Source organism: Kineococcus anabasis, from assembly GCF_054590795.1.
This window is the reverse complement of sequence record NZ_BAAIHU010000001.1, coordinates 115,343-230,685: the sequence shown is the minus strand read 5'-3', so window position 1 is coordinate 230,685 and position 115,343 is coordinate 115,343. Positions and strand designations below refer to the sequence as shown.

Below are 115,343 nucleotides of genomic sequence, written 5' to 3'. Positions count from 1 at the left end.
CCTCGTCGCGGACCTGCCGGTGCAGGGGCCGCACGTGGTGGTCGGCGCGGCCCTGTCCATCCCGTGCTTCCTCCTCGCGGCGCGGCAGTACGCCCGCGCCCGCCTCGCCGACCGGCACCGCGCCATCTGGCTGGACGCCGTCGCGGGGCTGCTCGCCCTCACCGCCGCCTGGCAGCTCCTCGTGGCCGGGCGACTGCAGCAGGCGGTGGGCCCCGTCCTGCCGGGCCCGCAGGCCCTCTCCCTCGTCGTGCCCGCCGTGGACGTCATCGTCCTGCTCGCCCTGATGGCGATCATCATCTGGTGCGGGGTGCGCAGCGACGTGCGGCTGTGGGCGCTCACCGCCGCCCTGGCGCTGTCCGCGGCCGGCGACCTCGGCTGGGTGGTGGCGCTGCACACCGGCGAGCACGCCCCGGGCAACCCCGTCGACGCCCTCTGGACGGCCTCGGCGCTCGTGACGGCGGCCGCGGTGTGGGGACCGGCGCCCCGCGCCGGCCGGCTCACCGTGGGCGTCACCCGCCTCCTCGTGCCGCCCACCGCCGTGGTGCTGCTGTGCGGTCTCCTGCTGGTCGTGGCCTCCGTGGTGCCGGCCCCCCGCACGAGCCTGCTGCTGACGGGGGTGGCGCTGCTGCTCGTCGTGACCCGCCTGGCGCTGGCGTACTCGGAGCTGGTGCCGCTGGCCTCCGCGCGCCGGCTGTCCCTGACCGACGAGCTGACCGGCCTGGGCAACCGCCGCGCCCTGCTCGCCGCGCTCGCCGAGGTGGTGCAGCGCGAGGAGCCGGCCTGCCTGCTGCTGCTGGACCTGCAGCGCTTCAAGGAGGTCAACGACGCCCTCGGGCACAGCGCCGGCGACGAGCTGCTGCGCTCGGTGGCCGCCCGCATCCGCGCCTCCGCCCGCCCCGGGGACGTCCTGGCCCGCCTGGGCGGCGACGAGTTCGCGGTGCTGCTGCCGCGCACCGGGCTGGAGCAGGCCGTGCTGCTGGCGCACACCCTGGCCGCGGAGCTCGCCGCCCAGCACGTCCTGGCGGGCGCCGCCGTGCACGTGCCCGCGGACGTCGGCGTGGCGGCGCGCCCGGTGCACGCGGCGAGCTCGGACGGGCTGCTGCGCTGCGCGGACGTGGCGATGTACACCGCCAAGCGGGAGCGCTCGGCGGTGGCGCTGTTCGACGAGTCCATGGACCGCCGCTCCGGTGACCGGCTGCGGCTCGTGGAGGAGCTGCGCCAGGCCCTGAGCCCCGGCGGCGACGGCGGCAGCCTCGTGCTGCACTTCCAGCCCAAGATCGACCTGGCCACCGGCGCGGTGGCCGGGGCCGAGGCCCTGGTGCGCTGGCAGCACCCCCGCCTGGGGCTGCTGGACCCCACCTCGTTCCTGGGCACCGCCGAGCAGCGCGGCCTCATGCAGACCCTGACCCGGCAGGTGCTGGACGAGGCGCTGCGGGAGGCGGCGCTGTGGGAGGCGGCCGGGCACGGGGTGCCGGTGGCGGTGAACCTGTCGGTCTCCGACGTGCTGGACGGTGCGCTGCCCGGGCGGGTGCGCCGGGCGCTGGAGCGGCACGGGGTGGACGCCTCGGCGCTGCACCTGGAGATCACCGAGTCGGTCGTCATGGGCGACTCCGGCCGGGCCCGCACGGTCGTCGCGGCGCTGGCCTCGCTGGGGGTGCGCCTGAGCGTGGACGACTACGGCACGGGCTACTCCTCGCTCGCGTACCTGCGGGACCTGGCGGTGCACGACCTGAAGCTGGACCGCTCCTTCGTGCGGGAGGTCTCCACCGACGCGCGGGCCGCGGCGATCGTGCGCAGCACGGTGGACCTGGCCCACAGCATCGGCCTGGGTCTGGTGGCCGAGGGGGTCGCGGACGAGGCGGGCCTGGAGCTGCTGGTGGAGATGGGCTGCGACCAGAGCCAGAGCCACCTGCACTCCCCGCCGCTGCCGGCCGGGGAGTTCCGCCGGTGGCTGGCCGCCCAGCGCGGCCTCAGCGCGGGCCGGCCTGCCGCACGGACCCCTCCCGCGGGGCGCCCGGTGCTGCCGACGGCGCGGGGAGGGCACCGCTCGGAGCACGGCCTCCCCGAGGGTCCCGCCCGCCCGGCGCCCGGCGCAGGGCCGCGTGCGTGAGGGCCTCCAGCGGGCCGCTGCCGGTCCTGCTCGTCCACCACCACGCCGCGGCGCCCACCGCGGCCGACACCAGCACGAAGAGGGCCACGGTGCCGGGGGTGCGGGTGCCGCCGTCGAGCCGGCCGCCGAGGTCCAGGCCCCACCCGTAGCACAGCGCCGAGGCCAGCACGTTCTGCAGGACGTAGCAGGACAGCGCGGTGCGCCCGACCTGGGCGAGGCGGCGCCGGGCCCAGCCCGCGGCGGGGGCGGGCCGTCGCGCGCACAGGCCGAGGACGGCGGCGAGCAGCCCGAGGCCCACCAGCGGCGCGGTGAGGTAGCGGGCCAGCAGCAGCCCGGCGTCGCCGCCGGCGAGGCCGAGGGCGAGGTCCACGGGCAGCGCCACGGCCCCCAGCACCAGCAGCCGGCGGCGCAGCCGGGCCCCGCCGGGTGCGGCGAGTCCGGCCCGCAGCAGGCGCGCACCGAGCAGGAACAGCGCGACGGACAGGGCGCCGATGAGGACCGGCTCGGCGCGGAAGAGCAGCAGGTTGTCCCAGCGCAGCACCACGAGGTCCCACCAGCTGCCCGTGCGGTACACCCCGGCGCCCGGCGGGGGTTGCGCCGGGTCCTCCTCCCCGGCGGGCGCGAGGGTGATCAGCAGCGCGAGCAGGCCCAGGACGAGCACGTGCCAGGTCGCGGCGGCCACCAGCCAGGTGCGCTGGGCGCGTTCGCCGCGCGCCAGCAGCCAGGCCACGACGAGCCCGGTGAGGGCGTAGCCCATGAGGACGTCGAACTCGGCGACGAGGAAGTAGTGCAGCGTGCCGTCGAGGAGGAGCAGCAGGGCCCGCCAGGGGTAGCGGCCGGGCCAGCGCTGCCCGCGGCGGAGAGCGGCGTCGCGCTGCAGCTGCAGGCCCATGCCGAACAGCAGGGTGAGCAGGGCCAGGGACTTGCCGTTGGGCAGCTGCTGCAGCACGGCGGCGACGGTGCCGGTGGCGCCCATCGCCGCGTCCGGGGCGGTGAGGAACCCCAGGGCGCCGCCGGGTGCGGTGAAGAGCCAGATGTTGGTGGCGAGCGTGCCGAGGATGGCGACGCCGCGGGCGACGTCGAGCCCGTCGAGCCGGGCGGGCGGGGCGGAGGCCATGCACCGAGCGTAACCATACGATCGTATTGGCGGCAAGGACCGGTCGTTTGCGACGATGCTCCCGTGCCCGGAGCCTCCGAGAACCTGCTGCGCGCCGTCGCCGGCATCGTCGCCGAGCGCGGCCTCGACGCCGTCAGCGTCCGGCAGGTCGCCGAGCGCGCCGGGGTCTCGGTCGGCGCCGTCCAGCACCACTTCCCCACCAAGGACGCCCTGCTGCTCGCCGCGGTGGAGCACGTCTCCACCGCCTTCCGCGCCGACGTCGAACGCCGCCTCGACGGCTGCCCCTCCCACGCCGAGGCGCTGCGCATCCTGCTGACGCGGCTGGTGGGCACCGAGCCCGGGGACCGCACCGCCACCGCCGTCTGGCTCGCCTTCACGGCCCGCGCCGCCGTCGACCCCGGGATCGCCGCCGTGCACCGGCGCGAGTGGGCGGACCTGGAGGAGACCCTCGCCGCCCTCGTGCGCGCCGCCGCCCCGCAGCGCCCCTCCCCCGCCGACGACGCCGCCGCGCTGCTCGCCCTGGCCGACGGCCTCGCCATCGCCGTCGCCCTGGAGCCCGGCCGGATGCCCCCCGAGCGCGCCGAGCGGCTCCTCGCCGAGCGGCTCGCGCTCGTCCTGCCCGGCTGAGCCGCACCGCCCGGCGCACCGCGAGGACGTCCGGCGCGGGCCCGGGCAGCGACGAGGCGGCGCGGCAGGCGGCCCCCGGCCACCGGCCCGGCGCCACCGCGGGGAACCCCTGGGACGCCCCGCACGTGGTTCCGGACGTGCCACCATGGGGAGCGCGCAGGACGTGACCCTGCGCACACCACGCAGATCGTCCGCCCCTGCGTAACCCGGTGGACACGTGGACACCGCATCCTCGGACCTGCGGTGCCGTCCCGACGGGGTGACGGTGAGGAAGTCAGGAGTACCCATGTCCGGCAGCAACGAGGGACCCGGCGCACACGCGCCCGGCGACCACCTCCCCGGTGCCCACGTCCTCGTCGGCGTCGACCTCGCCGTCGACTGCACCGCCGCCCTGCGCTGGGCCTGGCAGCAGGCGCGCGAGGAGGGCCGGGAGCTGCTCGTGGTCACGGTGTGGGAGTACCCGCGCGTGCCGCCCGCCGTCGGTGGCGTGACCCTCGACGGCTTCCCCAGCCCCGGTGAGCGCCTGGTCCAGGTGGAGAGCGCCCTCGCCGCCGCCGTCGTCGCCGCGGGCCTGCCCCCGGAGGCGCCGAGCACCAGCTGGACCCCGCCCGTGCACCTGCACGCCGTGCGGCCGCACGGCATCGCCGCGCTCACCGCGGGCGCGGGCCTGCTCGTGCTGCCCGGGGAGACGCACGACGGGGACACCGACTACCTGACCGGCAGCCTGCGCCGCCGCCTCGCCGCGGCCTGCACCTGCCCCGTGGCGCTGGTCACCGGCACCGGCACCGGGGAGCCCGCGGTGCTGGGCCTGCGCGCCGAGCACCGCGCCGAGCTCACCGGCGGCTAGGCCCCGCCCAGCCGCACCGCCAGCAACGTGGCGTCGTCGTCCGCGGCGCCCGGCACCGCCCCCAGCAGCCCGTCCGCCCAGCCCGCCAGGTCCCCGGCCGGGCCCGCCGACGCCGCGCGCACCAGCACCTGCAGCGTCTCCTCCAGCGAGTCCCCGCGGCGCTCGACGAGGCCGTCGGTGAACAGCAGCAGCACGTCCCCCGGCGCCATCCGCACCGCCACCGACGTCGCCGTGCCCATCCCCACGCCCAGCAGGGGCCGCGGCGGAGCGGGCAGCAGCTCGGCCCCCGCCGCGCCCACCCGCACCGGCGGGGTGTGCCCGGCGTTCGTCAGCTCCACCGCGCCGGTGGCGGGGTCGAAGACGGCGATGACGGCGGTCGCCATGTGCTCGCCGAAGACGGCCGCCACGAGCCGGTCCAGGCGGTCCAGCGACGCGGCGGGCGGGTGGCCCTCCAGGAGGTACACGCGCAGCGCGGTGCGCAGCTGCGCCATGGTCGTGGCGGCGTGCACCCCGTGCCCGGCGACGTCGCCCACGACGAAGGCCACCCGCCCGTCCGGCAGGTACAGCGCGTCCCACCAGTCCCCGCCGAGCTGGCTGCCCTGGGCGGGCCGGTAGCGGGCCACGACCTCCACCCCCGGCACATGGGGCGCCGCCTCCGGGATCACGGCGCGCTGCAGCGACTCCGCGAGCGCAACGTGCTCGCGGACGCGGCCCAGCACGAGGGCGTTGAGCTGGTTGCCGAGGCGCTCGGCGGTCTCGGCGTGCCAGCGGGACCACGGCAGGCTGCGGCCGCGGACCACCTCGCGCCACTTCTCGAACGACCTGCGGGGGCTGAGCCGCACCTGCGGGCCCTCGGCGGCGGCCAGGCGCTTGTTGTGCGGGTCCCCGCCCCAGTCGACGACCTCCACCTGCTCCGGGCGCAGCCACAGCAGCCACCGGTCGTGACCGGTGCCCGTGCCCAGCCCGGTGCGCAGGGCCCCGGCAGCGGTACCCGCGTGCGCGGCGGCCCCCGGCAGCAGCGAGGCGGTCGAGTCGGTGGACGCGGGGGCGCCGTCCGCGCGGGCCAGGGCCGCGGCGATGCCGTGCAGGACGTCGCGGTCGGGCACGGACCCGGCGGTCAGCAGCTCCTCGCCGTCCCACAGCGCGGCGCCCGAGGCACCGACGAGGCGCAGCAGCCGGGGGTCGGCGAGCAGTGCGGGCGCGGGTGCGCGCAGCCCCGCGGCGAGGTCGGCGACGATGCCGGCCAGCAGGTCCTGGGCGGCGAGGGTGGCCTCCCGCTCCTCGGCGCGCTCGCGGTCGGCGATGAGCTGGGAGGCGACCTGCCCGAGCAGCTCCGCGGCGGAGCGGGCGTCGGGCGCGGGCCGGTGCGGGCCCGCGTAGTGGTGGCAGGCCACCAGCCCCCACAGCTCCCCCTCGCGCAGCAGCGAGATCGACATGGACGCGGTGACGCCCATGTTGTGCAGGTACTCCACGTGGATGGGCGAGACGCTGCGCAGCACCGAGTGCGACAGGTCCAGCGGTGCGCCCGTCCCCGGGTCGAGGACGGGCACCAGCGGCGAGGGCCGGTAGGAGACGTCCGCGATGAGCCGCGTCCAGTTCAGGGTGTAGAGGCGGCGGGCCTGCGCGGGGATGTCGGTGGCCGGGTAGTGCAGGCCGAGGAAGGAGTTGAGGTCCTCGCGGCGCTCCTCGGCGACGACCTCGCCGTTCCACTGCGCGTCGAAGCGGTAGACCATGACGCGGTCGAAACCGGTCAGGTCACGCACCTCCGCGGCGAGCCGGCGGCACAGCCCGTCCACGCCGGAGGTGGCGGTGAGGCGGGCGATGGCCGCGCGCGCGGAGCGGTAGGACACGCCCTCCCCGCCCGTGGACCCGGCGACGGGCTCGACCTCCACGACCAGGCGGGTGCCGGAGCGGTGGGCCAGCACGTCCGCCTCCTGCCCGGCGAGCCGCCCGGCGGCACCGTCCAGGCGCACGCGCACGGGCTCGGCGCCGTCGGGGCGCGCCAGGACCGCTCCCGCGGCGGGGCCGAGGGCTCGCCGCAGGTGCTGCCCGGAGAGGGCGGCGGCGTCCACCCCGAGCAGCGGCGCGCAGCTCTGCGAGGCGGTGACGACGAGGCCGGTGGCGGGGTCGACGGCGAGGAGGACGCCGTGCGGCTGGACGGCGCCGGGGACGTGGATGGGCTCGCGGTCGCACGTCGTGAGGTCCACGGGTCCGTAGGCGGGTGCGTACGCCGCGGGTTCCCGGCCTGCGGGCAGCTCCGGCTCCGCACCGGCGGGGGCGTGGACGACCTGCGGGGCGGGGGCGTGGACGACCTGCGGATCGGGGCCGGGCCGGGTGCCGCCCGCGGCGGGGCGGCGGCCGCCGTCGGCGTTCACCTGGCGGCCTCGACCGCGGGGGCGAGCCAGTCCTCGTGCAGGCGGAACGCCCGCAGCGCCGCACCGGCCGCGACCTGCGCGTCCGCCGGGTCGAGCCGCTGCAGGGCGGTGACGGTCTGCCGCCAGCGCCCGCCCGCGCCGGGCGCGCCGGTGAAGGAGGTGCAGGCCTGCTCCGCAACGCCGCCGGCGAGGGCGGCGCGGCGCACGAGCGCCCCGCCGAGGGTGGAGCCGTCCAGGACGTAGCAGGTCCCGAGCGCCTCGGCGCGCGAGCGCGGCACCGCCACGGCCGGGCAGCGGGGCACCGCCGCGACCTCCTCCGCGCTCACCCCGAGCGCGCGCAGGTCCGCCGCGACCATCGCCGCGCGCCTGCGCGGCGGCCACGACGGGAAGCCGTCGTCGGCCGCGGCCCACGCCCCCACCGCGTCCTCCACGGGCTCCAGCAGCCCCAGGGTGCGGGTCAGCCAGACCCGGTGCACGTGCGGGTGCCAGGGGGAGCCGAGGACGTCCACCCGGGCCTCCAGGCGCCGGTGGGCCTCCCGCGTGGTCTCCCGCACCAGCTCCAGCGCCGGGCCCGGCGGCTGCCTGCGGGAGGGGAGGGCACGCGTCCCCGCGTCGGCCTGCATCGCACCACTGTCCCCCACGCACCCCTCCGGTGCCCGGTCGGCGGGGTGCGTGGGGCGAGCGGATCCGACCGGAACCCCTCCGGAGGGGGGCGGGCGAGGCCATGCTGGGCGGCGCGACGGCGCGGAGGAGGCGGCATGGGTGGCACTGCGGGGCCCGGCGGGACGGCGGGGGCCGCGGGGGCGCGGGCACGCCGGGGCAGGGCGGTGGGCGCGGCAGCGGTCGCCGGGGTCCTGGCCGCCGCGGTCCTGGCCGCGGTGCCGGCGGCCCCGCCCGCCGCGGCCGCGGCCGCCCCGCCGCAGGTCGCCTTCGCGGGCAGCGGCCCCGGAGGGGTGGACGCCCTCGTCGTCCTCGACGTGGCGGCGGGCACGACCCGCACGCTGCCCGGCCCGGGTGCGGCCTCCTCCCCGAGCTGGTCACCGGCCGGGACGGAGCTGGCGTACGTGGTGCACCCCCGGGACGGCTCCGGCGGGCGGCTCCTCGTGGCCGCCGCCGACGGCTCGGGCGCCCCGCTCGTCACGGGCGGGGACGTGCGCTGGGTGTCGTGGTCCCCGCGCGGGCGGCTGCTGGCGTGGCTGGGCCGCGAGGGCGTCGAGCCCGGGGAGTGCTCCGGCGGGGCGCTGCCGGGGCTGGGGCTGTACCTGGGGGCGCCGGGCACGGGCGGCAGGCGGGTGCTGGAGGTGCCGGGCACGGCGCGGCACCTGTCCTGGTCGCCGGACGGGATGCGCGTGGCGTGGCTGGAGGCCGGTGTGGGCACCGACGCGTGCGGCGGCTCGGCCGGCTCACGGCTGGTGCTCGCGGATCCGGTGACCGGCCGCACGGACGTCGTGACGGGGGTGCCGCAGCGCACGAGCCGGCCGCGCTGGTCGCCGGACTCCCGGCACCTCGTGCTCGACGCGGACGACTTCGACAGCCGGGACGTCGTGCTCGTCGACGCGGTCGCCGCCACCGCGCGGCGCCTGCCCGCCCCGGGCACGGAGGAGCTGGCCCCGGCGTTCTCCCCCGACGGCACCCGCCTGGCGTGGCTGCGCCGGGTGCCGCGGCCCGGTGGCGGCGGGGAGGTCGTGGTGGCGCGGGCCGACGGCTCGCGGGCGCAGGTGGTGGCGTCCACCTCCACCGAGGACGAGGACCTGGTGTGGGCGCCGGACGGGCGCACGCTCGTGTTCGCGGGGATGGTGGCCACGCCGGTGTGCGGGGACGGACCGGGGTGTGACTTCTTCACGGTCGACCCCGGCGTGTACGCGGTGCCCGCGGGGGGCGGGGCACCGCGGCTGCTCAGCAGGAGCGGGACGCTGCGGGAGACGTACCTGACCGCCCCGGCCTCGCAGGGCGCGGGCACGGTGCCGAGGGCCCGCCGCGACCTCCGCCCGGCGGGCGCTGAACGGCCGGCTCCGCCCGGCGGGCGCTGAACGGCCGGCTCCGCCCGGCGGGCGCTGAACGGCCGGCTCCGCCCGGCGGGGCGCGGCGGGCTGCGGCACAGTGGCCGCGTGGCTCCGCTGCTCTACGCCGACGCCCCCGCCGTGCGCGCCCGTCAGGTCCTGGGCGACGCCTGCTGCGCGCTGTGGATCGCGGCCTGGTGCTGGGCGGCGGTGGCGGCGCACCGGTTCCTGGGGTCCCTGCTCGCTCCCGTGCGCGGCGCGGGCGACGGCGCGGCGGACCTCGCGCGGCAGCTGCGCGGGGCGGGCGGGGAGGCCGCGCGCATCCCGGTCGTCGGGGAGGACCTCGCGGGGCGGCTGGAGCGGGCCGCGGGCGCCGCCGACGCCCTGGCCGCCGCGGGCCTGGGTCAGGCCGAGCGCGGGGCGCAGGCGGTGCTGGTCGTGGCGGTGGCGCTGGCCGTGCTGCCCACGCTGTGCGCGCTGGCGGTGCGGGTCCCGGCGCGGGTGCGCTGGGCACGGCGGGCGGGCGGGGCGCGGTACCTGGCGGCGGGAGGCGCGGCGTCGCTGCTGGCGCTGCGGGCGCTGGCCGGCGCCCCGCCGCGGGAGCTGGCGCGCCTGGCGCCGGACCCGGCCGGGGCGTGGCGCCGGGGCGAGGAGGCGGCGGTGCGGGAGCTGGCCGCCCTGGAGCTGCGGCGCCTGGGCCTGGACCCCGCGCGGCTCGCGCCCGGGCACCCGGACGTCGAGCACCCGGACGTCGAGCACCCGGGCGCAGCGCTCAGCGCACCACGTCGAGGGCGCGGCGGGCGCAGCGCACCGTGACCTGCGCGCCCGCCTCGATCTCGTGGACCTCCCCGTCCATCTGCAGCGGCATGGGCGTCTTCGTGGTGAACGCGTACGGCTCGGTCCGGGAGACGAACTCGTGCTTGCCGGAGAGGACCCGCAGGAAGCTGGCGAGCAGCTTGAGCTTGTTGCGGTGCCGGATGAGGAGCGTCTCGTACGTGCCGTCCGTCGGGGAGCCCTCGTCGGAGAGGGTCGCGTACTTGCCCATCCGGTCGATGTTGGCGAACACGAGGCTGTCCAGCTTGATGCGATCGCCGTCGTGGATGATCGACAGCGGCCGGTACTGCCAGAAGCTGCGCACCACCAGCAGGGTCTCCTTCACCGCGTCCAGGTCGTGCTGGTTGAGCTCGGCGGCGGCGACGGGGGTGATGCCCAGGCCCATGTAGGAGTGCGCCCAACGGGTCTCGGCGCCGGCGACGCGCACCTCCAGCAGGTCCATCGGGGAGACGGCCCGCTCGGCGATGGCGTCGACGAGCGGACGGTCCTGCACGGCGTTGGCGTGGTCGTTGGCGTTGCCGGAGGCCAGCACCGCCGTCACCCCGGCGCCGGGCGCGGCGCGGCGGGCGCGCATCACCCCGTTGACGACCTCGTGGTACCCGCCGTCGCCGCTGGCGGAGACGACGAGGGTCTGCGGGTGCGCGGCCACCGCCTGCTCGGCGAGCTCCAGGGCGTGCCCGGCGTGCTGGGTCTCGGCGAGCTCCACGGGCACGCCCGGCAACCGCGCGGGGATCTGCTCGGCGAGCTCGCGCGCGTTACCGGGTCCGTCCCCCGTCGAGTTCGGGTTGAAGACGATGACGACCCGGTCGAACTGCTCGCTCACGTTCCTCCTCCTCACCCGCCGCTGCGGCGGGGCTGCGGACGCCGGCTCCTGGTCCCGCCGGCACGCCCGCAGACTTCCACGACGGGCGCCCCGCGGCGATCGGGCGCCCGCACCGACGCCCGCGCGCGGGTGACGGCGCGCACGCGCGGACCGCGGCCGGGGGTCTCAGCCGCGCCGCCGCAGCCGCGCCTGCTGGCGCAGGAGCAGCGGGCGCACGTGGGCGCCGGTGGTGGTGTCGGCGACGACGAGCGCGGCGAGGTCGCGCAGCTTGACGTTGCGGTCCTGGCTGAGGGTGCTGAGCACCTCGAACGCCTCCTCGACGGTGCAGCCGAGCCACCCGGCGGCCACACCCTTGGCCTGCTCGATGCCGGCGCGCGAGCGCATCGCGTCCTGCAGGTGGCCGGCGGTGCCGCGCAGCTGCTCCAGGCGGCGGGCGTCGCGCAGCACGGCGGCGGTGGCCTCGGCGAAGACGAGGGCGTGCTCGACGTCCTGCTCCTCGCCCAGGGCGCCGGGGTGGGCGGAGTAGAGGTTCACCACGCCGAGCACGTCGCCGGCCAGGGTGACGGGCACGGCGACGGCGGCGCCGGCCGGCACGTCCCCCAGGGCCGCGGCGAAGGCGGGCCAGCGCGGGTCGCGGCGCAGGTCGGCGACCGTGACGGGAACGCCCTCGTGGTAGGCGGTCAGGCACGGCCCCTCGCCGGCGCGCCACTGGGCGCCGTCGAGCTGCTGGGCCTCGGCGGACTCCGTGGCGATGGCCTCCGGGGCGGCGGGGTCGCCCAGCGTGATGCTGCACCAGTCCGCGCCGGGCACCGCCTGGCGCACGAGGACGGAGACGCGGGTCAGGAGCTCGGTGGTGGGCACCTCCCCCACGGGCAGGTGCCGCAGACCGGCCATGGCCCGCAGCGCGTCGTGCAGCCGGTGGGTGCCCGCGCGGGGCACGAGCGCCCACTGCACCTGCCGGGTGCCCCCGGGGTGGCGGGTGTCGGTCCAGGGGCCGGCGGGCACGGTGAGCTGCGCGTCGACCGGGACGGGGGGCCCGTGGCGCGGCACGAGGGTGAGGACGGCCCCGGCGGAGCCGTCCCGCACGGCCCGCGCGAGCAGGTCGCAGGCACCGGGGCGGTCCTGCTGGGCGACGCACGCCTGCACGGGGGTGCGCAGCAGCCGGCCCACGCCGATCCCGAGCAGGATGCCGGCGGCGAGGTTGGCCTCCAGCACGGCGCCGTCGGTGTCGGTGGTGAGCAGCGCCACGGGCACGGCCCCGGTGATCGCGCGCAGGGTGGCGCGGGCGTCCTGCTCGCGGGCGAGCAGCTCGTCGATCTCCCGCTGCTGCGCCGCCAGCTCGTCGGAGACGGCGGCGAGCTCCTCCATCACGTGCCGGAGGCGCTCGCCCACCTCGAGGGAGTCCTCGCCCGCGGGCGCCTCCTGCCCGGCGCCCCGCTGGACGTCCTGCCGCACGTCTCGCTGCACGTCGTTCCCCTCCGCACGGGCCCGCACTGCCGGAGCCGACGATCACTCTCCCACCGCAACCCCGGGACGGCAGGTCGGGGACGGCGCGACGGCGCCACGAGGGGTCGCACGGGTGCGGGGGTGCCGGGAGCGCGGGGCCTGCCCGGACGGGTGAAAACCCGAGGCGCCCGGTCGGTGCCGCTGGCTAGCGTGGCGAGGGAGGCGAGCGGGACGGGCCTGCTGCGGCACTCCGCTGGAGGAGCACGTGCGCGCTCGCGCAGGCACGCTGGGCCGGCACCGGCTGCGGGACCGCTGGTTCGCGGTGGCCGTGGTCCTGGCGGTGGGGGCGGCGCTCGGGGAGACGCTGGGGGCGGTCGTCGCGGGCGGGCTGGCCTCGCGGCCGGACTGGGAGCGGGTGGGCCTGCTGGCCGCGCTGCTGCTCGGCGCGGCGGTGGCGGACGCGGTGGGCCGCGCGGTGCTGGCCGGGGTGGTGGGGCGCGCGGAGCGCGGGCTGCGGGCGGACCTGCTCGACGCGGCGCTGCACCAGCCGCTGCCGGTGCTCGACGAGCAGGCCGTCGGCGAGGTGCTGGACCGCGTCGACGACGACCCCGCGCAGCTGGCGCACCTGGCGCGCGGGGCGGGCTGGGAGCTGTCCCGGGCGGTGCTGCGGGCGGTGCTGGCGTGGGTGGTGGCGGGCCTGACGTGGTGGCCGGCGTGGATCGCCTTCCCCGTGGCCGCGGCGCTGGCGCTGCTGGTGGCGCGGCCGCTGACGCGGCTGGTGGCCGCGCGCAAGGAGGCCGAGGAGGTCGCCTGGTCCGACCACGCGGCGCAGCTGGAGGAGGCGGTCGCGGGCCGCGACGACGTGCGCTCCTCCCTGGGGCAGCCGCTGGTGGTGCGCCAGTACGCCGAGCGCGCCCGGGAGGTGCTGCGCCGGGTGTCGGCGACGTGCGCGGCGTCCACGGCGGTGGCGGTGCGCACGGGCGTGGTGCTGCACGCGCTGCTGGCGGCCCTGGTGCTCGGCGGGGTGGTGCTGGTGGGCGCGGGGCGGATGTCGGCGGCGGAGCTGCTGGTGCTGTGGCTGCTGACGAGCTCGTTCATCGGCCAGCTCGCGGGTGTGGCGCACCGCCTGCCGGAGCTGCAGTCCGGGCTGGGTGCGCTGGCGCGCATCCGCTCCCTCCTGGGTGCGCAGCGCGAGGACGACGCCGGGCAGGAGCTGGCGCCGGGGCCGGCGGAGGTGGAGTTCCGCAACCTCTCCTTCGGCTACGGCGGCACCTTCGCGCTGCGCGACGTGGACCTGCTGGTCCCGGCGGGCACGACGTGCGCGCTGGTGGGGCGCTCGGGCGCGGGCAAGTCGACGCTGGTGAAGCTCCTCTCGCGGGCGGTGGAGCCGCCGCGGGGCACGGTCCTCGTGGCGGGCCGCGACGTGCGCTCGACGGCGCTGCCGTCGCTGCGGCGGGGCGTCGGGGTCGTCACCCAGCGCACGGAACTGCTGGCGGCGACGCTGGCGGAGAACATCACGCTGTTCGCGGACGTCCCCCGCGCGCAGGTGGAGCACGCGGTGGAGGTCCTCGGCCTGACGTCGTGGGTGGCGTCCCTCCCGGAGGGGCTGGACACGCGCCTGGGGGTGGGCGGCACGACCTTGTCGGCGGGTGAGGAGCAGCTGGTGGCGTTCGCGCGGCTGCTGGTGCGGGACGTCTCGGTGGTGGTGCTGGACGAGGCCACCGCCCGGATGGACCCGCAGACGGAGCAGCGGGTGACGGTGGCGGCGCAGCGGCTGCTGGCGGGCCGCACGGGCCTGGTGGTGGCGCACCGCCTCTCCACGACCCGCCGCTGCGACGCGGTCGCGGTGATGGAGGCCGGGCGCGTGGTGCAGCACGGGCCGCGGGCACGGCTGGCTGCGCAGGAGGGGCCGTTCCGGGAGCTGCTGCTGGCGGCGGGCACGGAACAGCCGGCGGGCACGGGACAGCCGGCGGGCACGGCCGGGCACGCTCCCGCCCAGGCCCCCGTCCGCGGCGCGCAACCCGCTGCCGCGCAGGGGGTCCCGCCCCTCGCCGAACACGGGGCCGAGCACGGCGCGGAGCACGGCGGGCCGCTGGTGCGCACGGCGCGCCGGCGCGAGCGCGCGCCCCGCCCGGTGCAGCGCCCGGGTCTCGCGCGGGCGGTGCTGCGGTTGCTGGGGTCCTATCCTGCGTGGGGGCTGCTCGGCGGCTTCGGGTTCCTGCTGTCCTCCCTGCTGGGCGCCTACGGCGCGGTGGCGGCGTACCTGTGGGCGCAGCTGTACGAGGGCGTGCAGGCGGGCCGGCCCTCCTGGCCGCTGGCGGTGGCGCTGGTCGTCTCGCTGCTGGCGGTCTCGGGGGCGACGGCGTTCGCGTTCCGCGTCTACCCGCGCTGGTGGGTGGCGTGCGTGCTGCGGATGCGGCTGAACGTGCTGCTGGGGCAGACCTCGCAGCGGCGGCTGCACCGCACCCCGCCGGGCGAGGTGGTCGCGCGGGCCCTCGATACGGACCGGCTCATGTGGTACGTGGACCGGTGGGTGGACGTGGTCAACGGTGTCGTCGTCGTGGTGGTGGCCGCGGCCCTGGCGCGCTCGGTGACGGCGGGTGCGGCCGTCGCGGTGGTGCTCGTCGTCTCGGCCCTCGTCTCGCTGGCGGGGGCGCCGGCGGCGGGTGCGGCGGCGCGGGTGGCCGGTGACGAGCGGACGGTGCTGGGCCGCTCGCTGGCCTCCGCGGTGGAGGCGGCCCGCACGGTGAAGCTGGCCGCGGCGACGGGGACGGTGCAGCGGCACCTGGAGGCGGTCGACGCCCGGCGGGTGGCGGCCTCGATCCGGGAGCACCGGGTGCGGGCGCTGCTGGAGGGCGTGCCGGGGGTGCTGTGCCAGGCCGGGATCGTGGCGGCCTGGGCGGCGCTGGCCGCGGGGGCGTGGTCCCTGCCCACGACGCTGCTGGTGGCCACGACGATGGCCGGTTTCGGCTGGTTCGGCACGGTGGCCGGTGCGGCGGTGACGGAGTTCCCGGTGGCGCGGCGCTGGTTGCGGGCGGCCACGGAGCTCTCCGGCGGGCGGGACCTGACGGTGGTCCCGGAGGGGGTGGACCTGGTGCGCGGCACCGCTCCCCGGCCGCTGCCGTCGGGCAGGGTGCCGCTGCTGCGGTTGTCCCTGGAGGGGCTGACCGCGGTCCACGACGACGGCACGGTGGGCGTGGAGGACGTGGACCTGACGGTGGAGCGCGGTGCGCTGGTGCTGCTGGCCGGCCGGGTGGGCTCGGGCAAGTCGAGCCTGCTGTCGAGCCTGGTGGGGCTGGTGGACCACGAGGGCACGCTGCGCTGGAACGGGCGGGAGGTGCGCGACCCGCAGGCGTTCCTGCGCCCGGGGCAGGTGGCGTACGTGGGGCAGGTCCCGCGGGTGCTCTCGGGCTCGTTCTCCGACAACGTGACCCTGGACCACGACCGGCAGGCGGCCCCGGCGCTGGCGACGGCGCAGATGGGGCAGGACGTGGCGGGGGCGGGCGGTCCGCTGGCCGCGGTGGGGCACCGCGGGGTGCGGCTGTCCGGCGGTCAGGTGCAGCGTCTGGCGCTGGCCCGGGCGCTGGCGACGGAGGCGGAGCTGATCGTGGCCGACGACGTCTCCTCCGCGCTGGACGCCCGCACGGAACTGGCGCTGTGGGAGGCGCTGCGGGAGCGGGGCAGCACGGTGGTGGGTTCCAGCTCCAAGCGCTCGGCGCTGGAGCGGGCCGACCTGGTGGTGGTGCTGGAGGACGGCCGCGTGGCGGCGACGGGCCCCTGGTCGGAGCTGGCCGGGCGGTGGGGTCACCTCGCGGGGTGAGCCACCGCCCGGCCGGGTTCAGCGGGCGGGCACCCAGCGGCGCGCGCGCCCGTCCCACCGCATCGGCGGGTGCGACTGCTCCTTCGCGGTGGGGTCCCCGGCGCCCTGCCGGGCCACGGGGACCTTCCCGCCGCGCTCGTCGCGGTGGCGGGTGACGGAGGTCCGGGTCAGGCGCAGGGGCCGCTCGAGGGCGACCTCCAGCCTGCCGTCGCGGGCGAGACGGCGGACGGTGGCGGCGGAGACACCGAGCACGTCGGCCGCCTCGGTGGCGGTCACCGTGGCGACGGCGGTGTCGGCCCCCGTCGGGGACGGGTCGGTGGTGGTCGGGGCTGAGCTGGTGTCGGGCGTCACAGGGGCATCGTGCCGCTGTCCGGGCCGCAGCGATACGGGGTGCGGTGAGTTTTCTCGCGGTCGCAGCGGGTGGTCACGTTCTCAGCGCCGCGCCCGGGCCGCGGGCACCGCGTCGGTCGTCGTGGTGCGGATGCGGTACAGGCTGGTGGTGGCGGTGACGTACAGGGTGCGCCCGTCGTCGCCGCCGAAGCAGAGGTTGGCGACGACCTCGGGCACCGGGACCACGAGCAACCGCTCCCCCGCGGGGGAGAACACCTGCACGGAGTCGGCGCTGGAGGTCCAGACGTTGCCGTCCACGTCGACGCGGAACCCGTCGGGCACACCGGGATCGACCTCCGCGAAGGTGCGCCCGTTCTTGCACCGGCGGCCCTCGACGACGTCGTAGACGTGGATCGCGTGCCCGCGCGGGCGACCGGGCCTCGGCTCGGGCCACGGGCTGGACAGGGAGGAGTCGGCGACGTAGAGCAGGGACTCGTCCGGGGAGAACGCCAGGCCGTTGGGCATCTCCACGTCGATCACGACGGGTTCGACGGCGCCGGTGGCCGGGTCCAGGCGGAAGACGTGGTGGTCGCCGTACTCGAGCTCGCCGGGGTGTCCCTCGGCGGGTTTGAAGATGCCGTAGGAGGGGTCGGTGAACCACAGGGTCCCGTCGGACTTCACGACGACGTCGTTGGGGGAGTTGAAGCGCGCCCCGCGCCAGCGGTCCACCAGGACGCTCACCTCGCCGTCCACCTCGCGCTCGACGGCGCGCCGGCCGTGCGAGCACTGCACGACGGCGCCGTCGAGGTCGAGGGTGCGGCCGTTGGTGAACTCCACGCCCTCGCGGTGGACGGTCAGCTCCCCCGTGGTCTCGGAGAACTCCAGGATGCGGTCGGCGGGGATGTCGCTGAGGCGCACGGCGCGCCGGGCCGGCAGCCACACCGGCCCCTCCAGCCAGGTTCCCCCCGTGGCGACCCGCTGCAGGGCCGCTCCGTCCTCCAGCAGGGTGTGTGCCGTCACCGCCGGTCCTCCCAGGTCCTGCGTCCCGGGCGCCGCGGGGCGCCGGGACGCACGTCGTCCCGCGGTGCCCGGTCCCGGGCGCCGCGCAGGGACGCTAGTGCAGGCCGGCCCGCCGCGGCAGGCCGGTCCCGGGGCACCGGGACGGGGCGGCCGGTGCGCCGCGGTGCCCCTGCCGGTGCCGCGGCGCCGGCGCGTAGGGTCGCCCCGTGACCGCGGCAGAGGGCACCGGCCGGCCGGTGGGTGGGGCGATCCACGGCGGGCACCCCTTCCTGCGCCCGGAGGCCGAGCGGGACCCCGTGCGCCGGCTGCGCGGCAGGCTCACCGCGCCCGTCACGCTGTGGACGGCCGCGGACGGGGCCGCGCGCGCCGGGCTGACCGTCTCCTCCGTCCTCGTCGCCGAACCCGGGCACCTGGCGGGCCTCCTCGGGCAGGACAGCGACGTGCTGGACGTGCTCAGGACCGGCGGGACGTTCGCCGTCACCGTCCTGGACTGGCCGCGGCGGCAGCTGGCGGACGCGTTCTCGTTCCTCTCCCCCGCCCCGGGCGGCCCGTTCGCGCTGTGCTCCTGGCTGGAGACGGAGTGGGGCCCGGTGCCCGAGGCCGACCTGCCGTGGGCCGGCTGCCGGCTCACGTCGGTCACGGACCTGGGGTGGAGCGCGCTGGTGCAGGCGGCGGTCGAGCACGTGCACCTGCCCGCCGGTCCCGCGGAGGCGGACCCCCTGCTCTGGCAGCGCGGCGGGTACCGGCACCTGCGGTAGGCCCGGTGCCGCCGCGGGACCACGCCCGTGACCGGACCCCGGCGCAGGGTGACTACCATCGGCACGTCGCCGTCCCGGGCCAGACCCGACCGCGGCCCGTCGTGCCCGCAGCCCTGTCGTGGAGGTTCTCGTGAGTGTCGCCGTGGATGTCAGCGCCCTTCCGGCCACTCAGTACCTGGTCATGAGCGTGCTGGCCGCGCGGCACCGCTCGGGTTCGCCCTCGTGGGAGTTCCGCCCGAAGGTCGCCAGGGCGCTGCGGGACCTGGAGGTCGCGGGCCTGGTCGAGCTGGGCGCGCCGACGGCCTCCAAGGCGATCCCCGTCACGCTGACCCCCGCCGGCGCGGCCGCCGTGGAGGCCGGCGACGAGGTGCCCGCCCCCGCGCCGGGTGCGGTCCCGGTCCCCCGCAGCGGGAACGGCGGCCGGCAGGCCGACGCCGAGGCCGACGCGGACGTCGAGGCCGTGAGGGGGCACGTGGAGGACTACCTCGCGCGCATCGACCCCGCGGGCGATCCCGCGGGCGTCGAGGTGCGGCGCACGGTCGCGGTCTCCCGCCGCGGCGAGCACGTGGAGCTCGACGTGGAGGTCGTGCACGTCGTCGCGGGTTCCGCCACCGTCAGCGCCGAGTGGAGCGCGGGGCTGCTCGCGGAGCTCGCCCGGGTGCTGCACGCCCACGGGTGCACGGTCCGCCCGCGCACGGCGGCCCTCGCCCTGCCCCGCGGCTGACCCGGCCGCCGGGGGTTCCCACCCCGCGGCGCGCACGCCGCACCGGCGCGCCGCCGGTGCGCGGGAGGTCCGCCGCTCATCCCTCGTAGCGGTCGGCGAGTTCGGCGGCGCGCTCCCGCAGTGCGGTGCGCAACCACTGCGGCGCAAGGGCTTCCGCTCTCGTGCCGAGCTGCCACAGCGCCCACTCGGCGTGCCGGGCGTCCTGGAAGGCCACCTCCAGCCGCAGCCGGCCGTCCGCGTCGCCCTCCTCGGCGTGGACGGCCACCGCGGTCGCCACCAGGTCCTCCCGCCGGGCCGGGTCCAGCCGCACCACCACGTCCACCTGCCCGTCGCCGGCGCGGAAGCGCGTGCTGCGCTCCCGCCAGGCACGGTTCAGGTCGACCCGGTCCTCCCGATCCGCCGGTTCGTCGAGCTCCTCGGCGGCCAGCACCCGCGAGAGCCGGTAGGTGCGGTCCGCGCCGGACCTGGTGGCCAGCAGGTAGCCCTGGTCCCGGACGGTGACCAGGCCGACCGGGTCCACCGTGCGCCACGCCGGGGTGTGGCCCGCCGCCGCGTAGCGGATGCGCAGCTTGTGCCCGGCGAACACCGCGCGCCGGACCGCGGCGGCGACGGCGTCGGGAACCTCCTCGCGGGCCACCCGGCGCGAGAGCAGGTCGGTCTCGGGGTCGACGAGCAACCGCTGCGCGGCGCCGGCGGCGGTGGCGCGGTAGCTCTCGGGCAGCGCGTCGACCACCTTGAGCACGGCAGAGGCCAGTGCGGAGCCGAGGCCGAAGACCTGTGCGCCGCGCCGTGATCCGGCGATCAGCAGGGCCAGGGCCTCGTCGTGGTTCAGCCCGGTCAGCTCGGTCCGGAAACCCGGCAGCAGCGCGAAACCCCCGTGCCGTCCGCGCTCGGCGTAGACCGGGACGCCGGCGGCGGAGAGCGCCTCGACGTCGCGCAGCACGGTGCGGGTGGACACCTCCAGCTCGCGGGCCAGGGTGGCCGCGGTCAGCCGGCCGCGCTGGCGCAGCAGCAGCACCAGGGAGACCAGCCGGTCGGCGCGCACGCCGGAGAAACTACCAAGATGGGTGACAGAGGATGTCGTCATTCCCCGCCAGGCTCGTCCCCGCGGCGTCGAGGACGGCATCCACCGGGTTGCCGGGCGCCGCGGGTCGAGGGACCGGACGGAGCAGACGTGGCAGTAGAGAGAACGGCGGTCAACCCGTGGACGTGGTCGGCGGAGCTGGGTTTCAACCAGGGTGAGGTCGTCGCCGGGCACACCCGGACCCTGTACTGCTCCGGGCAGACCGCGATGAGCGGCGAGGGCCGGCCGCAGCACGAGGGCGACATGGCGGGACAGGTGGCGCTGAGCCTGGACAACCTGGAGGCGGTCCTCGGGGAGGCCGGCATGTCGCTGGCGGACCTCGTCCGGCTCGACGTCCACACCACCGACGTCGACCTGCTCCTGGAGCACTACGGCGTGCTGGCGTCGCGGCTGGGCGCGGCGGGGGTGGCGCCGGCCACCACGATGCTCGGGGTGAGCCGCCTGGCGGTCCCCGGCCAGCTGGTCGAGCTCACGGGCACGGCCGTTGCCTGACGACGGTCCAGGGCCGCCGCCCGTACCGGCCGGACCGGTACGGGCGGCGGGGCCGCGGTCCCCGGCGCCCGCGGTGGCGACGATCGGCGTGTACGGGTTCGACGGCTGCTCGTTCCTGGAGCGGCTGCGGCAGGCGGACGTCGGCCTGCTGCTCGACGTGCGCCAGCGCCGCGGTGTGCGCGGGGCGGAGTACGCCTGGGCGAACTCACGCCGGCTGCAGGCCGCCCTCGCCGGGGCCGGGATCGCCTACGAGCACCGTCCCGAGCTGGCCCCGACCACCGAGCTGCGCCGGCTGCAGTACGCCGAGGACGCCCGGCGCGGGGTGGGCAAGCGCTCGCGCCGCGAACTGGCCGCGGAGTACGCCTCCCGGTACACCCGCGAGATCCTCGACCTCGCCGACCTCGCGCCGGTCGTGGCGGCCCTGCCGCGCAGCGGGACCGCGGCGCTGTTCTGCGTCGAGCGGGACGCGGAGGCGTGCCACCGCTCGCTGATCGCCCGGCGGCTCGGCGAGCGGCACCGCGTCGTGGTCGAGCACCTGCTCCCACGCTGATCCGCGGGGGTTCCGCGCGTCACCGGGGCCTCACCGGGCCAGGGAGGCCACCAGTGGCTCGAAGAAGGCCTGCGCCGCCGCCACGTCGTGCAGCAACGACTCGCTGACGACGACCTCGGCGGGCGACGGGATCCAGCCGTTCACCCCCGCTTCGGGCACCACCTCCACCGACAGCCGGAACGGCGCGGCCCGCCGGCCCGGTCGCGCCTCCCGCCGGCGCACGAGCTCCGACCGGTCGAGCTCGGGGCGCCGCTCGCGCCGGGATCCCGCGAGGTGCCGGGCGTGGTCCCGGTGTGCGTGCTCGCTCCAGGCGTGGGCGGCGGGGTGGTGGCGGACCAGCAGGGCCCGCAGCGAGGCCAGGTCCTGCAGCGTCGAGGTTGGTGTACCGGGTTCCCGCACCGCGTGCGGGGTCTCAGCCCAGGACCGGGCAGGGCGTGGTGACCACGGGGCTGAACAGCCAGCCGTCCGCGGGGGCCCACGCCGTCGCGCGGTAGGGCACCCCGCACTGCAGGGGGACGTCGTTCGCCCAGTGCCCGGGGAACAACCCGGCACCGGGGACCCAGTGCTGCCGTCCGCGGGCGGTGAACTCACCACCGCGGGCGAAGGTGCCGAAGAAGAACGCGTTCGGCGTCACCTGCACCGGCTGGGAGTCCACCACCCCGCCGGGCGCCGCCGCGGTGCGCACGCGCCACACGGACACCTGGGCGGTGGCGGGCCCGGGCGTGAGCCCGGTCCCGACGACCACCCACCGGCCGTGGTGGTCCTCCAGGGTCAGCCGCCCGGCGGCCTGGGCCGGTGCCGCGAGCAGCACGCCGAGGCCCGCGCCGGCCAGCACCGCACCCGCCACGGTCAGCCGCCGGCGGGGACGCCGGGCGGTGGTCCGCTCGGCGGTGGGGGTGGGGACGTCCATGCCCAGGCTCCTCGGTGCTCCTCGGTGGGTTCCGCCCGCCGTGCGGGGTGCACGGTGGCGATACCGGGGAGGAGGCGCCGGGGCGGCCGCTGATAGCGGCCGGTCCTCACCCGCGGGCGCCGGAGGGCCACCGCACCGTGATCGTGGTGGTCTCCTCGGTCGCCGAGGACTCCCAGGTGTGCGACTCCCCCGGGTACCAGATGACGTAGTCCCCGGAGGTGCGCAGCACCACCTCGCCCTCGCGGAACCGGATCCGCTGGGAGCCGCTCACCAGCACGCACAGGGACGTCTGCGGCTCCGGGTCCGTCCACTCCTCGTCCCGGGAGCCGGGCGCCAGCCGCGCCCACTTCACCTCCAGGTCGGCGGTGGCCAGCTCCGGGGCGCGCCCGGCCTTGAAGTGCCCGACGAGCCAGCCGCCGTCCTCGGCGCCGTCGACGTCGGCGTTGCCCGCGTGCCATGCCATGCCCGCGATCCTCCTGCCGCGCCGCCCGGGCGACCAGCCGGCCCCGGTTCGGGGGGCGGGCACGCCCGACCTGGGCGATCGTGGCCTCTCGACCTCTGGCCCGCACAGCCGGGCTCCCCGATGGAAGGCGTGACATGTCCGAGCGTCAGACCCTGATCCGTTCCCTGCACGACCTGGGCCTGGCGGCCTGGTTCGGCGGCTCCCTCTTCGGTGCCGTGGGCCTCAACGGTGCCTCGGCCGCGGTCTCCGACCCCCGCGAGCGCACCCACGTGGCCACCGTCGGCTGGGCGCGGTGGGCGCCGGTCAACGCCGCCGCGATCGCCGTGCACAGCGTCGGCGGCATCGGCCTCATCCTCGCCAACCGCGGTCGCGTCGCCGCGCAGGCCGGCACCCGCGGCAACACCTTCCTCAAGGCCGGGCTCACGCTGGCCGCGATGGGCGTGACGGCGTACTCCGGGTCGCAGGGCGCCAAGCTCGGGAAGGACTCCCACGCTCCGGCGGAGTCCGGGGTGGACCCCTCGGCGGCGACCCCCGGGGACGTGGCCGCCGCCCAGCGCCGCCTGAAGGTGCTGCAGTGGACCATCCCCACCCTGACGGGCGTCCTGCTGGTCATGGGCGCGCAGCAGGGTGAGCAGCAGAAGGCGGGCCAGGTCGCGAAGGGGTTCCTCGACAGCCTGCGCGGCTGAGCACGGGCCGGGAGCCGCGCGGTGGGCGACCGCCCGCGGCCACCGGCACGCCCGCGAGTGGCCCCGGCCCTCGCGGGAAGTTACGCTGAGCATTCACGACCTCACTGACAGCTACGCCGGTCGCACCGTCCGGCGCCGCCCAGCCCTCAGGAGATCCCCGTGGTGCTCACCACCCCTCCCTCTTCCCGGACGAGCCGGGCCGACCGCCGCCCGGCCGCCGCCGTGCTGGCCGCCGTCGCGGCCCTCCCCCTGGCGCTCGCCGCCGCCCCGCCCGCCGCGGCGGCCGGGACGGTGCTGTCCGTGGGGCCGGGCAAGGCCTTCGCCACGCCGTGCGCGGCCTTCGCCCGGGCCGCCGACGGCGACGTCGTGGAGATCGACGGGTCCGCGACCTACACCCGCGACGTGTGCGCGATCTCCCGCAACCGCCTGACGATCCGGGGGGTGAACGGGCGGCCCCGCATCGACGCGGGCGGTGCCGCCGCACTCGGCAAGGGCACCTGGGTGGTGGGCGGCGACGGCGTCGTCGTCGACAACGTGGAGATGTACGGCGCGCGGGTGGCGGACCGCAACGGCGCGGCCCTGCGCCTGGAGGGGACCGGCTTCACCCTGCGCCGCAGCTACCTGCACGACAACGAGAACGGCATCCTGAGCGGCGCCGACGCCGCCAGCGACATCCTCGTCGAGAACTCCGAGTTCGCGCGCAACGGCCACGGCGACGGGTACTCCCACAACCTGTACATCGGGCACGTCCGGAGCCTGACCTTCCGGCACAACTTCTCCCACGACGCCCACGTCGGCCACAACCTCAAGTCGCGGGCGCAGCGCAACACCATCACGTACAACCGCTTCTCCAGCCTGCCCGCCGGCCAGCCGGGCAGCGGCCGCCCCAGCTACGAGATCGACCTGCCGAACGCGGGCACGTCCGTGGTCGTCGGCAACGTGGTCCAGCAGCCCGCGGGCAGCTCCAACGCCGGGATGCTCGCCTACGGCACCGAGGGTGCGAGCAACCCCGGCAAGGACCTGTACGTCGTCAACAACACCTTCCTCAACGACGACACCGTGCGCGGGACGTTCGTCCTCGTCGGCTCCGGCGTCACGACGCCGGTGCGCCTGCAGAACAACGTCTTCGCCGGGGTGGGCACGCTGGTCACCCAGTCCGGCGCGGTGCAGCGCACCAACCACCGGGCCACCGGGACCGTGTTCGCCGACCGCGCGCGCTACGACCTGACGCCGGCGGCCGGCTCGCCCCTGGAGGGCACCGGCTCGGCGCCCGGCACCACCTCCGGCGGGGTCGCGCTCACACCCGTCCGGCACTACGCGCACGTCGCCTCCGGGACCACCCGCCCGGTGGCCGGCACGCTGGACATCGGCGCCTACGAACGCGCCGGCTCCACGCGCTGAGCCGGGGCGCCCGCAGCCGCGACACGCTCCCGGTGGTCCCCCACGGGCCGGGCGGTGCGCCCGCGGCGAACCCGGCCGGATTGCCCTAGCCTGGGGCGCCGCCGACGGGTGCGGGCTCGTCCCACCAGGCCCGACCCGCGGCACGACACTTCGAGGGTTCGGTGAGGACGATGGAACCGGTGTTCTTCGCGCGGCCCGACGGGGCGGCCACCACCCTGCGGTCCACTCCGCGTCTGGCCAACTGGAACCGCAGCGGCGAGTCCGCAGCCGTCCGACTGGTCCGGGCGCTCAGCCACTCCCAGCACCTGACCGATCCGCAGCTCGCGGCCTGCACGGGTCCGATCGCGCTGCGCTTCGACGTCGGCCTGCCCCGTGCCGTCCGGCTGCTCGAGGAGCGCGACCTGGACAACTACCTGCTCCCGCTGACGGCTCACCTCGCCGGCCGCAGCCCGCACCCGGTCGTGTCGGTCTGGGGGTCCAAGCGGTACGCCGAGGAGACCACCTTGCGGATCGGTACCGCCAGGCCGCGTCCCGAACGGGCCGACACGGACGCTGACGGGGCCGGGCACGTGCTGGCCATGACGGTGACCGCGAGCGCTGTCGGGGATCTCGAGGACTTCAGGGCCGGCTTCCACGAGGAGGTCCACGATCGGGTGGCGGAGCGCCTGGCAGATGCCGAGCCGCTGCCCGAAGGGCCCCTCGTCCTCGAGGCCGGCTTCGTCGTCGGGCCCGGCCGCAACTGGCTGGACCTGTGGTGGGCGACCCTCGACGGGCTCGGCCCACTGCTCGGGCAGTCCCCCACCCAGCCGGCGTACCACCCGCGGGACGGCCGCATCGTCGACCTCGGGCTGCACTGCAGCGTCGATCCCGACCTCGGCACCGACGTGGTGATCGGGTTGCGGGTCAGGCCCGGCTCGCTGGAGCCCGCGCTCCCGCTGTGACCCCGCGCTCGGCGGTCCGCTCGTGGCGGGGGTGCGGCCGCGGTCGCCCGCTCGTGGAGCGGGTACCGCCAGGCGCACCACGCGGTCCGCACGTGACCTCGACAGCCGTCGCCGCTCAGTCGAGGTAGTCGCGCAGGACCCGTGAGCGCGCGGGGTGGCGCAGCTTCGACATGGTCTTGGACTCGATCTGGCGGATCCGCTCACGCGTGACCCCGTAGAACCTGCCGATGTCGTCGAGCGTCCTGGGCTGCCCGTCGGTGAGGCCGAAGCGCATCGAGACGACACCCGCCTCGCGCTCGGAGAGGGAGCGCAGCACCAGCTGCAACTGTTCCTGCAGGAAGGTGAAGGTGACGGCCTCGATGGCGACGACGGCCTGGGAGTCCTCGATGAGGTCACCGAACTCGGAGTCGCCGGCCTCCCCCAGGGGGGTCTGCAGCGAGATGGGCTCGCGGCCGTGCTTCTGGACCTCGACGACCTTCTCCGGGGTCATGTCGAGCTCCTCGGCGAGCTCCTCCGGCGTGGGCTCGCGGCCCAGGTCGCTCAGCAGCTGCCGCTGGACGCGGGCGATCCTGTTGATGACCTCGACCATGTGCACCGGGATGCGGATGGTGCGGGCCTGGTCGGCCATGGCACGGGTGACGGCCTGCCGGATCCACCACGTGGCGTACGTCGAGAACTTGAACCCCTTGGTGTAGTCGAACTTCTCCACCGCGCGGATCAGGCCCACGTTGCCCTCCTGGATCAGGTCCAGGAAGAGCATCCCGCGCCCGGTGTAGCGCTTGGCGAGGGAGACGACCAGGCGCAGGTTGGCTTCGAGCAGGTGGTTCTTGGCGCGGCGGCCGTCCTCGGCGATCCACTTCAGCTCCCGCTCGAGGCCGGGCTCGATCCCGGCGCCGGAGTGCAGCTTCTCCTCGGCGAACAGGCCGACCTCGATGCGCTGTGCCAGGTCGACCTCCTGGGCGGCGTTGAGGAGGGCCACCTTGCCGATCAGCCTGAGGTAGTCCTTGACCGGATCCGCGGTGGCACCAGCCGTCGTCACCTGGGGAGCAGGGGCGCCGTCGTCCTCGTCGTCGTCGTCCTTGCCGTGGGTCAGGACGAACGCTCCGCTGCTCCGCTCCGCGCTGCCGTGCTCGACGGCGCCCGCGGTCCCGGCGATCCTCAGCTCGGCCCGGGGGCTGCCGTCCGCCGCGCCGGTGTCCACGCCGGTGTCCACGCCGGTGTCCACGGGGCTCGCCCCGTCGGCCGCCGGGACACCGGGCACGACCTCCACCCGCGGCACGGGCAGCTGCGCGTCCTCGCAGACGGCGCGCAGAGCTCGAGCGTCGACGGATCCGTCGGTGTCCTCCCGCCGCGACAGCTCGCGGGAGGAGCTCTGGAAGTGTTCGGCCGGGAGCGGTCCGGAGAGGGAAGGAGACGACACGCACTGCCTTTCGCCGAGGAGGTGGTTCTCACCCGGGCATGGATCGTTCGGCGCCGGACTCCACGGAAACGCTGGACGGCCGCAGCGAATTCCCGGAGCCGCGGGTCGTCGGCGCGGGTGCTCGCACAGAGGATGCTGCGGCGAGGGTGCGGTTGCTCCCGTCGGCCGCGACCACACCCCTGTCGCCGGCCCCCAGCGCCCCGGCGACCGCACCGACCGGTGGCTACCGGCCGCGGCCGCCGGGTGCCGGGGGTCCCGTGCCATCCACGCCAGGTGTCCGGTCAGGGTGGGGCCGGCCGGAGACGCTCGGGGGCGCTGAGCTGCTCCTCTCCTCGGCACCGGCACCGGCACCGGCAACGACGCGGTCCGTGCCCACGCCTGGGGGTACCTTCCGGGTGCGGAAGCGCCGTGATCTCACCACGACCGATCCCACCCACGGCGGGATGACGACGCATCTGCGAGATCCGCAGCACACTCCCCGGCCCCCCGACAGCCACCGCCTTCCCCGCACGACGAACCACCCCCAAAGCCGACTGCGAGGCAATGCCGATTGCGGCGCGATGACCTTCGTCAGCCATGCACTCCCGGGGTGCAGCGAAGACGCCATGCACAGCAGGACGGAGGTTGTTGCGCCGTAGAATCGTCCCGCGTCGACGAGCCCGTAGTGAGCATGATCATGGGTGCATCCAGGCTCGGCCTCGTCCTCTGGTCCGCGACGTGAGCACACGGCTCATGCAGTGCGTCCCGAGGATCCCTCACGGGAGCGGGCGGTCGGAGGCGTCGTATGCGTGTCTGGCGTCGGCGACGTCATGCAGGTGGCCCTCTGACCAGGTCACGAGCGCCGCGAACACCGGTGCGAGGCTCGCGCCGAGGTCCGTGATCCGGTACTCGACGCGCGGGGGGATCTCCGGGTAGGTCGTCCGCGTGACCAGGCCGTCCCGCTCCAGTTGGCGGAGGCGCTGGGTCAGGACCTTCGCGGTGATTCCGCCGACGAGGCCGCGCAGGTCGTTGAACCGTTGCGTGCCGCGGGTGTGCAGCTGCCACAGGATCGGTGTGGTCCAGCGACTGAACACGATCTCGACCACGGGCGCGATGGGGCAGCCGCCCGGTTTGTGGGTCTCGTGCCCGACTGATGTGGTGTGCATCGGCCCTCAGTTTCTTATAGGTACCTGGTGTCTCATTGTAACTAGCCTCGGGCCCTGGCAGCCGGCACCGATCAGGAGGACACCGATGACCGAGAACAGTCGCCCCCTTCGTGGGGAGCAGCTCATGGCCCCGCGGGACGTGGTCGAGGATGCGTTGCCGGGCATCAGGCCGGGAGTGATGCGGCCGGGGCTCGTGCTCGGGATCTTGTCGATCGCGCAGTTCGTGGTGTTCCTCGACGTGAGCATCGTGAACGTCGCTCTGCCGTCGATCGAGGCGGCGCTGGGCATCCGCGAGGAAAACCTGCCGTACGTCGTGACGCTCTACGGCACCGTTCTCGGTGGGCTCCTGCTCCTCGGCTCGCGGCTGGCGGAGACGCTGGGGCGTCGCAGAATCTTCCAGATCGGCCTCGCGGTGTTCGCCGGCGCCTCCTTGGCTGCTGGGGTGGCTCAAGACCAGCTGGTGCTGTTCGCCGCGCGGGCCGTGCAGGGACTGGGGGCGGCGTTCATCGCGCCAGCCGCTTTGGCGATCTTGACGACGACGTTCGTCGGCGGCCCGCAACGCGCCAAGGCACTCGGGCTGTGGGGGGCGTTGACGGGCGTGGCGTCCGTCGCGGGCGTGACACTGGGGGGCGTCCTGTCGGACGGCCCAGGGTGGCGGTGGATCTTCTTCATCAACGTCCCCATCGCCATGGTGACGATCGCACTCGCCGCTCGCTTCGTGCACGAGAGCACCGGTCCCAGGCGACGCTTCGACGTCGCCGGCGCGGCCCTCCTCACCGCCGGGCTGCTCGTCCTCCTCTTCGCTCTGGAGGAGGCCATCGGCCTCGGCTGGCGTGACCCGCTGGTGCTCGCCGCCTTCGCGGGGGCCTTTCTGCTCATCGGGGCCTTCACACTCGTCGAGCGGCGCGTCGCCGCGCCCCTGGTGCCTTTCGACGTCTTCGCCTCACGGACCCTGCGGTACTCCAACCTCGCGACGCTGTTCCTGCTCGGCACCGTGGTCACGGTCTTCTTCTTCACCAGCCTGTTCCTCCAGCAGGTCCTGGGCTACAGCCCTCTTCGCGCGGGTTTGTCCTACGTACCGCTAGCCGTGGTGGTGGCGCTGGGTGCCGGGATCGCCTCCGGCGTCATGGCTCGCGTCCCCGGCAAGGCGGTACTCATCGTCGGCCTGCTGATGCTGACGACCGCGCTCGTACTCCTGACGCAGCTGCCGGCCGACGCCGGTTACGCCCGGCAGGTGCTGCCGCTGTTCCTGCTCACCGGACTGGGCATGGGGCTGTCCTTCGTGCCCCTGCAGATCGCTGCACAGACAGGTGTCCCCGAGTCCCGCGCCGGCCTGGCCGCGGGTCTGATCAACACCAGCCAGGAGATCGGGGGGGCCCTGGGTGTGGCCCTGGCCGCGACCTACGCTTTCCGGCGCGTCGATGACCTCACCGCCGCCGCCGGTAGTGACGAGTTCCTCGTCGAGACCGCCCGCGTCACGGTCTTCCACGACGGGTTCAGCGTCGGCGCCGCGCTAGCCTTCGCCGCCCTGCTCGTCGCTGCTCTGCTCCTGCCCGCAATCCCCCAGAGCGAGGACGCAGCCGTCCTGTGAGTTGAGTACCGCACCGACAACCGACCGTCGCTCACCAGGGTCTGGAGCTGCCACGACCCGCAATGCCGCCGGCTCACAGCCCGACGATGTTGCGTCCACCGGCGGTGCCGGCGCAGACGGCCACGTGGACGGGGCGGCTGGTGATGTGGCCGTCGCGGACCTCGGCGTCGACCGCTGGGGGCGCCTCCCCCGACGTGAGGGACGATCATGACGACCGGATGGACCCGAGGTCGCAGACACGTCAGGCGACGGCGGTCCGCATCAGCCGGCGGGCCGCCTCACCGATGACGGCGCTGTAGGTGGGGTAGGCGAACTCGACGCGCGCCAGGGTCGCGACGTCGACGCCCGCGGCCATCGCCGTCGTCACGGCCTGCACGATCTCCACGGCCTCCTCCCCCACGGCGTGGGCCCCCAGCAGGACGTCGCGACGCCGGTCGGCGATCAGCTTGAGGAAACCCCGCGTGCGGTCGTCGATGATCGCGCGCTCCATCGCCGCGAACGGCACGGTCGCCACGAGGCACTGCGGCTCCCGCTCCCGCGCCTCGTCCTCGGTGAGCCCCACACCGGCGTAGTCCGGATCCGTGAAACCCCCCGACGGCAGCAGCAGGTGGGGGGTGCGGCGGGTCGCGCCCAGGACGGCGTTGGTGGCGGCGGCCTCCGCCTCGGCGTGGGCGGCCTGCACGAGCATCGCCTGGCCGTTGGCGTCGCCCGCGGCGAACACGTGGGGAGCGGACGTGCGCAGGTACCCGTCGACCGCGATGGCGGAGCGGCGGACCTCGATCCCGGCGGCCTCCAGCCCCAGCCCGTCCAGCGCCGCGGGCCAGCCGACGCTCATCACGACCGCGTCGAACGCCTCCTCGCACCGCGCGCCGCCCTGCGACCACGCCAGGTCGATCGCCCCGTCGGCGCGCCGGCGCAGGGAGTGCACCGTGTCGATGCCCGTCGCCACCCGCACGCCCTGTTCCTCGAACGCCTGCCGCACGGCGCGGGAGACGTCGGCGTCGGCCGTCGGCAGGATCCGCGGGGCGAGGTCCAGCAGCTGGACCTCGCTGCCCAGGGCGCGGAAGACGGTCACGAGCTGCGAGCCGGTGTTGCCGGCGCCCACGACGGCGAGGCGCCGGGGCAGGGAGGGCAGCTCCAGCACGGTCTCGGGGTAGGTCGCGAGCTCTGCCCCGGGCAGCGGCAGCCGCCGGGAGCGCCCGCCGACGCACAGCACGACGCTCTCACCGCGCACCCGCCGTCCGGTGGCGGCGAGCTCCAGCACGTGCGGGTCGACGAAACGCGCGCGGCCCTCCAGCACCAGGTCGACGCCGAGGTCGGCCAGCCGCTGCGGGTCCGCCTTCGCGGCCTGCACCCGCTCGACGGTGGCGCGCACGCGGGCGACCGTCGCGGGCCAGTCCAGGCTCTGCTGCGGCACCGCGATGCCGTACTCCGCGGCCGTGCGCACCTCGCGGACGAGCCGGGCCGTCTTGGCCAGGACCCGCGTCGGCACGCAGCCGGTGTTCACGCAGGTCCCCCCGGTGCGGGACCCCTCCAGCAGGGCCGTCCGGGCGCCGAGCTCGGCGGCGCGGACCGCGGCCGAGACCCCGGCCGGGCCACCGCCGACGACCACCACGTCGTAGGAGTCGACCGCGCCGCTGCGGAGCGGGGACGGGGAGGACAGGACGTCGGGGGGCGTCGGCGAGCTCACGCGCCTACGGTCCCGCTGCGCCTGCGGGCCCGCCACCTCGCCCGCTGTGAGAGTGGACACCCCGCATCCGGCGGTTCCCGGAGTTCTTCCCGGGCAGCGCCGTCCCGGGGACGAGGCACCCTAGGCGGCGTCCGCCGCGACGTGGAAACCGCGGGCGCGCAGCGCCTCCAGGAACGAGGCGACCTCCACCTCGCTGATGCCGCCGAACTCCTCGTCGAGCGCCGCCCGCACCGCCCCGCGCACCCCGGCGGGCTCCACGACGACCCCGACGTAGGCGTCCACGCCCACCGGCTGCGCCAGACCCCGGAAGGTGAGGCGCGCCAGGGCGGTGTGCACCGCGTCCTCCGGCGACGCGAGCTGCCGGGCGATGCGGTGCGCGCTCCAGGCGCCGCCCCGCTGCAGCAGCGACACCACAGCCGCTTCGTACGTGCGGGCGTCCCGCTCGGACGATCCGTTCACCGGTACCGGTCCCACCGGTTTCTCCCCTGCTCGCGTGCTGGACATCCCCGTCGTGGACCCGGCGGTGCGCGCTCGTCCTCGAGCGCTGGTCCGCCTGCCCACCGCGTGCCCGGCCGCCGGCGCCCACCGCCGGCGCCGGGTGTCGACCTCGACGCAGCCGACGCCGGGGCTCCCCCGCCGTCGCCTTCCGAGCATGCCACCGGCCGGCGCCCGCGCCCCGGCACCGGCGGGCGTGTCGCGCGTCCTGCCTCAGACGCGGACGGGCGTCCCGGCAGGCGTTCCCGGCGGCGCGGGCGGGGCGTGCTCGGCGAGGATCCCGAGCCCCACGGCGCGGGCGGGCAGGACCTGCAGGGCCGGGAAGCGCCGCAGCAGCGCCAGCAGGGGCGGGGTGGGGACGGGCCCGGTGCCGGCGAGGACGCGGGAGAGGAAGCGCTCCTGCACCTGGCGCTGGACGAGCTGGGTCAGGGCGGTCGGCAGCAGGCGCCGGGCCCGCACGCGCGCCAGGTGGCGCGTGCGCAGCTCCCCCCGCCGCAGCGGGCCGGCGAGCAGCCGCGCGGCGGCGGCGGCGTCCTGCACGGCCAGGTTCACGCCGACGCCCCCGATGGGCGACATGGCGTGGGCGGCGTCGCCGAGGAACAGCAGCCCGGGCAGGTGCCAGCGGGTCAGGCGGTCCACCCGCACGGACAGCACGTGGACGTCCTCCCAGCTCCCCAGCGAGGCCACCGCCGCGGGCATCGCCGGCAGCAGCCGGGCCAGGTCGGCGCGGAAGGAGTCCAGGCCCGCCGCGCGCAGGCGGCCGAAGCCGTCCTTGGGCACCAGGTAGGCCGTCTGCCAGTACTCGCCCCGGTCGAACATCACCACGAGGCGGCCGCGGGTGATGCGGCCGACGCCGCCGAAGGGTGCCCGGGCGTCCCCGGCGAGCTTGGGCAGGCGGAACCACAGCACGTCCAGGGGCGCGCCGAACTCGCGCAACCGCAGCCCGGCCCCGCTGCGCAGGCGGGAGCCGCGCCCGTCGGCGGCGACGGTGAGCGCCGCGCGGACCTCGCGCTCGCGCCCGCCGGCGTCGCGGTAGCGGACACCGGTGACCTGCCCGCCCTCGCGCAGCGCGCCGAGGACCTCGGCCTGCATCCGCAGCTCGAAGCCCGGGTAGCGGCCGGCCTGGCGCGCGAGGAAGGTCAGGAAGTCCCACTGGGGCATCAGCGCCACGAACCCGAACGGTCCCGGCAGGCGGGAGAAGTCCGCCACCCCGAAGGTGCCGTCGTCGGTGGTCACGCCGAGGCGGGTGACCTTCTGGTGCGGCTGGGCGAGGAACTCCCCGGCGAGGCCGAGCTCGTCGAGCAGGCGCAGCGTGGAGGGGTGGACGGTGTCGCCGCGGAAGTCGCGCAGGAAGTCGCGGTGCTTCTCCAGCACCACGACCCGCAGTCCCGCACGGGCGAGCAGGAGCCCGAGGACCATCCCCGCCGGCCCGCCACCGGCGATGCAGCAGTCGACGGCCGGGCCGGAGGGACCCGCGGGGTCCTGGCTCATGGCGTCCTCCTCGGCGTGGAGCGCTCACCGAACACGTTGGGACTACAGTCTCACCGTGTCCGAGCGTGGTCAACGGTTCCCGGCGGAGCGGGCCGGGCGGTTGCGGGAGCTGCTCGCGGCCGACCCGCGGCTGCCGATGGGCGCGGCCGCCGAGGCGCTGGGGATGTCCCGGGCCGCCCTCTACCGCAGGTTCCCCACCCGGGCCGACCTGCTCGCCGCCCTGGACGTCCCGGGCGGCGACGAGACGCGCGAGCGCCTCGTGCGGGCGGCCGCGGAGCTGCTGGAGGAGCACGGGGCGGACGGCCTGGGCGTCGAGGAGGCCGCGGCCCGCGCCGGCGTGCCCCGCGCCACCGCCTACCGGCACTTCCCCGGGCGCGAGCCGCTCCTGGCCGCCGTCGTGCACGCCGGCGCCCCGCACTCCGCCGTGGCAGCCGTCCTCGCCGCGCACCACGACACCCCGCTGGAGGACCTCGTCCACGCCCTCGCCGGCGCCCTGCTGGAGCACTTCGCGCAGCGCCCGCAGTTCCTGCGCGCGCTGCTGTACGAGGCGTCGGGTTCCGGCCCGGCGGCGGTGACGGTCGGTGGCGTGCTCGCCCGCGACGTCGTGGGGCCGGTGGCCGCCGCGCTCGGCGGACGGCTGCGGGCGGCGGGCCGGGGGGACGTGCACCCGGTCGTCGCCGCCCAGGCGCTGGCCGGACCGCTGGTGCTGCACGCCCTCAGCCGTGAGGTGCTCACCGGCGCCGGGCTCGACGTCCCCCCGCGGGCGGCGGTCGCGCGGACCGTCGCCGGGCTGTGGCTGCACGGCACCCTGGGGCGGGGCGGGCCGGACGGGCCCGCGCCGCGGGAGCCCTGACCGCGGTGGGTGCGGGCGCCGGGACGGCCGTCTCCGAGCACGCGACCCCCACCTCCTCGGCGGAGGCGGGGGTCGCGGATCCCGGGGGAGAAGTTTCCCCGGGCGACGTCAGCGGTAGGAGATGGCCGCGGGGTCGTACGCGCAGTGCGGCGAGTACGGTCCGCTGCCGATGGTGCTCGGCTCGGCCCCGGTGTTGTTGCCCTGGTACCGGGTGCAGATCTTGATGCGGCGGCTGGAGTCCCCGACGATCGTCAGCCCCGACAGGTTCGCGGTGTCGCCGTAGTTCTGGTTCACCCCCGCCAGCAGGGAGCCCGGCGCCGTCGCGGTCACGTTGCGGATGACGACGGCGCGCTTGTACTGGGTGCGGCAGTTGCCGCAGGAGCGGTACAGCTTGCCGAAGTCGCTCACCTGGAAGTTCTCGATGGTCAGGGTGCCGCCGCCGTTGTGCTGGAACACCTTGTCGGCCGCGTGCCGCGCGCCGCCGCCGGAGACGCGGTACGTCGCGGACGTGCCGCCCTTGAAGGTCGCGGCGTCCTCGCCGACGTCCTCCCACCACACGTTGACGAGGGTGCAGGAGCCGGCGCAGTGCACGCCGTCGGCACCGGGGCTGCCGATGATGACGTTGGACAGGGTCGCGCCGTCGGCGAGGGAGAAGATCGGCGGCTGGCTCTCGGACTGCCCGCCGTCGGTGGACCAGCGGTAGCGGCGGTTGGCGCCGTCGAAGGTGCCGGACACCTTCTGCGTCGTCGAGAGCGTGGTCGTGCCCGTGGCGGTCGGCCACGCCTGGGGAGCGGCGCTGGCGGTGGGCGCGGCGGCCAGGGACGCGGTGAGGCCGAGCATGGCGGCGGCCGCGAGCAGCGCGCGGCGCCACGGTGCCGGGCGGCGACGAGCGCCGGGGTGGGTCGGGAGGGCCACGGGGTTCTCCTTCGAACTCTTCGGTGCCTGCGGGGCGGCCCGCGCTCGCACCGGGCAGGTGTCGGGCGAGGCGGGCGGGGCCACCCTAGCCGGTGAGAAACCGGTTACCAAGAGGAGAGGCCGACGAGTTCGCCGTGTGCGCGGACGGGACGACGCAGGGCCCGCCCAGTGCGGGGCGGGCCCTGCGTCGTGCCGCCGGCGGAGGATCAGTAGGGGCAGGTGCTGCGGTACTGCGAGATCAGCGAGCTCGGCGCGGGCGCCGGGCAGAGGAACTGGCTGTAGCGGGTGTCGTTGTCCACGAACCGCTTGAGCCAGGAGATCGAGTACTGCGCGATCGTGGTGTTCGGCGAGTTCGGAGCACCGTGGCTCGCGCCGTTCAGCTCCAGGTACGCCTTGGGCAGCGTCGCCGGGAGCGAGGTGTAGAACGGGATGGAGTGCGAGGAGACGGAGGCGACCGAGTCGTTCTCCGCGCCGATGACGAGGGTGGGCGTCCGCACCGCGGAGAAGTCCTTGCGGGTGTCCCACGGCGTCAGCGGGATCGACGCCTTCAGGCGCGTGTCGTCCAGCGTGGCCTCCAGCGCCCCGCCGCCGCCCATGGAGTGCCCCATGACCGCCAGGCGCGTGGCGTCGACGCGGGTGCGCACCGAGCTGGTGGTGGTCAGGTAGCTGAGAGCGGCGCGCAGCTGGTCACCGCGGGAAGCGGGCTGGTCGGAGGTGGTGTTCGTGTCGATCGTCATCACCACGAAGCCCTGCGAGGCCAGGCGCGGGCCGTACCACGCGATGCTGGACTGCCGGGCGGTGTACCCGGGGGAGATGACGACGGCGCCGAACGTCCCGGCGGTGGTGGTCGTCGGGTGGTAGATCGTGCCGCCGCCGAAACCGGAGACGGCGGAGGCGCTCACGGAGGTCTGCGAGACGGCGAACGGGCCGGTGCCGGCCTGGATGCTCGCCAGGGTCGGGGCCGGCCCGCGCTGGTACGGGTTGGCGGTGGAGGTCGCGGTCGGCGTCGCCGTGGGCGAGGCGGTGGGCGTGGCGGTCGCCGTGGGCGTCGCGGTGGGCGTCGCGGTCGGGCTCGGGCTCGGTGCCCCACCGGCGCGCACGCGCCCGGCGGCGAACGTCGCCCCGGCCGGCACGGAGCCGTCCCGGTGGTAGGTCAGGTGCGGGCCCCAGCTGCCGCCGTCGGGGTCGCAGACGGTGTCGCCGTCGTTGCAGAACTCCCGGGTGCGGTCGGCGTAGGCGGGGGCCTCGGAGGCGATGGTGCGCCCGCCGGCGTTGAGGGGGTTGCCGTAGACGACGACGGCGGCGACGCGGCCGGACAGCGACGCCGGGATCGGGGTGCCGGTGTTGTAGTAGCTGGTGCGGATGCCCAGCGACTTGTTCACGACCGTGGCGCCCTGGGAGTAGCCGCCGAGCACGAACCGGGTGCCGGGGCAGGCCTGCGCGACGCTGGTGACGTGGTTCGTCAGGTCCGTGGAGCCGGGCCCGGCGCTGGTCTGGTTGGAGTTCGCCTCGTAGTCCACCGCGTAGGAGGAGACGGTGTAGCCCGGCAGGTTCGACCGCACGGCGCTGACGAACGGGGTACCGACGATCCCGAGGCCCGGGTCCTCCCCGGTGCCGCGGGCGAAGACGACGTCGATGTCGGAGCAGGTGGCGGCGGAGGCGCTGCCGGCGGCGACGAGGCCGGTGGTCACGGTGGCCGCGGCGACCGCGGCGGCGGCCAGGGCGCGCGAGCGCAGGGGGACGAGCTTCACTCGGAACTCCTCGGGGCGGAGCGGTGCCGGCACGGCGCGCGGGAGCACGCGCCGGCGGGCGGTGGGGTGGGAGACGTTCACAGCATGACGGAAACCGCTGTCGCACACCAGAGCTTCCGGAATGTTTCGGCACCGCGGAGTCGGGGCGTGACGCGCCGTCATCGGAGGGGCACCCGTCCCGGCTCGCCACGGACGTCGCCGTGGCGGGGGCAGCGGCAGCGTGCCGCACCCGTGCCGGTGGACGGCACGGGTGCGGCACGCACTGTGGGAGGGACGAGCGGTCAGCGGCGCTCGACGTCGTCGAGGACGTGACGGCCCGCGTCGAGGAAGAGGTTGAGGCCCCTGACCTCCTTCAGCCCGGCCTTGCAGTCGGCGCTGAGGGTGCTCAGGTCGTAGACGACGGCGTTCCCGTCGACCCTCGGGCCGGTGACGGCCCCCGTGACGGCGGTCTCGCACCACGTCCAGTTCGGTCCGACCTGCAGGGCGAGCTTGCTGCCCGTCAGCCCGGCCGTCTCGACGACGTCCACGCGGATCTGCGTGGCCGTCGACAGGTCCCACGACCCGAGGGTCGAGAGCCAGGTGCCGCCCGTGGAGGTGACGACGAGGTTGCCGGCGCCGGCCGTCACGGTGCCGTCGGGCGCCTTCCAGCCCTCGACGCCGTCGGCGAAGTCCTCGATCACCAGGTCCACCGGTGCCGGCGGCGGGGGCAGCTGGCTGTAGCGCTGGAGCACCGCGGCGGCGGGGCCGCGCTGGACCGCGCGGTCGGCGCCGAAGCTGACCGCGGTGTGCGGGGCGAGCAGGCCCTTCTCCACCACCCAGGAGATCGCCTTCGCCCGCGGGTCGGACGCGGCCACGTCGCGGAAGGTGAGGACCCGGGCGGGCTCCGGCGAGCCGGCGAGCTTCCACAGCGCCTCGGCCAGGACGGCGCGCGTGGTGAGCAGGTTCGGGGAGAACTTGTCCTTCTTCTCCCCGCCGATCAGGCCCTGGGCGGTGGCCCACTCGATCTCCGTGTACAGCGGGTCCTGCGCCTTGACGTCCTTGTACGTGGGCTTCGCCGGGTCGGCGAACTGCGCGTCGGAGTAGCGGAACAGCCAGGCGGCGAGGTCGCCGCGGCGCAGGTCCTTGCCCGCTCGGAAGGTGCCGTCGGGGTACCCGGTGTCGATGCCCTCGGCCGCGACCCACTCGACCGCCGCGAAGTGCGGGTCGCTGCGGGGGACGTCACCGAAGCGCGGCGCGGCCTCGACCGCGGCGATGTCGTCGACGACGACGCTGCCGGTGCGCGCCATGCCCTCGACGTGGTTGACGTAGATCGAGAACTGGCGCAGGTCCGCCAGGTCCGCCGCGCTGATCCGGCGGTCCTCGTTCGCGGTGTCCCAGGGCGCGGGGCGCCAGTCGGACCAGGGGATGGTGACGTAGCCGGGGGTCGTCCCCGTCAGCGGCGGGTAGGCCTCGTATCCGACGCCTCCGGCGGAGAGCTGCAGGACGAGCTTGTTGCCGCTGCCGTCCGGGGCGTACCACAGGCGCAGCCCGCTCGTGCCGGACCAGTCGCCGGTGAGCTGCTTGCCGACACCGGTGTACGACTGGGCCGTGAAGTCGTAGCCGATGCGCATGGACCGGGTGCCCTGCCCGATCGTGCCCCGCTCCAGGGTCAGGGTGTTGCTGCCCACCTGGCTGAACTCGGCGCGCAGTGCGGCGTCGTCACCGTAGCCCTCGAAGTGGTCCACCACCCCGGGCGGGAGCTGGGGGCGCTCCCCGAGGATGAAGGAGCTCTCGTCGGCCAGCACCTCCTCGCCGTCGTCCACGACGTGGACCTCCAGCGTCTCGGTGCTGTTGTCCAGCTCGGCGGCGGGCACCGCCCACTGCGCCGACCAGAAGCCGGCCTGGTCCTTCGTCATCTCGTGGGCGGTGGTGTCGCCGCCCACGGTGAAGTAGACGCGATCCGGCTCCACGCCGCGGATGCTGGCGCGCACGGTCGCGGGCGCGGCCTTCACGCGAGCGCCGTCGGCGGGCGTGACGACGTGCACGTACGGCGCGAGCGGGGCGGCGCTGGTCTGGCGGGTGAAGGCGCCCTGCACCTCGTCGGCGAAGTAGGAGTAGGGGTCCTCCTCGTACGCCTTGAAGTTCTGGAACATCTCGTGCTCCGGCGCGGCCGCGCTGGCCGGGTAGGGCACGAAGAACTGCTCGAGGCCGAAGTTCGCCCAGGTCTGCATGTAGGTGGCCTGGCGCGCCTTGGGGTCCGCCTCGATCGCGTCCAGCAGGTCGGTGAACCAGGTGAGGTTCGGGTTGCCGCTGACCTTCATCGGCCCGGCGATGCCGAACTCGGTGAAGGCCGGGATCTTCCCGCGCTGCTCGGCGAGGTCGGCGACCATCGCGAGGTCCTTGACGACGCCGTCGCGCCAGCCCTGGCTGCCGCCGGTGCTGTCGTAGGCGTCGTAGCCGAGGACGTCGACGAAGTCGTCGCCGGGGTAGGTGCGCATGTAGACGGTCGGGTCGCCCCCGAAGCCGCCGTTCGGGGAGTACGCGTAGAGGAGGTTGCGGACGCCCTTGGTGTCGCGCAGGTACTCCACGGTGTACCGGTAGAGCTCGACGAACTCCCCCGGCGACAGGTAGGAGGCGCCCCACCAGAACCACGAACCGGTGTTCTCGTGCCAGGGGCGGAAGATGATCGGGATGAGCTCGCCGTTCGCGTCGCGGGTGGAGTCCGCCAGCAGGGCGATGTGGTCGAGGTAGCGGTTGAGCTCCGCGTGCTTCGACCCGCCGGGCAGCACCGCACGGGCGGTGTCACCCTTGGTGTCGTAGAAGCTGCCCCCGGTGACGAAGTTCTCCATGTGGGCGGTGAGGGTGTTGATCCCGCCCTGCGCGTGGGCCTTCTCCATGTACTGCGCGAGGGTCTCGACGTTCTGCTCGCGGGTGGCGGTGCGGACGCCGGGGTGCTCGTTGCCCTCGATGATGAGCGTGTCCCAGCCGAAGACCGCCGGCATGTCCCCGACGCCGTTCTGGACGTCGGAGGCCGTGCCGTCGCCCGGGCCGGTGGTGACGCCGTAGGACGTGGTGTGCTGGTGGCCGAAGAGGATGCCCTCGCCCCGCACGTCGCGCAGGTAGGAGAACAGCGAACGGGTGGCCGGGGTGGCACCCGGGTCGGTGATGCGGACGGTCTCCGCGGCCGCGGCCGCGGCGGGGCCCGCCTGGCCGGCGGCGAACGCGGCGGGGGCTCCTGCTCCCCCGACGGCGACCGCCGTCAGGAACGCGGTCAGTGTGCGGAGGGCCGGGGAGGCTCCCCCGCGGGTCCGGTTCTTCATCGAACCTCCTGGATCGGGTCGCCGCCCGGCCCCGGAAGGGCGCGGGTGGTGGAGACCGGCGAGCGGTGCGGCTGTACCTTAACCGCTTCAGTGCCCGCCGGGCACCCCGTTCGCCCACCGTTCCCCACCCGGCCCACCACGACCTCCGCGGAGCGTGGCGGGAGGCCCTCAGCCCGCGAGCACCGCGCCCATCGCCAAGGTGGTGACGCTCAGCTACGCTGCGGTGGCGCCTCGTGGCGCGATCGCGATCCCGTGCGAGGGCCGGGAGGTGGGCATCGTGGCTTCACGGCAGAACCTCCCCCCGAGCGTCCCGTCGGCGTGGAGCCGGTGACGTGGGAGGCGTGAAGGCGGCCGAGGGCCTGCTGCCTCCGGACGAGCGGACGCGGCTGGACGAGTGCGTCCGGGAACCGCTCCACATCCCGGGTTCGGTCCAGCCCCACGGGGTGCTGCTGACGGTCGACCCGGTGGATCTCGAGGTTCTCCAGATCAGCGTCAACTGCGGACGCCTGCTCGGGGTGGAGGCCGAGGCCGCCCTCGGGCGCCACCTCCGCGGCGTGACCGGGACCCGGTCCTCCCAACGGCTCCGCGCGGGCCTGGACCCGGCCACCGACGAGCCGGCGCCGGCGGTGCGCGCCAGGATCGGCGGGCGGGGCGTCGACGTCATCGCACACCGGTCCGCGGGCCTGCTCGTGGTGGAGATCGAGCCGTCCGCGCCCACCTCCTCCGACCGGCTGCTGTCCGACCTCCACGTCGGCCTGGGACGTCTCCCCGGCGGCACCACCGTCGCGCACCTGAGGGCGGCCGCGGTCCAGCAGGTACGCCGCATCACCGGTTTCGACCGGGTGATGGTCTACCACTTCCACCCCGACGGGCACGGTGAGGTCGTCGCGGAGGCCTGCGCCGAGGAGCTCGAGCCGTACCTCGGGCTGCACTTCCCGGCATCGGACCTGCCCGCCCAGGCGCGTCGCCTCTACCTGCTCCAGCCCTCGCGGATGATCGTGCTCGGCGACGAGGAGCCGGCGGCGATCGTTCCCGCGCTCGACCCCCGTACCGGGCAGCCGCTCGACCTCAGCGGGGCCCAGCTGCGCAGCGTGTCACCGCACCACGTGCGGTTCATGCGCAACATGGGCATCGCGGCCAGCCTCTCGATCCCCATGGTCCACGACGGTGAGCTCGTCGGGATGATCTCGTGCGGGCACCGGCAGGCCCGCCACCTCCCCTACCCGCTGCGGCGGGCGTGCGAGGTGCTCGGTCGCGAGCTGACGACCCGGGTCACCGCGCTGCAGGAGACGCGGCGGCTGAGCAGGCGGCTGGAGGTGCAGCACCTGCGGGCGCGCCTGGTCGAGCAGATGGTCGGCACGGACCACGTCGCCGACGGCCTCGTCCGCGGCGACGTGACGCTCGTCGACCTCGTCGGCGCGGACGGTGCCGTCATCTCCCTGGACGAGGAGCTCCGCCTGGTGGGGAACGTGCCACCGGAGGACGAGCTCCAGGCGGCGATCGGGCACCTGCGCAGCACGGAGGAGGGCGACCACCCCCTGGTCACCGATGCGCTCGCCACCGACCACCCCGACCTGGCCCCGCTCCTGCCGTCGGTGGCGGGACTCGTCCTCGTGCCCTTCGGTGGCGACCGCGACTACATCGCCTGGTTCCGCGGCGAGGTGAGCCAGACGCTGGACTGGCTCGGCGACCCCTCCCCGGCCAACCGCGCGACCCCCCTGTCACCGCGCAGCTCCTTCTCCGCCTGGCGCCAGAGCGTCTCCGGTCGCTGCCTACCGTGGGATCCCGTGCAGGTCGCCGAGACGGAGGAGCTGCGCCGGGACATCGACGCGGTCCTGCTGCGCCGCGCAGAGATTCGCCTGGCCCACCTGGGGCTGCACGACGCGCTCACCGGACTGCCGAACCGGCGGCTGCTCATGGACCGCCTCGGGCACGCCCTGGACCGCCACGCCCGGGGCGTGCCCGTCGCGATGCTGCTCATCGACCTGGACCGCTTCAAGCTCGTCAACGACTCGCTCGGCCACGACGTCGGGGATCTCCTGCTCGCTCAGTGCGCGCGCCGCATCGTCGACGCCACCCGCGCCAGCGACACCGTCGCCCGCCCCGGTGGCGACGAGTTCGTCATCCTGTGCGAGGACACCGACGCCCGTGCCGTGGAGATCCTCGCCCAGCGGGTCGTCGACGCGCTGGCGGAACCGTTCGAGGTGGCGGGGCGGGAACTGCGCATCACCGCCTCGGTCGGGGTCACCCTGGCGCGCAGCGAGCACAGCCCGGCCGATCTGCTGCGCGAGGCGGACAGCGCGATGTACCTGGCGAAGGCACAGGGCCGCAACCGGGCGTCCCGCTTCGAGGCGGGTCTGCGGTACCAGGCCCTGCGCCACCTCGATCTCGAGCAGGCGCTGCGCCGGGGGTTCCAGCACGGCGAGCTGATGATGCACTACCAGCCGATCATCAGCGTCGCCACGCGCGGCCTGCGCGGTGTCGAGGCGCTCGTGCGCTGGAACCGGCCCGGCGTCGGGCTGGTCCCCCCGGACGAGTTCATCCCGCTCGCCGAGGACACCGGCTTCATCGTGCCGCTGGGAGAGTGGGTCCTCCACGAGGCGGTGCGCCAGCTCGGCAGGTGGAAGACCGAGGTGCGGCTGCCCCCCGACTTCCGGATGGCGGTCAACCTGTCCCCGCAGCAGCTGAGCAGCGACTCCCTCGTCGACACGGTGGAGCGCGTCGTGCAGGAGAACGGTGTCGCCGCCTCGGAGCTGAGCCTGGAGATCACCGAGACCGCGCTGATGTCGGAGCGCTCCAGCATGAGCAAGACGGTCGACGCCCTCGCCGCGCTCGGCGCCCGCCTGTCCATCGACGACTTCGGCACGGGCTACTCGTCGCTGGCCTACCTGCGCTACCTCCCCGTGCACCAGCTGAAGGTGGACCGCTCGTTCGTCGGTGGGGCGACGGCGGGATCACGCGACGCCGCACTGGTCGCCGCCGTGTACGGCCTGGCGCAGGACTTCGGGATGACCTGCGTGGCCGAGGGGGTCGAGCGGGCCGAGGACCTGCTCATGGTGGCCGACATCGGCTGCGACTACGCGCAGGGCTTCCACATCGGCAGACCCGCGCCGGCGGAGGTCCTCGCCCGGGAGTGGGCCCGCACGACCCGCATCTGACGACCGGTTCCCGCCGGACCGCACCGGCCTCGTACCGGCCTCGTACCGGCCTCGTACCGGCCCCGCTGACGCCGCGGGGCCGGTCGCGGCGTCAGCCGCGCAGCGCCGGTGCGGGGGCGGGCTCGGGCAGGTGGACCGTCCTGGCGCCCTGCCGGCCCGGCGGCACGGTGCGCGCGGCCGGCACGGTGCCCAGCGGCTCGGGGTGGGCGATGTGGCGGGCGTAGGCGACGCAGGTGAAGAAGGGCGTGAACTCCTCCCCCGTGGACACCTGCAGGAACAGCTCCACCGCCGCGTCGAGGTGCCCGGTCGCGGCACCGGCGGCCCGCATCCGGCCCGCCTCGGTCCGGGTCAGCGCGGCGACGTGCCCCGGCGTGACCTGCGCGCCGTCGTCGAGGACCGTTCCGGCGCGGACCTGCTGCCAGACCTGCGACCGGACGATCTCGACCGTGGCGGCGTCCTCCATGAGGAAGTCGACGGTGACGGCCCCGGACCCGGCGAGCCACGCCTGCAGGTAGCGCAGCGCCACGGCGATCCCCCCGCGCAGCCCCCGCGCCGTGGGCCGCCCGGGCGCGGAGGCCAGGTCGAGCAGGTCCGCCGCGCTGACGTCGACGTCGCAGCGGCGGCGTCGCAGCTGGTTGCGCCGGTCCCCCATCGCCGCGTCGAACACCTCCCGGCAGGTGGCGACGAGACCGGGGTGCGCCACCCAGGAGCCGTCGAACCCGTCGCGGGCCTCCCGTTCCTTGTCCCGGCGGACCCCCTCCAGCGCCGACCGGGTCCGCTCGGGATCGCCCCGGTCGGGGACGAGGGCGGACATGCCGCCGATGGCGTGCGCGCCGCGGCGGTGGCAGGTGCGCACCAGCAGCTCGGTGTAGGCGCGCATGAACGGCACGTCCATGGTGATGGCGGCGCGGTCGGGCAGGACGTGCTGTTCCGGCGCGGCGGAGAACGTCTTGACGGCCGAGAAGAGGTAGTCCCAGCGGCCGGCGTTGAGGGCCGTGGCGTGGGGGCGCAGCTGGTAGAGGATCTCCTCCATCTCCAGCGCCGCCGGCAGGGTTTCGACGAGCACGGTGGTGCGCACGGTCCCCGCCGGCAGCCCGAGCAGTTCCTGCGCCCGCAGGAGCGCCACGTTCCACAGCCGCGCCTCGGCGGCGCTCTCCAGCTTGGGCAGGTACAGGTACGGCCCGCTGCCCCGGGCGAGCTGGCGGCGCGCGCAGTGGAACAGGTAGAGGCCCGCGTCCACGACGCCGGCCGACAGCGGCCGGCCGTCGAGCCACAGGTGCTTCTCCACGAGGTGCCAGCCGCGGGGGCGGACGTGGATGGTGGGCAGGTCCTCGCCGAGTTCGTAGCGCCTGCCGCCCGCGTCGGTGAAGTCGATGCGCCGGTCGAGGGCGTCGGCGAGGTTCAGCTGGCCCTCGACGACGGCGCTCCACGTCGGGGTGGTGGAGTCCTCGAAGTCGGCCATCCAGCCCTGCGCGCCGGAGTTCAGCGCGTTGACGGTCATCTTCCGCGTCGGGGGGCCGGTGATCTCCACGCGCCGGTCGGTGAGGTCGGCGGGAGCAGGTGGCACCGACCAGGTCGGATCGTCGCGGATCCACTGCGTCGCCCGGTGGAAGCCCAGGGTCTCCTCGCCGAGACCGATACGGCGGCGGCGGTCCCGCCGGGCGTGCAGCGCAGCCTCGCGCCCGCTCGCGACAGCGTCGTCGAGTGCGGCGAGGAAGCGCAGCGCCTCTGGCGTCAGCACCTCGTCGTAGCGGGGGCCGAGGGGGGCGTGGACCTGGACGGTGCGCGCGGTGGGACGGCGGTGGCCGCCGGTGGTGTCCATCAGAACTGCTCCTCCTCGGTCGAGCCGGTCAGTGCGAGGGTCCCGCTGCGCGGGTTGAGCGCGGTGGCGACGCGGTCGAAGTAGCCGGTGCCGACCTCCGCCTGGTGCCGCACCGCCGTGTACCCCTGGGCGGCCATGGCGAACTCCCGCTCCTGCAGCTCGACGTAGGCCGGCATCCCGGAGCGGGCGTAACCGGAGGCGAGCTCGAACATGGAGGCGTTCAGGGCGTGGAAACCCGCCAGGGTGATGAACTGGAAGCGGTAGCCCATCGCGGCCAGCTCCCGCTGGAAGCGGGCGATGTCGGCGTCGTCCAGCGCCGCGCGCCAGTTGAACGACGGGGAGCAGTTGTAGGCCAGCAGCTTGCCGGGGAACCGCTCGTGCACGGCCTCGGCGAAGCGCCGGGCCAGGTCCAGGTCGGGCGTTCCGGTCTCCACCCACAGCAGGTCCGCGTGGGGCGCGTACGCCAGGCCGCGGGAGACCACGGAGTCCAGGCCGCCGCGGACGGTGAAGAACCCCTCGCTGCTGCGCTCCCCCGTGCAGAACCGCGCGTCGCGCTCGTCGACGTCGCTGGTCAGGAGCGTGGCGGCCAGGGCGTCGGTGCGGGCGACGACGAGGGTGGGGACACCGCAGACGTCGGCGGCCAGGCGTGCGGCGTCGAGGGTGCGCACGTGCTGGGCGGTGGGGACCAGGACCTTGCCGCCGAGGTGGCCGCACTTCTTCTCCGAGGCCAGCTGGTCCTCCCAGTGGACCCCGGCGGCTCCGGCGGCGATCATCGACTTCATCAGCTCGAAGGCGTTGAGCGGGCCGCCGAAACCGGCTTCGGCGTCCGCGACGACCGGCGCCAGCCAGTGCGGGGGGTTCTGCGCCTCGTCGGCCCAGGAGATCTCGTCGGCGCGCAGCAGGGCGTTGTTGACGCGCCGCACGACGGCGGGCACGGAGTTCACCGGGTACAGGCTCTGGTCCGGGTAGGTCTGCCCGGCGAGGTTGGCGTCGGCGGCGACCTGCCAGCCGGAGAGGTAGATCGCCTCCAGCCCCGCGCGGACCATCTGCACGGCCTGGTTGCCGGTCAGCGCACCGAGGGCGGGGACGTGGGTGCGGGTGTGCAGCAGCTCCCACAGGCGCTGGGCGCCGAGGCGGGCCAGGGTGTGCTCCTCCTGGACGCTGCCGCGCAGGCGCACGACGTCCTCGGCGGTGTACGTGCGCTCGATGCCCGCCCAGCGCGGGTCGGTGGCCCACTCGTGCTCCAGCGCGGCGACCCGGGCGGCGCGCACGTCCGCGGCGGCACCCGGCACGCGGGCCCCGGCCACCTGGGCGGCGGGGGCGTCCTGCGGAGCGTTCAGCAGCTCGGTCACGATCGGGTCCTCTCGTCGTCGGCCGTCCCCCGGAGGGGGCGATACCGCCACTTTTCCGCGCAGAGCCAGGTGTGCACCCACGATGGCTCGTGAAGTTCCGGCGTTCTTCACGTACCGTGCGGTGCATGGCGGACTTCACGGAGGTTCCCGACGCGCTGGTCGTCGGCCGGCGCGTGCGGCAGCTGCGCCGGGCGCGCGGCTGGACGCTGCAGGACCTCGCCGGGCGCGTCGGGCGCGCCCCCTCGGCGCTGTCGATGCTGGAGAACGGCCGGCGCGAGCCGAAGCTGTCGCTGCTGCACGCCCTCGCCGGCGCCTTCGCCGTGCCCGTGGCAGAGCTCGTCGGCACCGGGGCGCTGGACCGCCGTGCCGAGCTGGAACTGCAGCTCCAGCGCGCGCAGGCCGCGCCGCTGTACGCGGCGCTCGGCCTTCCGGAGGTCCGCCCCGGCCCCCGCCTGCCGACGCCCGTGCTGGAGGCCCTGCTCGGCCTGCACGCGGAACTGGCCCGCCGCGCCACGGCGCACCTGGCCACCCCCGAGGAGGCGCGCCGCGCCAACACCGGGCTGCGCGCCGCCATGCGCGAGCGCGGGAACTACTTCGCCGAGATCGAGCGGGCCGCCGCCGATGTCCTCACCTCCGCCGGTCACAGCTCCGGCCCCCTCACCGAGCGGGACGTCGGCGCCATCGCCGCCCGGCTGGGTTTCACCCTGCACCGCGAGGCGGACCTCCCCCACGCCGCGCGCTCGGTGATCGACCTGCGCAACCGGCGCATCTTCCTGCCGCACAGCCGCGACGGCCGCGGGCACGGCCGCCGCCAGGTCGCCCTGCAGGCCGTCGGGCACATCGTCCTCGGCCACCGCGAGCCCACCGGGTACGCGGACTTCCTGCGCCAGCGCGTGGAGGTGAACTACTTCGCCGCCGCCGTCCTCGTCCCCGAGGCGCCCGCGGTGCGCCTGCTGCAGAACGCCAAGGACGCGCGGGACATCGCCGTGGAGGACCTGCGGGACACCTTCGCCGTCTCCTACGAGACCGCCGCGCACCGCTTCACGAACCTCGCCACCCGGCACCTCGGGATCCCCGTGCACTTCATGCGCGTCCACGAGAGCGGCACCATCTACAAGGCCTACGAGAACGACGGCGTGCGCTTCCCCACGGACGTCACCGGCGCCATCGAGGGGCAGCCGGTGTGCCGGCACTGGACCGTGCGGGCCGTCTTCGGCCGCCGGCACGAGCACGGCGCCTACCAGCAGTACACCGACACCGCCTCCGGCACCTACTGGTGCACCGCACTGGTGGAACCGGGGGCACCGGGGCAGCACGGGGACTTCGCCGTGGCGGTCGGGGTGCCCTACGCGCACGTGCGCTGGTTCCGGGGCCAGGAGACCCGTGAGCGCGGGACCTCCCGCTGCCCGGACCCCTCCTGCTGCCGCACACCGCCCGCGGACCTGGCGCAGCGCTGGGCCGGGTCGGTGCTGGCCAGCGCCCGCGCCCACACCCACCTGCTGGCGGCGCTGCCGCCGGGCACGTTCCCCGGCGTGGACGACTCCGAGGTCCTGCGCTTCCTGGAGGCGCGAGCGGTGGAGGGGGCGGACGGTCCCGGGTGAGCAGGGACGCCGGCCCTCCCTGCCGGCGGCTCAGGCCCCGGGCACCGGCGGTAGTCCTGCCGGAGCCCGGCGGGAGCGCCGCACCGTGAGGAACAGCCGGTGCCCGGTGATCGTCACGCTCAGCCAGGCCAGCCCGAGCACCCACGCGACCAGGACGTCCGTGAGCCAGTGGTGGCCGAGGTAGACCCGGCTGAGGCCCATGGCGGTGGCGGACCCCACCGCGAGGACGACGGTGAGCATCCTCGCCCAGCGCCGGCGCAGCCTGCGCAGCAGCAGGTACGCCACGATCCCGGCGAACGCGGTGGCGTTGAGGGAGTGACCGCTGGGGAAGGAGGCGCTGTGCTCCAGCGGGGGCACGGCCTCCGACAGCGGCGGCCGCACCCGGCCCACCGCAGCCTTGCCGGCCACCGTGAGGGTCAGCGAGCCCAGCATGGTGACCACCAGCAGGACCAGCGGGCTCCACCGCCGCCACAGCGCCGACAGACCGAGCGCGACGGCGCAGGCGAGGACCGGCATGCCGGTGGTGCCGCCGATGTCGGTGAACGCCGTGACGGCCGTGTCCAGCGCGGGCGAGCGGTGGCGCAGGACCAGGTCGAGCACCGGCCGGTCCAGGCGCGCCACGCCGTCGGCCTCCACGACCTCCTCGTACACCTCCCCCGCCAGGGCGCTCAGGACGGCGGAGGCCAGCAGCCCGAGCACCAGGGTGAGGGCGAGCACGTGGTGCGCCCCGAGCAGGCGCCCGGCGCGCACGGCGAGCGCGGCCAGCGCCCGACCCGCCGCACTCGGCCAGCGGGTGAGGTCCCGCTCCCCGACGAAGTCGCGCTCGCGCCCCTCGTCCAGCAACCGCTCCAGCACGGCGGAGTCGGGGGGTTCGTCGTGGCGCACCGCCTCATCGTGCGCGTTGTGAGCTGCCCCGGCGCGACGAGGGGCGGCGCCTCCTGCGAGCTCTTCGTTCGTAGAGCCGATAACTGTGCATAGGTGCTGTCATGTGGCCGGGATGCGGGGGTGGGCGCCGCGTCCCCGTGCGCCTAGGCTCGGGGGCTGCGGCGCGCCGGGGGGCGGACGCCGCACCGGGGCGGAGGGCGGAGCGGTGCAGGCGGCGGACGGCGCGGTGCTGGCGGCCCGGCGTGCCCGCATGCTGCACGACAGCGGGCTGCTGGACGCGGGCGAGGACCCTGGCCTGACCCGGCTCACCGACCTGGCGACCCGGCTCCTCAAGGCCCCCGTCTCGCTGGTCTCCCTGGTGCACGAGCAGGGTCAGCGCTTCCCCGGCCAGACCGGCCTGGCCCAGCCGTGGGCCGCGCAGGGGGGCACGCCGCTGAGCCACTCCTTCTGCCAGCACGTCGTCGCCTCCGGTGAACCCCTCGTCGTGGCCGACGCCCGCACCGAACCGCTCGTCGCGGACAACCTCGCCATCCGGGACCTCGGTGTGGTGGCCTACGCCGGGTACCCCGTGCGCGCCGACGACGGCACCGTCCTCGGCTCCTTCTGCGTCATCAGCGACGAGCCGCGCACCTGGTCCGGCGACGAGCTGCACGTCGTCGCGGACCTCGCCGAGGCCGCCGGGGCCGAGGTCCGCCTGCGGCTGCTCGCCGCGGCCGAGCGGCGCGCCCACGAGCGCGTGACGCTGCTCAGCGACGTGACGCTCGCGCTGCACGCCAGCCTCGACCTGGAGCGCAGCCTGCAGTCCCTCGCCGACGCCGTGGTCCCCGCCCTGGCGGACTGCTGCGTGGTGGACCTGCGCGGGCCCGCGCGCCGCCGCCGGCACACCGTCATCACCCACCGCGACCCGGCGACGGCCGAGCTCCTGCGCCGCACGGAGCTCGGGCACCCCCGCGCGAACGCGCCCCGCACCGCCCTGGAGGAGGTCCTCGCCGGAGCGCCGGGGGTCCTGGTGCCGGTCGTGACGGACGAGCGGCTGCGGCTGGTCGCCGCGGACGAGGGGCAGTACTCGGCGTGGCGCGCCGCCTCCCCCTCGTCGGTGATCGTGGTGCCGGTCACCGCCCGGGGGGAGGTGCTGGGCGCGCTGACCCTCGTGCGCCAGCACGGCTCCCCCGCCTACGACCAGGCGGACCTCGACCTGGCCGTCGAGCTCGGCCGGCGCGCCGGGGTCGCCGTCGACAACGACCAGCTGTACGCCGCCGAGCGCCAGCGGTCGATGGCCCTGCAGCTCGGCCTGCTGCCGGCCCTCCCCCAGCTGCCCGGGATCCGCGTCAGCGCCCGCTACCTCCCCGCGCAGCGCGGCGCGCAGGTCGGCGGGGACTGGTACGACCTGCTGGACCTGCCCTCCGGTGCCGTCGGCGTGGTCATCGGCGACGTCGTCGGGCACGACAGCGCCGCCGCGGCCACGATGGGCCAGCTGCGCGCGGTGCTGCGCTCCTACGCCTGGGACCGCGCCGACCCCGCCGACGTCCTGGACCGGACCTGCCGCCTGGTGCGCGGCATGGGCGGCGGGCAGTTCGCCACCGTCTTCTACGGCCTGCTCTCCGCCCCGCGCCCCGACGGTGCGCGCACCCTGCACCACGCCACCGCCGGGCACCCCCCGCCCGTGCTGCTCCTGCCCGACGGGCGCACCGAGCTCCTCGACGGCCCCAGCGGCGGTCTCGTCGGCGTCCACACCGGCCCGCGCACCGCCGCCGGCACCGACGTGCCCGCGGGTTCCACGCTGCTCTGCTACACCGACGGCCTCGTGGAGCACCGCGACCGCGACATCACCACGGGCACCGCGGAGCTGCGCGAGGTGCTGTCCGCGCAGCGGGGCCGGGAACCCGGCGATCTCGTGGACGCCGTGCTGGCGGCCATGGTGGACGGCACCCGGCGGCGCGACGACGTCGCCGTCATCGCCCTGGCGGTGTGAGGGGCGGGCGCCCGCCACCCCGCGGTCGCGAAGCCGTCACACGGTGAGCTGCAGGTCGTCCTCTCGGCAGGCGTCCACCTCGGACAGGACCCCCAGCTCACGGCCCGTGCGCACCGCCATGAGCCGGTCGCGGACGCCGAGTTTGCGGTAGAGGTGCTCCAGGTGCTTGTGCACGGTGCGCGGGGAACTGCCGAGACGCCGGCCGATGGCCTCGGCGGTCAGCCCCTCGCCGAGCAGGGCGAGGACGGCCGTCTCCCGCGCGGTGAGCCCGGCCTCCGGGGCCGCGTCGCGCCGCGCGGCCCGGGTGAGCGCCTCGTGCTGGCGGAACAGGGTGCCCAGCGCGGGCTGCACGAGGTGGGCCAGCGCCCGCTCCGCCCCGTCGAGGTCGCGGCCGTCCCGGCCCAGGACGTACGCGCGGACCCCGCCGGCTCCGACGGTGACCGGGACGGCGAACTGCGCGGAGACGCCGAACGGCCGGACGACGCTGTCCCACACCTGTTTCATGCGGTCGCCGGCGATGTCCGCGGGTACGCGCCCCAGGGTCTGCGGCCGGCCGTCCAGCGTGAGCGCGTACCAGCGCAGCAGGGGCTGCCACGTGGCGTCCGGGCGCCGTCCGCCGGGCGGTTCGGCGGGCAGCCGGCCCGGTGGCCAGCACCCCTCGACGCGGTCGGCCCAGTCCGCGCCGACGACGTTGAACGTGCAGCAGTCGCCGGCCAGGGAGTGGCGCAGCAGTTCCGCCACCTCCCGGTGCGGAAACTCCTGGGACTGCTGTGACCCGTTGAGGCACTCGTCCACGAACGCCAGCCAGGGAGCCAGCTCACCGCCGTCGACAGGCATGCCCCCACCCTAGGCACTACGCACAGTTACGTATATGGCCCGTCGGGGGACGGGAGCAGGATGACCGCGCCCGGCGGACGCGGACGCACCGGGCCCGGCCCCCGGGAACTGGCCACGGGAAGCTGCCACGGGAACCGGCCGCGGTATCACCGGCACCCCCCGGCCCCTCCTGTGGTGCACCGGACCACACCGGGAAACCCCGGTGCCCGCAGCCCGCCCCGGCACCGCCCGGAACGGCCGACCCCGCAGCAGCACACGACGCACCAGCACACGACGGAGGAACCCATGCCTGGAACCATCACCGAGGAGCTCAGCACCGAGTCGCCGGCCACGAACGGCGCAGCCGCTCCCGGAACCCCCAAGCCCGCCCACCTGTCGCTGCACGGCTCCACCGCCTCCACCGGCCCGATGATGCTGGTGCCCGCCGGGATCTTCGGCGACATCGTCGGCAGCCTCGGCAGCACCATCGGCGGCGAGCTCGGCGGCTGGTTCGGCGACCGCGCCATGGGCAAGACGCTGGGCGGCGCGGCCGGCGAACTCATCAAGGGGTTGTCACCGTGGTCGGTGATCCCGCCCTCCGTGGCCCCCGCCTCCGCCGGCCCGGGAGCCCGCCCGAGCGGACCGCAGGAAGCCCTCGTCGTCGTGCCCGCGGGGTTCCTCACCGGGTTGCTCGGCGGTGTCGGCGGCAAGCTCCTCGGCGGCGCCATCGGCGGCCTCTTCGGCAACGAGCAGCTCGGCGCGACGATCGGCTCGACGGCCGGCGGCGCCCTCGGCTCGGCGTTCGGGCCGTTCAGCATCGTGCCGCCGCAGAACCTCGCCCCCCAGTCCTCCGTCCCCGGCGCGAAGGTGCCCGACGAGGCGATGGTCCTGCTGCCCGCCGGGTGGCTGGGGCACCTGTTCGGCGGCGTCGCCCGCGGCGTCTCGCAGATGGTGGGCGGGGACACCGCCCGCACCGTCGGTGAGATCACGGGCACGCTGGCGGAGACCCTCATGCCGTGGAGCGCCGTGCCGCAGGGCATGGCACCCGCCTCGGCGGGCCCCGCCGGTGCCGGCCCCGAGGAGCTCGTCCTCGTCCCCGCGAGCTGGTTCGGCAAGATCGCCTCCACGTTCGGCGGGACGATCGGGCGCGGGCTCGGCGGCTGGCTCGGCAACGCCGACCTCGGCGAGCGGCTCGGCGACACGGCGGGGAAGATCATCGAGGCCATCCCGTTCTCCGTGCTGCCGGACGACCTGCAGCCGGCCTCCGCCGGCCCCGGTGGGGGCGGCACCGAGGCGGAGAAGCTGGTCCTGGTGCCGGCCGGTGTGGTGGGCGGGCTCCTCGGCAGCCTCGGCGGCCTGCTCGGCGACGCGGTGGGAGGCCTGTTCGGCAACTCCTCCCTCGGCCGGCAGATCGGTGACGTGGCCGGTGGGCTGGCCCGGGACTTCATGCCCTTCAGCGCGGAGCCGTTCAGCGTCCTGCCGACGGACGGGCGCCCGGCGAACGGCTACCGGCCGTACGCCGACGGCCGCACGTCCTGAGCGGGCGGCCACCATGTCCTACACGTGGGTCCGGGAGCCGGGGGACGGGCTCAGCCCGTCGGCCGACGCACCGCTGAGGCCGGCGGGCGACGCCCCGGGCACCACCGCGGGCGCCGACGACGAGCGGTACGCCAAGGCGGGCCGCCTCCTGGAGAAGTGCTACGTCTACCTCCGGGACAACGCCGAGAAGCACCCCCGGCTGGAGGCGGCGATCACGGAGATGCACTCGGCGGTCGCCGCCTACGCCTCGCGGCAGGCGGCGGACCCCCTCGACCTGGTCCGCCGGGTCGTGGCGACCATCGAGGCGCAGCGCCGGGCCGACCCGTCCATCCCGCAACCCTGAGGGGCGGGTCCACCCGTGGCCGGCCGCGAGCAGTTCCTCGTCGTCGGGACCCCCGGCGTGCTGACGTCGCTGCTGGACCTCCTGCGTCGTGACCCCGACGTGGAGGTGCAGGCCGTCTCGCGCGCCGGCCGCGGGCCGGAACGCCTGCTGCTGTCCATCGACCCCGAGAGGGCCGCCGCCCTGGCGGCGGCCCTGGGGTCCCTGGTCGTCCTCGAAGCCGACCCGGCGCTCGACCCACCGGGCCCCGTCCTGCCACCCCACTCCTAGGAAGACGCCGATGCCTCCCACCGCCCCGCGCGAGCCGCTCCCCCGCAGGCCGCGCACCTTCCTCATCGCCCAGGACTCCTCCGTCTCCCCGGCCTCCTCCGGACCGCTGGACTTCGGGTGGCTGATCGAGCAGGTCGAGGCCACCCCCGGCGTCAAGGTCGAGCAGCGGCTGCACCCCCGCAGCCTGCGCGGGGCGAGCCTGGGGACCTCCGTCACGGACGAGGTCGTCGTCGCGTCCCTGCCCGAGGAGGTCGCCACCGAGATCGCCCGGCACCCGCAGGTGCTGGTGGAGGAGGACAGCCTCGTGCTGCCGCACCAGGCGCCGGCGGACGCCCCGGCCGCCGGGCCCGACCCGGGGCTGCTGAGCCCCTTCGGCACCAGCACCTCGTGGACCATCGGGCTCGTCGGCCCCGGGGGCGAGCCGGTCCCCGGGGCCACCGTCTACCTGTACGGCAGCGGCATCCCCGCCCAGGGGCGCACCGACGACCAGGGCGTGGTCACCCTCGCCCTCCTCAACGAGAGCGACGCCACGCTGCGCGCGCTCTACGTCAACCCGCTCAGCGGGTACTGGTCGCTGTGGCAGGACCGGCCGGTGCTGACCAGCGGGACGAGGAACGTCGTCGCGCTGCAGCCCTTGTCGGAGACGTTCGGCGGTTTCCCCGGTCAGGAGGTGCTGGGCTGGGGGCAGGTCGCGATGCGGATGGACCGGTTGCCCGCCGGCATGACCGGCCGCGGCGTGCAGGTCGCGGTCGTCGACTCCGGCGCCGCGGCCGCGACCCACCCGGACCTGGCCGCCGTGGTGGACGGGGTGGACCTGACGACCACGCCGTCGAACACCACGCAGTGGCGGGAGGACACCATCGCGCACGGTTCGCACTGCAGCGGCGTCATCGCCGGTGCCCGCGGTAACGGCGGCATCCGCGGCTTCGCCCCGGAGGTGCGGCTGCACCAGGCGCGGATCTTCCCCGGCGGGCGCATCAGCAGCCTCCTCGACGCCGTCGACTACTGCATCGACCACGGCATCGACGTGGTGAACATGAGCCTCGGCACCGGCGGCAGCTCCCAGATCCTGCTGCAGAAGCTCGCGCAGGCGAAGGAGCTGGGGGTCGCCTGCATCGTGGCCGCCGGCAACACCGGCGGCGGGGTGCAGTTCCCCGGCACCTCCCCCGACGTCCTGACGGTCTCGGCGATCGGGAAGGAGGGGACCTTCCCGGCGGGCAGCTACCACGCCAAGCAGGTGTGGAGCGCGGGGGCGAGCGACCAGGGCTACTTCTCCGCGCAGTTCTCCTGCCACGGGCCCGAGGTCGACGTCTGCGGGCCCGGCGTCGCCGTCCTGTCCTCCGTCCCGCCCGCCGGGTACGCCGCCTGGGACGGCACGTCCATGGCCACCCCGCACGTCGCGGGGCTCGCCGCCCTCGTCCTCGCGCACCACCCCGACTTCCAGGAGGCGGGGATGAACCTCAAGGGCGCGGCGCGGGTCGACCACCTCTTCGCCCTGCTGAGGTCCTCGGTCACCCCCCTGGACGTCGGCGACCCCGAGCGCGTCGGCGCCGGCCTGCCCGACGCCCCCAGGGCGCTGGGCCTGGAGCCCGGCGCGAGCGCCCCGCCGGTGGCCGAGACCCGCACGACGGCCATCAGGACGGCGCTGGCCCAGCTCTCCCAGGTCATGGCCGCCGCCGGACTGCACCCCGGACGGGTGGGCCCGGCCGGTGCGCCGGTGGACGTGGCCGGCGCGCCCGCCCCGGCCATCCCGAGCCAGCGCGTCAGCACCGAGCGCGCCCTCGCGGAGCTGTGCGTCCGCATGGCGCACGCCGGCCTGGACTGCACGCCCGCGAGCACACCACCGCCGAGGACCCGGCCGCGGGCGGGAAGGGGCCGGGGCGGTGCCCGCTGACCGGGGAGGGGAACTGCCCCCCGACACCCCCGAAGAGGTGCGCCGCTACGCCGAGGGCGGCGGGCGCACCCCGCCGGGCGACCCCACCCTCGGCCTCCCCGTCGACCGGCCCGCACGGGGGACCCCGAAGCACCGGCTGGTCGCCATCGGCGACTCCCTGACGCACGGGTTCCAGAGCGGGGCGGTCGGGGCGACCGACCTGTCGTACCCGTCGATCATCGCCCACGAGCTCGGCTGGGAGGGTTTCCGCCGGCCCCAGTACCGGGGTCCCGGCGGGCTCCCGCTGAACCTCGAACTGCTGCTGCGGGACCTCGAGGACCACTTCGGGCCCCGGATCGACTTCTGGGAGACGCCGCTGGCCCTGTTCCGCGTGCGCGGCCTGGTGGACGACATCGAGGACTACTGGGAGCGCGGACCGGGATCGGCACCACCGCAGCGCAGCTCCGCCTACATGCACGCCCTCGCGGTGTACGGGTGGGACCTGCGCGACGCCCTGGAGCGCACGGCCGCCTCGTGCGCCGCGCGGCTGGCCGCCCCCAGCGACGACGTCCTGCGCCAGGGCATCGAGCACGACTCCGAGCGCGCGGCCCTGCGCGTGTACCCGACGGTTCCCGACGCCGCGGACATGACGTTCTTCGACGTCGCCGCCGCCCTCGGGCGCGACCACGGCGAGGACACCGACTCCGGCATCGAGACGCTGGTCGTCATGCTCGGGTCGAACAACGCCCTGCGCACCATCGTCGACCTGCGGCTGCGGTGGACGGGTGAGGACTACGCCGACGCCTCCCACAAGGGCAGGTACACGATGTGGCGGCCGGAGCACTTCCGGCACGAGCTCGCCCTGGTCGAGCGGAAGGTGCACGAGGTCGGTGCCCGGCACGTCATCTGGAGCACCGTCCCGCACATCACCATCGCACCGGTCGCCCGGGGGGTCGGGCCCAAGGTCGCGAGGGGCTCGCGGTACTTCTCCCACTACACCCGGCCGTGGGTGGCCGACGACCGTTTCGACCCACGACGGCACCGCCACCTCACCGCCGCCCAGGCGCGGGCGGTCGACTACGGCGTCGACATGTTCAACGACGCCATCCAGGGCGTCGTCGAGCGCGGACGGCGCGCCGGGTGCGATTGGTACCTCTTCGACCTCGCCGCCCTGCTGGACCGTCTCGCCGGCCGGCGCTACGTCGAGGACCCCGCCGCCCGGCCGCAGTGGTGGAGCCCGTACCCGCTCCCCCGCGAGCTGGCCAGGCTGGACCCCCCACCCGACACGCGTTTCCTCTCCGCGGACGGCAGGGGCGGCCGGGCGGCGGGCGGGTTGTTCTCGCTGGACGGGGTGCACCCCACCACCGTCGGCTACGGGATCATCGCGCAGGAGATCATGACGATCATGCGGCGCGCCGGCGTGCGGTTCGAGCAGCCCGACGGCAGCCCCCGCACCGACCCCGTGACCGTCGACTTCGCGCGGCTGCTGAAGCGCGACCTGCTGGTCACCCACCCGCCGCAGAACCTCGGCTCGACCCTGGGCGCGCTGGAGTGGGCCGACACCACCCTCGGGGTCCTCGGCAAGGCCCTGCCCCTCTGAGCGAGGTGAGCGACGATGTCCACGACCACCCGGACCGGCGAGGGCACCCCGGCGGGAGGCACCGGCCCCGCGGGGCCCGGGAACCCGAACTCGCGGGACTCCGTCGCCGGGGCGGGGTGGGGCGGGCAGCCGGCGGACCTCGCCGCCCTGCTCCCGCCGGCCCTGCGCGGTGCCCCGGCCTTCAGCTGGCTGCGGCTCGCCTCCCTCACCGGCGGGCGGCGCAACGACCCGCTGGCCAGGCTCCTCGGGGACCCCAGCCACGAGCGGCGCGAGGCGTGGCTGCGGCAGGTGCACGGCGGGGCCGTCCCCGACCTCACCGTGGACCGCACCGACCTGGCCTCCCCGTCGTTCCTCGTGATGGGCGACACCGGGGAGGGTGATGCGTCCCAGTACGCGCCGGTCCTGCTGCTGGACACCGTGGGGGCCGGAACGGACTTCATGGTGCTGTGCAGCGACGTCGTCTACCCCGGCGGCGGGGTGCTGGAGTACGCCTGGAAGCTCTGCTGGCCGTACCGGGACTACGGTGCGCCGATCTACGCCCTGCCCGGCAACCACGACTGGTACGACGGCCTGCGCGGCTTCATGTCCTTCTTCTGCGGCCAGGACTCCGCCCCCCGCCCGCCCCGGCGCTCCCTGTTCAGCCGCGCCGGCCTGCGCGACCGGCTCTGGGCGGACGGCCCGGAACCCCCCGATGCCGCCAAGCAGGACGCGCTCGCGACGTTGCGCCGCGGCCCCGGGCAGCGGGCCACCCAGCCCGGGTCCTACTTCCGGCTCAGCACAGGGCCGCTGGACCTGATCGCCGTCGACACCGGGATCGACGGCACCCTGGACGCGGCGCAGGGGCGGTGGCTGCGCCGGGTGAGCCGGGGCGAGAGGCCGAAGGTGCTGCTGACGGGCAGACCTCTCCACGTCGACGGCGAGCACCACCCCTGCCCGATCGACCGCGGGCGCGGCGGCACCGTGGACGACGTCGTGGACGATCCCGCGCACCGCTACGTCGCCGTCATCGGCGGTGACGTCCACAACTACCAGCGCTACCCGGTCCGGGTGGGTGGGCGGACGGTCCAGCACGTCGTCAGCGGTGGCGGCGGCGCCTACACGCACCCCACCCACACGATCCCCAACCTGGACCACAGCGGGATCCCGGGGGTGACGGAGGACGCTTTCCGGTGCTATCCCCTGCGGGGTGACTCCCTGTCGTTCTTCTCGCAGATGTACGACCGCAGGTTCCCCGGCGCGTGGCACCTGTCGCCCGCCGAGGCCGCCGCCTACCTGTCGCAGCGCCTCGGGATCCCCCCGACCAAGGCGGGGCTCACCCAGGCGGAGGTGACGGAGGAGGTGCGCCGCCGCGGCGAGCGGGTGATGCCGCTGCCGGGCCGCGTGCGGGGACCCTGGCACGCCGTCCTCGCCGAACTGCTCGACTGGAACGAACCACCGCTCTTCAAGCACCTGCTGCGCCTGGACGCCACCAGCACCTCCCTGACCATCGCCTGCCACGCCGCGACGGGGATGAGCACCCCCGCCGCGCCCCGGCCGGAGGACCGGGTGACGTGCGACCTGGCCGGGGGCGACGTGTGGGTGGAGGACACCTGAGGAGGACCTGCCGTGCCCGCGACGACCCGCCCCGAGTTCACCGACGTCCACCGGGAGGCGCTGCGCGCGCTCGCCGACACGTTCGTCGCGGAGGTGCCCGCTCCCGGCGGGCGCGACCCGGACGGTTTCTGGGCCCGGCGCGCCGGTGACGTGGGGGTGCCCGCGGCGGCGGAGCAGCACCTGAGCGCCCGCCTGCCCGGGCCGCAGCTCGCCGGGGTGCTGTCGCTGCTGGAGGCCCTGGCGCTCGCGGGTCTGCCCCTGCAGCCGCAACCGGCGCGGGAGGCCCTGCTGAGCGCGGTGGCCGAGAGCTCGCCGCAGGCCCGCGCCGGCGTGGACGCGCTGCGCCAGCTGGTGCTCCTGCTGGCCTACGGCGCACCGGACCCCGCGACCGGGACCAACCCGTTCTGGCGCACCTGGGGCTACCCCGGCCCCGTCTCCCGCCCCCCGCGGGTGCCGAAACGCCTCGCACCGCTCGTGCCGGACGGGGACACCGTCCTCGACGCCGACGTCGTGGTGGTGGGCTCGGGCAGCGGCGGCGGGGTCGTGGCGGGCGAGCTGGCCCTGGCCGGGCGGGACGTGGTGGTGCTGGAGTGGGGCGGGTACTTCGACCAGCCCGACTTCCCCCAGTACGAGCTGTGGGCGTACCAGAACCTCTGCCTGCGCGGTGGCCTCTTCCCCACCGCCGACCTCAACGTCGCCGTCCTCGCCGGCTCCGCGCTCGGCGGGGGCAGCACCGTCAACTGGTCGAACTGCGTCCGCCCGCGCCCCGACGTGCGGCGCCGGTGGGCGCGGGAGCACGGCCTCACCGGGGTGGACGGGCCGGACTTCGACGCGCACGTCGAGGCGGTGCTGCGGCGGATCTCCGCGAGCACCGCGTGCAGCGACGTCAACGACGTGCACCGCCGCCTCGCCGAGGGCGCCGACGCGCTCGGGTGGCACCTGCGCACCGCGGAGCTGAACCTGCTGCCGGACCGCTACGACCCCGCGGTCGCCGGGTTCGCCGGTTTCGGCGACCAGAGCGGCGCCAAGCAGGGCACGCTGAAGACCTGGCTGCAGGACGCCGCCGACGCGGGCGCCCGGATCCTGGTGCGCACCCGGGCGGAGCGGGTGCTCGTGGAGGACGGCCGGGCGGTGGGGGTGCTCGCCCGGTACGCCGACCCGGCGAGCGGGAGCACGGCGGCCGTGAGGGTCCGGGCCCGGCAGGTGGTGCTCGCCTGCGGCGCACTGGAGACGCCGGCGTTGCTGCTGCGCTCCGGGATCGGCGGGCCGGCGGCCGGGCGCGGGCTCCGGCTGCACCCGTCGGGCATCGTCGGTGGCACGTACCCACAGCCCCAGCACACGTGGTGGGGCCCGCCGCAATCGGCGATCCTCGACCAGTTCGCCGAGCGGGAGAAGGGTTTCGGTTTCCTCGTCGAGGGAGTGCACCACAGCTTCGCCCTCACGGCGGCCGCGTCCCGCTGGCACGACGCCGCCCAGCACAAGGAGCTGATGAGCAGGCTGGGGCACACCGCCTGGTTCTGCGGCATCGTGCAGGACCGCGGCTGCGGCACCGTCACCCTCGACGACGACGGCGAGGCGGTCCACACCTACCCCTTCGACGACCCGCTGGACCGCAGGCACTTCGCCGACGCGCTGGAGGCCATGGTCCGCCTGCACCACGCCGCCGGCGCCGAGGAGATCCACGTGCCGTCCCAGGTCCTGGAGCCGTGGCGCTCCGGTCGGGACGTCGAGGAGTTCGTCGCCGCCGTGCGCGCCACACCGCCCGGCCCCGGGGGCATCGCCGCGTTCAGCGCCCACCAGATGGGCGGCGCGGTCGCGGGCACCGACCCCGCGACGAGCGTGACCGGGCCCACGGGCGAACTGCACGACACCGCAGGGGTCTGGATCGGCGACACCAGCACCTTCCCCACCGCCAGCGGCGTGAACCCCATGGTCTCGTGCATGGCGCTGGCACGGCGGACGTCGCGGTTCGTGCTCGCGGCGCTGGCCGGGGTCCCGGTGGGCGGGGACGTGGTGGAACTGCCGCGGGAGGAGGCGCGGGAGGCGCGGGGGTGAGCCGTGGGCGCACGCCCACGCCAGGTCAGCCCGCGGGCGGCGTGTAGGGCAGGTCCATCCCGAGCTGGCGCATGAGGTCGGCGAGGTTGTAGTGGTCCTCGACGGCCGCGATCCTGCCGCGCGCGAAGCGGAACCAGGACACCGCCGGGACGGAGAACGAGCGTCCCCGGATGTCGGCGTCGGTGGTGAACGACTGGACGGTCGTGAACGTGCCGGCGAACGTCCACCGGACGCAGGCGCGGTCGCCGTCCTGCAGGACGTCGGTGACGGTGACCCGGATGTCGCCGATGCTGTCGATGGTGACGGCGACCCACCCGGCGACCTGCTCGGTCCCCTGCACCCGCGCCTGGAAGGCGTGGTCGGCGTAGGTGCCGTCCGGGGTGAACAGCGACGCCATGAGCTTCCCGTCGCCGGTGTTCCAGGCCTGCGCCCACGAGCGCACCAGCCGCGGCGCCGTGGTCCCGCGCCGGACCACGGCCCCGACCGGCAAGGCCGCGGCGGCGGGGGCGGTGGCGGTGGCGGTGGCGGTGAGGAGGCCTGCCGCGGCGGCACCGCCGGCGAGCAGCGCGAAGCCGCGACGGTCCACGCGGGGAGGGCGGTGTGCAGCGGTCATGGTCTCGCTCCCTTGGTATGTGTTCAGTCACTCACTCCCTCGTACCCAAGCACCCCGGCGCCTCCGTGTCCAGAGCCCGGGCCCCGCGCCCGCGCCCGCTCCCCCGCACGTCCCGCTCCGGCACGACCGGATCGCGGGGCGCGGCAGCGGACGACGACCCGCGCCGGGCAGTCCCCGCTAGCGTCGCCGCGTGGGAACCGGTGGAGTCGACCTCGCGCGGGCGTACTGGTCCGAGGTGGTCGCTCCCCTGCTGGCACGGCGGTGGCCCGCCCTGCCGCACGCCGCCGCCCGGTTGGGCACCGGCTCCGACGTCCTGGGCCTGGACGACGCGGTGTCCCGCGACCACGACTGGGGTCTGCGCCTGACGCTGCTCGTGCCGGCCGCGGTGGTGACGGAGGTGGGCGACGTCCTGGAGAGCGAACTCCCCGCGACCTTCCGCGGCCTGCCGACCCGCTTCCCGCTCACCCGGGACCAGCGCGTCGTCCACCGCGTCGACGTGACGACCGTCGGGGAGTTCGCGGGGCGCCACCTCGGCCTCGGTCCGGACGGGCCGGCGGGTGTGCTGGAGTGGCTGTCGCTGACCGGGCAGTCCGTCCTGGAGGTCACCGCCGGGGCGGTGTTCCGCGACACCGAGGGACGGCTGACCCGCCTGCGGGAACGCCTGACGTGGTACCCGCACGACCTGTGGTGCTACGCGGTGGCGTGCGACTGGCAGCGCATCGACCAGGAACTCCCCTTCGTGGGGCGCACCGGCGACGTCGGCGACGACCTCGGTTCCCGGCTGGTCACGGCACGGCTGGTGCGCGTCGCGATGCACCTCGGCTTCCTCCTGCAGCGGCGCTGGGCGCCGTACCCGAAGTGGTTCGGCACCTGTTTCGCCCGGACGCCGGTCGGGGTGGCGCTCCAGCCGGTTCTCGCGGCGGCGCTGACCGCCGGGACGTGGCGGACCCGGGAGGAGGCCCTGTGCCGGGCGCTGGAGGCCCTCCTGCGCCTCCAGCGCGAGGCCGGCCTGCCGGCTCCGGCCTCGGCGACCCGGCCCTTCTTCGAGCGGCCCTACCGCTCGGTGGCGCCGGAGGTGACGAGCCTGCTGCGGAGCGGGATCGAGGACCCGGCCGCCCGGGCACTGCCGGCCGGGGTCGGCACCGTGGAGCAGTGGATCGACAACGTCGACGCCCTGGTCGACCCCGGCCGCCGGGCCGCGGCACTCGCCGCGTGGCGGCCGCTGTTGCCGACCGCGGGACCGGCCTGAGCGGTCGCCCCGCCAGACGCCTCGGCGCGGGCAGGCGCGGGAGATCGGGGGCGAGACGGCCGTCCACCACTTCCGCCTCACACGTCACAGCGCTTCCGGGCCCGCCCCTGATCGGCGAGCATGCTGGGACACGGCCTGCGGTGAGGGTCCGCCGCGCCCGGACGGTGAAGGAGCAGTACGTGGACGACCTGAGTTCCCCCGTCTACCTCGTCGGGGCGCTGGGCCCGCCGCAGGCCGTCGAGGGGGAGGACCCGGACCGGCGGTTCTGCGTGGTGCAGCAGGCCGGCACGGTGCACGGCTTCGCCGAGGAGAGGTATGAGGTCCTACGGCGGCTGCGGCACGGCGTCAGCGTGCGCGACCTGCTGGCGCTGCTGGGACCCACCGGGCGGGAGCAGCTGGCGGAGATGGTCGAGCGGCGCCTCGTGGTCGTGGCCCCGCTGGAGCACCCGGAGGTGCTGGACGAGCTGTTCCTGGTGTCGGTGCTCACCGACCTCGGGCCCCACCTCGGCTCGGACCTGGTGCGCTCGGTGCGTTTCGCCGACGGCAGCGAGGGCCGCCTCACCGTGCACACCCTGGCGCTGGTCCAGGAGGGCGACACCGGGAGGACGCTCGGCGAGAGCCTCGCCCTGGCCGAGGAGCTCGGGGTGGACCGGACCCTCCTCACCGCGATGCTGAACAGCGACCTGAACACCCTGTTCTGGCAGGGCAACGCCATGTTCGACTGGGCCGCGGAGACCGCGTGAGCGTTCCCGGCACAGGCCCCGCGCGACCGTCGTGGACCAGCGAGTTCGCCCGCGACCGCCGGAACCTGAGGCTGCCGACGGCCGTCAGGCTGGCCGGGGACGGCATCCTGGCCGACCGCACCACGCGCACGAGGTCGCGCCGGGCAGCCCTCGCCGTCGCCGCAGTCCGGGTCGCGATCGGCCTGGGCCACGCCGCCACCGGGAACCCGACAGGGGCGCTCCGGCAGCTCCTGGGCGCGACGCGGCAGGGGCTGACGGCGATCGGCGCGCTGAAGGGCGAGGACGCCGGGCGCCGCTCCCGCCTGCGCACCGTGGAGACCCTGGTCACGGTGGCGGCGGACAAGTGGCCCACCGAGGTGGACAAGGTCCTCGTCGGCATGCGCCAGCAGCGGGAGCGGTACTTCCGCGAGGAACCGCCGCCGGGTGCCTGCCCGTCCCCCGTGGACACCGGCCGGCGGCTGACCTGGGACATCTACCAGCTGCTACCCCGCGGGGGCGGCGCCACGGAGGCGTACCGGGAGGCGTGCGACTCCCTCGAGCGGCGGCACGCCGCCTCGGTGGCCGCCCAGGGCGGGACACCGCGGACCCCGGAGGGGCGATCGGCGCAGCCGTCCCCGCAACCCCCTGCCGTGCACGGGATCCGCGGTCTCGTGGCCGGTCCCCCGGCTCCCCGCACACCCGGCGCCGCTGCCACACCTGCCGTGGGCGCACCCGCGGCGGGCGCCCGCAGCCACGCGGCCCGGACCCGCGCCACCGCGCAGCCCCGCCGCGGGGGCCTGGAGCGCTGACCGGCGGCGCTACCGTCCTGCGCGGACCCGGGTGAGCGGCTACCGTCGTCGCGCCCCGGGCCGTCCGGGCCCGGCCGGGCCCGCCCACACCCGACGTCCCCGAGGAGGACCTCCTGTGACACCACCGCGCCCGGTCCAGGCGGGGACGACGCCGGAACCGGTGCCCTGGTGGCGCGGCGCCGCCGTCTACCAGGTCCTCCCCCGCAGCTTCGCGGACGGCGACGGGGACGGCGTCGGGGACCTGCCCGGGCTGCGGGCGCGGCTGCCCCACATCGCGGGCCTCGGCGTGGACGCGGTGTGGGTGAACCCCTGGTACCCCTCGCCGCAGGTCGACAACGGCTACGACGTCGCGGACTACCGGGACGTCGACCCCGCTCTCGGTGGTCTCCGGGAGGCCGAGGCGTTCCTGCGCGAGGCGCACGAGGCGGGGCTGCGGGTGCTGCTCGACATCGTGCCGAACCACACCTCCGACGCCCACGCCTGGTTCCGCGCGGCCCTCGCCGGGGACCCCCGGGCCCGCGCGCGGTACCTGTTCCGCCCCGGCCGCGGCGAGGACGGCGCCCTGCCCCCGAACGACTGGGAGAGCTGCTTCGGCGGGCCGGCGTGGACGCGCACGAGCGGGCCGGACGGGCGCCCCGGCGAGTGGTACCTGCACTCCTTCGCCCCCGGGCAGCCGGACCTGGACTGGCGCAACCCCGAGGTCCGCGCCGAGTTCCTCGACGTCCTGAGGTTCTGGTTCGACCGCGGGGTCGACGGGTTCCGCATCGACGTCGCCCACGGCCTGGTGAAGGAGGCCGGCCTCCCCGACGCCCTCGGCCGCGACCGGCGCACCGAGGAGCACCCCGGCTGGGACCAGGACGAGGTGCACGAGGTGTACCGGCAGTGGCGCCGGGTGGCCGACTCCTACGACCCGCCGCGGGTCTTCGTCGCCGAGGCGTGGGTGGCGCGCCCCGAGCGGCTGCCGCTGTACCTGCGGCCCGACGAGCTGCACATGGCGTTCGAGTTCCAGCCCCTGCACGTGGCCTGGCGGCAGGGCCCGTGGCGGCGCGTCGTGGAGCGCGGCCTCGCCACCGCGGAGCTCACCGGCGCGCCGAGCGCGTGGGCGCTCACCAACCACGACGTCGTGCGGCAGGTGACCCGCTACGCCCGCTCGCAGCCGCCCGAGCACGGCTCGAACGAGTCCGAGCGGGCGCGCTGGGGCACCGAGGTGCCGGACCTCGCGCTGGGCCGCGCCCGGGCCCGCGCGGCGATCCTGCTCACCGCGGCGCTGCCCGGCCTGGTGTACGTGTACGCCGGTGAGGAGCTGGGGCTGGAGGAGGTCGAGGACATCCCCGCCGCGCGCCGCACGGATCCCATCCACGCGCGCTCCGGCGGCCTGGACCCCGGCCGCGACGGTTCGCGCGTGCCGCTGCCCTGGTCGGGGGAGCACCCCCCGTACGGGTTCTCCCCGCCCGGCTCGCCCGAGCCCCCGCTGCCGCAGCCGCGGGGCTGGGGGCCCCTCAGCGCGGCAGCGCAGGAATCCGACCCGGGTTCCACGCTCGGCCTCTACCGCTGCGTCCTCGCCCTGCGCCGCAGCCTTTTCGGTGCCGGGGAACCGCTGGAGTGGCGCGAGGCCCCCGACGGCGTGCTCGCCTTCGCCCGCGGCCGGACCTCGGTGTGGGTGAACTTCGGCCCGGACGAGGTGGCGCTGCCGGCCGGCACGCGCGCCGTCGTCGTCTCGGGTCCCGCACCGGACGGGGTGCTGCCCGTGGACACCGCCGCCTGGTTCGTGCCCGAGGAGGAGCAACGGTGAGGATCGTCTGGAACGCGTTCAACGGCCGCTACGCGGACAACCCGCGAGCGCTGCACGAGGCGCTGCTCGCACGCGGCGGCGGGGAGGAGCACGTCTGGCTGGCCGACCCCCGGCACGCCGCGGCGTTCCCCCCCGGCGCGGCGACCGTGCCGATCGGGACACCGCGGGCCGTGGCGGCGCTGGAGTCCGCGGACGTCGTGGTCTCCAACACCCACCTCCAGCTCGACGAGTGGCGCAAGCGGCCCGGCACCACCTACCTGCAGACCTGGCACGGCACACCGCTCAAGCGCATCCACCGCGACGCCACGTCCCTGCCCCCGGACGACGTGATGGCCACGCTCGACGAGGACATCGCACGCTGGGACCTGCTCGTCACCCCGAGCGCTGAGGGGACCCGGCTGCTGCGCTCCGCCTTCGGCTACACCGGCGCGGTCCTCGAGACGGGCTACCCGCGCAACGACGTGCTGCGCGCCCCCGGCTCCGGCGACCGGCGCGCCCGCGTGCGCCGCGCCCTCGGCGTGCCGGACGGCACCACGGCCGTCCTCTACGCCCCCACCTACCGCGACGACGAGGCCGTCGCGGGTTCCGACGCCCCGCTCGGGCTGGACGCCGAGGCCCTCGTGGAACGGCTCGGTGACGACGCGGTCCTCCTGCTGCGGCTGCACCACTACATGGGCCACCAGCGCCGCCCCGCGGGAGGTGCGCGGCTGCGCGACGTCTCCGGGCACCCGGACATCTCCGACCTCTACCTCGCCGCGGACGTCCTGGTCACCGACTACTCGTCCTCGATGTTCGACTTCGCGGTCACCGGCAGGCCGATCGTGCTCTACGCCTACGACCTGGAGCACTACCGCGACCGGCTGCGCGGTTTCACCCTGGACCTGGAGACCGAGGGGCCCGGGCCGGTGGTGCTGGAGCAGGAGGCGCTCACCGGCGCGCTGCTCGACCTGCCCGCCGTGGCCGCGGCGCACGCGGAGCGGTACGCGCGGTTCGCCGGGCGCTTCTGCGCGCTGGAGGACGGGCGCGCCTCGGAGCGCGTCCTCGCGGCGGTCTGGCCGGCCTGAACCCGGCCCGCCCGGGTGCTCCGCGGGGCCGGGCGGGCGGCCACCGCCGCGGCGTGCTGCGCCGTGCGGGGGAGATCCACGTGCGCGGTGGCCGGGCGTGCGGTGAGATGAGGTCCGTGCAGCTGGGGGCCACCGCCGCGGAGATCGTCACGATCAGAGGCCGAGACGTCCACCTGAGAGCCGACGGGCGCACCGAGGTCTACGACCTCGACTACGTGCGGATGCTCGTGCCCTACCTGCGGGGGGAGCGTGACGTCCCGCCGCTGCGCCTGGTGCACTTCCGCCCGGGCATGAAGCCCTGGGTGTCCCTCGCCGTCGTCGACGACGACACCGACGACGGGGCCCGCGACGGCGGGGCGGGACCGGACCTGTCCGGCGTGACGATCTACTCCGGCCTCGGGACCCACCGGGAGATGGGCGTGCACCTGAGCCGGCCGGAGGCCTGGCGCATGGCCGAGCTCCTCGACCCGGTCACCCCGGAGCCGGTGCCCCCGGCCGGCGGCCCGGCGCGGCCGGCCTCTGCGGCGCCCGCACCGCTCGTGCCACGGCCCAGCACGGCCGAGCACGAGCAGCCCGACCCGGCCGTCCAGGCGGACGGTTAGCGCGCTCGGCGGACGGCCGCGCGGCCGACGTGTGACGACTGAGGCCCAAGTGGCGCAGAACGGCCCCGCGCACGCTCCACGTGGCTAGCCTGCTGGGGGGCAGGCAGCGTCCTCGCCGGATGCGGACACGGGGGATCGACGTGCGGGTGAGGACGTGGGCGCGACGGAGCGCCGCCGTGGTGCTGGTCGCGGTGGGGACGCAGATGCCGGCCGGGGTGCCGGCGCAGGCCCACCACGGCTACGACGTGGACTGCGGGGACTTCCGGTACCAGGGCGACGCGCAGGCCCACCTGCTCGCCCACCCCGGTGACCCGGACGAGCTGGACTCCGACGGGGACGGCATCGCGTGCGAGAGCCTGCCGCCCGGTCGCTCCGCTCCCCCGCCGCCCCCGTCGCCGGGCAACCCGTGCGGGGTGCGGGGTGCCATCGCCGAGCGCTGGGACCGCCTGGGCGGCGCCGCGGGTGTGCTCGGTGGACCGACGACGTGTGAGCTGTCCACCCCGCGCGGGGACGGGCGCTTCACCCACTTCCAGCGCGGCTCGATCTACTGGTCCCCCGCCACCGGCGCCTGGGAGGTCCGCGGCGCGATCGGGGAGCGGTGGGCGCAGTTGGGCCGGGAGGGCTCCTGGCTGGGCTTCCCCACCTCCGGGGAGCTGGGCCTGCGCGGCGGCGCGTTCGAACGCTTCCAGGGCGGATCGGTCTACTTCTCCGGCGCCACGGGAGCGCAGGCCGTGCGCGGCCTGATCCGCGAGAAGTGGGGCTCCGTGGGCTGGGAGGCCGGCTACCTCGGCTACCCCACCACCACCGAGGCACCCGTCCGCGGCGGGGCGTTCACCCACTTCCAGGGCGGCTCCGTCTACTGGTCCCCGGCCACCGGGGCGCACGTCGTGCGCGGCGCCATCCGCCAGGCCTGGGCCGGGCAGGGCTGGGAGAGCGGCCGGCTCGGGTTCCCCATGTCGGACGAGTACGACGTGCCCGGCGGCAGGCGCTCCGACTTCCAGGGCGGGGACATCGTCTGGACCCCCGCCGGCGGTGCGGTCGTCACGTACGCGGGGGGCTGACGAGCGGACCGCGGGAGCTGCGACACCCTGCTCCGCGACCCGGTGGTGCGGCGGAGCCGGTCCCGGAGGCGGTCCTGCCAGCGGCTGGGGTGTGGGTGCTGATCGTCCCGCCGTCGTCCCGAGGGTCGTCCCGCGGGTCGTCCCGCGGGCTCCGGCGCGGTGGCCGGGACACACGGGAGCGCAGGTCGTGAGACCTGGGCCGCAGTGCCCGAGAGGGCCCAGATGGACGCTCGCGGGTCGGGACCCGGCAGGATGCCGGGTCGACATGGCGGCGAGGTTCACCGGCAGGTCCACGCCCCGACTCCCCGAGGTCTCGGCCCAGGGCCGTGACCGCCTCGCCTTCGACGAGCTGCTGCCTGGAGGCACTCCGATCGCCACGGCCTGGGAGTTCCACGACATCGCCTGCAGCGACGAGGTCGCCCGAACGCAGGCCGTGTGTGACTCCACCGACGGCTTCCACCCCTCCCAAGTCGATCCCGACGTGCGCGGCGCCCGGTCCCTCCTCGGCGACCGGCAGTCCGGGGAGACGGACCTGGGCGTAGCCGACCTGCCCATGGTCCGGAGCGCCCGCGCCGAGGCGACCCTCCTGCTCGACGGCGACCCACCCCACCCGCAGCCCCGGCCTGCACGCCGAAGTGCACGACACCCCCGGCGCCGACGCCGCCGAGCGCCTCGCCATCTCCCGACCGGCGCCCGAGACACCGGCGATCCGACACCGGCGATCTGCTCGCTCGTCCCGGCTGCGGTCACGCAGATCGACCATCTCTGCCGGAACGGGCGCCAGGGAGCACCTGTGGTGGCAAAGCCGGCGAAACCCTGCGGAACGACGGAGGCCAGGTGTAGACACGATCAGCTTGGCGCCGCGCCAAGCGGGAGGGACATCCATGAGACTCCGCAGCGCGGCGATGGCCGCGAGCGTGATCCTTGCCAGCCTCATCGCGCCGGTCACCGCCGCCGACCCTGCCCAGGCAGCCACCAAACCGCGGCTGGACGTCGTCATCCTGGGCGATTCCTACTCCGCCGGCAATGGCGCCGGGAGGTATGGCGGTCCGCTGTTGTGCTATCGCAGCGAGAACAACTGGGGTAATCAGTACGCGCGCTCCCTGGCCGACCGGTACACGGTCAACGTCGTCAACCGTGCCTGCTCAGGCGGTGTCATCGCCGACATCACCCAGCGCCGGAAGATGGAAACCCGGCCGGTGCCGATTCCGGTCCCCGGCCCTCTCGCGACCAAGGACGACCCCCGTGCACGCGCGCTGCTCAACGCCAGCCGGCTGTGCACCCCTCGCTACGACGAAGAGTTCGAGATCACCCCCCTGACGGCCGTCGCAGGCCCCGCGGCTGGCGTGACCACCGTGACGTTCGCGTGCACACGCTACATCCAGCCCCAGATCGACGCGATCAACGAAGGTACCGACCTCGTGCTCTTCAGCATGGGCGGCAACGACATCGGCTTCGCCGAGATCGTCGAGCAGTGTTTCGTTCTCGGTGCGCGAGACGTCGACACGTGCGAGTCGAGCGTGCAGACTGCACGCGCGGACGTCGCCACGAAGGTGGGGGACCGTCTCGCCGCCGCCCTGCCGACGATCAAGAAGAAGATGCGCGGTGACGCCAAGATCGTCCTGAAGTCCTACCCGCACCTGGAGAGGGACCCCAACTACACCCTGCGCAACCTGCGCCGGACGACGAGTTTCGCGGTGGGCAAGGAGGTCCGCGCGCTCGGCGACGAGGGCAACACCGCGCAGCGACGCGCTGTGGACGCAGCCAACGCCGACCCGTCCGGGCCTCGCGTGATCTACGTCCCTGAGGTCAAGCCGGAGTTCGCGGGCAAGGAGCCCGACGGGCGCGTGTGCTGCGAGAACCCCGACCGCTGGGTCGCCGAGTTCGACGACCTCGACATGCACATGTGGTACCACTACAACGAGCGGGGCCACCAGGAGATCGCCCGCATCCTCCGCGGCAAGAGCGACTTCGGCCTCGGGGGCACCGGTGACGGGCGGACCAACGGCACCATCGACATCGCCTTCGTCGTCGACACCACCGGCTCCATGGGCAGCGCGATCAACTCCGTCAAGGCCGCAGCCACCTCACTGGTGAACCAGGTGGCCGCCCGCACCGACTCCGCGCGCTTCTCCCTCGTCGACTACCGCGACTTCGCCTCCCGGACCGGCAGCCCGCAGGACTACCCCTCCACGCTGCGGCAGGACTTCACCTCCGACCCGTCCGCCATCAACACCGCGATCCAGGGCCTCGACCTCGGCTACGGCGGGGACACGCCTGAGACCATGTATTCCGGCCTCAACACCGCCTTCGACCTCACATGGCGCCCCGGGGCGAAGAAGATGGCCGTCGTCCTCGCCGACGCCCCACCGCTCTCCCCGGAACCGAGTACCGGACACACCGGCGCCCAGGTGATCGCCCGCTCACTGGCGATCGACCCGGTCGAAACCCACTTCATCGACATCTCCGGCTACACCAGCGGACACGCCGAGATCGCCGACATCGCCGCACGCACCAACGGCGGCATCTACCGCAGCGTCCCCGCCCAGGCCGCCGACGAGATCGCCGAAGCCATCGACGTCAGCCTCGACAGGCCCTTCGCCTGGGCAGCGGGTCCCTACGTGACCACCATCGGCGAGCCGGTCACGTTGGACGGATCCGGCTCGGTGGGCATCGGCACGGAGATCGCCAAGTACGAGTGGGACGTCAACGGTGACGGCGTCTACGACCACACCGCCACCACCCCCACAGCCACCCACACCTGGACCAGCGACTTCGACGGTCTCATCGCGCTGCGGGTGACCGACACCGCCGGGCGCGTCGGGCTGGCAACGACCATCGGGCACGCATCCATCGACGGCGACGAGATCCCGCCCGCCTTCGACAACTGCCCCAGCACCGCCAACCACTCCCAAGCGGACTTCGACGCCGACGGGCTCGGCGACGAGTGCGACCCGACCAACGGGCGCCCCACCCAGGACAAGCCCGGCGTCGTCGATGGCGTCGCAGACCCCGATGGCGACTCCACCCCCGGGACGGTCACGACCTTCCGCAAGCCCCACTTCAACACCTCCTCCACCATCGCCACGGTCGACGACTTCGCCGACTACTCCGGCGTCCAGCACCCCGGTGGCACCCTCCAGGTGCAGCTCATCGGCCTGCCCGCCGACTACGACCTGCTCGTCACCGACACCGCCGGCAAGGTCCTCGGCCGATCCGAGACCGCCGGGACAGCGGATGAGAAGATCCGGGTCACCACCGCAGCCGGGCGCTACCTGATCGCCGTCGTCCCCAAGAGCGGGCAGTTCTCGGCCACGCCGTACCGCCTCAACGTCACGGTCGTGGCCAGGGGAGGCAACTGACCCAGCCGTCACAGCGAGGCCGTGACACCACGAACGGCCCCACCAGCCCGACAGCGACGTCCAGCGGGGGATGCTTTCGACATGACGGCGGGACCCGCATGGCTCCAGGTCGTGGGGGGGCCCCCCCCCGGGGGCGNCAGCGGGGGATGCTTTCGACATGACGGCGGGACCCGCATGGCTCCAGGTCGTGGCGCTCACCGCACTGGTGAGCGCCACCACCTGCGGGCTGTCGGGCTGCGGAGAGAACAACCGGGACCTCGACCTGCTGCAGGCCGAGCAGATCGCGACCTGGGAGCCACCGGGAGCCGCCTCGGTCGATGTCACGACCACCCAGGCTGACGGCGCAGGTTTCCTGGGGAAGCCCGTCTACGCCACCTACCGGCGAACCTTCACGTTGGACACACCCGCCACCGACGCCTTCCGCGCTGCCGTGCAAGCCGCACACGAAGACGGCTGGTCCGTCAGCACCGACGACGACGACTGGGTGGAGACCGGCACCAAGGTCCTACCCGACGGCAACAGTGCACTCATCGCCATCGACGCCTTCCAGGATCCGGCTCTGCGCCCCGACCACCTCAGCGACGAGTCCCTGCTCGTCAGCCTCACCCACCAGGGGCAGCGCTGACTCGAGGGTTCGGCTCATCGTCAGGTGGGGCCTGCTGCAGGTACAGCGCCGCCACGGCCTCGGGGTCGAGGCTGATGAACCCGGCGCGCCGGGACCCACCGGGACCGGGGCGCACGACGAGCCGGCCTTCGCCCCGGTCCACATCGGCCGAGTGCAGCCCCAGACCGTCTCCCCGGCGCATGCCTGTAGCAGTCACGACCCGCCACAGGGGGAGGTCGTGCTCTTCCCGGGGCGCCTCCAGCGACTGCTCGGTGGCGGCGGTGGAGGTCGCTCCCAGCCCGCGTGGTGAAACCCTCCTCCGCCTCGCGCTCCAGCTGCCCGTCGTCGTCGCGGTAGGAGATGCGGACCTCGTAGGCGGTCCTGCCGCGGGCCCGGGTCTAGGTGCTGGTCGTCCTGTCGCCGTTGCCGCGCTCGCTGGAAGCCATGGTGTCCCTCGAGAGTCCCGGGAGACTTCTCCGGGGCCACCGGCAGCGGTGGCCCCCTCGTCGTCCCACGAGTCGTCCCACGGGCTTCGACACGGTGGCCGGGAAAGCAGAAGCCCAGGTCAGAGACCTGGGCCGAAGTGTCCGAGGGGGGACTTGAACCCCCACCCTCTTACGAGGACTAGCACCTCAAGCTAGCGCGTCTGCCAATTCCGCCACCCGGACGAGTGGCCCCACCGTGCCGTTGCGGCGCCGTGGAAGCGATCAGAACACTAGCACGCACCGGTCGGCGCACGTCCCGCCCGGTGCCGCTCCCGGCTGCTCCGCATGGTGGAGAGCTGGCGACGGAGGGTGACGCCCGGTGGGGTGGCGGCCGATGCTGGGAACTCCTGCCCGACGTCCGGAAGGCCTGCCGTGCACCAGGACCCCACCGCCGCCGCCCGCGCGCTCGTCGACACCGTCGAGCGGGTCGTCCGCGGCCGGCGCGGCGCCGTCGAGCTCGTCGCCACCGCGGTGCTGGCCGGTGGCCACGTCCTCGTCGAGGACGTCCCCGGCAGCGGCAAGACGACCCTGGCCAAGGCGTTCGCCCGCGCCTCGGGCGCCGGGTTCGGGCGCGTGCAGGCCACCCCGGACCTGCTGCCCGCCGACATCACCGGCGGGGGCGTGTGGGACGCCGCCGCCGGCACCTTCCGCTTCGTGCCCGGACCCGTCTTCACGCACGTCCTGCTCGTCGACGAGCTGAACCGGACCTCCCCCCGCACCCAGTCCGCGTTCCTGGAGGCCATGGAGGAGGGCGCCGTCACCGTGGACGGCGTCCGCCACGCCCTGCCGGAGCCGTTCGTCGTCATCGCCACCCAGAACCCCGTCGAGCAGGTCGGCACCTACCCGCTGCCGGAGGGGCAGCTGGACCGCTTCGCGGTGCGCGTCGTCCTCGGCCCGCTGGGGGCGCGCGAGGAGCGCCAGGTGGTGCGCGAGCAGCTGCGCGCCGCCACGGTCGAGACCCTCCCGGCCGCCCTCGGCGTCGACGCGCTGCGCGCCCTGCGCTCGGCGGTGCGGGAGCTGCACGTCTCGGACGCCGTCGTGGAGCACGCCGTGGACGTCGTGCGGGCCACCCGCACCGCCCCGGAGGTGCTGCTCGGCGCCAGCGCCCGCGCCGCGATCGGGCTGGTCCGCTGCGCGCAGGCCCGCGCGGTGCTGCACGGGCGCGACCACGTCACCCCCGCCGACGTGCAGGCGCTCGCGGTGCCCGTGCTGGCCCACCGCCTCGTCCTCGCCGGGCCCCCCGGCGGCACCGCGGCCGTCGCCCTCGCCCAGCAGGAGGCCGTCACGCGCATCGTGCGGCAGGTGCCCGTCCCCGTGCACCGGTGAGCGCCACCCCGCAGCGCGCCGCGGCACCCCGCGCCCGCAGCACCGTGGGCGGCCGCTGCGCCGGGTACGCCCTGGCGGGCACGGTGCTGAGCGCCGCCGTCCTCGCCGACGCGTGGCTGGCCGTCGCCGCGGCCGCCACCGCGGGCGTCCTCGTCGCCGCGCGGATCCTGCGGCCCCGGGCCGGCGGCCTCGTCGTCGAGGTCACCGGCCCGGTGCGGACCACCGTCGGGCAGGAGGTCGAGCACGTCGTGCACGTGCGCAACGACGGCGCCCGCGCCACCTCCCCCGCCCGCCTGGTGCACCGCGCGGCCGGGTTCGGCGACGCGCCGGTGGCCGTGCCGGCGCTGGCACCCGGGGCGTCGGTCGCCGTGACCGTGCGGCGCACCGCCGTGCACCGCGCCGCCTCCCGCACGGGCGTCGCGGAGATCGTCGCGACCGACCCGTTCGGTGTGCTGGCCGTGCACGCGCTGGTCCCCACCGCCCAGCACCTCCTCGTCCACCCCGCGCCCCGCCCCGCCGCGGCGCTGCCCCCGCCCTCCTCGTGCGGGGCGGCCGGCGGTCCCGGCGCAGCCGGGGGCGAGCCGGACGGGGTGCGGCCCTGGCGCACCGGCGACCGGCGCCGGGACCTGCACTGGCGCAGCACCGCGCGCCGGGGCGTGCCCGTGGCGCTGGACCGCTCCGGCGGCGCGCCCTGCCGGCTCGTGGCGGTCCTGGACGGCGCCCCGGACCCCTGCGGGCGCCAGCCCGACGGCTGGGAGGACCTGCTCGCCGCGCACGCCGCCGCGCTGGCCGCGCAGCTGCGCACGGGCCGGCAGGTCGCCGTCGTGGCCCGTCTCGCGGGCGGCGCGCTCGCGGCCACGGACCTCACCGGGGAGGGGGCGCGCGGCCCGCGGGAGCTGCTCGACCTCCTCGCCGGGCTCGGGCCGGTGCTGCGGGCCGACGAGGACGTGCTGGCGCGCGCCGCGCGGTGGGCGGGGTGCGGGCACGTCGTGCTCGTCCGCGCCGGGGGGTGCGGCCCGCGCCGGCCCGGGTGGGCCGCGTGAGCGCGCCGCGCGGGCCCGCCGGGGTGCGGCCTGCCCCCGCCACCCGCACGGGCGCGGCGCTGGCGTGCTGCGCCCTGGTGTCGCTGCTGTGCGGGACGTGGGCGCTGGCCGTGACCGGTCTGGTGCCCGCGGGCACGGCGGTGGCGGCGGGCCTGGGCCAGGTGCTCGTCTGCGCCCTGCGCGCCGCACCGCGCGGCACGAGCCGGACGGCGCTGCGCCCGTGGGGGTGCGGGCTGCTCGCCGGCGCCGTGACCGCGCTGCTGTGGTGGCGGGGGGAGCACGACCTCGCCGCGCCCCTGGCGCTGGCACCCGTGCTGACCGCGAGCCTGGCGACCGGCGTGGCGGCCGCCGCGGACGGCGCCGCACGGCTGCGCGGGCAGCTGCTGCTGGGGGTGCTCACCGCCGTCCTGGCCGCCGCCGCCGTGCAGGCCGGCACGGCGCTGGCGGGGCCGCTGCTCACCGGGTGGGCGGCGCTGGCGTGCGGCCTCGTGCTGGCACAGGCGCCCGACGTGGCCCACCCGGCGGCCGCGCGCCCCGCGACGGGCTCCCCGTGCCGGGTGCGGGAGCTCGCCGCGCCCGTCGCCGTCGCCACCCTCGTCGCCGGTGTCCTGCTCGTGGCCGCGCCGCTGCCGGGCCCGGGCGGGACGCCCCCGCTGCAGGCCCTCGCCGGGCGGCTGCGCGCCGCGGACACCGGCACCGTCCCCGGCACGGCCCCCGGCGGCTCCCCCGGGCAGCGGCGGGCGTCGGCGTACGCCTCCGGGCACCTGGACCTGCACGCGCGCGGGACGCTGGGCGAGGAGCCCCTGCTGGCGGTGCCCGCCGCGTCCCCCACGTGGTGGCGGGCGGCGGTGCTGGACACCTACGACGGGCGGTCCTGGAGCACCGCGGTGCCCGCCCCCTCCTGGCACGCCGACGCCGACGGGTTCGCCGCCCACGACCCCGACGTGGCCCGGGCCGCGCCCGTGCAGGACCACGAGGTCACCCCGCTCGGCGCCTACCGGGCGGTGGTCTCCCCCGGCGCGCCGCTCCTCGTGCGGCCCGGCCGCAGGGCCGCGAGCACCGCGGGCTCGGCGCTGCTGCTGCACGACCGCGCGCCGTACGTGGTCACGTCCACGCCGCAGCCGGCCGTGGGCGCCACCCCGGCCGCCGGCACCACGGGCACGGCGTCCCGCAGCGACGCCGGCCCCCGCGACGACGGGGCGTCCCTGCAGCTGCCCGACCGGCTGCCGCGGCGCGTGCGGGACCTGGCGGCCCAGCTGGCCGAGGGCCCCGGCGGGCGGCGCGAGCACGTCCTGCGGGTGGAGGACCACCTGCGGCGCACCGCCCGCTACAGCCTCGCCGCGCCCGTGCCGGCCCCGGGCCGCGACGCCGTCGACGTCTTCCTGTTCGAGGACGCGGTGGGGTTCTGCGAACACTTCGCCAGCGCCGAGGTGGTCCTGCTGCGCGCCGCGGGGGTGCCCGCCCGCCTCGCCGCCGGGTTCGCCGGCGGCCACACCGCGGGCGGGGGCACCCGGGTGCTGCGCTCGCGCGACGCGCACGCCTGGGTGGAGGTGTGGCTGCCCGGGCAGGGCTGGGCGGTCTCGGACCCCACCGCGGGCAGCACCCCGGCCGCGGTGTGGACCTCGCCGGGGCACTGGCTGGCGGAGGCCGCCGCCACCCGCACCGGCCGCGCCCTCCTCCTCGCGGGCCTGCTCGCCGCGGCCGCCGCGGCGGCGGCGGGAGCGGCGGGCGCGGGTGCGCTGCGACGGCGCCGCCGCCCGGAGGGGACCCGCCCCGCCGGGCCGCGGGGGACGCCGCCCGTGCTCGCCGCCCTGGACGCGCTCGACGCGGCCCTGGCACCGGCCGGCCTGGCCCGCGGGCGGGCCGAGGACCTGCGGGCCTTCGCGCTGCGGTTGCGCGCCCTCGGCGAGCCCGCCGCCGCCGACGCCGTCACCGTCGCCGCGCAGGCGTGCTACGCCCCCTCGCTCCCGGAGGAGGCCCGGGTGCGGGCCGCGTGCGCGGCGCTGCACGAGGCCGCCGCGCGGCACGGCGCGCAGGGCCGCGCGGCCCGCTGAGCGGCCGCGCGGACGCACGCCGCGCCCGCTGCCGACGCGGAGGGTGACGGGCCGAGGGGCCTGATGGCGGTTAGCCTTGCGGTCCACACCTCGGCACCACGGACTTGGGGACGCCCTTGAACGGCAACTCGCACGGGAGCTCCACGCCCGGCGCGCAGCGCGCGGGACGCGCCGGCAGCACCCTCTACCGGCAGAGCAACGCCGCCCTGCTGTCGATCGCGAGCCTGGAGGCGCCCGTCGTCGTGCCGTCCTCCTACTTCGACGAGGTGCTGGCGCCGACGCTGGAGCGGCTGCGGCTCAAGCCCGGGCTGCTGCAGAAGGTGGCCGGGGTCACCGAGCGCCGCTGGTGGTCCGAGGACACCCCCGCCGCCGAGGCCGCCGCCGAGTGCGGCGCGAAGGCGCTGTCCGAGGCGGGCGTGCAGCCCGGCGAGGTGGGCCTGCTCATCAACACCACGGTCACCCGCCCGCACCTGGAGCCGGCCGTGGCCACGGCCGTGCACCACGCGATGGACCTGCCGCCGGCGGCGCTGAACTTCGACATCACCAACGCCTGTCTGGGCTGGGTCAACGCCCTGCAGGTGGCGGCCACGATGATCGACGCCGGCGCCGTCCGGTACGCCGTGGTGCTCGGCGCGGAGGACGTGCGCCCCATGCACCGCGGCACCATCGAGCGGCTCTCGCGCCCGGAGGTCACCCGCCGGGACTTCCTGGACCAGTTCGCCACGATGACGCTGGGCTGCGGGGCGGCGGCGGCGGTGCTGGGCCGCTTCGACGAGCACCCGCAGGCGCACCGCATCGTCGGCGGCTCCGCGAAGGCGGGCACCGCGCACCACGAGCTGTGCATCGGCGACATGGGCCACATGCGCACCGACGCCAAGCTGATGCTCACCGAGGGCATCGAGATCGTCGCCGACGCCTTCCACGACGGCAACGACGAGTTCGCCTGGGCGGACGCCGACCGCTTCGTCATCCACCAGATCTCCAAGGTGCACACCGACACCGTCGTCAAGCGGCTCGGCCTGGCACCGGAGAAGGTGCCGCTGACCTTCCCCCGGTGGGGCAACGTCGGCCCGATCTCGCTGCCGATGACGCTGGCGAGCACCGCACCGGAGCTCGTCGCGGGGCAGAAGGTGCTGTGCATGGGCGTCGGCTCGGGGCTGAACTCCGCGATGATCGAGATCGCGTGGTGAGGACCGCCCCCTCCCCCGCGCAGCTGCCCCCGCCCGGCCTGCCCGGTCTGCGGCCGCAGTGGTCACGGCTCGTGCAGGCCCCCGACGCCGAGGGCACCGCGCGGACCTGGCACGTGCTGGACACCTCCCCCGACCCGGCGGTGCCGGTGCGGGGGACGCTGCTGTGCGTGCACGGCAACCCCACGTGGTCCTACCTGTGGCGGGACCTGGCCGGGCGTGCCGAGGGCTGGCGGGTGCTGGCGCCGGACCAGCTCGACATGGGCTTCTCCGAGCGCACCGGCACCCGGCGCACCCTGGCCCAGCGCATCGCCGACCTGCAGAACCTCGTCGCCGCGCTGGGGGTGACCGGGCCGGTCGTGGCCGTCGGGCACGACTGGGGCGGTGTCGTGGCGATGGGCTGGGCGGTCGCCGAGCACGCCCGGGACCGCGCCGACGGTGCGGCGGGCCGGCACCGCGCCCCCTCCGGCGCCTCCCCCGGCGCCGGGAGCACGGCGACGGCGGGGCCGCCGCTGCGGGTGGAGGGCCTCGTGGTGTGCAACACCGCCGCCTCCCACCCCGCGGGCGCGCCGCCGCCCGGTCCCCTGAAGCTGGCCACCCTCCCCGGGGTCCTGCCCGCGGTGACCAGCCGCAGCGACGTGTTCCTGCGGACCACGCTGGCCCTGACCCACCCCCGCCCGCCCGCCGACGTGCAGGCCGCCTACCGGGCGCCGTACGCCACCGCGGAGCGCCGGGCCGGCATCGAGGCGTTCGTCGCGGACGTGCCGACGGGCGTGGCGCACCCCACACAGGCCACGTTCGACGCCCTGGCCGCGGAGCTGTCCACGCTGGCCGACGTCGACGCGCTGATCCTGTGGGGCCCGCGGGACCCGGTGTTCACCGAGCACTACCTGCGGGATCTGCGCGCGCGACTGCCGCACGCCGCGGTGCACCGCTTCGAGGGCGCCGGGCACCTGCTACCGGAGGACGCCGACGTCGCCGGGGCGGTGCTGACGTGGCTGCAGGCGCGGGAGGAACCCCCGCCGCCGGCGCCCACCGGGGAGCACCGGCCGCTGTGGACGGCCCTGCAGGAGCGCCGCGACTCCGGCGCCGACGCGGTCGTGGAGGTCCGGCGCGTCGAGGGCGGCACGCGGGTGCGGCGCATCCCGTGGAGCATGCTGCACCGGCGCACGCAGGAGCTCGCGGCGGGCCTGGCGGCCTCCGGGGTGCTGCCCGGGCACCGGGTGTCGCTGCTGGTGCCGCCGGGGGCGGACCTGACGGCGGTGATGTACGCGTGCCTGCGCATCGGCGCGGTCGTCGTGCTCGCCGACGCGGGCCTGGGCGTGAAGGGCCTGCACCGGGCGGTGCGGGGCGCCGGGCCGGACCACGTCGTGGCGGTGCGCAGGGGCCTGCTGGCGGCGCGGGCGCTGGGCTGGCCGGGGCGGCGCTTCGCGGCGGGCGAGGTGCCCGCCACGGTACTGCGGGCCTCCGGGGCGCACGCCACGCTGCTGGAGGTCGCGGAGCTGGGCGCGAAGCTGCTCGCGGGGCGGGAGCCGTCGGACGTGCTGCCGCCGGAGCCCGGACCGGAGGCTCCCGGGGCGATCCTGTTCACCTCCGGCTCCACCGGCCCGGCCAAGGGCGTGGTGTACACCCACCGGCAGCTGGCGCAGCTGAGCCGGGCGATGGGCGAGACGATGCGCACCGGCCCCGACACCGGCCTGGTGTCGGCGTTCGCGCCGTTCGCGCTGTTCGGGCCCGCGCTGGGCGCCACGTGCGTGGTGCCGGACATGGACGTCACCAAGCCCGCCACGCTGACCGCGGCGGCGCTGGCCGATGCCGTGGTTGCGGGCCGCTCCAGCTCGGCGTTCCTCTCCCCCGCGGCCCTGGCCAACGTGGTCGCCACCGGCGGGGACCTCGACGAGGCGCAGCGCGAGGCGCTGGCAGGGGTGCGGACCCTGCTCTCCGCCGGCGCGCCCGTGCACCCGCGCCTGCAGCACGCGGCCCGCGAGCTGATGCCGCTGGCGCAGCCGCGCACCCCCTACGGCGCGACGGAGGTGCTGCCCGCCACCGACGTGAGCCTGGAGGAGATCCTCGCCGCCGGGCCGGGCGAGGGCATCTGCGTGGGCACCCCCGTGCCCGGGGTGACGGTGGCGCTCGCCCCGCTCGACGCGGACGGGACCGCCTCCACCGAGGTCGTGACCACCCCGGGCGTCACCGGTGAGGTGGTGGTGCGCGCCGAGCACGTGAAGGACCACTACGACCAGCTGTGGCTGACGCAGCGGGCCAGCACGCTGGTGAGCGCGCCCGAGGACCTGGGCACCGGCCGCTGGCACCGCACCGGCGACGTCGGGCACCTCGACGCCGAGGGCCGGCTGTGGGTGGAGGGCCGCCTCGCGCACGTCGTCGTGACCGACGGGGAGGTCGTGACCCCCGTGGGCGCCGAGCAGTGCGCCGAGACGGTCGCCGGCATCGCCCGCGCCGCGCTCGTGGGGGTCGGCCCGCGCGAGGTGCGCCAGCTCGTCGTCGTCGCGGAGGCCTCCGAGCCGGTGCGGCGCACGACGGTCGCGCCACCGGTCCTGGCGCGGCACGTGCGCGCCGCGACCGGCCGCGACCTCGCCGCGGTGCTCCTGGTGCCGCGGCTGCCCACGGACGTGCGGCACAACTCCAAGATCGACAGGGTGCGGGTGGCCGCGTGGGCGGAGCGGGTCCTCGCGGGGGAGCCGGGGGTGCCGCTGTGAGGGTCCTGGTCACCGGAGCCAGCGGGATGCTGGGCCGGCGCACCGCTGAGGCGCTGGTGCGGCGCGGCGATGCCGTGCGGGTGCTGCAGCGCCGCCCGGCGGGCATCACCGGCACCGAGGAGGTGCTGGGCAGCATCACCTCCCCCGACGTGGTCCGGGCCGCGGTGCGGGACGTCGACGCGGTCGTGCACCTGGCCGCGAAGGTGTCCATCACCGGCCCCGAGCACGAGTTCACCGAGATCAACGTGCGCGGCACCACCCGCCTCCTGGACGCGGCGCGCGCCGCGGGGGTGCGCCGGTTCGTGCACGTCTCCTCGCCGTCGGTGGCGCACACCGGCACCGCGCTGGTCGGGGTGGGGGCCGGGCCGGCCGAGCCGGAGCACGCCCGCGGCCACTACGCCCGCACCAAGGCCGCGGCCGAGCTGCTGGCGCTGGGGGCGGACTCCCCGGACCTGGCGGTCGTCGCGATCCGCCCGCACGTCGTGCTCGGGCCCGGGGACACCCAGCTCGTGCAGCGCATCGCGGACCGGGCGCGCGCCGGGCGGCTGCCGCTGCTGGACGACGGCACCGCCCTGATGGACACCACCTACGTCGACAACGCCGTCGACGCCCTCGTCGCGGCGCTGGAGCGCACAGCGCACGCCCACGGGCAGGCGCTGGTCGTCACCAACGGCGAGCCGCGCACGGTGGCGGAGGTGTTCGCCGCGATCTGCGAGGCCGCGGGGGTGCCCGCCCCGGCGCGCAGGGTGCCCTCGGCGGTGGCGAAGGCGGCCGGTGGCGTGGTGGAGGGGCTCTGGACCCGCCTGCACCTGCGGGACGAGCCGCCCATGACGCGCTTCCTCGCCGAGCAGCTCTCCACGGCGCACTGGTTCGACCAGCGGCGCACCCGCGAGGTGCTGGACTGGGCGCCGCGGGTGCCGATCGACGAGGGCCTGCAGCGCCTGGTGGCCGGCTTCCCGCGCTGAGCGCCCATCCCGGGCCGGCATTGCGGGCCGGCGCTGCGGGCGGCCCCGCGACCGGGCCGCGGGGGCGTTCGAGATGACGTGCGGCGGTCACCCGGTAGCGTTCCGGACATGACCACGACCGGCTCCGCTCCGCTGCGCCGTTCCCTCCCCGAAGACCTGCAGGAGCGGCTCTCGCGCCACTCCCCCGACCTCGACGTCGACCTGTCGCCGCTGGAACCGGGCGAGCACGGCCTGCACCGCGCCGCCCGCATCGAGGACGCCCTCAAGGGGTTCCTCGGCGGGCGGCTGCGCGCCAAGGGCTGGCGCTCCCGGGTCTTGGCGTACCCGGGCTACGGAGGCCCCGGCTGGGTGCGGGTGATGGGCAGGGTGCTGCTCTCCCAGCGGCCCACCTCACCGCTGCGGCCGAAGCCGGAGAGCCAGCCGACGGTGCGCGGCTGGCGGGCCTTCGCCACGGTCCCGGTGGCCGGCGTGGAGGTGCTGGTGGAGTTCCCCGGCGCCGAGGGTGCCGCCCGCACGGTGCTGAGGACGGACCGCGGTGGCTACGTGGACGAGCGCGTGGAGGTGGACCTGCCCCCGGGGGTGCACGAGGTGCGCCTGTCCCTGGCCCGCAGCGGGCAGCGCGGGGCGCACCGCGCGGACGCCGCGCCGGAGTCCAGCGGCACCTCGCAGGTCGTCGTGGTGGGTGCCGGGCCGGTGCGTGGCCTGGTCAGCGACATCGACGACACGGTGGTGGTGACCCGCCTGCCGCGCCCCCTGATCGCGGCGTGGAACACGTTCGTGCTGCACGAGAAGGCGCGGGTGCCGGTGCCGGGGATGGCGGAGCTGTACCGGGAGCTGCTGCACAGCCACGAGGGCTCGCCGGTGGTGTACCTGTCCACCGGTGCGTGGAACGCCGCGCCGGCCCTGATCCGGTTCCTGAACCGCTCGGGGTACCCGTCAGGGCCGCTGCTGCTCACGGACTGGGGGCCCACGAACACCGGCTGGTTCCGCGACGGCAGCACCCACAAGAAGAAGGCGCTGGAGCGCCTCGTGCAGGAGCTGCCCAACGTGCGGTGGCTGCTGGTGGGCGACGACGGGCAGCACGACCCGGTCATCTACGGGGAGTTCTCCGCGGCGCACCCGGAGAAGGTCGCGGCGGTGGCCATCCGGCGGCTGACGCCCACGGAGAAGCTGCTGGCCAGCGGCCTGTCGCCGACGGACCAGGTGTCCGTGCCGCCGGGCGCGGAGGACGTGCCGCGCGTCTCGGGCGGCGACGGGTTCGAGCTGATGCACCGGCTGCGAGGTGCCGGCGTCCTCGCCGACGGCTGAGGTCCCCCGCCCCACCGGTTCCGGCGCCTCCCCGCGCCGGGGCCGGTGGGACGGGAGGCGGTGGGACGGGAGAACGACGGACGGGGCCGGCCCCTGGGGGGCCGGCCCCGTCCGGGGCGTTGCTGGGTGTCGTCAGAGACGGACGCGGCGCGGGTTGGCCACGGAGGTGAGGAGCACCTCGTCGGTGCTGCTGTTCTGACGGTCCTGGGCGGTGACGGTGACGTCCATGGTGACCCCTCTCGTTGCGCGGACCGCGCTGGCGGCGCGGTAGGTGCTCGATCTCGGCCGGGACCACTCTGTCCTCTCACCCGGTGGGTGACGAGCCTGTTCGCCGGGTGCGGGGGCTTCGCGCCGTCCGCCGTCCGGTGCTCCGTAGTGTAGGGAGGGGCCTGCACGCTTTCCTGTCAGGACGGCGTCGTTTGCACGTTCAAGAGAGTGATGTCCGTCACCTCGGGGGCGCGGTCTTGCCCTCGCGCACGGCTCCGCGCAGCGCGGAGATGCCGTCCTCGCTGGCGGCGGCGGCGGCGACGTTGGCGTCCCGCACGGCGTCGTACACCTCCTGCCGGTGCACCTGCACGTCCCGGGGGGCGTCGATCCCCACGCGGACCACGTCACCGCGCACCTCCAGGACCCGCACCACGACGGACTCCCCGATGACGACGCTCTCCCCGGCCCTCCGCGTCAAGACCAACATGGTGTCAGCATAGGGTCACCATGCGTCATCTGCCGCCGCGGTGGGAGCGCGCCGCGGGAGCAGTTCGCGTCCGCGCCGCGCGGGCCCCCGGCCCGGCCGGCGGGCTGCGCCGCGGAACGCGCCGAGGCCCCCCGGGCGTACCCGGGGGGCCTCGGCGCACGGTGGCGGCCTCGTGCTCAGGCGGTGGGCTCAGGCGGTGGGCTCAGACGGTGGGCTCAGGCGGTGGGCTCAGACGGCGTCGGGCAGGTCCGTGCGGCGCCGGCCGGGCGCCTCGTCACCGGCGGCGGCGTGCTCGCTGTGCTCGTAGCCGCGGACGATGTAGCGCACCACGTGCCCGCCGACGGCGGCGAGGACGAGCCCGAGCACCAGGTGCAGCAGTGCGGTGTCGACGTCCCCGGCCCCGGTCAGGGCCGCGTACAGCGACGGTCCGGCCATCAGCAGGCCTGCAAGGACGACCAGGCTCGTCATCGTTCCCCTTTGCGTCGGTGCTCGATCTGGACACGCAGGACGTACCTGCGCAGGTGGTCGGCCTGCTCGACCGGCTCCACGAAGTGCAGCTGCACCTCGACGGCCCCGGGGGCTCCGCCCGGGAGGGGGCGGGTGCGCAGGACCGCGGCCTGCTGGTCGATCCTCACGCCGTCGACGACCGTCCGGAGACGGGCGCGACGGCCCGAGAGGGCACCGCCTGCGGCGGCGAACGCCAGGCGGGCACCGCCCTCGGAGATGTCGACGAGCTGACCGGAGTAGGCCTCCGGCAGCTCGCCGGCCTCCTGCTCTGCATCGGCACCGGCGGACGTGTCCTTGAGCGCGGGCTCCTCCTGCTGCTGCGGCGCGGCGGCCCCCGCGCTCTGCTCGACGGACAGCTCGCCCCCGGACGTCTCCCGCCGCACGGACAGCTCCCGCGGCGGGCGCTGGTCGGCGACGAGCTCGAGCTCGGCCGGGCCGGTGACCGCCGCCCGCACGTAGCGGCGGCGCTGCTGCACGGTGATGGCCGTGGCCGGCGCCAGCCGCCACACCCGCACGTTCTGCCGCTCGACGGCGACGAGGTGGAAGCGCTGCATGCAGACACCGCGCTCGCTGGCCCAGCTCAGCAGGACCTCCCGGCCCGGGTAGGCCCACCGCAGGTCTCCGGGGAAGCGCGGAGCGGCGATGACGAGCTGCTCGCCGTCGACGTCCTCCACGCGGCTGGGGGCCTCGATGTCCTGCCCGGTCTCGCCGTCCGACGCGTGGATCTCGAGGGTCACACGGCCGTTGACCGCGGGCCACGAGCGCGTCGATCCCGCGACCCGCGACCCGGTGCTCATCGGCCGGCCGCACCGTCCGCGGGCAGCGCCGCGTCCAGGAGCAGGCCGACCCAGGCGCCGGTGGTGGCGGAGCGGCCGTCGAGGAAGCCGACGGGAACACCCAGGGACAGCACGTCCAGCGGATCGGTGCTCTCCACGGAGCGGTTGACGGCCAGGCGCGCGACAGGGGCGCCGACCGCGCGCAGGGCGGTGAGCAGCTCGCCGACCGTGCCGGCGCGGCGGGTGGCGTCCACGGCGACGACGACGACCGAGGGGCGGAACTGCGCGGCGAAGCGCGCGGCGCGCTGGGCGTCGGCGGCGGTCGGGCGGGCGGGGACGGTGACGGTGAGCGGGGCGCTCCAGCCGCGGGCCTGGGCGACCCGCTGGGGCAGCTCCTCGGCGCTGATGCTGGTGTGGCCCTCGGCGCGGCCGATGACGACGGGGGCCTCGGAGCCGATCTCGTCGGCGACGAGGAGGCCCGCGCTGACCACCGAGTCCGGCTCCCCCACGACGAGCACGACCTCGCCCGGGCCCACGCGCAGGGGCTCGGGGACGGCGATGTCCTGGGCGATGCGCATGGCGGCCTGCGGGTCGATGTGCTCTGCCGCGGCAGCGCGGCGCATCGGCGCAACAGTCTCGCTGTATGTAGTCACGCCATCACCGTACGCCGAATCCATGATCCGCGCGTGGGAGACGGAGGACTGCGCAGGGGCCTGCTCGGCGGCCTGACGGGGCTCCTGCGCGGCCGGCTGCGGCTGGGGCTCGGGCTGCACCACGACCGGCGCCGGCTGCACCACGACCGGCGCGGGCTGCACCACGACCGGCGCGGACTGGACGACCACGGGCGCCGGCTGCGGCACCTCGGGCTGAACCGGGAACTGCGGCGCGACGGCCGGCTGCGGGGCGGGCTGCGTTGCGACGGCCGGCTGCGGGGCGGCGTACTGCTGCGGCTCCGCCTGCGGGGCGTACTGCTGCGGTGCGGCGTACTGCTGCGGCGCCGGCTGCGGGGCGTACTGCTGCGGTGCGGCGTACTGGGGGGCCGGCTGGGGGGCGTACTGCTGCGCCGGATACTCCGCGACCGGCTGGGCGGCGTACTGCTGCGGCTCCGCCTGCGCGGCGTACTGGGGTGCGGGCTGGGGCGCCGGCTGCGGGGCGTACTGCGGCGCGGGCTGGGCCGCGTACTGGGGGGCGGCGTACTGCTGCGGCTCCGCCTGCGCGGCGTACTGGGGCGCGGCGTACTGCGGGGCCGGCTGCTGGACCCGCTCGGTCTCGCGCCGGGAGGCCGGGGCCTCCTGCTGCGCGGCGGGGGCGGTCTCCTGCCGGGGGGCGGGAGCCTCCTGCTGCGGGGCGTACCGGGGCGCGGGCTGCGGCGCGTAGGGGGCGGGCTGCTGCACGTCGGCGCGGGCACGCCGCGACTCCGGCGCGGTGGGGGCCTGCGCCTCGGGCCGCTCCTCGCGCGGGGCCTCCTCGCGGGGGGCCTCCTCGCGGGGGGACTCGGCGCGCGGGGCCTCCTCGTGGGGGATCTCGGCACGGCGGGTGGGCGTCTCGGGCTGCGCGGCACGGGGGGCCTCGGCCTGCGGGGCCTGCGCCTCGGGCCGCTCCTCGCGGGGGGCCTCGGCCTGGCGGGCGGGCGACTCGGGCTGCGCGGCACGCGGGGCCTCGGCCTGCGGGGCCTGCGCCTCGGCGCGGGTGTCCTGCTCGGCACGGCGGTGGGCCTCGGCGGCCTCGGGCCGGGCGTCGGCGGGTGCGTTCTGCGCCTCGGGGGCGCTGTAGCCGAGGCCTGTGGTGGGGAACGCCCGCTCGCGCTCGGCGGCGACGCCGTGGCGGGAGGCGTACTCGATGTGGGTTCCGTTCGGTTCGGTCGTCACGGCGTCCTCCACGGGGTGCCGGCCGCTGGCGTCGGTGGGCAGGTCGGACTCGACCACGGGCGCCGGGAGCACCTCCGTCCGCTCGTCCTCGAGCGTCCGGTCCGCGGGGGCGGCAGCGACCGCGGACGTCCCGGCAGTCACAGACGGTACAGGAGTAGTGACATCAGGTGCAGAAGTTGCGGTGCCGTCCATGTGCCGGCGGACCGTCGCGAGCGTGAAGGCGAAGTCGTCGGCCTCGGCGGTGACCGGGCGGGTCGGCGGGGCCACGCGGCGGCCCTCGGCCCCGACGGCGGCGGCCAGCACGGCGGCGAGGGGGTTGTCGCCGTCCGCGACCGGGGCGGCGGCCGGGGCCGCGGCGCGGGCCGCGCGGGCTGCGGCGCGGGAGGCGGGGGTGGCCTTGCCGGCCTGCGCCGGGACGGACGCGAACGCCGCGGGAGCCGGCGCGAACGGCGAGGCCGCGGGAGCCGGCGCGAACGGCGAGGCCGCGGGAGCCGGCGCGAACGGCGACGCCGCGGGAGCCGGCGCGAACGGCGAGGGGGCCGGGACGGCCTCGGCGGCGGCGGGCGCCATGTTCTCCGCCGCCGCGGCGAACCGGGCGGCGGCGGCCGCGCGGGCGGTGGGCGGCTGCTCCCCCGCGGGAGCTGCCACCGGGGCGGCCACCGGGGCGGTGACGGGGGAACCGACGAGCGCGCTGAGGCGCTCGCTGCCGTCCGCCGCGTCCGCCGCGGCCAGCAGGTCACCGAGGCTCTGCGGCGCAGCGGCCGCAGCCGGGGCGGCAGGGGACGGGGCCGCCGCCGGGGCGGGCCGTGCGGGCGCGTCCCCGTCGGCGTCCGGGACCTCGACGGTCACCTGGAAGTGCTCCTTGGCGAAGAAGCCGCCCACCCCTCCGGAGCGGACCTTCTCGGCGCGGACGATGCGCGCGCCCTCACCGTGCTCCTCACGGGCCTGCGCCAGCAGGCTGTCGAGGTCGGAACCCTCAAGAAGCAACTGCGTGGACATGCTTCACCGATCCGATCATCTCGATGCGGGTGTGGTTGCTGACCTCGGTGTACGACAGGACGTGCATCCGCGGGACGGCCACCCGCAGCAGGCGGCGCAGCGGGGCGCGCAGCGTCGGGGCGCACACCAGGACCATCTGCACGCCGGCCTGCTCCGCGCGCTCCAGCAGGGTGCCGGTCTCGGTGACCAGGTGGTCCACCATCGTGGCGTCGAGCGCGAGGTTCTGGCCCGTCTCGCCCGGCCGCAGCGACTCGGCCAGCGTGTGCTCCAGGATCGGGTCCAGCGTCACCACGTGCAGGACGCCGTCCTGCTCGTGGACGTTGGCCACCGCGGCACCGAGGCAGGAGCGGGCCGCGTCGACCAGGCCGTCGAGGTCCGCGCCCTGCTTGGCGCGCAGGGACAGCGCCTCGAAGATGCGGGCCAGGTCGCGGATCGGGACACCCTCCTCCAGCAGGGACTGCAGCACGCGCTGCACCTCGCCCAGGGACAGCAGGCTCGGGGTGAGCTCGTCGACGACGACGGGGTGGGTGCGCTTGAGCGCGTCCACGAGGGAGCGGACGTCCTCGCGGCCGAGCAGGCGCGGGGCGTTGGCGCGGACGACCTCGCCGAGGTGGGTGATGAGGACGCTGGGGCGGTCGACGACCGTGGCGCCCATGAGCTGGGCCTGCGCCCGCAGCTCCGCCGGCACCCACTTGCTGGAGAGGCCGAACACCGGCTCCACCGCGGCGCGGCCGGGCAGGCCGTCGAGGTGGTCGCCCAGGGCCAGGACCTGCCCGGGCGGGGCGGTGCCGCGGGCGACCTCGACACCGGAGATGCGGACCGCGTAGCTGGACATCGGCAGGTCGAGGGAGTCGCGCGTGCGGACGGGGGGCAGGACCAGGCCGAGCTCCAGGGCGACCTTGCGGCGCAGGGCGCGGACCCGGTCGAGCAGGTCGCCACCGCCGGAGGCGTCGACGAGGTCGATGAGGTCGGGGGCCAGGACGAGCTCCAGCGGGTCGACCCGCATCTCTTCGAGCAGCGTCTCGGTGGCGTCGGGGGCCGGGCCGGTGGGCACGGGGGCCTCCAGGGCCGCGGCGGCCGCGGCGTCGACGGCCTCGCGCTTGGCGATGCGGGTGGAGGCGAAGATCGCGAGGGCGCCGACGACGAGGAACGGCAGCTTGGGCATGCCGGGGATGAGGGCCAGGACGACCGCGGCGCCGCCGGCGATCTGCAGGGCGGACTTCTGCTGGGCGATCTGCCGGACGACCTCCGTGCCCATGTCACCGTTGCTGGTGGAGCGGGTGACGATGAGGCCGGTGGCGACGGAGAGCAGCAGCGCGGGGATCTGGGAGACGAGGCCGTCGCCGATGGACAGCAGCGCGAACTTGGCGATCGACTCGGCGGGCGAGAGGCCCTGCTGCACCATCCCGATGATGAACCCGCCGATGAGGTTGATCAGGGTGATGATGATCGCGGCGATGGCGTCGCCCTTGACGAACTTCGAGCCACCGTCCATGGCGCCGTAGAAGTCGGCCTCGGCGGCGATGTCGGCGCGGCGGCGGCGGGCCTCGTCCTCGTCGATCAGGCCGGCGTTGAGGTCGGCGTCGATCGCCATCTGCTTACCGGGCATCGCGTCCAGGGTGAAGCGGGCGCCGACCTCGGCGACGCGCTCGGCACCCTTGGTGATCACCACGAACTGGATGACGATGAGGATGAGGAAGACGACCAGACCGATGATCAGCGAGCCGGAGATCACGAAGTGGCCGAAGGCGTCGATGACCTTGCCGGCGTAGCCGTCGGAGAGCACCAGGCGCGTGGCGGCGACGTTCAGGCCGAGCCGGAACAGCGTGAGCACCAGGATGATCGACGGGAAGACCGAGAAGTCCAGGGGCCGCTTGACGTACATGCAGATCAGCAGCGCCACCAGCGAGCAGGTGATGTTGATCGCGATGAGGAAGTCGAGCACAGCTGCGGGCAGCGGCACCACGAGCAGCAGCACGATTCCGACGACGCCCATCGGCATCGCCATGTGGCTGAGGTTCTTGAGAGGCACTGCACCCGTCCCGTGTCCAGCAGCGCAGCTCGTGGCTCCGCCGTCCGACAGGCCCGTCCGTGGCCCTGGTCGCCGTCCTGGCTCCCCTGTACTCGGCATCCGCGGGCGGGGACTTGAGCCGCCACCCGGGTGGACCCGTCCGGGGGCGCCCCCGCACGCACCCCGCGCGCGCCCGCCCCGCACGCGGGGTGCGTGCGGGGCGGGCGGGTGCGGGGGTCAGCCGGGGATGGTGTGCGGGTCGGTGCTGGCGGAGACGACCCCGCGGGTGCGCAGGTTCATCACGAAGGCGAGGACCTTGGCGACCGCCTCGTACAGCTCGACGGGGATCTCCTGGCCGATCTTGATGTCCTTGTACATCCGCCGGGCCAGGGGCACGTCGCGGATGAGCGGCACGCCGTGCTCGCGGGCCTGCTCGCGGATCCTGGTGGCGATGGCCCCAGCGCCCTTGGCGACGACGCGGGGGGCGCCGTTCTCGGGGTCGTAGCGCACGGCGACGGCGATGTGCGTGGGGTTGACGATCACCGCGTCGGCCTTGGCGACGTCGGCCATCATCCGGTTGCGGCTCATGGACATCTGCTTGGAGCGGATGGCGCCCTTGAGCAGCGGGTCGCCCTCGGCGTTCTTGTGCTCCTGCTTGATGTCGTGCTTGCTCATCATGAGCTTCTTCATGACGCGGTGGCGGGCCATGCCGTAGTCGGCGCCGGCGATGACCAGACCGGCCAGCACCGCCACGGAGAGCATGGAGACGATCGCCTCGCCGGTGGTGGACAGCACGAGGGTCAGGGGCAGGGGCGCGGAGCCGACGAGCGTGGGCGCCAGGCTCTTGGCCACGGTCCACAGGACGATGCCGAGGACGACGGCCTTGAGCAGCGTCTTGGAGCCCTCCCACAGCGCCTGGGGGCCGTAGTGCTGCTTGATGCCGGAGATGGGGTTGAGGTGGCTGAACTTCGGCTTGAGCTTCTTGGTGGCGAGCTTGAAGCTGCCCTGCGCGGCACCGGCGACGAGGGCGGCGAGCACGGTGGCGACGGCGATGGGCGCCACGACCCAGACCAGGCCGGCGAGGGCCTCCACCGCGATGGCCATGGCCCGCGCGGGCTCGGGGGAGGCCACGACGCTGGGGAGCTGGTCGAAGACGCGGGCGGTGAGCTCCCGGCCCGAGGAGATCGCCGTGGGGATCATGACGGCGCCGGCGGCGACGCACAGCCACGCCGACAGGTCCGGCGTGCGGGGGGTGTTGCCCTCCTTGCGTGCTTCCGCGAGCCGTTTCGGTGTCGGCTTCTCGGTCTTCTCGCCGCTCACACCGCACCTCCCCTCGTCCGCCCCGCGGGGCCTGTCCGTCCGGTCGTCTCAGATGTCCCGTGCACCCCTGCGGCCCCAGCAGCCCCGGCCGGCCTCACTGCACGGCGCGGGCGATGTTGCCGAGGGCGGCCTCGATGAGCTCGGGGTGCACGTGCGGCAGCAGGGCGATCGTGAAGCCGCCCAGCGTCAGGGTGATGAGGATCTTCACGGGGAAGCTCATGCTGAACACCTGCAGCGCCGGTGCCGCCCGGGAGAGCAGGCCGAGGCCGATGTCGGTGACGAAGAGCACCGCGGCCAGCGGCGCGGCGATCTGCAGCGCGGCGGCGAACAGCGTGGTCAGGCCCTCGCTCATGAGGGTGGCGACGGCGGCGGTGGAGATCGTCCCGTCCAGCGGCAGCACGTCGAAGGTCCTCAGGAAGCCGCCCAGCATGATCAGGTGCCCGCCGGTCACGACGAGCAGGGCCGTGCTGGTCCAGGTGTAGAACTTGCCGAAGATCGAGCTCTGCGTCTGCTGCAGGGGGTCGTAGGCGGAGGCGAGCTGGAAACCGCCGAAGAGGTCGAGCAGGTCGCCGGCGGACTGCACGGCGGCGAAGACCGCGGCGCACAGCACCCCCAGGCACGCGCCCACGAGGACCTGGTGGGCGGCCGCGGTCAGCAGCGCCCCGGTGTCCCCCACCGGCACCTGGCCCCGCAGGCGCACCGACAGCGGCAGCGCGATGACGACGCCCAGCATGCCCTTGGTGCGGGTGCTGACGGCGCGGTTGGCGAAGGGCGGCGCGAAGAACAGGAAGGCGGTGACCCGGACCGTGGCCAGCAGCAGCGCCAGCAGCAGGTCGGCGGCGACGGGCGGGAATCCGGTCACCCTCAGCCCCCGGACAGGAGGCTGGGGATCTGCTCGTACAGGGTGGTGGTGAACGAGGTGATCTCGTTGAGCATCCACTTGCCGGCCACCGCCAGCGCCGCGAAGACCGCCAGGGCCTTGGGGACGAAGACCAGCGTCTGCTCCTGCAGCTGGGTCACCGACTGGAACAGCGAGATCAGGAAACCGACGATCAGCGCGGTCAGCAGCAGGGGCGCGGAGACCTTGACGGTCAGCACGAGAGCGGTGGTGACGAGGTGGACGACGGTCACGTCGGTCATCTGCGGGCTCCTGGCGTCGGTCGGTCGGGTCAGCCGGTGTAGCTCGACACGAGGGCCTTGATGATCAGGCCCCACCCGTCGACGAGCACGAACAGCAGCAGCTTGAAGGGCAGGGAGACCGTGATCGGCGGCAGCATCATCATGCCGAGCGACATCAGGGCCGCGGAGACCACGATGTCGATCACCAGGAACGGGATGAAGATCACGAAGCCGATGATGAACGCCGAGCGCAGCTCCGACAGCGCGAAGGCCGGCACCAGGGTGGACAGCGGCACCTCGGCGCGGTTCTCCGGCAGGGGGCGCTTGGCGGCCTTGGTGATCAGCGCCAGCTCCTCCTTGCGGGTCTGCTTGAGCATGAACTCCTTCAGCGGCTGCGAGCCGGTGTTGAAGGCGTCCGTGGCGCTGACCCCGCCGGCCATGTAGGGCTTGATCGCGGTGTCGTTGATGGCCGTGAGCGTGGGCGACATGATGAAGAAGGTCAGGAAGAGCGCGAGGCCGGCGAGGACCTGGTTGGGCGGGCTGCCCGTCAGGCCCAGGGCGTTGCGGGTGATGCCGAGCACGACGAGGATCTTGGTGAAGCTCGTCGTGAGCAGCAGCAGCGCCGGCGCCACCGACAGCACCGTCATCGCCAGGATGATGACGATCGACTGGCTGGGCTTGCCGCCGGGGCCGTCGCCGCCGCCGACGCTGATGCGGACCTCGCCGGGGGCGGCGGGCGCCCCGGGGTCGGTGGGGGCGGTGGGGGCCACGGGGCCCGCGGCGACGGAGGTGGCCACCGTGGCGACCGCGGCCGCCGGCGGCGCGGCGGAGGCGGCGGGGGCACCGGTCAGCAGCAGGGCGCCGGTCAGGGCGGCCGCCGCGACACCGCCGCGCAGGATGCGGCGGAGGGGGGTGCTTCTCACCGTCGGGCCGTCCTCTCGCGCAGTACGTGCAGGGCCTGGTTCCAGGTGGCGGGCGAGAGCGCGGAGCCGGCGAGGGCCGGGGTGCGCCCGGTGCTGCTCGCGCCGCTCCGGGTGGGCGCCGCGGGGGCGGCAGGCGCCCCGGCTTCGCCCGTGTGGGTGATGTGCTCCACATCGGCACCCGCGGCCGGGAACTTGAGCGCCAGTTCGGCGGCGAAGGCCGTGGAACGGGTGGGGACGGCGGTGGTCACCGGGGAGGTGTCCTCCCCGGGGGCCTCCTCCTCGCCGCCCGCGGGCAGCACGGTCTCGAGCGGGACGTCGCCGAGCAGGCTGACCTGGTGCTCCGTGACGCCCACGACGAGGGCACGGTTCCCGACCTGCACGACCGCGACGCCCGCCTTGTGGCCGACCGCGGTGCGGGACAGGACAGTGACCCCACCGGGGGCACCGGTCCCGCCCTTGCGCAGCCAGCGGGTGATCAGCCAGACGAGGCCGACCACCGCCACCAGCGAGACCGACATGCGCCCGAGGGCGGCGAGGGAGTCCATCAGGCGTTGTTCTCCGCGCCCGGCACGACGATCTCGGTGACGCGAATCGCGTAGTCCTCGTCCACGACGACGACCTCACCGCGGGCGATGAGCTGGCCGTTGACCAGGATGTCGGCGGGGCTGCCGGCCGCCCGGTCCAGCTCCACCACGGAGCCGGGGGTCAGGGCCAGCAGGTCCTGCACGGTCATCGAGGTGCGGCCGAGCTCGACGGTGACGTCCATCTGCACGTCGCGCAGCAGGTCCATCGAGCGGCGCGCGCCGGCGGCGGGGGTGGCGGTGACGGTGGCGCCGCCGCGGGCCTGGGTCTCCTCGGCGAAGGACATGCCGATGAGGGCCAGGGTCTGCCCCGCCGCGTCGACGACCGCGACGGTGCCGTTGGCGCTGTGCAGGGCCGCCAGGGCCTCGCCCGGCTCGCGCTCCACGCCGGTCTCCAGGGTGCAGCGGCCCAGGGTGGACACCGCGGCCTCCAGCGCCGGGCGCAGGGCGTCGACGGGGTCGAGCGCGCCGGCCGGGCTGGTGAGCAGGGCGTTGAGGGTCTCCTCGCCGATGACGACGACGACGGTGCCGTTGACGGCGCCGGCGAAGCGGGCGGAGACCGCGGTGGCCTCGTCGCCCAGGTCCGGCGCGGAGGCGGCGGGGACGACGTCGGTGATGCTTCCGGGGGCGGACAGGGGCAGGACCGCCAGCGCGGCCTCGGCGGCCTGGGTGACGAACGCCCGGGTGTCGGTGCTGGTGACGGTGCTCATCGGGACTCCTCGGTGGTGGGAACGATCAGGCAGGCGAGACGGGGGCCGCGGGCCCCGGCGACGGCGGAGGCGACGTGCGCTCCGGAGACGACGACGTCCAGGGGGGCGTCGGCGCGGTGGGGCAGCTTGACCAGGTCCCCGGGGACGAGCGCGAGGATCTGGTCCGGGCGCAGCTGGGCGGCGTTGAAGCGGAAGGACACCTCCACGGGGATGGTGTCCATGTGGTCGTCGAGCCGGTCGCGCATGACCCGGCGCTGGCGCAGCTCCTCGGGGCTGGCCACGCGCATCTCGGCGGCGGTCAGGACGCCCAGCAGCGGGTCCAGCGGCATGGCGAGGGTCGCGGCGCCGTGCACGTCGTTCATGTCGACCACGAAGGTGGCCACGATCATGACGTCGGTGGCGGCGGCGGCCTGCGCGAACTGGGGGTTCTGCTCCAGGCTGGTCAGCTTCGGCGTGAGGTCCATGAGCGAGCCGAGGGAGCTGGTCAGCTCGGTGAGGGCCCGCTCGACGAGGCCGCGGCCCAGGGAAACCTCGATCTCGGTGAGCGTGCGCTGTGGCTGGGCGCTCTTGCCGGTCCCGCCGAGCATCCGGTCGATGCAGGTCAGCACGAACGGCGCGTCGACGTGCAGGATGCCGGCGCCGGTGAGGGGCTCGGGGTCGAAGACGGCCATGACGGTGGGCGTCGGCAGGGACGCGGCGTACTCGTCGTAGCTGTACTGCTGGAGCCCGTCGAGGTGGATCTGCACGGTGGTGCGCATCGTGGAGGACAGGAGGGTCGCCCACTGGCGGCAGAAGGTCTCGTAGGCGATCTCGAGCACGCGGGCGTGCTGACGCGACAGCTTGGTGGGCCGCCGGAAGTCGTACGGGGTGGGGACGCCACGACGCCGGGAGCGTCGGCCGCCGGTCGTCCGCTCGGGGCTGGTGGAGGTCTCGGTTGCCACGACCCACCTATCGGCAGGTTGCCCCCTCACCCTTTAGCGCTACTCCGGACGAGTGAGCCGGGCCTGTCCCGGCGTGCTGCCGGCGGGTGCGGTTGCTCCGGTCGGGCGGTCCTCGCGCGCACGCCCTCAAGGGCGCCCGCGGTGGTGCCGAGGGCCCGCGACGACGCGCTACCCGGTCCGCGACGGCGTGCTCCTGCCCGACACCCGGCGATCACGGTCGCGTCGCGCGGCGGACGCCCGCCGTCCGCCCGGTGCGGGCAGCCTCCGCCCGACAGCCGTCCCCAGCCGCGGAGGTAGACCCGTGACCGCCCGACCCCACCGCTCCGGCGCCCCCTCGCGCCGCCTGCGCCGCGCCATGGCGCTGGCGTGCGCCGCCGCCCTGCTGCCCGCGGCCGCCGCGACCGCGGCCCCGCGCCCCGGCCAGCAGGCCGAGCTGGCCGGCCACGCCGTGCTGCCCGCCCTCACCTTCGGCGAGCGCATCCCCTCCGGCGCGCAGGCCACCCCCGCCAACGGCGTGAGCACCCCCTTCGCCGCCCAGCCGGTGCAGGGGCTGTCCGGGCTCCTGCGGGACGGGGACTCCTGGCTGGCGCTGTCGGACAACGGCTACGGCAACAAGGCCAACAGCGCGGACTTCCTGCTGCGGGTGCACCGCCTCGGCATCGACTTCGCCACCGGCTCGGTCACCGTGCAGGGCGGCTTCGGCCTCAGCGACCCCGAGCACCGCCTGCCCTTCCCCCTCGCGCGCGCCGACCGCCGCCTCACGGGCGCGGACCTGGACGTGGAGTCCTTCCAGCGGATGCCGGACGGCACGTTCTGGTTCGGTGACGAGTTCGGCCCGTTCCTGCTGCACACCGACGCCGCGGGCCGGGTGCTGTCCGCGCCGGTCGCACCGCCCGGGGTGGCCTCGCCGGACTCGCCGTTCCTCTTCGGGGCGCAGCCGACGCTGGGCCGCAGCAAGGGCTTCGAGGGCATGGCGCTCTCCCCCGACGGTCGGACCCTGCACCCGCTGCTGGAGGGCGCGGTGACCGGGGACGACGCGCAGACCCTGCGCCTGTACTCCTACGACACGCGCCGCGCCCGCTGGGCCGGGGAGCCCGCGAAGGTGCGCCTGGAGAGCGCGCGCCACGCGATCGGGGACCTGGTGGCGCTGGACCGGCACCGCTTCCTGGTGCTGGAGCGGGACAACCTGGAGGGCGCGGCGGCGCGGTTCAAGGCGGTCTTCCTGCTCGACACCCGCGACCGCGACCGCGACGGGTACGCGGACAAGCGGCTGCTGGTGAACCTGCTGGCGGTGCCGGACCCCGAGGGCGTGGCGGGCGAGCCGGGCTCCTCCTTCTCCTTCCCGTTCGTCACGATCGAGCAGCTGGCCGTGCTGGACGACCACACGATCGTCGTGGGCAACGACAACAACCTGCCCGGCTCCGCGGGGCGGCGCCCCGGCGTGCCGGACGACAACGAGTACGCGCTGATCTCCCTCGGGGAGGACCTGCGGCTGCACCCGCGCCTCGGCTGAGCCGCAGCGCCGCACCGCCCGCTCCGCCCGCTCCGCCCGCTCCGCCCGCTCCGCCCGCTCAGGCGGAGCGGGCGCCGTGCCCGCCGGGCCGCGACGCCGGGTCCGCGCGGCGGGCCCGGCGGCCGCGGGCGACCTCGGTGGCCAGCGCGTCGAGCGGCTGCCCGAGGCCGGCGAGGGGGTCGGTGAGCTCGTGCAGCCAGGCCCGGGCGGCGTCGAGGCCGGCGGGGTCCAGCGCGTAGAGCCTGCGGGTGCCCTCGGCGCGCACCGTGACGAGCCCGGCCCGCAGGAGGACGCCGAGGTGCTGGGAGACGGCGGGCTGGGAGACGGGAGCGGCCCGCAGCGCCGCCACGACGTCCCGGACGGGCCGCTCCCCCGCCGCGAGCACCCGCAGGATGCGCCGCCGGGTGGGCTCGCCGAGGGCGTCGAGCGCCGCGTGCGGATCGCGCTCGCCGTTCACGCGCCGGTGGTCTCCTCGGGCAGCCCCGTGTAGAACGCGGTCGTGCGGGCCGCGGCCGCGTGCGCCGCGCCGGGCTCGTCGCCGCCGGCCGCGGCCGCCTCGGCCCAGCCCGTGGCGGCCGCGCGGACGAACCCGGCCCCGTCCGGGGTGGTGGGGAAGGCGGCGGCCTGCCCGGGGTCGACCGGTGCGCCGCTGCCGAGGTACCAGCCGAGGCCGAGGAGGGCCAGGTCCCAGCCGACGCCGACCGCGCCGGGGCCGTACCGCTCCCAGAACTCCGGGTCGACCGGGGCCTCGTGGGTCAGCTCCAGGAGGGTGCCGTCGCCGTCCGGGGACAGCCTGACCTGCAGCCAGGACACCAGGGGCCCCATCTCCCACGTCACGGCGAACGCCGTGGGCGCCTCGCAGCGCTCGACGACACCGCCCGCGTTGCCCTCGGTCTGGTAGCGGCCGCCGGCCCGCAGGTCGCCGCTGACGGGCAGGAACCACCGCGGGATGCGCTCGGCGCTGGTGAGGGCGTCCCACAGGTCGGCCCGGTCGGTGGCGTAGGTCCGGCGGGCGACGGCGATCCTCGTGGGCGTCCCGTCGCGGGAGCCGCTGCGGACCTCCCGGGTCACCAGCCCTGCCGCGGTCATCGGATCGGCGGTCACGGTTCCTCATTTCATAAGTTTTCGCTTATGGAAGGAGGGTAGGACCGGCACCGCGCCGGGCACAAGACCCGCAGGACGCACCGGCCCGCCGCCCCGGAGGGCTACGCCGTCACGAGGGTGAGCACGACGGGCGAGGTCAGCGCCGACAACGCCGTGGACAGGACGATGCCGGCGGCGACCGGGCCCTGCAGGGACTCGAACCTCGTCGCCATGAGGTAGACGTTGGCGCCGGTGCTGAGGGACGCCAGGAGCACCACCACCTGGGTCTCCAGCGCCGGCAGGCCCACCGCGACCGCGAGCAGCCACACGGCGGCCGGCAGGGCCGCGAGCTTGAGGGCGCTCATGCCGACGGCGACGCGCCAGCCGTTGCGCAGGCCGTAGCCGGCGAGGCCGCCCCCGAGGGAGACCAGCGCGAGCGGCACCGCTCCCGCGCCCACCATGCGCAGCGGGTCGTCGACGAGCGCGGGCAGGGACAGGCCGGTGAGGCCGAAGGCGGTCCCACCGAAGATCGCGGCGACGACGGGGTTGAGCAGGACGCTGCGGACCGTCGCGGCGAGGGCACGGGGGGAAGCCGAGCGGTGCCGTGCCCACTCCACCGCCGCGGTCACCACCGTCCACAGCACCAGGGCGTGGAAGACGAGCACGAGGGCCACGGTCGGCAGCGCCGGCTCCCCGAGGGCGGCGGTGGCCAGGGGCAGCCCGAGCAGCACGTTGTTGGAGAAGACCCCGCCCACCGCGAAGACCGGCCGCTCCTGGGCGGGGAGGTGGAGGACCCGGCGGGCGATGACGGTGCCGGCGGCGAAGACGGCCAGGCAGCCGCCGAAGTAGACGGGCAGAACGCGCGGGTCGACCGGCGGCAGGCCCGAGAAGCCGGCCATCTGCCGGAAGAGGAGGGCGGGCAGGGCGACGGAGAACGCGAAGCGGCTGAGCACCTGCCACGTCGCCGCCGGCCAGGACGCCCGGCGCCCGAGGGTGTGGCCGAGCAGGACGAGGACGAACAGGGGCGCGGCCAGGCTCGCGTTGCGCAGGAGGTCGTCCACGGCCGGAGGCTACCGGCGCGTCTCACGCCTCGGAGCAGGTGTCCCACCTGCTGAACACCCCTGGAGGCGGGCGCACGGGGCGCCGGACGGCACCGGCCACCGGACCCGCTGCGGCACCGCGGGAAGCAGGGCCCGCGCCGCGCCGGCGCACCCGGGCGGGCACACTGTTCCCGCCGCACCGCGGGCGCCGCCTGCCGGATGCGCCGGGCCGACGTGACCCCGCGCGGCGGCGTCGTCCCGGAGGGTGGGTGGCTGGTCGTGCCGGTGGTGGACAACGCGGTGTACGTCGGGGGACGCCGGGTGGCGGCGCCGCCCTCGCTGGAGACGACGTACGAGCTGCTGCGCCAGCACCGCGGCATGGGCTGGATCGGGCTGTACCGGCCCGACGCGGAGGAGATCCGCTCCGTGGCGCGGGAGTTCGACATCCACCCCCTCGCCGCGGAGGACGCGGTCAACGCGCACCAGCGCCCGAAGCTGGAGCGGCACGGTGAGGTCCTCTTCACCGTCCTGCGCCCGGCCCGCTACCTCGACGCGCAGGAGCAGGTGGAGTTCGGCGAGGTGCACGTCTTCACCGGCCCCGACTTCGTCGTCACCGTCCGCCACGCGGAGTCCCCCGACCTGGCACGGGTGCGCCGGCGCCTGGAGCTGGAGCCGCACCTGCTGCGACTGGGTCCCGAGGCCGTCCTCTACGCGGTCCTGGACCAGGTCGTGGACGAGTACGTGCCCGTCCTGGCGGGCCTGCAGAACGACGTCGACGAGATCGAGGACCAGGTCTTCGCCGGCGACCCGGCCGTCTCCCGCCGCATCTACGAACTCCTGCGCGAGGTGATCGGCATGCAGCGCGCCACCCACCCCCTCGTCGGGGTCCTGACCAGCCTGGTGCAGGGCTTCGCCAAGTACGGGACCGGTGAGGAGCTGCAGAACCACCTGCGTGACGTGCACGACCACACCGTGCGCGTGGTGGAACGCGTCGACGGCTTCCGCGCCCTGCTGGAGAGCATCATGACCATCAACGCCACCCTCGTCGGGCAGCGGCAGAACGAGGAGCTGCAGCGGCAGAACGAGGAGATGCGGCGCATGAGCGAGACGGGCATCGCCCAGAACGAGGAGGTCAAGCGGATCTCCTCCTGGGCCGCGATCCTCTTCGCCCCCACCCTCGTCGGCGGGATCTACGGCATGAACTTCGAGCACATGCCCGAGCTGGACTGGCGCCTGGGCTACCCGATGGCGCTGCTGCTGATGCTCGGCGTCTCGCTCGTCCTCCACGTCCTCTTCCGGCGCCGCGGCTGGCTCTGACCGCGGCCGGCCTCCCCTGCCGCGCCGCGGTCCCCCGCCGTGCCGGGCGAGCACTGCCGCACGACGCGAAGCGGGGCCCGCGCCGTGATCGGCGCGAGCCCCGCTCCTGTGCACACCGCCCGCGTTCACCGCCAGGTAACGCCGGTGGAGCAGTCGTGTCAGCAGGTCACTGCATGACGAACTGGGTGAAGTAGATCCCCATGACGGTCTTGGTGGGCTTGGCGCCCTCCTCCGCCGGGGGGGCCACGTACGCGCTGATGATCTTCTCCTGGAGCTCGAGCTTCTTGGCCTCGCGCACCTCGGGCTTGGACAGCTCCTCCATCGAGGCGCCGCTGAAGGTGGTGATCATCAGGTCCAGCGCCTTGTTGACGTCCGGGCCGTCCGACGCGCCGTGGGCGGCGGCGGCCTCGGCCTGCACGCCCTGCAGGGCGATGCCGAGCTTCAGGTAGCGCCCGTCGGCGAGGTTGATGCTGATCGGGTCGACCGGGGTGACGGCGCCGGGGACCAGCACCTCCTCCACCACCTCGGTGGCCGCGGAGGCGTCCTTGGTCATGAACCAGACACCGCCGCCGGTGCCGCCGGCGAGCAGGAGGGCCGCACCCGCGGCGATGATGATGGTCTTCTTCTTGCCGGGCTTCGCCGAACCCTCGGTGGCCTGGCCGTCGTCCTTCTTTGCGGCCATCTCAGTGGCCTCCCGTCGTGGTCTCGGTGGTGTGGGTGTCGCTGCTGTGGGTGTCGGCCTGGGAGGCCGCCGGGTTGAGCTGCGGGGTGACCTCGGCGGCCACCTCGGCGGCCAGGTCGGTGTCCTGCGCGGGAACCTGCCCGGGGGCGGTGCCCTGCTGCGCGGGGGCGTCGACCTCGGCCGGCCCGGTGGTGGGCGTGCCCGCCGCGACCTCCGGCAGGAGCGCCTTGACGGCGTCCGAGGAGGGCGAGGCGACCACGAGGTCGACGCGCCGGTTGCCGGTCAGGGCGCGGGCGTCGGCGTCCGGGTACAGCGGGCGGGTCTGCCCGTAGCCGGCCGACGTCAGGCGGCGGTCGGCGACCCGGTGCACGTCGATGAACCGGGTGACCACGCTGTTGGCGCGGGAGCTGGACAGGTCCCAGTTGTGGCGGTAGCGGCTGTTGCCGCTGATCGGCAGGGAGTTGGTGTGCCCCTGCACGGCGATGTCGTTCGGCAGCGCGGCGAGGATCGGGCCGATCGCGTCGAGCACCTCCAGGCCGGCGGGCTCCACGTCGGCGCTGGCGCTGGCGAAGAACACGTTGTCGGCGACGAGGCCGACGATGAGGCCCTCGGAGGTGATGCGGTACGTCGCCTGGTCCTGGTGGCCCTGGGCGGTCAGCGCCGCGTCGATCTGCTTGATGATCTCGCGGTAGCTCGCCACCTCCTTGCGGGCCTGCTCCAGGTCGGCCGCCGAGCGCCGGCGCTGCTGCTGCTGCATGGCCTGCTCGACGATCTCCTGCGCGGTGTCCGCCGAGACGGCCTCGCCGGAGCTGTTCCGCATCAGGGTGATCGGGTCCTCGCCGTTCTCGGACTCGTTGATGCCGTCGCGGCCCGACATGACCTGGTTGCTCGTGGAGAAACCCTCGGACAGACCGGCCTTGAACTGCGCGAACTTCAGCTGGTCCACCTGGCTGAGCGCGAAGAGGACGATGAACAGGGCCATGAGGACGGTCAGCATGTCCGCGTAGGACACCAGCCAGCGCTCGTGGTTGACGTGCTCGTCGTGCTCCTCGTGCTTGTGCCGGCGCTTGTGGCCCGCCGACATCAGGCAGCCTTCTTCTCGGCCACCACGGTGCCCGGCGGCAGGAGGCTCTCCAGCTTCTTCGCGACCGAGCGGGGGTTGGCGCCGGCCTGGATGGCGAGGATGCCCTCGACGACCAGCTCCATGCGGGCGACCTCGAGGCCGGAGAGGCGCATGAGGCGGCTCTGGACCGGGAGGAAGAAGAAGTTCGCGCTGGCGACACCCCAGAAGGTGGCGACGAACGCCGCACCGATCATCGGGCCCAGGGCCGCGGCGTCGGTGAGGTTCTGCAGGACGACGCAGAGGGAGATGACCGTGCCGCAGATGCCGACGGTGGGGGCGTAGCCACCCATGTCACCCATGATCTTGGCGGCCTGCTTGTCCGCGGCCTTCTTGGCCTGGATCTTCGCGGTGAGGATCTCGTACAGGTCGTCCGGGTCCGTGCCGTCGATGGCCGTCTGCAGGCCCTCGCGGAGGAACTCGTCGTCGACGTCCTTGATGGCGTCCTCCAGGGCCAGCAGCCCCTCGCGGCGGGCGCGCTCGGCGAGCTTGACGATGACGCCCACGGTGTCGCCGGCGTCGGCCACCTTGCTGAGGAACGCCTTCTTCATGGTCCCGACGATCGCCTTGCCGTCCTTGAGGGTGCCGCCCATGAGGCCGACACCCAGGGTGCCGATGAACACCAGGACCAGCGGGCCGGGCAGCAGGATGTCGCCGACGGCGCCACCCTCGTGGCTCTGCATCCAGAGGACGGCCACCGAGGCGACCACGAGTCCGACGATGCTTGCGATGTCCATTTTCACGGCCTCCTGCGGTGCAGCGGCACCGGTGCGGGCAGCTCGCTGTCGTCGGTCTCGGGATCGGTCTGCGGGGTCTGAGCGGCCGGGCGGACCAGCTCGAGCACATCGGCCGTGCCTTGCTCCTCCAGGGCGTGCGCCGTGGCGACGACGCGGGCCCGGAAGGCCAGCACGCGCTCGACGATCTCGGCCAGAGGCTCGGTGATGACGAACTTCGCTCCGTCGACGAGGGTGACGACCGTGTCGGGCGTGGCGTCGACGCGCTGGATCAGGTCGGGGTTCAAGGCGAACACCGACCCGTTGAGGCGGGTCACGAGAATCACGGGGAATCCGTCCTTGGCGGTGGCGGGTGGCCCATCCGTGGGCCGGTGTGCAATAACTTCATCGGCGTGGGAGCCGGATACCTGAACGGTGGTTGCCATGTGAACCCGTTCGTGCTAACCGGTGACCGTGAGTCATCGCCGCAGGTCGGTGCGGATCGCCCCCGCGGACCGTGCCGGGCGGCCGGCAGGGCGTCGTCCCGAGTCCGTCCGGGGTGCGCCCAGGCCCGCCCGGGGCCTCTCCGGGGCCTCTGCGGGGCCTCTCCGGGGCCTCTCCGGGGCCTCTCCGGGGCCTCTCCGGGGCCTCTCCGGGGCCTCTCCGGGGCGTGTGTCGCGGTGCGGGCACCGGCACGTCCCGCAGCAGCTCCGCGCCCCGCGACGCCCCCGGGGGCCGCACGCGCGGCCCGCACGCCCCCGCAGGCGCCCCGCGCAGGCCCGGGACGCACGGGAAACGCCCTCCCGAGCCGCACGGGGCGGCCCGGGAGGGCGTTCGGGACCGGGCGCTCAGCGCCCGGGGGTCATCAGCGCTTCAGGTTGACGAGGTCCTGCAGGATCTCGTCGGAGGCGGAGATGATGCGGGAGTTCGCCTGGAAGCCGCGCTGGGCGAGGATCAGGTTCGTGAACTCCGTGGACAGATCGACGTTGGACATCTCGACCTGGCCGGCGAGCAGCGCACCGCGGCCGCCGATGCCGGGGACGCCGACGTTCGGCGCGCCGGAGTTCGGCGTGGTGGTGAGCAGCGAGCCACCCAGCTTCTGCATGCCGCCGTAGTTGTTGAACGTGGCGACGGCGACCTGGGCCAGCGGGCGCTTGAACCCGTTGGAGTAGGTGCCGGTCACGATGCCGTCGGCGCCGAAGTCGAACGAGGTCAGCGAGCCGATCGGGGCGCCGTCGGCGTTGGAGCTGAGGGTGCTCGCACCGTTGATGCTGGTGAAGCCCGTGACCGTCGACATGTTGAAGTCGATCTGCTTGCCGCCGAAGTCGAACGTCGCGGGCGGCGGGGAGCCGGCCACGACCTTGCCGTCGGGGCCGAACTTGATGGTGGCCGTCGTGGGGGACGTCACCGTCGCGCCCGAGGCGTCCTTCCAGGTGAAGCTGATGCGCCAGTCGTCGGTCGGCTGGTAGGCCTCCGCCGAGGCGGCCGTGTCGCTCACGCCGACGTTCTTGTAGCGGGCGGTGACCAGGGTCTTGTTGCCCTGCCCGTCGTACAGCTCGAAGGAGGTGGAGACCTCCGGGCCGCTGAAGGTGGTGTTGTCGGTGTTCAGGACCGGCTTGCCGGTCTTGTCGATGTTGCCCTTGAGGGTGGCGACGTTCGACTCCTGCGCGGGCATCACCGTGTCGGAGGGGATGATGATCTGCGTGGTGGGGGCGTTGACGTCGATGTTGCCCCGCGCGTCGGCGCGCCAGCCCTGCACGTAGGCGCCCTCGGGGGTGGTCAGCGCGCCGGTGGAGTCCAGCGAGAAGGCACCGGAGCGGGTGTAGGCGACCTGGTTGCCGTTCTGGACGACGAAGAGGCCGTCACCGTCGAGCATGAGGTCGGTGGCCTTGCCGGTGGACTGCGCCGAGCCCTGCTGGAAGTTCTGCTGGATGCCCTGGACGCGGACGCCGAGGCCGACCTGCGAGGGGTTCACGCCGCCGTTGCCGTTCTGGGGGGCGCCGGCCGCGCGGTTGAGCTGGCTCAGGGTGTCCGCGAAGACCACGCGGGAGCTCTTGTAGCCGGTGGTGTTGACGTTGGCGATGTTGTTGCCGGTGACGTCCATCATCGTCTGGTGCGAGCGGAGACCGCTGACACCGGAGAACATCGAGCGGAGCATGGGACCTGACCTTTCGGGACGGCTGGCGGAGGGGGTTGCTGCGAGGGAGGGGGAGAGCGGGGACTACGCGGACGGGCCGGTGGTCGGGCTCTTGGGCACGTCGACGCTGCTCACCTCGGAGAGCTGCAGCTTGCGGCCGTCGACCGTGAGGACGGGCTCACCGCCGGTGCCGGAGAGGGTGGTGCCGTTGAACGCCGCGGAGGTCACGGTGCCGGTGGCCGGCTTCCCGTCGGCCCCGGTGTAGGAGACGGTCATCCCGACGAGGCTGCTGGCCTGCATGCGCTGCTGGGCGGCGAGGACGCTGGTGTCCGTCTTGGCCATCTTCTCCAGCGTCTCCAGCTGGGAGAACGTGGCGGTCTGCGCGATGAAGGTGGAGGAGTCGACGGGCTTCGAGGGGTCCTGGTACTTGAGCTGGGCAACCAGGAGCTTCATGAAGACGTCCTTGTTGTTCTCCTTGCCGCCGGTGGTGGGCGTCGAGACCTTCTGGCTTCCGCCGACCTTGGCCAGGTCCTGGGCCTTGGCCGCGTTGGAGGCGGCCATGAGGGCGCTCTGGCTGGCAGCGCTCGCGGGGTCGATGCTCATGACTACTCCTTCGGTCGTCCGGTCCGGGACCTGTAGCCCGTTCGGGCCACTTCCTGTTCAGGGGGTGGAGCAACCGGGGCCGCGCCGGGGACCGGGGGGCTCACATGCGCAGGTCGAAGCGCCCGGCGGCGGCGGCCGCGGCGCTGCGCACGGCGGCGCGGCGCTCCTCGGCGGCGAAGTGGTCGTCGCGGCGCTCGGGGGTGCCGCCGTCGTGGTGCCGCCCGGGGCGGGGGTCCTGCTGGCCGCCGGAGGCCGCGTCGCCGGCGGTGCGGGACTGCTGCTGGCCGGGGGCGTCGTCGGCGCCCACGTCCACCGTGGTCTGGGCGAAGGAGCCGTCCGCCAGCTCCCGCTGGAGGTCGGGCAGGGCCTGCTTGAGGGCGGCGCGCGCGGCGTCGTTGGCGCCGAGGAGCTGCACGTGCAGGGCGCCGTCGACGACCTCGGCGGTGACCTTCACGGGGCCGAGACCGAGGGGGTTGACCTCGACGGTCATGCGGTGGACCGCGTCGTCGGCGGGCAGTCGCTCCAGGCGGGCCGCGAGGCCGGCGGCGAAGGCCGCGGGGTTGGTCAGGGGCAGCGGCAGCGCGGGGTTGGAGCCCGTGGCCGCGGCCGGGGCGCCGGTGGCCGTGGCGCCGGTGGGTGCGGCGGGCCCGGCCACGGTGGGCACCGGCGCGGTCTCGGCCGCGGGCTCGGCCGCCTGCTGCACCGAGGCCGCGGCGGTGGTGGTGGCGGTCGTGGTGGCGGTCGTGGCGGTGGGCACGGGGGTGCCCTGGCGCTGGCCGTCGGGCTGGCCGGAGCCGCTGCCGTCGCGCTGGCCGGCACCGGTGGAGCCGGACGCGGTCGCGGTGGTGGGCAGGAGGGGGGCGTCGGCAGCCTCCCCGGGGGCCGCGTCGGGGGCGGGCTGCGCCTCGACGGCGGGCACGGCCTGCGCGGTGGCCTGGGCGGTGGCCTGGGCGGCTGCCTGCGGGGTGGCCAGGCCCGCCTGGGCCGCGGTCATCAGCGGGGCGGGTGCGGCGGCGGGTGCGGCCGCGCCCTCCGCGGTGGCGTTCGTCCAGGGCAGGGTGCTCGCCCTCGTGGCGCCGAGCTGTGCGGGGCGCGCCAGGTCGCTGGCGGGCAGGGCCGGGGTCGTGGGGAGGGTCTCGCCCTCGGCGACCGGCGTGAGGCCGGCGATCGGCACGCCGGTGGAGGCGGCGGCCGCACCGGTGGCGGCGGCCGCACCGGTGGCGGCGGCCGCACCGGTGGCGGGCGCCGCCTGGGGGACGCCGGTCCCGGCGCCGGCCGCGGTGGTCGCAGAAGTGGTCGCGGCGGTGGTCGCGGGAGTGGTCATGGCGGTGGGCGCCGGCAGGGCCAGCGCGAGCAGCGCCGGGTCCACGCCGGGCTTGAGGACGCGCTCGCGCTCCTCCTCCGGCCGCTCGGCATCGTCGCGCACGGCACGGCCGGCGGCACGGTCCGCGGCACGGTCGGCGGCCTGGTCCGCGGCGCGGCCGGCGGCACGGCCGGCCGCCGAGCGCATCGCGGCGTGGCGCTCCGCGGCGCGCTCGGCGCCGGTGCGGCGCTCCACGGGGGCGGGGCGCTCGTCCTCCCGGCGGGAGGAGCGCTCGCCGCGGTGCACGGGGCGCTCGTCGCCGGGGGCGGGGCGCTGGGAGCGCTCCTGCCGCTCCCCCACCTCCCCCGCGCCGCGCCCGGCGCGGGAGACGGCCTGCCCGAAGGACTCCGCGAACCCCGCGCCGCCGTCGGCGGAGCCACGGGTGCGCTCACCGCGGGCGGCGGCAGCGGCGGCGGAGAACGAGGGCGCCGAGATGTGGGGGGTGCTCACGCTGTTCTCCCGAGGGTTGCGGTGATCTTCTTGACGTAGTTCTGGGTCTCGGCGAACGGCGGGATGCCGCCGTGCTTGCGCACGTTGCCCGGCCCGGCGTTGTAGGCGGCCAGGGCCAGCTCGAGGCTGCCGAAGGTCTTCAGGTGGGAGGCGAGCAGGCGCCCGGCGCCGTCGATGGCCTGCGCCGGGTTCAGCGGGTCGATGCCCATCTCCCGGGCGGTGGCGGGCATGAACTGCATGAGACCGCGGGCACCGACGGGGCTCTTGGCGTGGGGGTTGTAGCCGGACTCCTGCTTGGCGACGGCGGAGAGCAGCCCGGCGGGCAGGCCGTGCTTCTGCTCCGCGGCCGTGAAGGCCGCCTCGTACGGGGCGGCCTTGCCGGTGCCGGTGCGGGCGGCGGTGCCGGTGAGGCCGGAGGGGCGGGTGAAGGACGCGGGGGTGGCGGGGGCGTCCGCGCTCAGGCGCCGGATGGTCATGGGCGTCTCCCAGACCTTCGCGATGCGCACGGCTCCGCCGGTGCGCGGGGCGTGCAGCATCTGCCCGTCCCCGACGTAGATGCCGATGTGGCCGCCGCCCTCCAGGACGACGAGGTCACCGGGCCTGGCCTGGGTCAGGTTCGGCACGGCGGTGCCCGCCTTGGCCTGCTGGGCGGCCGTGCGGGGCAGGGTGATGCCGTTCTCCTTCGCCACGAGCTGCACGAGGGCGGAGCAGTCCAGGCCCGTCCTCGGGTCGGTGCCGCCGTAGACGTACGGCACGCCGAGGTACTTGCGGGCGCTGGTGACCAGGGCGTCGCCGGAGACCGCGCGGCCCGGCAGGGACGCGGCGGGGCCGGCCGGCGCGGTGGCGCGGCCCGGCGTGGTGGCGGCGCCGGGGGTGCCCGGGGTGCTGCCGGCGGCGGTGCGGATGCCGCGCTGCAGGCCCGCCGCGGAGGAGGCGGAGGAGGAGAGCACGGAGGCGAACTGCGCCGATCCGGCCTGCGAGGCGGCCTGCGGACGGGCGGGGGCCGGCGCGGACAGGCTCGCGATGCGGGACTCGATCTCGGCGATGCGTCCCTGGATCTCGGAGATGCCGCTCATCGGGGGTCCTCCCCACGCTGGGCGCGGCGGCGGGCCCGCGCGGCGAACTCGGCGACCGTGCGGTCGTCCAGGGCCTTCTGGTCGGCGGCGAGGGCGGCCTTCTCCTGCTCGGCCTCCTGGCGCTCCACGAGGCGCTCCAGGCCCCGCTCGGCGCGGCGGGCGCGGGCCCAGGCGGCCTGCTTCTCGCTCATGTCGGCCTCGGCGAGGGCCACGACGGCGCGCGCGGTGTTGAGGTCGGCCCCGAGCGCAGCGCGGTGGGCGACGCCGGCGGTCCAGGCGGCCATGGTCTCGTCGGACAGGTGGGCGTCGCCGAGGTCGTGCTGCACGCGCTTCACGCGCTGCTGCTCCCGGCGCACGATCGCGCTGGACGTGGCGAGCTCACCCTTGGCCTGCTCCTGCTGCAGGCGGCGCAGCTTGAGCAGGGCGAGCAGCGATCGGGCGATCACCTGACACCTCCCATGGATGCGACGAGCTGTTCGAGCAGGGCCCAGGCCTGCGGGGCGGGGGTGACGTCCTCGATGTCCTGGCGGAGGAACTCGTTGATCGCGGGCAGGGCCGCGACGGCCATGTCGACGTCGGGGTTTGCGCCCGGGGAGTAGGCGCCGACCTCGATGAGCTCCTTGGCGTCGCGGTGGGCGGCCATGGCGCGGCGCAGCGTGGTGGCCAGGGCGCGCTGGTCGCGGCTGGTGACGCGGCTGGCGACGCGGGAGACGGACTCCAGCACGTCGATCGTCGGGAAGTGCCCGGCGGTGGCGAGCTTGCGGTCGAGGGTGACGTGGCCGTCCAGGATGGAGCGGGCGTTGTCGGCGATGGGCTCGTTGTGGTCGTCACCGTCGACGAGGACGGTGTAGATGCCGGTGATGGAGCCGGTGATGCCGGGCCCGGCGCGCTCCAGCAGGCGCGGCATGAGGGCGAAGACCGACGGCGGGTAGCCGCGGGTGGCGGGCGGCTCGCCGACGGACAGGCCGACCTCGCGCTGGGCCATGGCGACGCGGGTGAGGGAGTCCATCATCAGCACGACGTCGGCGCCCATGTCCCGGTAGGACTCGGCGATGGTGGTGGCGGTGAACGCGGCGCGCAGGCGCAGGGCGGGGGCCTCGTCGGAGGTGGCGATGACGACGCAGGAGCGCGCCAGGCCCTCGGGGCCGAGGTCGTCCTCGAGGAACTCGCGGACCTCACGGCCTCGCTCACCGATCAGGGCGAGCACGGAGACGTCGGCGGAGGTGCCGCGGGCGATCATCGAGAGCAGGGACGACTTGCCGACACCGGAGCCGGCGAAGATGCCGAAGCGCTGGCCGCGGCCGGCGGGCACCAGGGTGTCCAGGGCGCGCACGCCGAGGCCGAGGGGGGTGTCGACGCGGGCGCGCTGCATGGCGGGCGGCGGGGTGGCGTGCAGGTGGCCGCGGGGGGTGCCGATGAGCGGCGGGCCGCCGTCGAGGGGGTTGCCGAGGGCGTCGATGACGCGGCCGAGCAGCGCCGGGCCGACGGGCACGGTGGTGGGGCGGCGGGTGGCGACCGCGGGGGCGCCGGCGGCGAGGCCGGAGAGGTGCCCCAGGGGCAGGCAGCGCAGGCGGCCGTCCTCGGCGGCGACGACCTCGGCGGGGGTGCGGGGGCCGTCGGGGCCGCCGAGCAGGATGGTCTCCCCCACGGCGGCCTCCAGGCCGGACACCTCGACGGACAGGCCGACGAGGGAGGTGACGCGCCCCTGCACGAGGGGGCGCGCCGCCTCGACGGCGCGGCGCACGGTCGGGCGCACCATCTCGCGCACCTCGGCCGCCAGCCGGCTGGAGACGAGGGAGCCGGAACCCACGGTGGCGGTCACTGCGCCTGCCCGTGCACCTCGGCACCCGTGAGCGCCTCCAGGGCGCGCGAGACGCTGGCCCGCAGGCTGGCGTCGACCTCGGTGTTCCCCTGCCGCGCGACCGCGTCGCCCGGCTGCATCGTCCTGTCGCCCACGTAGCTCACGAGCCCTGCATCGGCATCGAGGCCGGATTCCTTGAGCGCCTCCCCCACGGGGCCGTCGCCCAGGAGGACCACCAGGTCGTCGGGGTGGACACGGACCGTGACGGGCTGGGTGGCGTCGAGCGGGCGCAGCGCCCGCTGCACCGCCTCCAGGACCGGGGAGGACAGCAGCGACACCTCCCGGTCGAGGACCGCGCCGGCGAGGTCGCAGGCCAGCTCCAGCACGGTGTCGGCCAGCTGCGCGACCGTGGGGTCCCGCTCGGCGCGCAGGGCGTCGGCGGCGGCCTGCACCGCGGCGGTGGCGCGGCGCAGGGCGGCGGCGCGGCGCACCTCGTGGTCCTCTGCGGCGGAACGCACCGCGGCCTGGGCGGCCTCGTGGTCGGCGGCTGCCTGGGCCGCGGCGGCGCGCATGCCCTGCGCCCAGCCCTCCGCGAAACCGGAGGTGCGGGCGGACTCGCGGATGCGGGTCGTCTCCTCGGCCTCCGCGCCGCTCGAGGGCAGCCGCAGCGCGTCGAACTCGCGGGCCTCCCCCGTGCTCGTCCGGGTGGCCGCCCCCGGCGCGGCCTGGAAGGCCGGCACGGGGGCGGTGGGGGTGGCGGCGCGGGACGTGGCCGCCCGCGCCGCCCGGATCCCCGGGAGGCCGGCGGTGAAGCCGGACTCAGGAGACGAAGTCATCGTCCCCGCCACGGGTCAGGACGATCTGGCCGGACTCCTCCAGGCCGCGGATGACCTGGACGACCTTGACCTGCGACTCCTCGACGGCCGACATGCGGACCGGGCCGAGCATCTCGATCTCCTCCAGGAGGTTCTCCCGGGCGCGCTGGGAGACGTTGCGCAGGATCTTGTCGCGCACGCTCTCCTTGACACCCTTGAGGGCGGTGGCCAGGTCGGCCGTCTCCACCCCGCGCAGGACGAGCTGGATGGAGCGGTCGTCGAGGTTGGTGATGTCCTCGAAGACGAACATCTGGCTGCGGATCTCCTCCGCGAGCTGCGGGTTGAGCTTAGCCAGGCCCTCGAGGACGCTGCGCTCGGTGCCGCGGTCGGCGCGGTTGATGATGTCGACGAGGGGCTGGACGCCGCCGACGACCTCGTTCTTCTTCTGCTGCAGCACGGTGGAGGTCCGGCGCTGCACGACGTCCTCGACCATCCGGACGTACTCGGCGCTGGTGGACTCCATGGTGGCGATCCGGTAGGCGATCTCCGCCTGCATCTCCGGGGAGAGCCCGGAGAGGATCAGCGAGGACTGGTCGGGCCGCAGGTGCGCGACGACCAGGGCGATGACCTGGGGGTGCTCACCGTTGAGGAAGGTGAGGATCTGCTGGGGGTCCGCCTGGTGCAGGAAGGCGAACGGCTGGACGGAGTGGGTCTCGGCCACCCGGCCGAGCACCGCCGCCGCGCCGTCGGCGCCGAGGGCGCCCTCGAGCAGGGCCTGGGCGAAGTCCATGCCGCCGGCCCCGCCGCGCAGCGGGGAGGCCACCATGCCGTGGAACTCCTCCAGGACCTTCCCGGCGATCTCCGGGGCGACCGAGCGCAGCCGCAGGAGTTCCGCGGTCAGCTCCTCGATCTCCGCCGGCCGCATGTGGGCCAGGACCTTCGCGGCGTTCTCCTGACCGACCTGGACGAGCAGGACCGCGGCCTTCTGCGCCCCGGTGAGGGGGGCGATCGCGAGCTCGGTGGACGTCATGGTCAGGACCTCCTGTCGGCGAGCCAGCCGCGGAGGAGCTCCGCGACCTCCTGGGGCTGGCGGGAGACGAGCTCGACGACCTCGTCACGGCGGGCGGCCGCGGCCTCGAGGGCCGGGTCGACCGGGGCGGCCACGAGGGCCGGGGTGCGGACCGGCGCGAGCTCCTCGACGCCGGCCCCGATCTCGTCGGCGGTGATGTCGCCGAGGTTGATCGGCAGGCTGGTGAGCGCGATCTCCTCGACGGCCTTGACCTTGCGGCGGCGGAAGGCCAGGAGAACCACGATCAGCATGATCAGGACCAGCAGGGCCAGCGCGGCGGTCTTGGCGTAGGCGACGTTCTGCTCCTGCGCCTCGGCGGCCTTGGCGTCGGCCAGCGCCTTGGCGTTCTCGGTGGCGCTGGAGTCGTCGAACGCCGTCTTGATCACGTTGACGGTGTCGCCGCGGGCGGCGTTGACGCCGGAGGCGGCGGTGACCATCTGGGTGACCTCGTTGACGTCCGCGGTGCCGGCCTTGGTGGCGTTGAGGACGACCGCGACGGACATGCGCTTGATGGAGCCGGGAGCGGACTCGGTGACCGTCTCGCGGGTGTCGAGCGGGTTGTTGACCGTCCGCCCGCCCTTCTCGTACGTCGAGCCCTGCCCCTCGGCGGCCGGGACCTGGATGTTGTCCGGGCCCTGCACGCCGCCGACGACCGGTCCGCCGCCGTTCTCGTACTTCTCGGTGGTCGTGGACTCGGAGCCGGGCAGGAGCTGGTCGTTCTGGCTGATGTCCGTGACCTTCTCGGTCTTCTTGTCGAAGTCGAGCTCGGTGGTGACCGTGGCCTTGACGTTGCCCTTGCCGTAGATGCCCTCGAGCATCTTCTGCAGCTTGGTGGAGGCGGCGTTGTTGAACTCGTCCGCCTGGGCCTGCTGCGCGGCGTCGCCGGAGCCGTCCATGGAGAGGGTGTTGCCGTCGCCGTCGACCACGGAGACGTTCTTGGGGTCCATGCCCTCCACGCCGCCGGCGACGAGGTTGACGATGGAGGTCACCTGCTGCGGGGTGAGCGTCTTGCCGGGCTTGAGGCCGACGAGGACGGAGGCGGTGGCGGGCTCCTTCTCGTCCATGAACACGTCCGCCTTGGGCAGGGCCAGGTTGACGACGGCGCTGTCCACGCCGTTGATCGACTTGACCGTCTTGGCGAGCTCGCGGGAGAGGGCCTGCTGGTAGTTCTTCTCCTCCATGAACTTGGAGGTCGTGACGCTGGAGGACTGCGCGAGGGTGCTGCCCGCCTCGGTCTCGGCGGGGAGGCCCTCGCCGGACATCTCCAGGCGGGTCTCGTAGACGTCCGCCTGCGGGACGAGGATCGTGGCGCCGCCGTCGCTGATCTGGTACGGGGTGCCGGAGGCCTTCAGCTTCTCGACGATCGCCGAGGCGTCGGTGCCGGTGAGGTTCGAGAACAGCGGGGTGTATGCCGGGGTGGCGGCCCAGCGGGAGAACATGATCCCCCCGCCCAGCAGGGCGACGACGACGGCGATGACGACGGCCTTCTGGCCGGCGGAGAACTCCCCGAAGTTCGCCAGGAAACGCTTGGCGTTCTCGGCGATCGCGGCGGGACCCTTCGTGGCGCTGGCCATCAGAGCTGCATCCTCATGATCTCGTTGAAGGCCTCAACGGCCTTGTTGCGGACGGCGACGGTGAGCTGCGTGGCCAGCTGGGTCTCGTTGCTGGCGATCATGTAGTCGTGGACGTTGGTGAGGTTCCCCGTCGCGGCCTTGACGGCCAGCGCGTCCGAGTTCGACTGCATGCCCTGGAGCTTGTCCAGGCCGCCGGCCAGGAGGGACGCGAAGTCCGCTCCCCCGGCGCTCGACACGGTGTTGCCCGTCGCGGCCCGGGCGGCGCTGACGCCGTTGACCGCGGTGTTCGGCATGGAGACCGTGTCGCTGACGCCACGGGTCATCTGCCGGCTGTCGATGTCCTCCAGGCGCTGGCCGAAGCCGAACGCGGAGGTTCCGTCCGTCTGCCCCGCGCCGCCGATGGCGCCGATCGCCTCGATGCTCATCAGGACTTCCCGAGGGCGAGCGCGGCCTGGTAGGCGTCCTTGGCGCGGTCCACCACGGCCAGGTTGGCCTGGTACGCGCGCTGGGCCATGAGCAGGTTCGTCATCTGGGTGCCCATGTCGATGTCCGGCATCTTGACGTTGCCGTCCGCGTCGGCGAGGGGGTGGTTCGGGTCGTGGACGATGCGTCCCTCGGTGCCGCCGAGGGCGACACCGCCGACCTGCACGCCCTTGCCGTCAGCGGCCTCGGTCGCCACGAGGAAGCGCTC

96 protein-coding genes, 1 tRNA gene and 1 pseudogene (2 of these 98 running past the window's edge) are annotated in these 115,343 nt (G+C 75.4%); 43 read left to right on the top strand and 55 right to left on the bottom strand.

Annotated features, from left to right (window positions below; translation table 11 throughout):
* Positions 1 to 1,903 (top strand): annotated as a pseudogene (locus ACYQBY_RS00990) (putative bifunctional diguanylate cyclase/phosphodiesterase); its annotated part reaches 107 nt to the left of the window's first position; the annotation flags it as partial.
* A 67-nt stretch (positions 1,904 to 1,970) separates the two neighbouring features.
* Here ACYQBY_RS00990 and ACYQBY_RS00985 read toward each other — a convergent pair.
* Entirely contained in the window at positions 1,971 to 3,227 is a 1,257-nt protein-coding gene (locus ACYQBY_RS00985) for a DUF418 domain-containing protein (protein WP_459641942.1), read from the bottom strand.
* A 63-nt stretch (positions 3,228 to 3,290) separates the two neighbouring features.
* On the opposite strand from ACYQBY_RS00985, the gene ACYQBY_RS00980 reads away from it, so the two are divergent.
* Both ACYQBY_RS00980 and ACYQBY_RS00975 read left to right on the top strand, forming a co-directional pair.
* The gene (locus ACYQBY_RS00980; RefSeq protein WP_459641941.1) at positions 3,291 to 3,854 is read left to right on the top strand and encodes a TetR/AcrR family transcriptional regulator; all 564 of its coding nucleotides are present in this window, start codon (positions 3,291 to 3,293) and stop codon (positions 3,852 to 3,854) included.
* Positions 3,855 to 4,140: 286 nt separating this feature from the next.
* Positions 4,141 to 4,701, top strand: a complete 561-nt coding sequence (locus ACYQBY_RS00975) for a universal stress protein (protein ID WP_459641940.1) — start codon at positions 4,141 to 4,143, stop codon at positions 4,699 to 4,701.
* On the opposite strand, the gene ACYQBY_RS00970 is transcribed toward ACYQBY_RS00975, so the two are convergent.
* Together ACYQBY_RS00970 and ACYQBY_RS00965 are read right to left on the bottom strand one after the other, a co-directional pair.
* Positions 4,698 to 7,076, bottom strand: a complete 2,379-nt coding sequence (locus tag ACYQBY_RS00970; protein WP_459641939.1) for a SpoIIE family protein phosphatase — start codon at positions 7,074 to 7,076, stop codon at positions 4,698 to 4,700. The genes ACYQBY_RS00975 and ACYQBY_RS00970 overlap by 4 nt on opposite strands.
* Positions 7,073 to 7,699, bottom strand: a complete 627-nt coding sequence (locus ACYQBY_RS00965) for a biliverdin-producing heme oxygenase (RefSeq protein WP_459641938.1) — start codon at positions 7,697 to 7,699, stop codon at positions 7,073 to 7,075. Before ACYQBY_RS00965 ends, ACYQBY_RS00970 begins: the two co-directional genes overlap by 4 nt.
* Before the next feature lie 135 nt (positions 7,700 to 7,834).
* Here ACYQBY_RS00965 and ACYQBY_RS00960 point away from each other — a divergent pair, with 135 nt between their 5' ends.
* Both ACYQBY_RS00960 and ACYQBY_RS00955 read left to right on the top strand, forming a co-directional pair.
* Entirely contained in the window at positions 7,835 to 9,106 is a 1,272-nt protein-coding gene (locus tag ACYQBY_RS00960; RefSeq protein ID WP_459641937.1) for a TolB family protein, read from the top strand.
* A gap of 78 nt (positions 9,107 to 9,184) precedes the next feature.
* Positions 9,185 to 9,892 carry a hypothetical protein gene (locus ACYQBY_RS00955; RefSeq protein WP_459641936.1) on the top strand — a complete coding sequence of 236 codons (708 nt, stop codon included), beginning with the start codon at positions 9,185 to 9,187 and terminating at the stop codon, positions 9,890 to 9,892.
* Here ACYQBY_RS00955 and ACYQBY_RS00950 read toward each other — a convergent pair.
* A complete protein-coding gene (locus ACYQBY_RS00950) occupies positions 9,849 to 10,733 on the bottom strand; it encodes a diacylglycerol/lipid kinase family protein (protein WP_459641935.1) in 885 nt (294 codons plus the stop codon). The two genes, ACYQBY_RS00955 and ACYQBY_RS00950, sit on opposite strands and share 44 nt — an antisense overlap.
* Before the next feature lie 165 nt (positions 10,734 to 10,898).
* On the bottom strand, positions 10,899 to 12,200 hold the full coding sequence (locus tag ACYQBY_RS00945) for a GAF and ANTAR domain-containing protein (RefSeq protein WP_459641934.1): 1,302 nt from the start codon (positions 12,198 to 12,200) through the stop codon (positions 10,899 to 10,901).
* A gap of 244 nt (positions 12,201 to 12,444) precedes the next feature.
* Here ACYQBY_RS00945 and ACYQBY_RS00940 point away from each other — a divergent pair, with 244 nt between their 5' ends.
* On the top strand, positions 12,445 to 15,999 hold the full coding sequence (locus tag ACYQBY_RS00940) for an ATP-binding cassette domain-containing protein (RefSeq protein ID WP_459641933.1): 3,555 nt from the start codon (positions 12,445 to 12,447) through the stop codon (positions 15,997 to 15,999).
* 18 nt (positions 16,000 to 16,017) lie between these two features.
* Here ACYQBY_RS00940 and ACYQBY_RS00935 read toward each other — a convergent pair whose 3' ends face one another.
* Positions 16,018 to 16,350 (bottom strand): helix-turn-helix domain-containing protein, encoded by a 333-nt coding sequence (locus ACYQBY_RS00935; RefSeq protein WP_459641932.1) that lies wholly within the window; start codon positions 16,348 to 16,350, stop codon positions 16,018 to 16,020.
* A gap of 81 nt (positions 16,351 to 16,431) precedes the next feature.
* Positions 16,432 to 17,349: an SMP-30/gluconolactonase/LRE family protein gene (locus ACYQBY_RS00930; protein WP_459641931.1), complete on the bottom strand. Its 918-nt coding sequence runs from the start codon at positions 17,347 to 17,349 to the stop codon at positions 16,432 to 16,434.
* Positions 17,350 to 17,555: 206 nt separating this feature from the next.
* Here ACYQBY_RS00930 and ACYQBY_RS00925 point away from each other — a divergent pair, with 206 nt between their 5' ends.
* The gene (locus tag ACYQBY_RS00925) at positions 17,556 to 18,107 is read left to right on the top strand and encodes a flavin reductase family protein (RefSeq protein ID WP_459641930.1); all 552 of its coding nucleotides are present in this window, start codon (positions 17,556 to 17,558) and stop codon (positions 18,105 to 18,107) included.
* Between the two features lie 130 nt (positions 18,108 to 18,237).
* Positions 18,238 to 18,831, top strand: coding sequence for a hypothetical protein (locus ACYQBY_RS00920; protein WP_459641929.1), 594 nt, complete (start codon positions 18,238 to 18,240; stop codon positions 18,829 to 18,831).
* Positions 18,832 to 18,907: 76 nt separating this feature from the next.
* Here the strand turns inward: ACYQBY_RS00920 and ACYQBY_RS00915 are convergent, their stop codons facing one another.
* Positions 18,908 to 19,876: a helix-turn-helix transcriptional regulator gene (locus tag ACYQBY_RS00915; protein WP_459642430.1), complete on the bottom strand. Its 969-nt coding sequence runs from the start codon at positions 19,874 to 19,876 to the stop codon at positions 18,908 to 18,910.
* Positions 19,877 to 20,005: 129 nt separating this feature from the next.
* Between ACYQBY_RS00915 and ACYQBY_RS00910 the strand changes: the two genes are divergently transcribed.
* Both ACYQBY_RS00910 and ACYQBY_RS00905 read left to right on the top strand, forming a co-directional pair.
* Positions 20,006 to 20,407 (top strand): RidA family protein, encoded by a 402-nt coding sequence (locus tag ACYQBY_RS00910; protein WP_459641928.1) that lies wholly within the window; start codon positions 20,006 to 20,008, stop codon positions 20,405 to 20,407.
* A 73-nt stretch (positions 20,408 to 20,480) separates the two neighbouring features.
* Positions 20,481 to 20,957: a DUF488 family protein, N3 subclade gene (locus tag ACYQBY_RS00905; protein WP_459641927.1), complete on the top strand. Its 477-nt coding sequence runs from the start codon at positions 20,481 to 20,483 to the stop codon at positions 20,955 to 20,957.
* A 30-nt stretch (positions 20,958 to 20,987) separates the two neighbouring features.
* On the opposite strand, the gene ACYQBY_RS00900 is transcribed toward ACYQBY_RS00905, so the two are convergent.
* From ACYQBY_RS00900 to ACYQBY_RS00890, 3 genes are all read right to left on the bottom strand, one after another.
* Entirely contained in the window at positions 20,988 to 21,356 is a 369-nt protein-coding gene (locus tag ACYQBY_RS00900) for a hypothetical protein (RefSeq protein ID WP_459641926.1), read from the bottom strand.
* A gap of 13 nt (positions 21,357 to 21,369) precedes the next feature.
* On the bottom strand, positions 21,370 to 21,867 hold the full coding sequence (locus ACYQBY_RS00895; RefSeq protein ID WP_459641925.1) for a hypothetical protein: 498 nt from the start codon (positions 21,865 to 21,867) through the stop codon (positions 21,370 to 21,372).
* A 106-nt stretch (positions 21,868 to 21,973) separates the two neighbouring features.
* Positions 21,974 to 22,330, bottom strand: coding sequence for a signal peptidase I (locus ACYQBY_RS00890; RefSeq protein ID WP_459641924.1), 357 nt, complete (start codon positions 22,328 to 22,330; stop codon positions 21,974 to 21,976).
* 134 nt (positions 22,331 to 22,464) lie between these two features.
* Between ACYQBY_RS00890 and ACYQBY_RS00885 the strand changes: the two genes are divergently transcribed.
* The 3 genes from ACYQBY_RS00885 (at position 22,465) to ACYQBY_RS00875 (ending at position 25,358) form a co-directional block, all read left to right on the top strand.
* The gene (locus ACYQBY_RS00885) at positions 22,465 to 23,016 is read left to right on the top strand and encodes a hypothetical protein (RefSeq protein WP_459641923.1); all 552 of its coding nucleotides are present in this window, start codon (positions 22,465 to 22,467) and stop codon (positions 23,014 to 23,016) included.
* A gap of 159 nt (positions 23,017 to 23,175) precedes the next feature.
* Positions 23,176 to 24,417: a right-handed parallel beta-helix repeat-containing protein gene (locus ACYQBY_RS00880; RefSeq protein WP_459641922.1), complete on the top strand. Its 1,242-nt coding sequence runs from the start codon at positions 23,176 to 23,178 to the stop codon at positions 24,415 to 24,417.
* Positions 24,418 to 24,578: 161 nt separating this feature from the next.
* A complete protein-coding gene (locus ACYQBY_RS00875; protein ID WP_459641921.1) occupies positions 24,579 to 25,358 on the top strand; it encodes a hypothetical protein in 780 nt (259 codons plus the stop codon).
* Positions 25,359 to 25,473: 115 nt separating this feature from the next.
* Here ACYQBY_RS00875 and ACYQBY_RS00870 read toward each other — a convergent pair whose 3' ends face one another.
* Both ACYQBY_RS00870 and ACYQBY_RS00865 read right to left on the bottom strand, forming a co-directional pair.
* Positions 25,474 to 26,778, bottom strand: coding sequence for an RNA polymerase sigma factor (locus tag ACYQBY_RS00870; RefSeq protein ID WP_459641920.1), 1,305 nt, complete (start codon positions 26,776 to 26,778; stop codon positions 25,474 to 25,476).
* A gap of 755 nt (positions 26,779 to 27,533) precedes the next feature.
* Entirely contained in the window at positions 27,534 to 27,923 is a 390-nt protein-coding gene (locus ACYQBY_RS00865; protein ID WP_459641919.1) for a winged helix-turn-helix transcriptional regulator, read from the bottom strand.
* 85 nt (positions 27,924 to 28,008) lie between these two features.
* Here ACYQBY_RS00865 and ACYQBY_RS00860 point away from each other — a divergent pair, with 85 nt between their 5' ends.
* Positions 28,009 to 29,514, top strand: coding sequence for an MFS transporter (locus ACYQBY_RS00860; RefSeq protein WP_459641918.1), 1,506 nt, complete (start codon positions 28,009 to 28,011; stop codon positions 29,512 to 29,514).
* Between the two features lie 241 nt (positions 29,515 to 29,755).
* Here ACYQBY_RS00860 and ACYQBY_RS00855 read toward each other — a convergent pair whose 3' ends face one another.
* The 3 genes from ACYQBY_RS00855 to ACYQBY_RS00845 all read right to left on the bottom strand — a co-directional run bounded on the left by ACYQBY_RS00855 (position 29,756) and on the right by ACYQBY_RS00845 (position 33,190).
* Positions 29,756 to 31,204 carry a dihydrolipoyl dehydrogenase family protein gene (locus ACYQBY_RS00855; protein WP_459641917.1) on the bottom strand — a complete coding sequence of 483 codons (1,449 nt, stop codon included), beginning with the start codon at positions 31,202 to 31,204 and terminating at the stop codon, positions 29,756 to 29,758.
* Positions 31,205 to 31,324: 120 nt separating this feature from the next.
* Positions 31,325 to 31,618, bottom strand: a complete 294-nt coding sequence (locus ACYQBY_RS00850; RefSeq protein ID WP_459641916.1) for a hypothetical protein — start codon at positions 31,616 to 31,618, stop codon at positions 31,325 to 31,327.
* A 294-nt stretch (positions 31,619 to 31,912) separates the two neighbouring features.
* Entirely contained in the window at positions 31,913 to 33,190 is a 1,278-nt protein-coding gene (locus ACYQBY_RS00845) for an FAD-dependent oxidoreductase (protein ID WP_459641915.1), read from the bottom strand.
* A gap of 55 nt (positions 33,191 to 33,245) precedes the next feature.
* Here ACYQBY_RS00845 and ACYQBY_RS00840 point away from each other — a divergent pair, with 55 nt between their 5' ends.
* Complete coding sequence (locus ACYQBY_RS00840) at positions 33,246 to 34,043, top strand: TetR/AcrR family transcriptional regulator (RefSeq protein ID WP_459641914.1); 798 nt, start codon at positions 33,246 to 33,248, stop codon at positions 34,041 to 34,043.
* Positions 34,044 to 34,151: 108 nt separating this feature from the next.
* Here ACYQBY_RS00840 and ACYQBY_RS00835 read toward each other — a convergent pair whose 3' ends face one another.
* The 3 genes from ACYQBY_RS00835 to ACYQBY_RS00825 form a co-directional block, all read right to left on the bottom strand.
* The gene (locus ACYQBY_RS00835) at positions 34,152 to 34,958 is read right to left on the bottom strand and encodes a pectate lyase (protein ID WP_459641913.1); all 807 of its coding nucleotides are present in this window, start codon (positions 34,956 to 34,958) and stop codon (positions 34,152 to 34,154) included.
* Positions 34,959 to 35,164: 206 nt separating this feature from the next.
* On the bottom strand, positions 35,165 to 36,871 hold the full coding sequence (locus ACYQBY_RS00830) for a poly(ethylene terephthalate) hydrolase family protein (RefSeq protein WP_459641912.1): 1,707 nt from the start codon (positions 36,869 to 36,871) through the stop codon (positions 35,165 to 35,167).
* 119 nt (positions 36,872 to 36,990) lie between these two features.
* Positions 36,991 to 40,008, bottom strand: a complete 3,018-nt coding sequence (locus ACYQBY_RS00825; RefSeq protein ID WP_459641911.1) for a glycosyl hydrolase — start codon at positions 40,006 to 40,008, stop codon at positions 36,991 to 36,993.
* Positions 40,009 to 40,340: 332 nt separating this feature from the next.
* On the opposite strand from ACYQBY_RS00825, the gene ACYQBY_RS00820 reads away from it, so the two are divergent.
* Positions 40,341 to 43,166: a bifunctional diguanylate cyclase/phosphodiesterase gene (locus ACYQBY_RS00820; RefSeq protein ID WP_459641910.1), complete on the top strand. Its 2,826-nt coding sequence runs from the start codon at positions 40,341 to 40,343 to the stop codon at positions 43,164 to 43,166.
* Positions 43,167 to 43,257: 91 nt separating this feature from the next.
* Here ACYQBY_RS00820 and aceB read toward each other — a convergent pair whose 3' ends face one another.
* Positions 43,258 to 44,988 (bottom strand): malate synthase A, encoded by a 1,731-nt coding sequence (gene aceB, locus ACYQBY_RS00815; protein WP_459641909.1) that lies wholly within the window; start codon positions 44,986 to 44,988, stop codon positions 43,258 to 43,260.
* Positions 44,988 to 46,259, bottom strand: a complete 1,272-nt coding sequence (aceA, locus tag ACYQBY_RS00810; RefSeq protein WP_459642429.1) for an isocitrate lyase — start codon at positions 46,257 to 46,259, stop codon at positions 44,988 to 44,990. The genes aceB and aceA overlap by 1 nt, the downstream gene beginning before the upstream one ends.
* Positions 46,260 to 46,465: 206 nt before the next feature.
* On the opposite strand from aceA, the gene ACYQBY_RS00805 reads away from it, so the two are divergent.
* A complete protein-coding gene (locus tag ACYQBY_RS00805) occupies positions 46,466 to 47,941 on the top strand; it encodes a helix-turn-helix domain-containing protein (RefSeq protein ID WP_459641908.1) in 1,476 nt (491 codons plus the stop codon).
* 30 nt (positions 47,942 to 47,971) lie between these two features.
* Here ACYQBY_RS00805 and ACYQBY_RS00800 read toward each other — a convergent pair whose 3' ends face one another.
* Positions 47,972 to 48,826 carry a phosphatase PAP2 family protein gene (locus tag ACYQBY_RS00800; RefSeq protein WP_459641907.1) on the bottom strand — a complete coding sequence of 285 codons (855 nt, stop codon included), beginning with the start codon at positions 48,824 to 48,826 and terminating at the stop codon, positions 47,972 to 47,974.
* A gap of 205 nt (positions 48,827 to 49,031) precedes the next feature.
* On the opposite strand from ACYQBY_RS00800, the gene ACYQBY_RS00795 reads away from it, so the two are divergent.
* Complete coding sequence (locus ACYQBY_RS00795) at positions 49,032 to 50,798, top strand: GAF domain-containing SpoIIE family protein phosphatase (protein ID WP_459641906.1); 1,767 nt, start codon at positions 49,032 to 49,034, stop codon at positions 50,796 to 50,798.
* 36 nt (positions 50,799 to 50,834) lie between these two features.
* Here the strand turns inward: ACYQBY_RS00795 and ACYQBY_RS00790 are convergent, their stop codons facing one another.
* Positions 50,835 to 51,635 carry a helix-turn-helix transcriptional regulator gene (locus ACYQBY_RS00790; protein ID WP_459641905.1) on the bottom strand — a complete coding sequence of 267 codons (801 nt, stop codon included), beginning with the start codon at positions 51,633 to 51,635 and terminating at the stop codon, positions 50,835 to 50,837.
* A 285-nt stretch (positions 51,636 to 51,920) separates the two neighbouring features.
* Between ACYQBY_RS00790 and ACYQBY_RS00785 the strand changes: the two genes are divergently transcribed.
* Genes ACYQBY_RS00785 through ACYQBY_RS00755 form a run of 7 tightly spaced genes read left to right on the top strand, consistent with a single transcriptional unit; the run spans position 51,921 to position 60,884 of the window.
* Complete coding sequence (locus ACYQBY_RS00785) at positions 51,921 to 53,153, top strand: hypothetical protein (RefSeq protein ID WP_459641904.1); 1,233 nt, start codon at positions 51,921 to 51,923, stop codon at positions 53,151 to 53,153.
* Between the two features lie 13 nt (positions 53,154 to 53,166).
* Positions 53,167 to 53,496 carry a hypothetical protein gene (locus ACYQBY_RS00780; RefSeq protein ID WP_459641903.1) on the top strand — a complete coding sequence of 110 codons (330 nt, stop codon included), beginning with the start codon at positions 53,167 to 53,169 and terminating at the stop codon, positions 53,494 to 53,496.
* 15 nt (positions 53,497 to 53,511) lie between these two features.
* The gene (locus ACYQBY_RS00775; protein WP_459641902.1) at positions 53,512 to 53,763 is read left to right on the top strand and encodes a hypothetical protein; all 252 of its coding nucleotides are present in this window, start codon (positions 53,512 to 53,514) and stop codon (positions 53,761 to 53,763) included.
* A gap of 10 nt (positions 53,764 to 53,773) precedes the next feature.
* Positions 53,774 to 55,657 carry a S8 family serine peptidase gene (locus ACYQBY_RS00770; RefSeq protein ID WP_459641901.1) on the top strand — a complete coding sequence of 628 codons (1,884 nt, stop codon included), beginning with the start codon at positions 53,774 to 53,776 and terminating at the stop codon, positions 55,655 to 55,657.
* Positions 55,647 to 57,236, top strand: a complete 1,590-nt coding sequence (locus tag ACYQBY_RS00765; protein ID WP_459641900.1) for a hypothetical protein — start codon at positions 55,647 to 55,649, stop codon at positions 57,234 to 57,236. The genes ACYQBY_RS00770 and ACYQBY_RS00765 overlap by 11 nt, the downstream gene beginning before the upstream one ends.
* 15 nt (positions 57,237 to 57,251) lie before the next feature.
* Positions 57,252 to 58,829 carry a metallophosphoesterase family protein gene (locus tag ACYQBY_RS00760; RefSeq protein ID WP_459641899.1) on the top strand — a complete coding sequence of 526 codons (1,578 nt, stop codon included), beginning with the start codon at positions 57,252 to 57,254 and terminating at the stop codon, positions 58,827 to 58,829.
* A 12-nt stretch (positions 58,830 to 58,841) separates the two neighbouring features.
* Entirely contained in the window at positions 58,842 to 60,884 is a 2,043-nt protein-coding gene (locus tag ACYQBY_RS00755) for a GMC family oxidoreductase N-terminal domain-containing protein (RefSeq protein WP_459641898.1), read from the top strand.
* A gap of 25 nt (positions 60,885 to 60,909) precedes the next feature.
* On the opposite strand, the gene ACYQBY_RS00750 is transcribed toward ACYQBY_RS00755, so the two are convergent.
* Positions 60,910 to 61,497, bottom strand: coding sequence for an ester cyclase (locus ACYQBY_RS00750; RefSeq protein ID WP_459641897.1), 588 nt, complete (start codon positions 61,495 to 61,497; stop codon positions 60,910 to 60,912).
* A gap of 190 nt (positions 61,498 to 61,687) precedes the next feature.
* Here ACYQBY_RS00750 and ACYQBY_RS00745 point away from each other — a divergent pair, with 190 nt between their 5' ends.
* From ACYQBY_RS00745 to ACYQBY_RS00705, 9 genes are all read left to right on the top strand, one after another.
* The gene (locus ACYQBY_RS00745; RefSeq protein WP_459641896.1) at positions 61,688 to 62,746 is read left to right on the top strand and encodes a DUF4037 domain-containing protein; all 1,059 of its coding nucleotides are present in this window, start codon (positions 61,688 to 61,690) and stop codon (positions 62,744 to 62,746) included.
* Between the two features lie 179 nt (positions 62,747 to 62,925).
* A complete protein-coding gene (locus ACYQBY_RS00740; RefSeq protein ID WP_459641895.1) occupies positions 62,926 to 63,489 on the top strand; it encodes a hypothetical protein in 564 nt (187 codons plus the stop codon).
* Positions 63,486 to 64,277 (top strand): hypothetical protein, encoded by a 792-nt coding sequence (locus ACYQBY_RS00735; RefSeq protein WP_459641894.1) that lies wholly within the window; start codon positions 63,486 to 63,488, stop codon positions 64,275 to 64,277. The genes ACYQBY_RS00740 and ACYQBY_RS00735 overlap by 4 nt, the downstream gene beginning before the upstream one ends.
* Positions 64,278 to 64,392: 115 nt before the next feature.
* Positions 64,393 to 66,069 (top strand): glycoside hydrolase family 13 protein, encoded by a 1,677-nt coding sequence (locus ACYQBY_RS00730; protein WP_459641893.1) that lies wholly within the window; start codon positions 64,393 to 64,395, stop codon positions 66,067 to 66,069.
* Positions 66,066 to 67,133, top strand: a complete 1,068-nt coding sequence (locus tag ACYQBY_RS00725; RefSeq protein WP_459641892.1) for a CDP-glycerol glycerophosphotransferase family protein — start codon at positions 66,066 to 66,068, stop codon at positions 67,131 to 67,133. Before ACYQBY_RS00730 ends, ACYQBY_RS00725 begins: the two co-directional genes overlap by 4 nt.
* A gap of 107 nt (positions 67,134 to 67,240) precedes the next feature.
* Positions 67,241 to 67,735, top strand: coding sequence for a hypothetical protein (locus ACYQBY_RS00720; protein WP_459641891.1), 495 nt, complete (start codon positions 67,241 to 67,243; stop codon positions 67,733 to 67,735).
* A 119-nt stretch (positions 67,736 to 67,854) separates the two neighbouring features.
* The gene (locus ACYQBY_RS00715) at positions 67,855 to 68,796 is read left to right on the top strand and encodes an excalibur calcium-binding domain-containing protein (RefSeq protein WP_459641890.1); all 942 of its coding nucleotides are present in this window, start codon (positions 67,855 to 67,857) and stop codon (positions 68,794 to 68,796) included.
* 884 nt (positions 68,797 to 69,680) lie between these two features.
* Positions 69,681 to 72,158, top strand: a complete 2,478-nt coding sequence (locus ACYQBY_RS00710; RefSeq protein ID WP_459641889.1) for a VWA domain-containing protein — start codon at positions 69,681 to 69,683, stop codon at positions 72,156 to 72,158.
* Between the two features lie 157 nt (positions 72,159 to 72,315).
* Entirely contained in the window at positions 72,316 to 72,783 is a 468-nt protein-coding gene (locus tag ACYQBY_RS00705) for a hypothetical protein (RefSeq protein ID WP_459641888.1), read from the top strand.
* A gap of 563 nt (positions 72,784 to 73,346) precedes the next feature.
* On the opposite strand, the gene ACYQBY_RS00700 is transcribed toward ACYQBY_RS00705, so the two are convergent.
* Positions 73,347 to 73,430: transfer RNA gene (locus ACYQBY_RS00700), tRNA-Leu, on the bottom strand.
* A 189-nt stretch (positions 73,431 to 73,619) separates the two neighbouring features.
* Here ACYQBY_RS00700 and ACYQBY_RS00695 point away from each other — a divergent pair.
* The 7 genes from ACYQBY_RS00695 to ACYQBY_RS00665 all read left to right on the top strand — a co-directional run bounded on the left by ACYQBY_RS00695 (position 73,620) and on the right by ACYQBY_RS00665 (position 83,847).
* On the top strand, positions 73,620 to 74,573 hold the full coding sequence (locus ACYQBY_RS00695) for an AAA family ATPase (protein ID WP_459641887.1): 954 nt from the start codon (positions 73,620 to 73,622) through the stop codon (positions 74,571 to 74,573).
* Positions 74,570 to 75,616 (top strand): DUF58 domain-containing protein, encoded by a 1,047-nt coding sequence (locus ACYQBY_RS00690; RefSeq protein WP_459641886.1) that lies wholly within the window; start codon positions 74,570 to 74,572, stop codon positions 75,614 to 75,616. The genes ACYQBY_RS00695 and ACYQBY_RS00690 overlap by 4 nt, the downstream gene beginning before the upstream one ends.
* The gene (locus tag ACYQBY_RS00685; RefSeq protein WP_459641885.1) at positions 75,613 to 77,670 is read left to right on the top strand and encodes a transglutaminaseTgpA domain-containing protein; all 2,058 of its coding nucleotides are present in this window, start codon (positions 75,613 to 75,615) and stop codon (positions 77,668 to 77,670) included. Before ACYQBY_RS00690 ends, ACYQBY_RS00685 begins: the two co-directional genes overlap by 4 nt.
* A 116-nt stretch (positions 77,671 to 77,786) precedes the next feature.
* Complete coding sequence (locus ACYQBY_RS00680) at positions 77,787 to 78,860, top strand: 3-oxoacyl-ACP synthase III (RefSeq protein WP_459641884.1); 1,074 nt, start codon at positions 77,787 to 77,789, stop codon at positions 78,858 to 78,860.
* The gene (locus tag ACYQBY_RS00675) at positions 78,854 to 81,574 is read left to right on the top strand and encodes an alpha/beta fold hydrolase (protein WP_459641883.1); all 2,721 of its coding nucleotides are present in this window, start codon (positions 78,854 to 78,856) and stop codon (positions 81,572 to 81,574) included. Before ACYQBY_RS00680 ends, ACYQBY_RS00675 begins: the two co-directional genes overlap by 7 nt.
* Positions 81,571 to 82,539 (top strand): NAD-dependent epimerase/dehydratase family protein, encoded by a 969-nt coding sequence (locus ACYQBY_RS00670; RefSeq protein WP_459641882.1) that lies wholly within the window; start codon positions 81,571 to 81,573, stop codon positions 82,537 to 82,539. The genes ACYQBY_RS00675 and ACYQBY_RS00670 overlap by 4 nt, the downstream gene beginning before the upstream one ends.
* Positions 82,540 to 82,788: 249 nt before the next feature.
* Positions 82,789 to 83,847, top strand: a complete 1,059-nt coding sequence (locus ACYQBY_RS00665; protein WP_459642428.1) for an App1 family protein — start codon at positions 82,789 to 82,791, stop codon at positions 83,845 to 83,847.
* Between the two features lie 445 nt (positions 83,848 to 84,292).
* On the opposite strand, the gene csrA is transcribed toward ACYQBY_RS00665, so the two are convergent.
* From csrA to ACYQBY_RS00605, 12 genes are all read right to left on the bottom strand, one after another.
* Positions 84,293 to 84,541: a carbon storage regulator CsrA gene (csrA, locus tag ACYQBY_RS00660; RefSeq protein ID WP_459641881.1), complete on the bottom strand. Its 249-nt coding sequence runs from the start codon at positions 84,539 to 84,541 to the stop codon at positions 84,293 to 84,295.
* A 228-nt stretch (positions 84,542 to 84,769) separates the two neighbouring features.
* Positions 84,770 to 85,009: a hypothetical protein gene (locus ACYQBY_RS00655; RefSeq protein ID WP_459641880.1), complete on the bottom strand. Its 240-nt coding sequence runs from the start codon at positions 85,007 to 85,009 to the stop codon at positions 84,770 to 84,772.
* Positions 85,006 to 85,785: a PilZ domain-containing protein gene (locus tag ACYQBY_RS00650; protein WP_459641879.1), complete on the bottom strand. Its 780-nt coding sequence runs from the start codon at positions 85,783 to 85,785 to the stop codon at positions 85,006 to 85,008. The genes ACYQBY_RS00655 and ACYQBY_RS00650 overlap by 4 nt, the downstream gene beginning before the upstream one ends.
* Positions 85,786 to 85,841: 56 nt before the next feature.
* Positions 85,842 to 88,691 (bottom strand): hypothetical protein, encoded by a 2,850-nt coding sequence (locus ACYQBY_RS00645; RefSeq protein ID WP_459641878.1) that lies wholly within the window; start codon positions 88,689 to 88,691, stop codon positions 85,842 to 85,844.
* Positions 88,669 to 90,699 carry a flagellar biosynthesis protein FlhA gene (gene flhA / locus ACYQBY_RS00640; protein WP_459642427.1) on the bottom strand — a complete coding sequence of 677 codons (2,031 nt, stop codon included), beginning with the start codon at positions 90,697 to 90,699 and terminating at the stop codon, positions 88,669 to 88,671. The genes ACYQBY_RS00645 and flhA overlap by 23 nt, the downstream gene beginning before the upstream one ends.
* A gap of 240 nt (positions 90,700 to 90,939) precedes the next feature.
* Positions 90,940 to 92,022: an EscU/YscU/HrcU family type III secretion system export apparatus switch protein gene (locus ACYQBY_RS00635; protein ID WP_459641877.1), complete on the bottom strand. Its 1,083-nt coding sequence runs from the start codon at positions 92,020 to 92,022 to the stop codon at positions 90,940 to 90,942.
* A 94-nt stretch (positions 92,023 to 92,116) separates the two neighbouring features.
* Positions 92,117 to 92,884, bottom strand: coding sequence for a flagellar biosynthetic protein FliR (locus ACYQBY_RS00630; RefSeq protein ID WP_459641876.1), 768 nt, complete (start codon positions 92,882 to 92,884; stop codon positions 92,117 to 92,119).
* 2 nt (positions 92,885 to 92,886) lie between these two features.
* Complete coding sequence (gene fliQ / locus ACYQBY_RS00625; RefSeq protein WP_459641875.1) at positions 92,887 to 93,162, bottom strand: flagellar biosynthesis protein FliQ; 276 nt, start codon at positions 93,160 to 93,162, stop codon at positions 92,887 to 92,889.
* Positions 93,163 to 93,191: 29 nt separating this feature from the next.
* Positions 93,192 to 94,064, bottom strand: coding sequence for a flagellar type III secretion system pore protein FliP (gene fliP / locus ACYQBY_RS00620; protein WP_459641874.1), 873 nt, complete (start codon positions 94,062 to 94,064; stop codon positions 93,192 to 93,194).
* Positions 94,061 to 94,609: a FliO/MopB family protein gene (locus tag ACYQBY_RS00615; RefSeq protein ID WP_459641873.1), complete on the bottom strand. Its 549-nt coding sequence runs from the start codon at positions 94,607 to 94,609 to the stop codon at positions 94,061 to 94,063. Before ACYQBY_RS00615 ends, fliP begins: the two co-directional genes overlap by 4 nt.
* On the bottom strand, positions 94,609 to 95,355 hold the full coding sequence (gene fliN / locus ACYQBY_RS00610; RefSeq protein WP_459641872.1) for a flagellar motor switch protein FliN: 747 nt from the start codon (positions 95,353 to 95,355) through the stop codon (positions 94,609 to 94,611). The genes ACYQBY_RS00615 and fliN overlap by 1 nt, the downstream gene beginning before the upstream one ends.
* Positions 95,352 to 96,296 carry a flagellar motor switch protein FliM gene (locus ACYQBY_RS00605; RefSeq protein ID WP_459641871.1) on the bottom strand — a complete coding sequence of 315 codons (945 nt, stop codon included), beginning with the start codon at positions 96,294 to 96,296 and terminating at the stop codon, positions 95,352 to 95,354. The genes fliN and ACYQBY_RS00605 overlap by 4 nt, the downstream gene beginning before the upstream one ends.
* A 301-nt stretch (positions 96,297 to 96,597) precedes the next feature.
* Between ACYQBY_RS00605 and ACYQBY_RS00600 the strand changes: the two genes are divergently transcribed.
* Positions 96,598 to 97,809: an esterase-like activity of phytase family protein gene (locus ACYQBY_RS00600; RefSeq protein WP_459641870.1), complete on the top strand. Its 1,212-nt coding sequence runs from the start codon at positions 96,598 to 96,600 to the stop codon at positions 97,807 to 97,809.
* Between the two features lie 58 nt (positions 97,810 to 97,867).
* Here ACYQBY_RS00600 and ACYQBY_RS00595 read toward each other — a convergent pair whose 3' ends face one another.
* The 3 genes from ACYQBY_RS00595 to ACYQBY_RS00585 form a co-directional block, all read right to left on the bottom strand.
* Positions 97,868 to 98,266, bottom strand: a complete 399-nt coding sequence (locus tag ACYQBY_RS00595) for an ArsR/SmtB family transcription factor (RefSeq protein ID WP_459641869.1) — start codon at positions 98,264 to 98,266, stop codon at positions 97,868 to 97,870.
* Entirely contained in the window at positions 98,263 to 98,898 is a 636-nt protein-coding gene (locus tag ACYQBY_RS00590; RefSeq protein ID WP_459642426.1) for an SRPBCC family protein, read from the bottom strand. Before ACYQBY_RS00590 ends, ACYQBY_RS00595 begins: the two co-directional genes overlap by 4 nt.
* Before the next feature lie 116 nt (positions 98,899 to 99,014).
* The gene (locus ACYQBY_RS00585) at positions 99,015 to 99,953 is read right to left on the bottom strand and encodes an AEC family transporter (protein ID WP_459641868.1); all 939 of its coding nucleotides are present in this window, start codon (positions 99,951 to 99,953) and stop codon (positions 99,015 to 99,017) included.
* Between the two features lie 258 nt (positions 99,954 to 100,211).
* Here ACYQBY_RS00585 and ACYQBY_RS00580 point away from each other — a divergent pair, with 258 nt between their 5' ends.
* The gene (locus ACYQBY_RS00580; protein WP_459642425.1) at positions 100,212 to 101,249 is read left to right on the top strand and encodes a magnesium and cobalt transport protein CorA; all 1,038 of its coding nucleotides are present in this window, start codon (positions 100,212 to 100,214) and stop codon (positions 101,247 to 101,249) included.
* Positions 101,250 to 101,415: 166 nt separating this feature from the next.
* On the opposite strand, the gene ACYQBY_RS00575 is transcribed toward ACYQBY_RS00580, so the two are convergent.
* The 15 genes from ACYQBY_RS00575 to ACYQBY_RS00505 form a co-directional block, all read right to left on the bottom strand.
* Complete coding sequence (locus tag ACYQBY_RS00575; RefSeq protein ID WP_459641867.1) at positions 101,416 to 101,931, bottom strand: flagellar basal body-associated FliL family protein; 516 nt, start codon at positions 101,929 to 101,931, stop codon at positions 101,416 to 101,418.
* A gap of 1 nt (position 101,932) precedes the next feature.
* Positions 101,933 to 103,015, bottom strand: a complete 1,083-nt coding sequence (locus ACYQBY_RS00570) for a flagellar motor protein MotB (RefSeq protein WP_459641866.1) — start codon at positions 103,013 to 103,015, stop codon at positions 101,933 to 101,935.
* On the bottom strand, positions 103,015 to 103,788 hold the full coding sequence (locus ACYQBY_RS00565) for a motility protein A (RefSeq protein ID WP_459641865.1): 774 nt from the start codon (positions 103,786 to 103,788) through the stop codon (positions 103,015 to 103,017). Before ACYQBY_RS00565 ends, ACYQBY_RS00570 begins: the two co-directional genes overlap by 1 nt.
* A gap of 2 nt (positions 103,789 to 103,790) precedes the next feature.
* Entirely contained in the window at positions 103,791 to 104,111 is a 321-nt protein-coding gene (locus ACYQBY_RS00560; RefSeq protein WP_459641864.1) for a flagellar FlbD family protein, read from the bottom strand.
* Between the two features lie 518 nt (positions 104,112 to 104,629).
* The gene (locus tag ACYQBY_RS00555; RefSeq protein WP_459641863.1) at positions 104,630 to 105,922 is read right to left on the bottom strand and encodes a flagellar hook protein FlgE; all 1,293 of its coding nucleotides are present in this window, start codon (positions 105,920 to 105,922) and stop codon (positions 104,630 to 104,632) included.
* Positions 105,923 to 105,985: 63 nt separating this feature from the next.
* Positions 105,986 to 106,504, bottom strand: a complete 519-nt coding sequence (locus ACYQBY_RS00550) for a flagellar hook capping FlgD N-terminal domain-containing protein (protein WP_459641862.1) — start codon at positions 106,502 to 106,504, stop codon at positions 105,986 to 105,988.
* 100 nt (positions 106,505 to 106,604) lie between these two features.
* Positions 106,605 to 108,317: a flagellar hook-length control protein FliK gene (gene fliK, locus ACYQBY_RS00545; protein ID WP_459641861.1), complete on the bottom strand. Its 1,713-nt coding sequence runs from the start codon at positions 108,315 to 108,317 to the stop codon at positions 106,605 to 106,607.
* Complete coding sequence (locus tag ACYQBY_RS00540; protein ID WP_459641860.1) at positions 108,314 to 109,393, bottom strand: transglycosylase SLT domain-containing protein; 1,080 nt, start codon at positions 109,391 to 109,393, stop codon at positions 108,314 to 108,316. Before ACYQBY_RS00540 ends, fliK begins: the two co-directional genes overlap by 4 nt.
* Positions 109,390 to 109,839, bottom strand: a complete 450-nt coding sequence (locus tag ACYQBY_RS00535) for a flagellar FliJ family protein (RefSeq protein WP_459641859.1) — start codon at positions 109,837 to 109,839, stop codon at positions 109,390 to 109,392. Before ACYQBY_RS00535 ends, ACYQBY_RS00540 begins: the two co-directional genes overlap by 4 nt.
* A complete protein-coding gene (locus ACYQBY_RS00530) occupies positions 109,836 to 111,152 on the bottom strand; it encodes a FliI/YscN family ATPase (RefSeq protein ID WP_459642424.1) in 1,317 nt (438 codons plus the stop codon). The genes ACYQBY_RS00535 and ACYQBY_RS00530 overlap by 4 nt, the downstream gene beginning before the upstream one ends.
* 59 nt (positions 111,153 to 111,211) lie before the next feature.
* A complete protein-coding gene (locus ACYQBY_RS00525; RefSeq protein ID WP_459641858.1) occupies positions 111,212 to 112,030 on the bottom strand; it encodes a FliH/SctL family protein in 819 nt (272 codons plus the stop codon).
* A complete protein-coding gene (fliG, locus tag ACYQBY_RS00520; protein WP_459641857.1) occupies positions 112,014 to 113,039 on the bottom strand; it encodes a flagellar motor switch protein FliG in 1,026 nt (341 codons plus the stop codon). Before fliG ends, ACYQBY_RS00525 begins: the two co-directional genes overlap by 17 nt.
* 2 nt (positions 113,040 to 113,041) lie before the next feature.
* On the bottom strand, positions 113,042 to 114,652 hold the full coding sequence (gene fliF, locus ACYQBY_RS00515; RefSeq protein ID WP_459641856.1) for a flagellar basal-body MS-ring/collar protein FliF: 1,611 nt from the start codon (positions 114,650 to 114,652) through the stop codon (positions 113,042 to 113,044).
* Positions 114,652 to 115,077: a flagellar hook-basal body complex protein FliE gene (gene fliE / locus ACYQBY_RS00510; protein WP_459641855.1), complete on the bottom strand. Its 426-nt coding sequence runs from the start codon at positions 115,075 to 115,077 to the stop codon at positions 114,652 to 114,654. Before fliE ends, fliF begins: the two co-directional genes overlap by 1 nt.
* A protein-coding gene (locus ACYQBY_RS00505) for a flagellar basal body rod protein FlgC (protein WP_459641854.1) crosses the window boundary here: on the bottom strand, positions 115,077 to 115,343 show its 3' portion. 129 nt of this gene lie beyond the right edge of the window; 267 of the gene's 396 nt are visible here — the last part of the coding sequence; its start codon lies off the right edge, out of view — the gene reads right to left on this strand; its stop codon occupies positions 115,077 to 115,079. Before ACYQBY_RS00505 ends, fliE begins: the two co-directional genes overlap by 1 nt.

Bases quoted from the DNA above. Each gene is read 5' to 3' on its own strand.
- ACYQBY_RS00985 (WP_459641942.1), bottom strand. From the start codon at position 3,227: ATGGCCTCCGCCCCGCCCGCCCGGCTCGACGGGCTCGACGTCGCCCGC.
- ACYQBY_RS00975 (WP_459641940.1), top strand. From the start codon at position 4,141: ATGTCCGGCAGCAACGAGGGACCCGGCGCACACGCGCCCGGCGACCAC.
- ACYQBY_RS00965 (WP_459641938.1), bottom strand. From the start codon at position 7,699: ATGCAGGCCGACGCGGGGACGCGTGCCCTCCCCTCCCGCAGGCAGCCG.
- ACYQBY_RS00960 (WP_459641937.1), top strand. From the start codon at position 7,835: ATGGGTGGCACTGCGGGGCCCGGCGGGACGGCGGGGGCCGCGGGGGCG.
- ACYQBY_RS00895 (WP_459641925.1), bottom strand. From the start codon at position 21,867: ATGGACGTCCCCACCCCCACCGCCGAGCGGACCACCGCCCGGCGTCCC.
- ACYQBY_RS00890 (WP_459641924.1), bottom strand. From the start codon at position 22,330: ATGGCATGGCACGCGGGCAACGCCGACGTCGACGGCGCCGAGGACGGC.
- ACYQBY_RS00885 (WP_459641923.1), top strand. From the start codon at position 22,465: ATGTCCGAGCGTCAGACCCTGATCCGTTCCCTGCACGACCTGGGCCTG.
- ACYQBY_RS00865 (WP_459641919.1), bottom strand. From the start codon at position 27,923: ATGCACACCACATCAGTCGGGCACGAGACCCACAAACCGGGCGGCTGC.
- ACYQBY_RS00860 (WP_459641918.1), top strand. From the start codon at position 28,009: ATGACCGAGAACAGTCGCCCCCTTCGTGGGGAGCAGCTCATGGCCCCG.
- ACYQBY_RS00845 (WP_459641915.1), bottom strand. From the start codon at position 33,190: ATGAGCCAGGACCCCGCGGGTCCCTCCGGCCCGGCCGTCGACTGCTGC.
- ACYQBY_RS00830 (WP_459641912.1), bottom strand. From the start codon at position 36,871: ATGACGGCGCGTCACGCCCCGACTCCGCGGTGCCGAAACATTCCGGAA.
- ACYQBY_RS00825 (WP_459641911.1), bottom strand. From the start codon at position 40,008: ATGAAGAACCGGACCCGCGGGGGAGCCTCCCCGGCCCTCCGCACACTG.
- aceB (WP_459641909.1), bottom strand. From the start codon at position 44,988: ATGGACACCACCGGCGGCCACCGCCGTCCCACCGCGCGCACCGTCCAG.
- ACYQBY_RS00805 (WP_459641908.1), top strand. From the start codon at position 46,466: ATGGCGGACTTCACGGAGGTTCCCGACGCGCTGGTCGTCGGCCGGCGC.
- ACYQBY_RS00790 (WP_459641905.1), bottom strand. From the start codon at position 51,635: ATGCCTGTCGACGGCGGTGAGCTGGCTCCCTGGCTGGCGTTCGTGGAC.
- ACYQBY_RS00785 (WP_459641904.1), top strand. From the start codon at position 51,921: ATGCCTGGAACCATCACCGAGGAGCTCAGCACCGAGTCGCCGGCCACG.
- ACYQBY_RS00780 (WP_459641903.1), top strand. From the start codon at position 53,167: ATGTCCTACACGTGGGTCCGGGAGCCGGGGGACGGGCTCAGCCCGTCG.
- ACYQBY_RS00770 (WP_459641901.1), top strand. From the start codon at position 53,774: ATGCCTCCCACCGCCCCGCGCGAGCCGCTCCCCCGCAGGCCGCGCACC.
- ACYQBY_RS00760 (WP_459641899.1), top strand. From the start codon at position 57,252: ATGTCCACGACCACCCGGACCGGCGAGGGCACCCCGGCGGGAGGCACC.
- ACYQBY_RS00750 (WP_459641897.1), bottom strand. From the start codon at position 61,497: ATGACCGCTGCACACCGCCCTCCCCGCGTGGACCGTCGCGGCTTCGCG.
- ACYQBY_RS00720 (WP_459641891.1), top strand. From the start codon at position 67,241: ATGAGGTCCGTGCAGCTGGGGGCCACCGCCGCGGAGATCGTCACGATC.
- ACYQBY_RS00715 (WP_459641890.1), top strand. From the start codon at position 67,855: ATGCGGACACGGGGGATCGACGTGCGGGTGAGGACGTGGGCGCGACGG.
- ACYQBY_RS00710 (WP_459641889.1), top strand. From the start codon at position 69,681: ATGAGACTCCGCAGCGCGGCGATGGCCGCGAGCGTGATCCTTGCCAGC.
- ACYQBY_RS00705 (WP_459641888.1), top strand. From the start codon at position 72,316: ATGACGGCGGGACCCGCATGGCTCCAGGTCGTGGCGCTCACCGCACTG.
- csrA (WP_459641881.1), bottom strand. From the start codon at position 84,541: ATGTTGGTCTTGACGCGGAGGGCCGGGGAGAGCGTCGTCATCGGGGAG.
- ACYQBY_RS00655 (WP_459641880.1), bottom strand. From the start codon at position 85,009: ATGACGAGCCTGGTCGTCCTTGCAGGCCTGCTGATGGCCGGACCGTCG.
- ACYQBY_RS00645 (WP_459641878.1), bottom strand. From the start codon at position 88,691: ATGTCCACGCAGTTGCTTCTTGAGGGTTCCGACCTCGACAGCCTGCTG.
- flhA (WP_459642427.1), bottom strand. From the start codon at position 90,699: ATGGCGATGCCGATGGGCGTCGTCGGAATCGTGCTGCTGCTCGTGGTG.
- fliQ (WP_459641875.1), bottom strand. From the start codon at position 93,162: ATGACCGACGTGACCGTCGTCCACCTCGTCACCACCGCTCTCGTGCTG.
- ACYQBY_RS00615 (WP_459641873.1), bottom strand. From the start codon at position 94,609: ATGGACTCCCTCGCCGCCCTCGGGCGCATGTCGGTCTCGCTGGTGGCG.
- fliN (WP_459641872.1), bottom strand. From the start codon at position 95,355: ATGAGCACCGTCACCAGCACCGACACCCGGGCGTTCGTCACCCAGGCC.
- ACYQBY_RS00590 (WP_459642426.1), bottom strand. From the start codon at position 98,898: ATGACCGCGGCAGGGCTGGTGACCCGGGAGGTCCGCAGCGGCTCCCGC.
- ACYQBY_RS00575 (WP_459641867.1), bottom strand. From the start codon at position 101,931: ATGGCCGCAAAGAAGGACGACGGCCAGGCCACCGAGGGTTCGGCGAAG.
- ACYQBY_RS00570 (WP_459641866.1), bottom strand. From the start codon at position 103,015: ATGTCGGCGGGCCACAAGCGCCGGCACAAGCACGAGGAGCACGACGAG.
- ACYQBY_RS00565 (WP_459641865.1), bottom strand. From the start codon at position 103,788: ATGGACATCGCAAGCATCGTCGGACTCGTGGTCGCCTCGGTGGCCGTC.
- ACYQBY_RS00555 (WP_459641863.1), bottom strand. From the start codon at position 105,922: ATGCTCCGCTCGATGTTCTCCGGTGTCAGCGGTCTCCGCTCGCACCAG.
- ACYQBY_RS00550 (WP_459641862.1), bottom strand. From the start codon at position 106,504: ATGAGCATCGACCCCGCGAGCGCTGCCAGCCAGAGCGCCCTCATGGCC.
- ACYQBY_RS00540 (WP_459641860.1), bottom strand. From the start codon at position 109,393: ATGAGCGGCATCTCCGAGATCCAGGGACGCATCGCCGAGATCGAGTCC.
- ACYQBY_RS00530 (WP_459642424.1), bottom strand. From the start codon at position 111,152: ATGGTGCGCCCGACCGTGCGCCGCGCCGTCGAGGCGGCGCGCCCCCTC.
- ACYQBY_RS00525 (WP_459641858.1), bottom strand. From the start codon at position 112,030: ATGACTTCGTCTCCTGAGTCCGGCTTCACCGCCGGCCTCCCGGGGATC.
- fliG (WP_459641857.1), bottom strand. From the start codon at position 113,039: ATGACGTCCACCGAGCTCGCGATCGCCCCCCTCACCGGGGCGCAGAAG.
- fliF (WP_459641856.1), bottom strand. From the start codon at position 114,652: ATGGCCAGCGCCACGAAGGGTCCCGCCGCGATCGCCGAGAACGCCAAG.
- fliE (WP_459641855.1), bottom strand. From the start codon at position 115,077: ATGAGCATCGAGGCGATCGGCGCCATCGGCGGCGCGGGGCAGACGGAC.